The organism is Bacillus sp. EB106-04-04-XG123, assembly GCF_058791855.1.
In genome coordinates, this window is sequence record NZ_JBYTDZ010000003.1 from 229,032 (window position 1) to 341,839 (window position 112,808).

The 112,808-nt window shown below is 41.9% G+C and carries 129 protein-coding genes, 1 riboswitch and 1 other annotated feature (1 of these 131 only partly in view); of the genes, 20 read left to right on the top strand and 109 right to left on the bottom strand.

The genetic code is table 11. The features are described 5' to 3' along the window. The 9 genes from resB to AC3WTB_RS11655 form a co-directional block, all read right to left on the bottom strand. Nucleotides 1–1,580: the 5' portion of a cytochrome c biogenesis protein ResB gene (resB, locus tag AC3WTB_RS11615; protein WP_410558822.1), read on the bottom strand. The gene continues 100 nt to the left of window position 1, outside the view; 1,580 of the gene's 1,680 nt are visible here — the first part of the coding sequence; the start codon lies at nucleotides 1,578–1,580; the stop codon falls past the left edge of the window. Nucleotide 1,581: 1 nt separating this feature from the next. Continuing rightward, a complete protein-coding gene (resA, locus tag AC3WTB_RS11620) occupies nucleotides 1,582–2,112 on the bottom strand; it encodes a thiol-disulfide oxidoreductase ResA (RefSeq protein ID WP_041085967.1) in 531 nt (176 codons plus the stop codon). A gap of 90 nt (nucleotides 2,113–2,202) precedes the next feature. Further along, nucleotides 2,203–2,937 carry a 23S rRNA pseudouridine(2605) synthase RluB gene (gene rluB, locus AC3WTB_RS11625; RefSeq protein WP_024422842.1) on the bottom strand — a complete coding sequence of 245 codons (735 nt, stop codon included), beginning with the start codon at nucleotides 2,935–2,937 and terminating at the stop codon, nucleotides 2,203–2,205. 135 nt (nucleotides 2,938–3,072) lie between these two features. Further along, nucleotides 3,073–3,609, bottom strand: a complete 537-nt coding sequence (locus AC3WTB_RS11630; RefSeq protein ID WP_404461309.1) for a spore maturation protein — start codon at nucleotides 3,607–3,609, stop codon at nucleotides 3,073–3,075. A gap of 4 nt (nucleotides 3,610–3,613) precedes the next feature. Further along, nucleotides 3,614–4,201, bottom strand: a complete 588-nt coding sequence (locus AC3WTB_RS11635; protein WP_404461311.1) for a nucleoside recognition domain-containing protein — start codon at nucleotides 4,199–4,201, stop codon at nucleotides 3,614–3,616. Next, nucleotides 4,189–5,340: a D-alanyl-D-alanine carboxypeptidase family protein gene (locus AC3WTB_RS11640; RefSeq protein WP_073979659.1), complete on the bottom strand. Its 1,152-nt coding sequence runs from the start codon at nucleotides 5,338–5,340 to the stop codon at nucleotides 4,189–4,191. Before AC3WTB_RS11640 ends, AC3WTB_RS11635 begins: the two co-directional genes overlap by 13 nt. A gap of 112 nt (nucleotides 5,341–5,452) precedes the next feature. Then, nucleotides 5,453–5,932 (bottom strand): YpuI family protein, encoded by a 480-nt coding sequence (locus AC3WTB_RS11645; protein WP_039179631.1) that lies wholly within the window; start codon nucleotides 5,930–5,932, stop codon nucleotides 5,453–5,455. A 113-nt stretch (nucleotides 5,933–6,045) separates the two neighbouring features. Continuing rightward, nucleotides 6,046–6,639, bottom strand: a complete 594-nt coding sequence (scpB, locus tag AC3WTB_RS11650) for an SMC-Scp complex subunit ScpB (RefSeq protein ID WP_024422847.1) — start codon at nucleotides 6,637–6,639, stop codon at nucleotides 6,046–6,048. Beyond that, entirely contained in the window at nucleotides 6,629–7,387 is a 759-nt protein-coding gene (locus AC3WTB_RS11655) for a segregation/condensation protein A (RefSeq protein WP_024422848.1), read from the bottom strand. The genes scpB and AC3WTB_RS11655 overlap by 11 nt, the downstream gene beginning before the upstream one ends. Nucleotides 7,388–7,596: 209 nt before the next feature. On the opposite strand from AC3WTB_RS11655, the gene AC3WTB_RS11660 reads away from it, so the two are divergent. Together AC3WTB_RS11660 and AC3WTB_RS11665 are read left to right on the top strand one after the other, a co-directional pair. Then, nucleotides 7,597–7,689 carry a YjcZ family sporulation protein gene (locus tag AC3WTB_RS11660; RefSeq protein ID WP_012010430.1) on the top strand — a complete coding sequence of 31 codons (93 nt, stop codon included), beginning with the start codon at nucleotides 7,597–7,599 and terminating at the stop codon, nucleotides 7,687–7,689. 90 nt (nucleotides 7,690–7,779) lie between these two features. Beyond that, the gene (locus tag AC3WTB_RS11665; RefSeq protein WP_492333753.1) at nucleotides 7,780–8,304 is read left to right on the top strand and encodes a DUF309 domain-containing protein; all 525 of its coding nucleotides are present in this window, start codon (nucleotides 7,780–7,782) and stop codon (nucleotides 8,302–8,304) included. Between the two features lie 24 nt (nucleotides 8,305–8,328). Here the strand turns inward: AC3WTB_RS11665 and AC3WTB_RS11670 are convergent, their stop codons facing one another. From AC3WTB_RS11670 to AC3WTB_RS11700, 7 genes are all read right to left on the bottom strand, one after another. Next, entirely contained in the window at nucleotides 8,329–8,682 is a 354-nt protein-coding gene (locus tag AC3WTB_RS11670; protein WP_039179637.1) for a GNAT family N-acetyltransferase, read from the bottom strand. Nucleotides 8,683–8,795: 113 nt separating this feature from the next. Further along, nucleotides 8,796–9,260, bottom strand: coding sequence for a 6,7-dimethyl-8-ribityllumazine synthase (gene ribH, locus AC3WTB_RS11675; protein WP_029706184.1), 465 nt, complete (start codon nucleotides 9,258–9,260; stop codon nucleotides 8,796–8,798). A 26-nt stretch (nucleotides 9,261–9,286) separates the two neighbouring features. Next, on the bottom strand, nucleotides 9,287–9,913 hold the full coding sequence (gene ribB, locus AC3WTB_RS11680; RefSeq protein WP_492333754.1) for a 3,4-dihydroxy-2-butanone-4-phosphate synthase: 627 nt from the start codon (nucleotides 9,911–9,913) through the stop codon (nucleotides 9,287–9,289). A gap of 11 nt (nucleotides 9,914–9,924) precedes the next feature. Further along, complete coding sequence (ribE, locus tag AC3WTB_RS11685) at nucleotides 9,925–10,575, bottom strand: riboflavin synthase (RefSeq protein ID WP_492333755.1); 651 nt, start codon at nucleotides 10,573–10,575, stop codon at nucleotides 9,925–9,927. Between the two features lie 252 nt (nucleotides 10,576–10,827). Further along, nucleotides 10,828–10,969, bottom strand: a riboswitch (FMN riboswitch). 106 nt (nucleotides 10,970–11,075) lie between these two features. Then, the gene (locus AC3WTB_RS11690; RefSeq protein WP_034623431.1) at nucleotides 11,076–11,420 is read right to left on the bottom strand and encodes a hypothetical protein; all 345 of its coding nucleotides are present in this window, start codon (nucleotides 11,418–11,420) and stop codon (nucleotides 11,076–11,078) included. A 230-nt stretch (nucleotides 11,421–11,650) separates the two neighbouring features. Then, complete coding sequence (locus AC3WTB_RS11695; RefSeq protein WP_039179646.1) at nucleotides 11,651–11,887, bottom strand: DUF2164 domain-containing protein; 237 nt, start codon at nucleotides 11,885–11,887, stop codon at nucleotides 11,651–11,653. Nucleotides 11,888–12,096: 209 nt separating this feature from the next. Then, on the bottom strand, nucleotides 12,097–12,678 hold the full coding sequence (locus tag AC3WTB_RS11700; protein ID WP_106025038.1) for a TetR/AcrR family transcriptional regulator: 582 nt from the start codon (nucleotides 12,676–12,678) through the stop codon (nucleotides 12,097–12,099). Nucleotides 12,679–12,945: 267 nt separating this feature from the next. On the opposite strand from AC3WTB_RS11700, the gene AC3WTB_RS11705 reads away from it, so the two are divergent. After that, entirely contained in the window at nucleotides 12,946–14,145 is a 1,200-nt protein-coding gene (locus AC3WTB_RS11705; RefSeq protein ID WP_059377128.1) for an MFS transporter, read from the top strand. A 30-nt stretch (nucleotides 14,146–14,175) separates the two neighbouring features. On the opposite strand, the gene AC3WTB_RS11710 is transcribed toward AC3WTB_RS11705, so the two are convergent. Further along, nucleotides 14,176–14,613 carry a peptidylprolyl isomerase gene (locus tag AC3WTB_RS11710; protein WP_008359679.1) on the bottom strand — a complete coding sequence of 146 codons (438 nt, stop codon included), beginning with the start codon at nucleotides 14,611–14,613 and terminating at the stop codon, nucleotides 14,176–14,178. A 321-nt stretch (nucleotides 14,614–14,934) separates the two neighbouring features. On the opposite strand from AC3WTB_RS11710, the gene AC3WTB_RS11715 reads away from it, so the two are divergent. Then, entirely contained in the window at nucleotides 14,935–15,819 is an 885-nt protein-coding gene (locus AC3WTB_RS11715) for a DUF1002 domain-containing protein (protein WP_024422856.1), read from the top strand. A gap of 38 nt (nucleotides 15,820–15,857) precedes the next feature. Here the strand turns inward: AC3WTB_RS11715 and lysA are convergent, their stop codons facing one another. The 23 genes from lysA to AC3WTB_RS11830 all read right to left on the bottom strand — a co-directional run bounded on the left by lysA (nucleotide 15,858) and on the right by AC3WTB_RS11830 (nucleotide 33,813). Then, nucleotides 15,858–17,183, bottom strand: a complete 1,326-nt coding sequence (gene lysA, locus AC3WTB_RS11720) for a diaminopimelate decarboxylase (RefSeq protein ID WP_058837980.1) — start codon at nucleotides 17,181–17,183, stop codon at nucleotides 15,858–15,860. 115 nt (nucleotides 17,184–17,298) lie between these two features. Then, on the bottom strand, nucleotides 17,299–18,771 hold the full coding sequence (locus AC3WTB_RS11725; RefSeq protein ID WP_047204120.1) for a spore germination protein: 1,473 nt from the start codon (nucleotides 18,769–18,771) through the stop codon (nucleotides 17,299–17,301). Next, nucleotides 18,725–19,333: a stage V sporulation protein SpoVABEA gene (gene spoVAEA / locus AC3WTB_RS11730; RefSeq protein WP_047204121.1), complete on the bottom strand. Its 609-nt coding sequence runs from the start codon at nucleotides 19,331–19,333 to the stop codon at nucleotides 18,725–18,727. The genes AC3WTB_RS11725 and spoVAEA overlap by 47 nt, the downstream gene beginning before the upstream one ends. A 6-nt stretch (nucleotides 19,334–19,339) precedes the next feature. After that, nucleotides 19,340–19,690 carry a stage V sporulation protein AE gene (gene spoVAE, locus AC3WTB_RS11735; RefSeq protein WP_007501045.1) on the bottom strand — a complete coding sequence of 117 codons (351 nt, stop codon included), beginning with the start codon at nucleotides 19,688–19,690 and terminating at the stop codon, nucleotides 19,340–19,342. Next, nucleotides 19,690–20,706, bottom strand: coding sequence for a stage V sporulation protein AD (spoVAD, locus tag AC3WTB_RS11740; protein WP_039179664.1), 1,017 nt, complete (start codon nucleotides 20,704–20,706; stop codon nucleotides 19,690–19,692). The genes spoVAE and spoVAD overlap by 1 nt, the downstream gene beginning before the upstream one ends. 12 nt (nucleotides 20,707–20,718) lie before the next feature. Continuing rightward, on the bottom strand, nucleotides 20,719–21,171 hold the full coding sequence (gene spoVAC, locus AC3WTB_RS11745) for a stage V sporulation protein AC (protein WP_058837983.1): 453 nt from the start codon (nucleotides 21,169–21,171) through the stop codon (nucleotides 20,719–20,721). A gap of 20 nt (nucleotides 21,172–21,191) precedes the next feature. Then, nucleotides 21,192–21,608, bottom strand: a complete 417-nt coding sequence (locus tag AC3WTB_RS11750) for a stage V sporulation protein AB (RefSeq protein WP_039179670.1) — start codon at nucleotides 21,606–21,608, stop codon at nucleotides 21,192–21,194. Next, the gene (locus AC3WTB_RS11755) at nucleotides 21,598–22,218 is read right to left on the bottom strand and encodes a stage V sporulation protein AA (protein ID WP_059377134.1); all 621 of its coding nucleotides are present in this window, start codon (nucleotides 22,216–22,218) and stop codon (nucleotides 21,598–21,600) included. The genes AC3WTB_RS11750 and AC3WTB_RS11755 overlap by 11 nt, the downstream gene beginning before the upstream one ends. 114 nt (nucleotides 22,219–22,332) lie before the next feature. Then, a complete protein-coding gene (gene sigF / locus AC3WTB_RS11760; protein WP_024422864.1) occupies nucleotides 22,333–23,100 on the bottom strand; it encodes an RNA polymerase sporulation sigma factor SigF in 768 nt (255 codons plus the stop codon). Between the two features lie 13 nt (nucleotides 23,101–23,113). Further along, nucleotides 23,114–23,554: an anti-sigma F factor gene (gene spoIIAB / locus AC3WTB_RS11765; protein ID WP_024422865.1), complete on the bottom strand. Its 441-nt coding sequence runs from the start codon at nucleotides 23,552–23,554 to the stop codon at nucleotides 23,114–23,116. Continuing rightward, the gene (gene spoIIAA / locus AC3WTB_RS11770) at nucleotides 23,551–23,904 is read right to left on the bottom strand and encodes an anti-sigma F factor antagonist (protein ID WP_024422866.1); all 354 of its coding nucleotides are present in this window, start codon (nucleotides 23,902–23,904) and stop codon (nucleotides 23,551–23,553) included. Before spoIIAA ends, spoIIAB begins: the two co-directional genes overlap by 4 nt. 162 nt (nucleotides 23,905–24,066) lie before the next feature. After that, nucleotides 24,067–25,221, bottom strand: a complete 1,155-nt coding sequence (locus AC3WTB_RS11775) for a D-alanyl-D-alanine carboxypeptidase family protein (RefSeq protein WP_369880173.1) — start codon at nucleotides 25,219–25,221, stop codon at nucleotides 24,067–24,069. Between the two features lie 159 nt (nucleotides 25,222–25,380). Then, entirely contained in the window at nucleotides 25,381–26,193 is an 813-nt protein-coding gene (locus AC3WTB_RS11780; protein WP_047204125.1) for a purine-nucleoside phosphorylase, read from the bottom strand. An 11-nt stretch (nucleotides 26,194–26,204) separates the two neighbouring features. After that, the gene (deoB, locus tag AC3WTB_RS11785; protein ID WP_064497560.1) at nucleotides 26,205–27,389 is read right to left on the bottom strand and encodes a phosphopentomutase; all 1,185 of its coding nucleotides are present in this window, start codon (nucleotides 27,387–27,389) and stop codon (nucleotides 26,205–26,207) included. A 153-nt stretch (nucleotides 27,390–27,542) separates the two neighbouring features. Beyond that, nucleotides 27,543–28,433: a site-specific tyrosine recombinase XerD gene (xerD, locus tag AC3WTB_RS11790; RefSeq protein ID WP_039179686.1), complete on the bottom strand. Its 891-nt coding sequence runs from the start codon at nucleotides 28,431–28,433 to the stop codon at nucleotides 27,543–27,545. Nucleotides 28,434–28,439: 6 nt separating this feature from the next. After that, nucleotides 28,440–28,667 (bottom strand): YqzK family protein, encoded by a 228-nt coding sequence (locus AC3WTB_RS11795; RefSeq protein ID WP_024428058.1) that lies wholly within the window; start codon nucleotides 28,665–28,667, stop codon nucleotides 28,440–28,442. Nucleotides 28,668–28,784: 117 nt separating this feature from the next. Then, on the bottom strand, nucleotides 28,785–29,237 hold the full coding sequence (gene fur / locus AC3WTB_RS11800; RefSeq protein ID WP_003215577.1) for a ferric iron uptake transcriptional regulator: 453 nt from the start codon (nucleotides 29,235–29,237) through the stop codon (nucleotides 28,785–28,787). A 110-nt stretch (nucleotides 29,238–29,347) separates the two neighbouring features. Continuing rightward, nucleotides 29,348–29,992 carry a stage II sporulation protein M gene (spoIIM, locus tag AC3WTB_RS11805; protein WP_492333756.1) on the bottom strand — a complete coding sequence of 215 codons (645 nt, stop codon included), beginning with the start codon at nucleotides 29,990–29,992 and terminating at the stop codon, nucleotides 29,348–29,350. Between the two features lie 116 nt (nucleotides 29,993–30,108). Then, on the bottom strand, nucleotides 30,109–31,236 hold the full coding sequence (locus AC3WTB_RS11810) for a S8 family peptidase (protein WP_492333757.1): 1,128 nt from the start codon (nucleotides 31,234–31,236) through the stop codon (nucleotides 30,109–30,111). Nucleotides 31,237–31,347: 111 nt separating this feature from the next. After that, a complete protein-coding gene (gene brfA, locus AC3WTB_RS11815) occupies nucleotides 31,348–31,569 on the bottom strand; it encodes a ribosome rescue factor BrfA (RefSeq protein WP_039179694.1) in 222 nt (73 codons plus the stop codon). Nucleotides 31,570–31,638: 69 nt separating this feature from the next. Then, entirely contained in the window at nucleotides 31,639–32,091 is a 453-nt protein-coding gene (locus AC3WTB_RS11820; protein ID WP_492333758.1) for a GNAT family N-acetyltransferase, read from the bottom strand. Further along, nucleotides 32,078–33,259, bottom strand: coding sequence for a TIGR00375 family protein (locus AC3WTB_RS11825; protein ID WP_047202232.1), 1,182 nt, complete (start codon nucleotides 33,257–33,259; stop codon nucleotides 32,078–32,080). Before AC3WTB_RS11825 ends, AC3WTB_RS11820 begins: the two co-directional genes overlap by 14 nt. Further along, a complete protein-coding gene (locus AC3WTB_RS11830; protein WP_034622377.1) occupies nucleotides 33,256–33,813 on the bottom strand; it encodes an NUDIX hydrolase in 558 nt (185 codons plus the stop codon). Before AC3WTB_RS11830 ends, AC3WTB_RS11825 begins: the two co-directional genes overlap by 4 nt. A 168-nt stretch (nucleotides 33,814–33,981) precedes the next feature. Between AC3WTB_RS11830 and AC3WTB_RS11835 the strand changes: the two genes are divergently transcribed. Next, nucleotides 33,982–34,902, top strand: a complete 921-nt coding sequence (locus tag AC3WTB_RS11835; protein WP_041086021.1) for an aldo/keto reductase — start codon at nucleotides 33,982–33,984, stop codon at nucleotides 34,900–34,902. Between the two features lie 114 nt (nucleotides 34,903–35,016). Here AC3WTB_RS11835 and AC3WTB_RS11840 read toward each other — a convergent pair whose 3' ends face one another. After that, nucleotides 35,017–35,421 (bottom strand): antimicrobial peptide LCI, encoded by a 405-nt coding sequence (locus AC3WTB_RS11840; RefSeq protein WP_492333759.1) that lies wholly within the window; start codon nucleotides 35,419–35,421, stop codon nucleotides 35,017–35,019. A gap of 184 nt (nucleotides 35,422–35,605) precedes the next feature. Further along, entirely contained in the window at nucleotides 35,606–35,830 is a 225-nt protein-coding gene (locus AC3WTB_RS11845; protein ID WP_039179706.1) for a YqkE family protein, read from the bottom strand. 123 nt (nucleotides 35,831–35,953) lie between these two features. Here AC3WTB_RS11845 and AC3WTB_RS11850 point away from each other — a divergent pair, with 123 nt between their 5' ends. Beyond that, nucleotides 35,954–36,880 carry an alpha/beta hydrolase gene (locus tag AC3WTB_RS11850; RefSeq protein WP_492333760.1) on the top strand — a complete coding sequence of 309 codons (927 nt, stop codon included), beginning with the start codon at nucleotides 35,954–35,956 and terminating at the stop codon, nucleotides 36,878–36,880. 26 nt (nucleotides 36,881–36,906) lie between these two features. Here the strand turns inward: AC3WTB_RS11850 and AC3WTB_RS11855 are convergent, their stop codons facing one another. The 5 genes from AC3WTB_RS11855 to AC3WTB_RS11875 form a co-directional block, all read right to left on the bottom strand. After that, a complete protein-coding gene (locus AC3WTB_RS11855) occupies nucleotides 36,907–38,169 on the bottom strand; it encodes a response regulator aspartate phosphatase (protein ID WP_492333761.1) in 1,263 nt (420 codons plus the stop codon). 301 nt (nucleotides 38,170–38,470) lie between these two features. After that, nucleotides 38,471–38,710, bottom strand: a complete 240-nt coding sequence (locus tag AC3WTB_RS11860; RefSeq protein ID WP_024422884.1) for a YqkC family protein — start codon at nucleotides 38,708–38,710, stop codon at nucleotides 38,471–38,473. A 12-nt stretch (nucleotides 38,711–38,722) separates the two neighbouring features. Continuing rightward, on the bottom strand, nucleotides 38,723–39,049 hold the full coding sequence (locus tag AC3WTB_RS11865) for an iron-sulfur cluster biosynthesis family protein (RefSeq protein ID WP_251180446.1): 327 nt from the start codon (nucleotides 39,047–39,049) through the stop codon (nucleotides 38,723–38,725). Nucleotides 39,050–39,128: 79 nt separating this feature from the next. Beyond that, complete coding sequence (locus AC3WTB_RS11870) at nucleotides 39,129–40,103, bottom strand: GNAT family N-acetyltransferase (protein WP_492333762.1); 975 nt, start codon at nucleotides 40,101–40,103, stop codon at nucleotides 39,129–39,131. Further along, a complete protein-coding gene (locus tag AC3WTB_RS11875) occupies nucleotides 40,100–40,579 on the bottom strand; it encodes a GNAT family N-acetyltransferase (RefSeq protein WP_024428048.1) in 480 nt (159 codons plus the stop codon). Before AC3WTB_RS11875 ends, AC3WTB_RS11870 begins: the two co-directional genes overlap by 4 nt. 272 nt (nucleotides 40,580–40,851) lie before the next feature. On the opposite strand from AC3WTB_RS11875, the gene AC3WTB_RS11880 reads away from it, so the two are divergent. From AC3WTB_RS11880 to AC3WTB_RS11895, 4 genes are all read left to right on the top strand, one after another. After that, entirely contained in the window at nucleotides 40,852–41,301 is a 450-nt protein-coding gene (locus AC3WTB_RS11880; protein WP_024422888.1) for a YfmQ family protein, read from the top strand. A 152-nt stretch (nucleotides 41,302–41,453) separates the two neighbouring features. Continuing rightward, complete coding sequence (locus AC3WTB_RS11885) at nucleotides 41,454–42,686, top strand: DNA polymerase IV (RefSeq protein WP_492333763.1); 1,233 nt, start codon at nucleotides 41,454–41,456, stop codon at nucleotides 42,684–42,686. Nucleotides 42,687–42,701: 15 nt separating this feature from the next. Further along, the gene (locus tag AC3WTB_RS11890) at nucleotides 42,702–43,046 is read left to right on the top strand and encodes a YolD-like family protein (RefSeq protein WP_492333764.1); all 345 of its coding nucleotides are present in this window, start codon (nucleotides 42,702–42,704) and stop codon (nucleotides 43,044–43,046) included. 201 nt (nucleotides 43,047–43,247) lie between these two features. Further along, entirely contained in the window at nucleotides 43,248–44,483 is a 1,236-nt protein-coding gene (locus tag AC3WTB_RS11895) for an MDR family MFS transporter (protein WP_039179728.1), read from the top strand. A 34-nt stretch (nucleotides 44,484–44,517) separates the two neighbouring features. Here AC3WTB_RS11895 and coaA read toward each other — a convergent pair whose 3' ends face one another. Beyond that, nucleotides 44,518–45,477, bottom strand: a complete 960-nt coding sequence (gene coaA, locus AC3WTB_RS11900; protein WP_024428044.1) for a type I pantothenate kinase — start codon at nucleotides 45,475–45,477, stop codon at nucleotides 44,518–44,520. A gap of 188 nt (nucleotides 45,478–45,665) precedes the next feature. On the opposite strand from coaA, the gene AC3WTB_RS11905 reads away from it, so the two are divergent. Continuing rightward, nucleotides 45,666–46,994, top strand: coding sequence for a CoA-disulfide reductase (locus AC3WTB_RS11905; protein ID WP_492333765.1), 1,329 nt, complete (start codon nucleotides 45,666–45,668; stop codon nucleotides 46,992–46,994). 61 nt (nucleotides 46,995–47,055) lie between these two features. Here AC3WTB_RS11905 and AC3WTB_RS11910 read toward each other — a convergent pair whose 3' ends face one another. Both AC3WTB_RS11910 and AC3WTB_RS11915 read right to left on the bottom strand, forming a co-directional pair. Then, nucleotides 47,056–47,832 carry an SDR family NAD(P)-dependent oxidoreductase gene (locus AC3WTB_RS11910; protein WP_039179737.1) on the bottom strand — a complete coding sequence of 259 codons (777 nt, stop codon included), beginning with the start codon at nucleotides 47,830–47,832 and terminating at the stop codon, nucleotides 47,056–47,058. A gap of 12 nt (nucleotides 47,833–47,844) precedes the next feature. Continuing rightward, nucleotides 47,845–48,795, bottom strand: a complete 951-nt coding sequence (locus tag AC3WTB_RS11915) for an MBL fold metallo-hydrolase (RefSeq protein ID WP_268465749.1) — start codon at nucleotides 48,793–48,795, stop codon at nucleotides 47,845–47,847. A gap of 167 nt (nucleotides 48,796–48,962) precedes the next feature. Continuing rightward, nucleotides 48,963–49,174, top strand: a binding site (T-box leader). 41 nt (nucleotides 49,175–49,215) lie between these two features. On the opposite strand from AC3WTB_RS11915, the gene proC reads away from it, so the two are divergent. Then, nucleotides 49,216–50,043, top strand: coding sequence for a pyrroline-5-carboxylate reductase (gene proC, locus AC3WTB_RS11920; protein WP_410558836.1), 828 nt, complete (start codon nucleotides 49,216–49,218; stop codon nucleotides 50,041–50,043). A gap of 36 nt (nucleotides 50,044–50,079) precedes the next feature. Here the strand turns inward: proC and AC3WTB_RS11925 are convergent, their stop codons facing one another. Together AC3WTB_RS11925 and AC3WTB_RS11930 are read right to left on the bottom strand one after the other, a co-directional pair. Next, nucleotides 50,080–50,559, bottom strand: coding sequence for a DinB family protein (locus tag AC3WTB_RS11925; protein WP_492333766.1), 480 nt, complete (start codon nucleotides 50,557–50,559; stop codon nucleotides 50,080–50,082). Between the two features lie 129 nt (nucleotides 50,560–50,688). Beyond that, entirely contained in the window at nucleotides 50,689–52,302 is a 1,614-nt protein-coding gene (locus tag AC3WTB_RS11930; protein ID WP_126681622.1) for a M20/M25/M40 family metallo-hydrolase, read from the bottom strand. Between the two features lie 140 nt (nucleotides 52,303–52,442). On the opposite strand from AC3WTB_RS11930, the gene namA reads away from it, so the two are divergent. Together namA and AC3WTB_RS11940 are read left to right on the top strand one after the other, a co-directional pair. After that, complete coding sequence (gene namA, locus AC3WTB_RS11935; RefSeq protein WP_080708051.1) at nucleotides 52,443–53,459, top strand: NADPH dehydrogenase NamA; 1,017 nt, start codon at nucleotides 52,443–52,445, stop codon at nucleotides 53,457–53,459. Between the two features lie 120 nt (nucleotides 53,460–53,579). Beyond that, nucleotides 53,580–54,344, top strand: coding sequence for an alpha/beta fold hydrolase (locus tag AC3WTB_RS11940; protein WP_024422899.1), 765 nt, complete (start codon nucleotides 53,580–53,582; stop codon nucleotides 54,342–54,344). 46 nt (nucleotides 54,345–54,390) lie between these two features. Here AC3WTB_RS11940 and AC3WTB_RS11945 read toward each other — a convergent pair whose 3' ends face one another. Together AC3WTB_RS11945 and rnz are read right to left on the bottom strand one after the other, a co-directional pair. Continuing rightward, complete coding sequence (locus tag AC3WTB_RS11945; protein WP_099663348.1) at nucleotides 54,391–55,698, bottom strand: aspartate aminotransferase type Ic; 1,308 nt, start codon at nucleotides 55,696–55,698, stop codon at nucleotides 54,391–54,393. Between the two features lie 139 nt (nucleotides 55,699–55,837). Continuing rightward, a complete protein-coding gene (gene rnz, locus AC3WTB_RS11950) occupies nucleotides 55,838–56,767 on the bottom strand; it encodes a ribonuclease Z (protein ID WP_492030968.1) in 930 nt (309 codons plus the stop codon). Between the two features lie 221 nt (nucleotides 56,768–56,988). Here rnz and zwf point away from each other — a divergent pair, with 221 nt between their 5' ends. Further along, nucleotides 56,989–58,464, top strand: coding sequence for a glucose-6-phosphate dehydrogenase (gene zwf, locus AC3WTB_RS11955; protein WP_047202253.1), 1,476 nt, complete (start codon nucleotides 56,989–56,991; stop codon nucleotides 58,462–58,464). Between the two features lie 47 nt (nucleotides 58,465–58,511). Here the strand turns inward: zwf and AC3WTB_RS11960 are convergent, their stop codons facing one another. From AC3WTB_RS11960 to AC3WTB_RS12005, 10 genes are all read right to left on the bottom strand, one after another. Then, on the bottom strand, nucleotides 58,512–59,234 hold the full coding sequence (locus AC3WTB_RS11960) for a GntR family transcriptional regulator (RefSeq protein WP_024428032.1): 723 nt from the start codon (nucleotides 59,232–59,234) through the stop codon (nucleotides 58,512–58,514). Between the two features lie 189 nt (nucleotides 59,235–59,423). After that, the gene (locus AC3WTB_RS11965) at nucleotides 59,424–60,830 is read right to left on the bottom strand and encodes a glycoside hydrolase family 1 protein (protein WP_058838006.1); all 1,407 of its coding nucleotides are present in this window, start codon (nucleotides 60,828–60,830) and stop codon (nucleotides 59,424–59,426) included. Beyond that, nucleotides 60,814–62,160: a PTS cellobiose transporter subunit IIC gene (gene celB / locus AC3WTB_RS11970; RefSeq protein WP_039179764.1), complete on the bottom strand. Its 1,347-nt coding sequence runs from the start codon at nucleotides 62,158–62,160 to the stop codon at nucleotides 60,814–60,816. Before celB ends, AC3WTB_RS11965 begins: the two co-directional genes overlap by 17 nt. Nucleotides 62,161–62,185: 25 nt before the next feature. Further along, on the bottom strand, nucleotides 62,186–62,518 hold the full coding sequence (locus AC3WTB_RS11975) for a PTS sugar transporter subunit IIA (RefSeq protein WP_039179767.1): 333 nt from the start codon (nucleotides 62,516–62,518) through the stop codon (nucleotides 62,186–62,188). A 3-nt stretch (nucleotides 62,519–62,521) separates the two neighbouring features. Next, on the bottom strand, nucleotides 62,522–62,833 hold the full coding sequence (locus AC3WTB_RS11980) for a PTS sugar transporter subunit IIB (protein WP_041086064.1): 312 nt from the start codon (nucleotides 62,831–62,833) through the stop codon (nucleotides 62,522–62,524). A gap of 136 nt (nucleotides 62,834–62,969) precedes the next feature. Beyond that, a complete protein-coding gene (locus AC3WTB_RS11985) occupies nucleotides 62,970–63,755 on the bottom strand; it encodes a glucose 1-dehydrogenase (RefSeq protein WP_039179773.1) in 786 nt (261 codons plus the stop codon). Between the two features lie 12 nt (nucleotides 63,756–63,767). Further along, nucleotides 63,768–64,616: a GRP family sugar transporter gene (locus AC3WTB_RS11990; RefSeq protein WP_186319801.1), complete on the bottom strand. Its 849-nt coding sequence runs from the start codon at nucleotides 64,614–64,616 to the stop codon at nucleotides 63,768–63,770. Between the two features lie 114 nt (nucleotides 64,617–64,730). Further along, nucleotides 64,731–66,140 (bottom strand): NADP-dependent phosphogluconate dehydrogenase, encoded by a 1,410-nt coding sequence (gene gnd / locus AC3WTB_RS11995; protein WP_041086071.1) that lies wholly within the window; start codon nucleotides 66,138–66,140, stop codon nucleotides 64,731–64,733. Nucleotides 66,141–66,238: 98 nt separating this feature from the next. Continuing rightward, complete coding sequence (locus AC3WTB_RS12000) at nucleotides 66,239–67,483, bottom strand: DNA polymerase IV (protein WP_039179779.1); 1,245 nt, start codon at nucleotides 67,481–67,483, stop codon at nucleotides 66,239–66,241. Nucleotides 67,484–67,597: 114 nt separating this feature from the next. Further along, on the bottom strand, nucleotides 67,598–68,590 hold the full coding sequence (locus AC3WTB_RS12005; RefSeq protein ID WP_126681615.1) for a carbon-nitrogen hydrolase family protein: 993 nt from the start codon (nucleotides 68,588–68,590) through the stop codon (nucleotides 67,598–67,600). Nucleotides 68,591–68,770: 180 nt separating this feature from the next. Between AC3WTB_RS12005 and AC3WTB_RS12010 the strand changes: the two genes are divergently transcribed. Beyond that, on the top strand, nucleotides 68,771–69,052 hold the full coding sequence (locus AC3WTB_RS12010; protein ID WP_039179781.1) for a hypothetical protein: 282 nt from the start codon (nucleotides 68,771–68,773) through the stop codon (nucleotides 69,050–69,052). A gap of 28 nt (nucleotides 69,053–69,080) precedes the next feature. Next, a complete protein-coding gene (locus AC3WTB_RS12015; RefSeq protein WP_039179784.1) occupies nucleotides 69,081–69,899 on the top strand; it encodes a membrane protein insertase YidC in 819 nt (272 codons plus the stop codon). Between the two features lie 36 nt (nucleotides 69,900–69,935). Here AC3WTB_RS12015 and AC3WTB_RS12020 read toward each other — a convergent pair whose 3' ends face one another. Genes AC3WTB_RS12020 through mce form a run of 4 tightly spaced genes read right to left on the bottom strand, consistent with a single transcriptional unit; the run spans nucleotide 69,936 to nucleotide 73,431 of the window. Next, on the bottom strand, nucleotides 69,936–70,400 hold the full coding sequence (locus AC3WTB_RS12020; RefSeq protein WP_039179788.1) for a chemotaxis protein CheW: 465 nt from the start codon (nucleotides 70,398–70,400) through the stop codon (nucleotides 69,936–69,938). A 14-nt stretch (nucleotides 70,401–70,414) separates the two neighbouring features. Then, entirely contained in the window at nucleotides 70,415–71,536 is a 1,122-nt protein-coding gene (locus tag AC3WTB_RS12025; protein ID WP_058838011.1) for a M20/M25/M40 family metallo-hydrolase, read from the bottom strand. A 16-nt stretch (nucleotides 71,537–71,552) separates the two neighbouring features. Next, entirely contained in the window at nucleotides 71,553–73,016 is a 1,464-nt protein-coding gene (locus AC3WTB_RS12030) for an acyl-CoA carboxylase subunit beta (protein WP_372556057.1), read from the bottom strand. Continuing rightward, complete coding sequence (mce, locus tag AC3WTB_RS12035; RefSeq protein ID WP_107163385.1) at nucleotides 73,009–73,431, bottom strand: methylmalonyl-CoA epimerase; 423 nt, start codon at nucleotides 73,429–73,431, stop codon at nucleotides 73,009–73,011. The genes AC3WTB_RS12030 and mce overlap by 8 nt, the downstream gene beginning before the upstream one ends. 101 nt (nucleotides 73,432–73,532) lie before the next feature. Between mce and prli42 the strand changes: the two genes are divergently transcribed. Then, on the top strand, nucleotides 73,533–73,625 hold the full coding sequence (prli42, locus tag AC3WTB_RS12040; RefSeq protein ID WP_149126490.1) for a stressosome-associated protein Prli42: 93 nt from the start codon (nucleotides 73,533–73,535) through the stop codon (nucleotides 73,623–73,625). A 38-nt stretch (nucleotides 73,626–73,663) separates the two neighbouring features. Here prli42 and AC3WTB_RS12045 read toward each other — a convergent pair whose 3' ends face one another. The 6 genes from AC3WTB_RS12045 to AC3WTB_RS12070 form a co-directional block, all read right to left on the bottom strand. Then, complete coding sequence (locus AC3WTB_RS12045) at nucleotides 73,664–74,173, bottom strand: L,D-transpeptidase (protein WP_041106809.1); 510 nt, start codon at nucleotides 74,171–74,173, stop codon at nucleotides 73,664–73,666. Nucleotides 74,174–74,225: 52 nt separating this feature from the next. Continuing rightward, a complete protein-coding gene (locus tag AC3WTB_RS12050) occupies nucleotides 74,226–75,179 on the bottom strand; it encodes an aromatic acid exporter family protein (protein ID WP_024422917.1) in 954 nt (317 codons plus the stop codon). A 120-nt stretch (nucleotides 75,180–75,299) separates the two neighbouring features. Next, nucleotides 75,300–76,022 carry an arginine ABC transporter ATP-binding protein ArtM gene (artM, locus tag AC3WTB_RS12055; RefSeq protein WP_034280282.1) on the bottom strand — a complete coding sequence of 241 codons (723 nt, stop codon included), beginning with the start codon at nucleotides 76,020–76,022 and terminating at the stop codon, nucleotides 75,300–75,302. After that, entirely contained in the window at nucleotides 76,015–76,671 is a 657-nt protein-coding gene (gene artQ, locus AC3WTB_RS12060; RefSeq protein WP_041086093.1) for an arginine ABC transporter permease ArtQ, read from the bottom strand. The genes artM and artQ overlap by 8 nt, the downstream gene beginning before the upstream one ends. Before the next feature lie 114 nt (nucleotides 76,672–76,785). Beyond that, complete coding sequence (locus AC3WTB_RS12065) at nucleotides 76,786–77,550, bottom strand: transporter substrate-binding domain-containing protein (RefSeq protein WP_041086095.1); 765 nt, start codon at nucleotides 77,548–77,550, stop codon at nucleotides 76,786–76,788. A 195-nt stretch (nucleotides 77,551–77,745) separates the two neighbouring features. After that, the gene (locus AC3WTB_RS12070; RefSeq protein ID WP_492333767.1) at nucleotides 77,746–78,183 is read right to left on the bottom strand and encodes a BrxA/BrxB family bacilliredoxin; all 438 of its coding nucleotides are present in this window, start codon (nucleotides 78,181–78,183) and stop codon (nucleotides 77,746–77,748) included. Nucleotides 78,184–78,352: 169 nt separating this feature from the next. Here AC3WTB_RS12070 and AC3WTB_RS12075 point away from each other — a divergent pair, with 169 nt between their 5' ends. Then, nucleotides 78,353–79,246 carry a YegS/Rv2252/BmrU family lipid kinase gene (locus tag AC3WTB_RS12075; RefSeq protein WP_107163383.1) on the top strand — a complete coding sequence of 298 codons (894 nt, stop codon included), beginning with the start codon at nucleotides 78,353–78,355 and terminating at the stop codon, nucleotides 79,244–79,246. Nucleotides 79,247–79,260: 14 nt separating this feature from the next. On the opposite strand, the gene AC3WTB_RS12080 is transcribed toward AC3WTB_RS12075, so the two are convergent. The 9 genes from AC3WTB_RS12080 to AC3WTB_RS12120 form a co-directional block, all read right to left on the bottom strand. Further along, the gene (locus AC3WTB_RS12080; RefSeq protein WP_039179818.1) at nucleotides 79,261–79,554 is read right to left on the bottom strand and encodes a YesK family protein; all 294 of its coding nucleotides are present in this window, start codon (nucleotides 79,552–79,554) and stop codon (nucleotides 79,261–79,263) included. Between the two features lie 66 nt (nucleotides 79,555–79,620). Continuing rightward, nucleotides 79,621–80,877 carry a dihydrolipoamide acetyltransferase family protein gene (locus AC3WTB_RS12085; RefSeq protein ID WP_338591643.1) on the bottom strand — a complete coding sequence of 419 codons (1,257 nt, stop codon included), beginning with the start codon at nucleotides 80,875–80,877 and terminating at the stop codon, nucleotides 79,621–79,623. 19 nt (nucleotides 80,878–80,896) lie between these two features. Then, entirely contained in the window at nucleotides 80,897–81,880 is a 984-nt protein-coding gene (locus AC3WTB_RS12090; protein WP_024422925.1) for an alpha-ketoacid dehydrogenase subunit beta, read from the bottom strand. 12 nt (nucleotides 81,881–81,892) lie between these two features. After that, nucleotides 81,893–82,885, bottom strand: a complete 993-nt coding sequence (locus AC3WTB_RS12095; protein WP_039179824.1) for a thiamine pyrophosphate-dependent dehydrogenase E1 component subunit alpha — start codon at nucleotides 82,883–82,885, stop codon at nucleotides 81,893–81,895. Nucleotides 82,886–82,902: 17 nt separating this feature from the next. Beyond that, on the bottom strand, nucleotides 82,903–84,327 hold the full coding sequence (gene lpdA / locus AC3WTB_RS12100) for a dihydrolipoyl dehydrogenase (protein ID WP_492333768.1): 1,425 nt from the start codon (nucleotides 84,325–84,327) through the stop codon (nucleotides 82,903–82,905). Then, nucleotides 84,317–85,438 carry a butyrate kinase gene (buk, locus tag AC3WTB_RS12105; protein WP_039179830.1) on the bottom strand — a complete coding sequence of 374 codons (1,122 nt, stop codon included), beginning with the start codon at nucleotides 85,436–85,438 and terminating at the stop codon, nucleotides 84,317–84,319. Before buk ends, lpdA begins: the two co-directional genes overlap by 11 nt. Before the next feature lie 33 nt (nucleotides 85,439–85,471). Continuing rightward, nucleotides 85,472–86,566 carry a branched-chain amino acid dehydrogenase gene (gene bcd / locus AC3WTB_RS12110; protein ID WP_003215658.1) on the bottom strand — a complete coding sequence of 365 codons (1,095 nt, stop codon included), beginning with the start codon at nucleotides 86,564–86,566 and terminating at the stop codon, nucleotides 85,472–85,474. Nucleotides 86,567–86,592: 26 nt separating this feature from the next. Further along, nucleotides 86,593–87,486 carry a phosphate butyryltransferase gene (gene yqiS / locus AC3WTB_RS12115; RefSeq protein ID WP_047202267.1) on the bottom strand — a complete coding sequence of 298 codons (894 nt, stop codon included), beginning with the start codon at nucleotides 87,484–87,486 and terminating at the stop codon, nucleotides 86,593–86,595. 123 nt (nucleotides 87,487–87,609) lie between these two features. Further along, the gene (locus AC3WTB_RS12120; protein ID WP_047202268.1) at nucleotides 87,610–89,682 is read right to left on the bottom strand and encodes a sigma-54 interaction domain-containing protein; all 2,073 of its coding nucleotides are present in this window, start codon (nucleotides 89,680–89,682) and stop codon (nucleotides 87,610–87,612) included. A gap of 149 nt (nucleotides 89,683–89,831) precedes the next feature. On the opposite strand from AC3WTB_RS12120, the gene AC3WTB_RS12125 reads away from it, so the two are divergent. After that, entirely contained in the window at nucleotides 89,832–90,068 is a 237-nt protein-coding gene (locus tag AC3WTB_RS12125; RefSeq protein WP_039179838.1) for a DUF2627 domain-containing protein, read from the top strand. A 35-nt stretch (nucleotides 90,069–90,103) separates the two neighbouring features. Here the strand turns inward: AC3WTB_RS12125 and AC3WTB_RS12130 are convergent, their stop codons facing one another. From AC3WTB_RS12130 to AC3WTB_RS12255, 26 genes are all read right to left on the bottom strand, one after another. Then, complete coding sequence (locus AC3WTB_RS12130) at nucleotides 90,104–90,841, bottom strand: glycerophosphodiester phosphodiesterase (RefSeq protein WP_058838020.1); 738 nt, start codon at nucleotides 90,839–90,841, stop codon at nucleotides 90,104–90,106. 226 nt (nucleotides 90,842–91,067) lie between these two features. Further along, nucleotides 91,068–92,168, bottom strand: a complete 1,101-nt coding sequence (locus AC3WTB_RS12135; protein WP_047202270.1) for a response regulator aspartate phosphatase — start codon at nucleotides 92,166–92,168, stop codon at nucleotides 91,068–91,070. Next, nucleotides 92,156–92,353 (bottom strand): hypothetical protein, encoded by a 198-nt coding sequence (locus AC3WTB_RS12140; protein WP_039179847.1) that lies wholly within the window; start codon nucleotides 92,351–92,353, stop codon nucleotides 92,156–92,158. Before AC3WTB_RS12140 ends, AC3WTB_RS12135 begins: the two co-directional genes overlap by 13 nt. A 271-nt stretch (nucleotides 92,354–92,624) precedes the next feature. Next, entirely contained in the window at nucleotides 92,625–93,428 is an 804-nt protein-coding gene (spo0A, locus tag AC3WTB_RS12145; protein WP_024422935.1) for a sporulation transcription factor Spo0A, read from the bottom strand. Nucleotides 93,429–93,712: 284 nt separating this feature from the next. Further along, nucleotides 93,713–94,990, bottom strand: a complete 1,278-nt coding sequence (spoIVB, locus tag AC3WTB_RS12150) for a SpoIVB peptidase (protein ID WP_039179850.1) — start codon at nucleotides 94,988–94,990, stop codon at nucleotides 93,713–93,715. A gap of 198 nt (nucleotides 94,991–95,188) precedes the next feature. Then, nucleotides 95,189–96,922, bottom strand: a complete 1,734-nt coding sequence (gene recN / locus AC3WTB_RS12155; protein ID WP_058838022.1) for a DNA repair protein RecN — start codon at nucleotides 96,920–96,922, stop codon at nucleotides 95,189–95,191. 33 nt (nucleotides 96,923–96,955) lie between these two features. Next, on the bottom strand, nucleotides 96,956–97,405 hold the full coding sequence (gene ahrC / locus AC3WTB_RS12160) for a transcriptional regulator AhrC/ArgR (protein ID WP_024422938.1): 450 nt from the start codon (nucleotides 97,403–97,405) through the stop codon (nucleotides 96,956–96,958). Between the two features lie 148 nt (nucleotides 97,406–97,553). Next, entirely contained in the window at nucleotides 97,554–98,432 is an 879-nt protein-coding gene (locus AC3WTB_RS12165; RefSeq protein ID WP_492333769.1) for a TlyA family RNA methyltransferase, read from the bottom strand. Further along, complete coding sequence (gene dxs / locus AC3WTB_RS12170) at nucleotides 98,429–100,330, bottom strand: 1-deoxy-D-xylulose-5-phosphate synthase (RefSeq protein ID WP_247544531.1); 1,902 nt, start codon at nucleotides 100,328–100,330, stop codon at nucleotides 98,429–98,431. Before dxs ends, AC3WTB_RS12165 begins: the two co-directional genes overlap by 4 nt. Before the next feature lie 150 nt (nucleotides 100,331–100,480). After that, on the bottom strand, nucleotides 100,481–101,377 hold the full coding sequence (locus tag AC3WTB_RS12175; protein ID WP_492333770.1) for a polyprenyl synthetase family protein: 897 nt from the start codon (nucleotides 101,375–101,377) through the stop codon (nucleotides 100,481–100,483). After that, nucleotides 101,361–101,621: an exodeoxyribonuclease VII small subunit gene (locus AC3WTB_RS12180; protein ID WP_039179863.1), complete on the bottom strand. Its 261-nt coding sequence runs from the start codon at nucleotides 101,619–101,621 to the stop codon at nucleotides 101,361–101,363. Before AC3WTB_RS12180 ends, AC3WTB_RS12175 begins: the two co-directional genes overlap by 17 nt. Beyond that, nucleotides 101,618–102,964: an exodeoxyribonuclease VII large subunit gene (xseA, locus tag AC3WTB_RS12185; protein ID WP_041086139.1), complete on the bottom strand. Its 1,347-nt coding sequence runs from the start codon at nucleotides 102,962–102,964 to the stop codon at nucleotides 101,618–101,620. The genes AC3WTB_RS12180 and xseA overlap by 4 nt, the downstream gene beginning before the upstream one ends. Nucleotides 102,965–103,034: 70 nt before the next feature. After that, entirely contained in the window at nucleotides 103,035–103,886 is an 852-nt protein-coding gene (folD, locus tag AC3WTB_RS12190) for a bifunctional methylenetetrahydrofolate dehydrogenase/methenyltetrahydrofolate cyclohydrolase FolD (RefSeq protein ID WP_060697305.1), read from the bottom strand. 11 nt (nucleotides 103,887–103,897) lie between these two features. Continuing rightward, nucleotides 103,898–104,293 (bottom strand): transcription antitermination factor NusB, encoded by a 396-nt coding sequence (gene nusB / locus AC3WTB_RS12195; protein ID WP_012010530.1) that lies wholly within the window; start codon nucleotides 104,291–104,293, stop codon nucleotides 103,898–103,900. 210 nt (nucleotides 104,294–104,503) lie between these two features. Further along, a complete protein-coding gene (locus tag AC3WTB_RS12200; RefSeq protein WP_034280262.1) occupies nucleotides 104,504–104,911 on the bottom strand; it encodes an Asp23/Gls24 family envelope stress response protein in 408 nt (135 codons plus the stop codon). Nucleotides 104,912–104,936: 25 nt separating this feature from the next. Then, nucleotides 104,937–106,286, bottom strand: a complete 1,350-nt coding sequence (gene accC, locus AC3WTB_RS12205) for an acetyl-CoA carboxylase biotin carboxylase subunit (RefSeq protein ID WP_039179872.1) — start codon at nucleotides 106,284–106,286, stop codon at nucleotides 104,937–104,939. An 11-nt stretch (nucleotides 106,287–106,297) separates the two neighbouring features. Beyond that, nucleotides 106,298–106,780, bottom strand: a complete 483-nt coding sequence (gene accB / locus AC3WTB_RS12210; RefSeq protein ID WP_039179875.1) for an acetyl-CoA carboxylase biotin carboxyl carrier protein — start codon at nucleotides 106,778–106,780, stop codon at nucleotides 106,298–106,300. Between the two features lie 195 nt (nucleotides 106,781–106,975). After that, nucleotides 106,976–107,608, bottom strand: coding sequence for a SpoIIIAH-like family protein (locus AC3WTB_RS12215; RefSeq protein WP_185847121.1), 633 nt, complete (start codon nucleotides 107,606–107,608; stop codon nucleotides 106,976–106,978). Next, nucleotides 107,608–108,279, bottom strand: coding sequence for a stage III sporulation protein AG (gene spoIIIAG, locus AC3WTB_RS12220; protein ID WP_064497590.1), 672 nt, complete (start codon nucleotides 108,277–108,279; stop codon nucleotides 107,608–107,610). The genes AC3WTB_RS12215 and spoIIIAG overlap by 1 nt, the downstream gene beginning before the upstream one ends. Continuing rightward, the gene (gene spoIIIAF, locus AC3WTB_RS12225) at nucleotides 108,272–108,904 is read right to left on the bottom strand and encodes a stage III sporulation protein AF (protein WP_041086144.1); all 633 of its coding nucleotides are present in this window, start codon (nucleotides 108,902–108,904) and stop codon (nucleotides 108,272–108,274) included. The genes spoIIIAG and spoIIIAF overlap by 8 nt, the downstream gene beginning before the upstream one ends. A 14-nt stretch (nucleotides 108,905–108,918) precedes the next feature. After that, a complete protein-coding gene (gene spoIIIAE / locus AC3WTB_RS12230; protein WP_039179887.1) occupies nucleotides 108,919–110,112 on the bottom strand; it encodes a stage III sporulation protein AE in 1,194 nt (397 codons plus the stop codon). A 19-nt stretch (nucleotides 110,113–110,131) separates the two neighbouring features. After that, on the bottom strand, nucleotides 110,132–110,545 hold the full coding sequence (gene spoIIIAD / locus AC3WTB_RS12235; RefSeq protein ID WP_087978339.1) for a stage III sporulation protein AD: 414 nt from the start codon (nucleotides 110,543–110,545) through the stop codon (nucleotides 110,132–110,134). Beyond that, on the bottom strand, nucleotides 110,542–110,748 hold the full coding sequence (gene spoIIIAC / locus AC3WTB_RS12240; RefSeq protein WP_003153142.1) for a stage III sporulation protein AC: 207 nt from the start codon (nucleotides 110,746–110,748) through the stop codon (nucleotides 110,542–110,544). The genes spoIIIAD and spoIIIAC overlap by 4 nt, the downstream gene beginning before the upstream one ends. A gap of 19 nt (nucleotides 110,749–110,767) precedes the next feature. After that, nucleotides 110,768–111,283, bottom strand: a complete 516-nt coding sequence (spoIIIAB, locus tag AC3WTB_RS12245; RefSeq protein ID WP_064497591.1) for a stage III sporulation protein SpoIIIAB — start codon at nucleotides 111,281–111,283, stop codon at nucleotides 110,768–110,770. Beyond that, nucleotides 111,277–112,200 carry a stage III sporulation protein AA gene (gene spoIIIAA, locus AC3WTB_RS12250; RefSeq protein WP_024428002.1) on the bottom strand — a complete coding sequence of 308 codons (924 nt, stop codon included), beginning with the start codon at nucleotides 112,198–112,200 and terminating at the stop codon, nucleotides 111,277–111,279. Before spoIIIAA ends, spoIIIAB begins: the two co-directional genes overlap by 7 nt. A gap of 66 nt (nucleotides 112,201–112,266) precedes the next feature. After that, entirely contained in the window at nucleotides 112,267–112,548 is a 282-nt protein-coding gene (locus tag AC3WTB_RS12255; protein ID WP_039179893.1) for a YqhV family protein, read from the bottom strand. Nucleotides 112,549–112,808: the final 260 nt, after the last annotated feature.

The following is a 112,808-nucleotide window of genomic DNA, read 5'->3' on the forward strand; positions in this document are numbered from 1 at the left end:
CTCAGTAACACGTTAAGATCGGACTTTAAGCCGAACCAGTTTTTGTTTGTATGTCCTGCCACCAATACTTTTCCATCCTTTGCCGACAGCCAGATTCTTCTATGCTGCCAATACATCCCCTGCACGACACCAATCATGAAAATGATTCCGCCTACAATAAGCACCCCTAGTGTTAAATCTTTTCTAACAGTTAACCCTGTGACGTTTTTCGTTTCAACCCGATCAAACTTCATTTTATATAGATTGTTATCAGAGCCCTCTACTGTTTCTTGAATGGCGACAAAGCTTTTTTCACCTTTAGGTTTTTCAGGAGAAATCATTTCAAACACGAAAGCAGGATTATTTGGATTCCTTGTTTTCGTACTCGGCGTTCCATCATCATCAAAATAAAAATCAGGCAGATAGCTCATCACTTTGACTTTGTAACCGCTACCAAGATCATATTCCGACTTAGGCTCCAGCAGATTAATCTTCACTGTACCGAAAGATTTTTCTGTATCTTTACGAATCAGCTGAAAGACCATTTGATCGAGTTCATTTTGTTTAAAATCCACTTGATATAATGAGAAATTGTCAAACTTGAGCGGTTCATTCACTTTGATATCGTGTTCTGTGACCTGCTTCAGCTTGGGCTTTTCACCAAATACAACTTCTCCTTCACGTTTGTATAAGATGGCATCCGTTTTATAGCTTTTCACCACTTGACCGTCGCCAGCTTTTTCAATGGCATTCTCAAACACTTCTTTTTCATTTCCAGTTTCATAACGATCAATTGAAAACGCATTATTTTTCAAGAAATATTGACCATCCGTACCTGGAATCGGTGCAGTTTCACCTTCTCGGACCCACAGCGTTTCATCCACGTACATGCCCGGGACGAACCGGAGCATCGATCCAATGAGAAAGATGATTAATCCAATGTGATTGACATAAGGTCCCCAGCGTGAAAAACGTCCTTTTTCGGCTAAAATATGCCCATTTTCTTCTCGAACGCGGTAACGCTTTTGTTTCATTGCTCTGATGATGCCTTCATATGTATGCTGATCTAATGTTTTGTCTGTCTCGCTGAACAGACGCTGTCTTCTCATAAAGCCTTCTTTTTTGAGAACCCCTTGGTTTTTGAGTGCTCGATAAAGAGGAATAACGCGGTCGAGACTACAAATGACAAGAGAGATTCCGATTGATGCGACAAGAGCTAAAAACCACCAAGAATTATAAAGATCATGGAATCCAAGTGTATAATACAGCTTGCCAAACGATCCATATTGCTCTTCATAATACGTGGAAGCAGATGCACCTGGCGGAATAAATCGCTCCTGCGGAAAAATCGTTCCAAGCGAAGAAGCGAGCAGTGTAATGACAATCAGCCACACACCCACCTTAACGGAAGAAAAAAAGTTCCATACTTTATCAACAATCGTTTTGTTGTATGTTTGCGAGCGTCTTGCACTGCCGTCATATCTCATATCAAGCAGCTTTGAAGAGTTTTTCTCTTTAGCCGCAATGGGATTCCCGCATGATTCACATAGAACAGTACCGATTGGATTAATATGTCCACACTCGCACTTTACCTCTTTCATTCTATGACCCCTTTGGTTTAATCAAATTCATATATTCATAGACATTACGTTCTGTCATCGTTCCCTTTATGACTTTGATTACCTTGCCTTCAGGATTAATTAAAAATGTGGTTGGCAGCGGCGTAATATCATATGCCTCTGTCACTTGACGATCTTTGTCCATGGCAACAGGAAAATTCACGCCATAGGATTCCATAAAATTTTTCACGGCAATCTTGGATTCCGCAACATTGACTGCAACAATTTCCACACCGCGATCCTTGAACACTTCATATTGATTCGCCATATAAGGAAATTCTTGTTTACACGGACCGCACCATGTACCCCAAAAATTAAGAAAGACACCTTTGCCTTTTAAGTCCTTTAATTCAATCCGATCCCCATCCACAGATTGAAGGACAAAGTTTGGCGCAATAGATCCTTCTTTGACTCGATCCTGTTTGGCAAATACTGAGTTATACATTGTATAACAAAGTGCAGCAAGCATCACGAGGAGAATGCCCGTCCGTATGAAAAACCGTCTTTTTTTCATCTGAAGTACCCCTTCCCCATAGACATTCAGGTAAATTATAGCATTCTCCTTCTTTTGATGCTTCTTCATTTTTTGAAGTTTATGTGAAAATTAAAAAGCGCTTTTCCCATGATCGGCAATTGCTCTCAGGCGCTTTACTTCATGTGGAGACAATTCTCTGCGGTCTCCTGGTCTCATACCTTCAATATGAAGGAACGAATATTGCTCCCTTTTTAGCTTTAACACATCATGGCCGATCGCTTCAAACATGCGGCGTACTTGTCTGTTTCTGCCTTCATGAATGGTTAATTGGACAATACAAGTTTGCTTTCGTTTATCAATAGAAAGCATTTTCGCACGGGCAGGTGCTGTTTTTTTATGATCTAACATGATCCCTTTTTCTAGCTTTCTAAGCAGTTCCTTTGATGGTATGCCTTTTAGCTTCGCTGCATACGTTTTATCAATTTCGTATTTCGGGTGCATGAGCTTATGGGCAAATTCCCCATCATTTGTAATCAAAATCAAACCGCTCGTATCATAATCTAACCGGCCGATTGGATAAAGACGCTGCGGGACATCATCAAAAAAATCTGTGACGACCTTACGTCCTTTATCATCCTCGGCAGCAGAAATGACGCCGCGCGGTTTATAAAGCATAAAGTAAACCGGTTCTTCTCTTTCAAGCTTTAAGCCATTGACTTCAATTTTATCTGAAGAGCCCACCTTCACTCCGAGCTCTGTCACTGTTTGACCATTAACGGTAACTCGTCCTTCTTTAATTAATTCTTCAGCCTTTCGTCTTGAAGCGACGCCGGCATGTGCAATTACTTTCTGTAAACGTTCCATTTGTCTTTCACCTCATGTACTATCTTACTTGCTTGACCTAAAACAAACAAGCATTCGTGGAAAAATAAGCGTTTCGTCTGTCTAATTTCAGCTAAAAAGCGATTTTCCATCCATGAAATACAAAAAAGCGCCTGATTAGGCGCCGCTAAATAACAAACTGACGATAATCACAGATGCAATGACACCAATGAGATCTGCTAACAAACCTACTTTCAGCGCATCTCCCATTTTTTTAATACCGACTGCTCCAAAATAAACCGTCAAAATGTAAAGGGTGGTGTCTGTTGACCCTTGCATGACAGCTGCGAGCTGGCCAATAAAAGAATCTGGGCCATACGTCGCTATCAAGTCTGATGTCATTCCGAGTGCAGCCGTTCCTGATATCGGGCGAATAAACGCAAGCGGAACGACTTCTGGAGGGAAACCAATCGCTGTAAAGGCTGGTTTTAAAAGTCCCATAACAAAATCAAGCGCACCTGACGCACGGAATATCGTAATAGCTACAAGCATGCCGACTAAATAGGGAATGATGGAAAAGGCAATTTGAATGCCCTCTTTTCCCCCCTCCACAAATGTTTCATAGGTTGGTACCTTTTTAATGGTTCCAGCAATCAAAATCCCTGCGATGATCAGTGGAATCAAAGCAAGAGACAGCCAGTTAATAAATGCCACAAGATCACCCCCGCCTGCTTCTGCGATAGTGGAAATAACGATCGATGAGAATTGCTCCGATTCCTGAAATGAGTGTTGCTAAAATGGTTGGTCCTACAATGTCTGTTGGCTGATCTGCCCCATAGGTCATTCTTATAGCAATGACGGTTGTTGGCACAAGTGTGATAGAGGATGTGTTGACCGCTAGAAATGTAATCATAGAACGGCTTGCCTCATTTTTTCCGCCATTTAATGCTTTCATCTGCTCCATCGCCTTAATCCCAAGTGGTGTAGCGGCATTCCCAAGACCAAAGAAATTCGCCATGAGATTGGACAAAATATACCCCATTGCAGGATGATTAGGCGGAATATCCGGGAATAGCTTTGAAATAAAGGGCCGGCACATTTTACTAAAGAAATTTAACAGCCCTGCCTCTTCGGCAATCTTCATGAGCCCGAGCCAAAAAACGAGGACACTAATCAGACCAATTGAAATAGTAACCGCTTCTTTTGAGCCCTTAAATACAGCCTCATTCACTTCATGCATCGTTCCATTAAACATCGCATAGACAAGACCGATGACAGTGAGCAATACCCAAATTAGATTGACCATGAAGATCCGCCTATAGATGTCTGAAAGACAGACTTAAACATTTCTTGAAAGCTTTTCTGAGGCATGCGGTTTCGTTTATTTTCATAAAAAATCGGTAATTGCTCGATCACCTGTCCATCTAATAAAATGGTCATTTTCCCTACAACATCCGGGATGGCTTCGGCGTTTTTTTTCCATTTCTTTTTAGGGGTGAGCATTTCTGTTTCAATTTTGACAAGTTTTTTCTCATCTTCATTTAAAAAATAGTCCACATCACGCTTGATAAACGCTTTTTTTTCGTAAAAGCTCCCTTTTAACGAAGCAAGTCTTCCTTTTTCAGCAAGCACATACGTTTTGTAGTGATCAAATGCATATTCAAACATAGAGATATGATCCTTCCAGTCGTCCGGCGCATTAATGGTCACAGCGATCAGCTCAGCATCCCCTTTTGCAGCGGTGGAGACGAGTGTACGTTTTGCAAGTTTTGTATAGCCTGTTTTCCCTCCAGTTGAATATTCGTATAAACCGGTGAGCAGCTTGTTTTTATTTTTCCAATAGCCTTCCATTGTTTTTGCTTTATAGAAAGTCGTACCAGCAATTTTTTGATATTGTTTATGTTTCATCGCGTATTTTGTTAGGATCGCCATGTCATAGGCTGATGAATAATGATTTTTATGATCATCGAGTCCGTGCGGATTTTGAAAATTCGTATTCTCCATTCCTAGTTCAGCCGCCTTTTGATTCATCATAAAAATAAAGCCTTCTAAGCTGCCGCCAACATGCTCTGCAATGGCAACAGCTGCATCATTTCCAGAACGCAGCATGAGCCCGTATGTCAAATCTTCTAAGCTCACCTTCTGCCCTTCCTTTAAATAAATGGATGAGCCCTCCGCTTGAATCGCACGTTTTGATACTTTGACGGTATCTTTCATTTTTCCTGATTCAATGGCTAATACAGCCGTCATGATTTTTGTAATACTGGCGATTCTTCTTTTTTCGTGCTCGTCCTTTCCAAATAGGACTCTGCCTGACTGTCCATCTATTAAAATGGCACTTCTTGCACTCACTGATAACGAAATGTCTGCTTTGGCATGTGAGGAAAAAGGCAGTAAGAGTGTAAATAGAAGAAGGACTGCTGTTCCAATTTTTAAATAGGGCATGTTCATTCACGTCCTTGTCCGTTTTGTACAAGTGTATGCTCAGCTGAAAAAGTTATGATGCCTCGTCCATAAAAAAAGCGCCTCTACATGTAGAGGCGCTTCTTCGAATGACTTATACCATTTTCACTTGCTGATGAGAAGTCGTATATTCCAATTCTTCTCTCATCGCTAAAAAGTCTTTTTCTAATGAAGAAAATAATTGTTTCATATCAGCGGATACTTCATGGTGAAAAACAATGCTGCTTTTTCCTGTATAAGCCGAACGGCTGTCTTCATACCATGTATCCTTTTTCGGCGTGAAAAATTCTTCAATACATTGATGATAAATACGGTGAAGCATCTGCTGTGCGGCTTGCTGCGGAAATGTCTGCTGCTGCCCCATTTTCCTGCAAACTGCTGCTGCATCCTCGCTGTACACTGCAAGCTTCCGTAATGTACTCAATATGTCACAATAATAGGCTTCCGCTTCGGGGTTTAATTGTTTCAAGCTTGATAAGGTGGCTTCGTTCAGAAAACCATTCATTTCAATTGCAACCTTTGATAAAAAGACGCCTGCTTGATCAACTTGAGCCTTTACATTCATATGTGCCATTTGTTTCTTGTTTACCTTCCCCTCATGGCTTTGTCACCATTTTATCTGTCATCAAAAGATTTTAGACCTAAAATCTTTTTTATATTTTATCATACATTTTTCCTTCGTTTGAACTATTTTATATCTTCAAATGTTTGATTGAAGTTTTCAAAAAATAGATCAGCTTCTTCTTGCACACCATCTGCTTCCACATTCTCTGGAAGCGGTGGTAATTCATCTAACGCTTTTAAGCCAAATTGCTCTAAAAAGGTCGGGGTTGTCCCATAAAGAATTGCTCGTCCCGGGCCATCGGCACGTCCTACTTCACAGAGCAATGCTTTGGCTACTAAGCTATGAAGCACACGCTCTGATTTGACGCCTCTAATCTCCTCTACCTCACTGCGTGTAATCGGCTGTTTATAAGAAACAATGGCAAGCACCTCCAGCGCTGCCTGCGATAAACCTTTGGATGGTGTCTCAACTAATTTTTTTAAATACATGCTGTATTCTTTTTTCGTCAGCAGCATATATGAATCTGCATATTCAATGAGCTCAATCCCTCGTTCTTGTTTTTGATATTCTTCCTTTACGGAAGACATAATGTCGAGTAATACCGACTCATCTACTTCAAGAACAGACATGAGCTGTTTTCTTGTTAAGCCTTCGTCACCTGCTGCATACAGCAGCGCTTCTAAGATGGCTTTCCAATTCACGATATCAAGCGTCATGAATCGTTTCACTCCCTATGATATAAATGTCTTCAAAGTTCCCTTCCTGCTCTAACATGATTTGATGACTTTTCATCAATTCGAGAACAGCAAGAAACGTCACGACAAGGTGTTCCTTTTGATCATGTTGAAATAGAGTCATGAAATTGGTTCGCTTTTTTGTTTTTCTTAAATGGTTCATAATCTCATTCATTTTGTCTTCAATCGGGATTTCTTGTCTTGTAATCTTTGATGGTGCTGGTTTCGTTATTTTCTTTCGGTTTAATACCTTTTGGAACGCACCTAACATATCATACACCGTTACGTGTAAATTTGTGTCCTTCGCTTCTGATTCTTTTGCAAATTCGCTTAAATCACTCGGTGGTTTTGTAAAGGCATTTTGCCTTTCTTCTTCGCGTTCCTTTAGTTCTTGTGCTGCATTTTTATACTTGCGGTATTCAATCAATTTGCCAATCAGCTCTTCTCGAGGATCCTCTTCCTCTTCGAGCAGGTCTTCATCAAACAGCTCTTCCTCTTGTTTCGGAAGAAGCATTCTGCTTTTAATACTGAGGAGAGTTGCAGCCATGACCAAATATTCACTCGCAACATCGAGCTCAAGCTCCCTCATCGTGTGGACATATAATAAATACTGCTCCGTAATTTTAGCGACGGGAATATCATAAATATCAATTTCCAACCGGTTAATTAAATGTAAAAGCAAGTCCAAAGGACCCTCGAACGAATCTATTTTCACCTGATATTCCAGCATCTTTTTCTCACCATTTCTACTGTCTTCTAAGTACCGTTTCACCGGCTAACCTTTAGTATAAGACAGGATAAAGCTCTCGTCCAATATAATTTCGGCCATGATGCCTTGGGCAAATCAAGAAAAACAGTGGATTCGCCCATACCAATAAGGGCATTTATACATAGAATACCATTGTAATCAGAACTGATGAAAAAGGAGGCCGTATCATTATGGGAGATGGCTATAACTTTGGCGGAGGATTCGCGCTTATTGTCGTGCTTTTCATCTTGCTGATCATCGTTGGCGCGGCTTGGGTTTATTAAAGAAACAGAGCGTCCTTTTCACTAAAGGGACGCTCTTTCTTCTTTTCTTTTCAATATGTTAGACTGAAAGTGGAAAAGGAGATGACCGCTGTGTATCCTGAAGCGTACGTGGCTTTTTTACACGAATTTCATACAACAAGAGATTATTTTGAGTGTCATGAAATTCTAGAGGAATATTGGAAGGAAGATCCCCCTAAGCAGCGCAAAGAATATTGGGTCGGGCTCATTCAGCTCGCTGTTGCCTTGTATCATCAAAGACGGGGAAATGGAAAAGGAGCAAAAAGGCTCATTTCTAACAGTCTTCATTTGTTAGAAGCAAACCGTTCAGTATTATCGAATCTCGGTCTGGATGATGAGGCATTTCTGATGCTTCTGAGAACGCTGAAAAAGAAAATGGATGAAGATATGCCTTATGAAAGTGTGATGCTGCCGATCAAAGATGATGCACTTCTTTCTTTATGCCAAGAAATGGCCCAAAAAGAAGGACTGCTTTTTGGACAGGAAAGCAACTTATCCCATACATTTTTAATCGAAAAACATAGACTCCGTGACCGGACAGATGTATTGCTGGAGCGAAAAAAGCAGATTGAACGTAAAAAAAGCAGAGGACTGTAGCCTCTGCTTTTACATGTGTGATATTTAATTTGATTCGCTGTGACACTTATGAAAGAAGCCTTGCGTTAATTCATTTGGAATGAGTGTTTTGGTTTTAAATATGTCTTCCACGGCTAAAACCATTTCCTTGCCGATTCCTTGATCACGATGGGATGGATTCACACTAATATGTTCGATTTGTACTTGGTCGTCTGTTTTCAACACACCAATAGCACCTACAATATCCTCGCCATCTTTCCATAGGAACAGCTGCCGATCTTCATCCATTTCATATGACTTCATCGTCTGCTGAAGCTGTTTGACGTCTTTCTCACCCGGCATAAAGGACAGGAGTCCCATGGCAATTTTTTCAAAAGACCTCTTGTAACGAATTAACATATATACCCCTCAATATTCAAATTATCCTAATTTCCAGCAAATGTCTTATGATTCATTTGCTCATCACACATTATAAACATTTTTATACCGTTTTTAAACTCTTTTTCACTAAATTAAGAGAACGTTCGATTGAGATTCGCCATTTCAATAGCAGCTGCAGCCGATTCACTGCCTTTATTTCCAGCTTTTGTACCAGCTCTTTCAATGGCTTGTTCAATCGATTCTGTTGTCAGTACACCAAAGATAATCGGTACCCCTGTTGACATTGCACTTTGAGCAATTCCTTTAGCAGCTTCATTACAAACGTAATCATAGTGAGTCGTTGCGCCTCTGATCACGGTTCCAAGTGTGATGACTGCATCATATTTTTTGGTTTCAGCTAATTTTTTTGCCATGTACGGGATTTCAAAAGCGCCTGGTACCCACACAACATCGATATCATCACCATTTGCTCCGTGTCTGAGCAATGTGTCTTCTGCTCCATCTAACAGTTTACTTGTAATAAAATCATTGAATCTCGCTACAACGATTGCAAATTTTAGTCCTTCTGCTACTACATGACCTTGTATTGTATTCATATGTTAATCATCCTTTTTTGTGATTTTTATTTTGTTTTGATAGTCGCTGTTTGATTATTGTTTAAATATGTCTGTAATGCTTCTATTGTCAGCATCTTTAAGTCATGCTGTTTTTGAATTTCCTTTAGTTCAGGGACGCGAGCCATTGATCCATCTGCATTCATAATTTCACATATGACACCCGCTGGCTCTGAGCCTGCCAGTTTAGCAAGATCAACCGCTGCCTCTGTATGACCTGGTCTTTCTAGTACGCCGCCTTCTTTTGCAATAAGCGGAAAAACATGGCCTGGACGGGCAAATTCGTCTGGTTTTGCGTCTTTATTTAACATGGCCAGCATGGTCGTGGAGCGCTCAAAAGCACTGATACCAGTCGTTGTTGTCACATGGTCGATGCTTACTGTAAATGCTGTATGGTGTGCATCTGTATTATGTTCAACCATTGGATGCAGCTTCAGGTGTTTGGCGATCGACTCATCGACTGGCGTACAAATGAGGCCTCTTCCATGTAAAGCCATGAAGTTAATCACCTCAGGTGTGGCATGCTCAGCAAGTGCCACAAAGTCTCCTTCATTTTCTCTGTCTTCATCATCCACTACGATAATGATTTCTCCTTGTTTAAGGGCATTTACTGCCTCATCAACAGAATGATACATACAATCGCCTCCTAGAATCCGTGCTCTTTTAGAAATGATGGGGTCAATCGAGATGGCTGTTTATCGCCTTGCTCTTTTGTTAAAAAACGATAAATGTATTTACCGATCATGTCACACTCTATATTCACGATATCCCCCATAGATTTAGTCGGGAAAATAGTTCCTTCAAGCGTATGAGGAATAATAGAGACTGTGACTTGTGAATCTCGCAAATCGAAAATGGTCAAGCTGACACCATCTATTGCGATCGAACCCTTTTGGGTGAGCATATCTGTGAGGGTCTTGTCCATCTTTAAATCATAGTAAATGGCATTACTCTTCTTTTCTATTCGGGTAATGACCGCCGTTCCATCAACATGGCCTGAGACAAAATGGCCGCCAAATCGTCCATTTGAGGACATGGCTCGCTCTAAATTCACTGGACTGCCTTTTGTCAGCTGATCCAGTGATGTCGATTTGACCGTCTCTGGCATGACATCTGCCGCGAACTGTCCTTTTGTAAAGCTTGTGACTGTCAGACATACTCCATTAATGGCGATACTGTCTCCGAGGTGAACATCTTCCAGCACACGGCTGCATGTAATGACAATTTCCATGGCATCTACTGACTTTTTACTTAATGACTGAACGGTGCCAACTTCTTCAATAATCCCCGTAAACATGTGATCCTCCCTTTCTTTTCATTTGTATTTCTCACTTTTTAAAAAAGCGATGTTAGGGACATGTGATCGATTGAGCACCTTCGTCGCTTTTTATGGTCCATACAAGGTAGATGAGGGATCACCTAATAAACACTGCATGCATCTATTAACAACAAAAACATACAGAAAGCCCCGGAAAAAATTCCGGGGCTGTGGTTTTTTTGCATCAGAAATAAGACTATGATCAACAAATATTTTTCGTTCATAGCTTTCTTTATCCTTCTCCCATCCAGACTTTCACTGTCGGCTTCAGCTTTTCACTGAATCAACCGTTAATAAATTAACGGGTCACGGGCTGTAAAGCATTTGCTTTATTACCGTCGGTCGGGATTTTCACCCTGCCCCGAAGGATACAATCGATATTTAGCTGTCCTTAGGGGCTATTATAGCGATCCTTGTTGTCAAATGCAACAATCAAGATTTCTTCAAAAAAAAAGCCTCCTTATAGGAAAGGAGACATGTTAATTTACGACTTTTACTACTTTTATCAGTCCATCTATTCTTTTTTCATTACTAAAGTAGGCTTTAATACGATCGCCTTTTTTCAGATCGGCCACATCATCTTCAAATTTCTTACCATTAAAAATGATTTTGGTGCCATTCTTTGCTTGACCGTAATATTCATCTCCATCAATTTTCGTAATGGTATATTCATAGATAGTGTAATCTTTATCATTATTTGTTAAGCTCTCGCCAATGGCTGTTGGCACATCTTCAATTTTCATGCCATTCATGTATAAATAACCTGCGCCTAAACAAAGCAGTAAAACAAATAAGATTGCCATTTTTAATTTAATTTTCCCCATATTTAGAACCTCCATCATCTGCACTTCGCCTATTTGTATGTTTTATTCCTTCTTTTATTGAAATAAAACCAAAAAAGCTGATTTTCATTAATGGTTACTTATATAACGATTCAGATGGCCCTTTGGTTCCACCTCTTAATCATTACATATGATACGAATATGCGTTCTTTATTAAGGGGGTCTTTTTCCTATTTATCAGTTCGTCCCACACGATACTACAGGCTTTTCGATTATATTCTTTTTTCGAGTGCGAATAAGTCTTCCTCTAACAATTGTGACCGCTGAACAGCGATGCTGCGGCTGTCGCGAACCCCTTGATTATAATAGTAGCTTCCAAGGTTTTTTGTGATAAATTCTAGTATATTAATGGCTGCTAATTCACCAATCTCTTCTTCTCGTTCTTCGGCAAAGTAACGCTGAATGGCCATCATCATTTGATTTTTTTCTTCTTTAGTGAGTGGTTTCAAAGTCTCCCCTTCTTTCTATTTTCTTCATTTGCAGCTGGATGTGCTTGCATTTCACAAATACGAATGTTTGTTCTCTTATCATATCATAAAAAAAGATTTTGTGCATGACTGCCCTAAAAGAAAAAGCGTATTTTGATGTAATGGATCAAAATACGCTTCACTATTTTGTCTGATTTTTTCACAGAAGCTTTCATAGCGTGTTATCCATTTTATTTTAAAATGGATAGGATCGTCGCTACAGAATGATCTACAAATGAACGCTCTGGACGTGACTTCATGAGGACGGTAAGCCCGATGAAAGAAACGACCAGTGTCTGTGCTAAGGCTTTAGCATTCAAGCCGCTTTCGAGCTCACCTGAGCGAATACCTTGCACGATCTTTTCTTCAAAAATAACCGAAAGATACATCTGATGCTCTCTTGTCAGAATTTCAAATTTCTCTTCGTGTGGAGCAAGCTCCACTATTGTATTAATGCAAAAACAGCCTTTACTTGGGCCATCTCCATATTCCTCTTCCACTACATCTGTCAATAATAGATGAAATGCTTCCTTTACAGATCGATTGTTTTGAAGTTTTGTTCGAATACGGGCTGCATGCTGCTTTGTATATGTGCGTAATGCAGCCTCAAATAATTCCTCTTTATCTCCAAAGGCTGCGTATAAACTTGGCCGCTGTATTCCCATTTTTGCAGTCAAATCGCTTAACGTTGTAGCTCTATACCCCTTTTCCCAAAAAAGCATCATTGCATCATTCAACGCTTTTTCCTCATCAAACTCACGCTGTCGAACCATCATCAATTCCTCTTTTCAACAATAAAATCCTTTCACGATAACAACCATCTATTTCTTTGTTTGTAAGTTTTCATTACCAATCGGTATATAATGATTGTATTTTATTCATGTAACATTGTCAATTTGTCTTTCTGATCTCCAAATCAACATAGAATAACCAAAATAAAATCTTGACTTTAAAACGTTTTGTTGGTTATTCTTAATCATAATCATTTTGTACCGATCAGTATATTATATTAAAAAGCTCAAAAAGAGGGGATGCAATGAATGGTTAAAGATAAAATGACTCACTATATGGCACTACTTTTTGCAGCAGCCTGCGGGATGGCTGTTGCAAACATATACTTCGCACAACCGTTACTAGATTCACTGGCAGCCGAGTTCGATATCACGTATTCATCCATCGGTATTGTCATTACGATTACTCAGCTTTGTTATGCGGCGGGGCTGCTACTGATCGTACCACTTGGTGATCTGTTGAATCGACGCCGGCTCATCATTGGTCAGATGCTTTTATCTGTGCTTGCCCTCATTCTAGTCGGCATCGCTCCTATCGTCACCGTCCTATTTATAGGATTAGCATTGGTCGGACTGCTCGCTGTAGTCACTCAGGTACTCGTTGCGTTTGCAGCAAGTTGGGCTGCTCCAGAAGAGCGCGGCCGTATCGTCGGCTTGGTGCAAAGTGGAATCGTCATCGGTATTCTTCTCGCCCGAACCTTTGCTGGTGTATTAACCGATTTTGCTGGCTGGAGGTCTGTATATCTTGTTTCTGCCGTCATCATGCTGATCCTAACTGGCGTATTGTTCCGAGTGCTCCCGCGTGATGACAGCAAAAGAGAGTCATTATCTTATGCTCATCTGCTTCGTTCAATGTTTGTATTGTTCATACAAGAACGAATCCTGCGCATCCGCGGGATTCTAGCTCTTCTGATTTTTATCGTCTTTGGTACGTTATGGACTTCACTCGTGCTGCCTCTCAGTACTGCGCCACACTCTCTTTCACATACTGCTATTGGCGCATTTGGTCTTGCTGGAGCAGCCGGAGCATTAGGGGCTGCTCGGGCTGGCAGCCTTGCTGATCGAGGTTTTGGACAGTTCACAAGCGGTATAGCCCTTGTCCTATTATTCATTTCATGGTTTTTCATCAGTTTGACTGAACATTCACTTATTGCCTTAGTCATTGGCATTATCATTCTTGACCTATCTGTGCAGGCAGTACACGTAACGAATCAGACTATGATTTTCACAGTGCGGCCTGAGGCGAGAAGCCGGCTTACGGCTGCTTACATGATTTTTTACTCCATCGGCAGTGCGACCGGTTCAATTGTTTCAACCAGCATATACGCAGCCTATGGCTGGAGCGGAGTATGTCTTTTTGGTGCCTCTATCAGCGCTTTAGCCATTTTGTATTGGATCATCACCTATCGCCTAACGAAACAAATCACATTTGACTCAGAAACAAAATAAAAAAACACCGCGATTAAGCGGTGTTTTGGATTACGCATCCACAACTTCAACTTTTTCCATGCCTTGGCCTTGCTCCATATCAAGTACAGCCTCGATACCAGATGTTACCTTGCCAAAAACAGTGTGAACACCGTTTAAGTGCGGCTGCGGGTCATGTACGATAAAGAATTGGCTGCCGCCTGTGTCTTTACCAGCATGTGCCATTGATAATGAACCTCTTTCGTGCTGATGTGGATTTCCTTCTGTTTCACATTTAATTGTGTAACCAGGACCACCCGTTCCATTGCCGTTTGGGTCCCCGCCTTGGCTGACGAAACCTGGAATCACGCGGTGGAACTTCAATCCATCGTAGAAGCCTTCATTCGCTAATTTTTCAAAGTTTGCTACTGTACCTGGAGCAGCCTCTGGGTAAAGTTCAAACTCAATTTTCTTTCCATTCGTTAATTGTATGTATCCTTTTTTCGCCATTTTTCACATTCTCCTTTCAGGTTAAACAACGCTCATTATAGCACATTTTCGGTGATGTTAAACATCCCCTGCTCTTCGATTGTCATTTACCTCTTAACTGATGATTGATAAAATAGGATTGCTTGATTCTTTTTTCCTCATAAAATGATATGTGACGAAATGACATGTCTTCATTTATTGGAAAAGGAACACATCTTAAAAAGAAAATTGAAACGTCGAGTCAATTTGTTACGTCTATATGATGGAGTGCATTTCTGTACGTGTACTCAAAAGCTGAGTTTCTCTTGAAAGAGGAACGCTTTCGACTTGAAGGAGGTCAACATGTTTAAAAAAATGATGCTTGGTATGATGGCAGCGCTCCTTTTCCTAATTGGTGCGCCAAAAGTCAGCTTAGCGGATGCAGCTGTCGGCGATGTCATCGTCACACTCGGGCAAGACTTAACACCAGCTGATCGACAAAAGGTGCTTGACGAGTTGAATCCACCTGAAAATGCGACAAAAATTGAAGTAACCAATAAAGAAGAGCACGAATATTTAGGAAAGTATATCCCTCGTTCTTCTATCGGGACGAGAGCATTATCATCTTCATCTATCACCATTGAGAAATCAGGTACTGGTCTGACTGTGGATACACACAACATCAAGACCATTACAGATGAGATGTATTTAAATGCTTTAATGACAGCAGGTGTCAAGGATGCCAAGGTTGTCGTCACTGCTCCATTTGAAGTATCTGGTACAGCCGCACTGACGGGCTTACTTAAAGCGTATGAAGTGTCAAGCGACAAAGCCATTCCAGAAGATGTGAAGCAGGTGGCGAACGAAGAGCTTGTGACAACTTCTAAATTGGGTGACTCCATCGGGAAAGACAACGCTTCTGCCCTTATTGCAAAAATCAAAGATGACATTGCAAAAAACGGTGTCCCTAAAACCACAAAAGAAGTAGAAGAAAAAGTCGATCAGGCGGCTTCTGATTTGAACTTAAATCTGACGCAGGATCAAAAAGATCAGCTTGTCTCGTTATTTGATAAAATGAAAAACATCAATATTGATTGGAATCAAGTAGGGTCTCAAATTGATAAAGCAAAAGACAAGATTACAAAATTCATAGAATCAGATGAAGGGAAAAACCTTCTTCAAAAGATTTGGGATTTCTTTGTCTCCATCTGGAACGCGATCGTCTCTGTATTCACTGGAGGAAAATAATCCATGAAAAAAAGCTGCCTGTACCCCAGGCAGCTTTTTTAATTAGATGATTTCACTTTTGATTGATACGGTAAATCAAGTTTGACAATGTCCTCATAGGTTTCACGCTCAACCACAAGCTGCGCTTCCCCGTCCTCTACAAACACAACCGCTGGGCGCGGAATGCGGTTATAGTTGTTTGACATACTATAGCCGTAAGCTCCGGTACAAAAGACAGCCAATAAATCCCCTTGTGATAACTCTGGCAGATCGATATCCCAAATGAGCATATCTCCGCTTTCACAGCATTTACCGGCAATTGAAACGGTTTGATCATGCGTTTGACTCATTTTATTGGCACTTGCCGCTTCATATTTCGCTTGATATAAAGCCGGACGAATGTTGTCACTCATTCCGCCATCTACCGCAACATAATCGCGGATGCCAGGTACGTGTTTTGATGATCCGATCGTATAAAGAGTCGTCCCTGCATCTCCAACGAGAGAACGGCCTGGTTCTATCCAAATCTCCGGCATATCAAACTCATAGCGGGCCACGTTCTTTTTCACAGCTTGGATTATTTTCTCGACATATTCTGTCGCAGGAAGTGGTTCATCCTCTTCTGTATAACGAATCCCAAAGCCGCCGCCTAAGTTTAACACTGTAGAAATAAAACCAAATGATTCTCTCCATTCATCCAGCTTCAAAAAGATTTTATCTGCCGCAAGGACAAAACCAGCCGTATCAAAAATTTGTGAACCGATATGACAATGAACACCTAAAAGCTCGATCACTTCTGAACGAAGCACTTGTTTCACCGCTTCATCTGCTTGTCCATTGTGAAGATCAAAGCCAAATTTTGAATCCTCTTGACCTGTCGTAATGTAATCATGCGTATGCGCTTCGACACCAGGTGTGATGCGGAGCAATACTTTCACTTTTTTTGACAGCTCTTGACCAAGCTGTTCAATGAGCTTCATTTCATAGAAATTATCCACAACAATACAGCCGATCCCATGCTCTAAAGCCATTTTTAATTCTTCTCTGCTTTTATTATTGCCATGGAAATGAATTTTTTCTACTGGGAAGCCAGCGCAAATGGCTGTGTGAAGCTCACCGCCTGAGACAACATCAAGAGATAATCCTTCTTCTTTAGCAAGCTGAAACATGGCGATGGAAGAAAATGCTTTACTCGCGTATGCTACCTGTGCTGTTAATTCTTCTTCTATAAATGCTTTTTGAAAGCTTTTTGCGCGCTCCCGTATTAAAGCCACATCATATACATAAAGTGGTGTCCCATACGTTTCAGCTAAAGAAACGGCATCAACACCACCAATTTCTAAATGACCGAGTTCATTTTGTCTGCAAGTGCCGTGTAAATACAATGTCATTCCCTCTTTCTCCGCTTCGGCTGAAAAAAGGCAGCTGCGTGAGCTGCCTTTTGCCTTGTCTCAAAGTTAAAAATACAATATCACAATCTTCAGCCACTTTCAATGAGCCTTAAGAATTTGGCGGAATTTTTGATCTGTTTTGAGGGTGAACGATGCTCGGTCTTACTTTTGAGCCAGGAACAGACGTCCGAATCAGCACTTGCCACAGAGCCTTCCCATTAAAAGGGAGGAACGGCCACATATAAGGCGTCTGCAATGAACGAATGGAAGTTAAATAAATGAGTAACAACGTAAAACCAATGATGAGTCCATTCAGCTTGAAGATCGCCACTAGTGCTAGGATGATGAGCCTGACAATCTTATTGGCGACACTCAGCTCATAGCTTGGCGTTGTAAAGGTACCGATCGCCGCCAGTGAAACGTATAAGATGACCTCTGGTGTAAACAAACCGACATCAATAGCGATTTGTCCAATTAAAACAGCCGCGATCAGTCCCATGGCGGTCGACAATGCGGTTGGCGTATGAATTGCTGCCATCCTTAAAAATTCCACCCCGAAATCAGCAAGGAACACTTGGAGAATCACAGGGATATGAGAAGGTTTGTTAAACCCAATATAGCTTAAATTGTCAGGCAGAAGATTTGGTTCAAGGATAAAAAGAAACCAAATCGGCAAAAGAAAGGTAGAACATAAAATGCCTAAAAAGCGTACCCATCTTAGGAATGTACCAACGGCAGGAGCCTGGCGATATTCTTCTGCATGCTGAACGTGGTGAAAAATAGTGGTTGGTGTAATGATGACACTAGGGGATGTATCCGTAATGATGATGACATGCCCTTCTAATATGTGGTTAGCGGCGACATCTGGACGCTCGGTGTAACGCACTAGCGGAAAGGGATTATATCCTTGCTTAATAATAAATTCTTCAATCGTTTTATCAGACATCGTCAGCCCATCAACCTTAATTCCTGATACTTCTTTTTCTATAATATCTACAAGATCTGGGTCTGCAATATCTTCAATATAGCAAACACAAACATCGGCTTTGGAACGCTCGCCTACTTTGAGCATTTTGTATCGCAGCTTTTCATCCCGCACTCTTCTTCGAATAAGCGCTGTATTTACAATAATGTTTTCAACAAATCCGTCTCTTGCTCCCCTGACAACCTTTTCTGTATCCGGCTCCTCAGGCATTCTGCCAGGATAACTTCTAACATCAATGATAAAGGCGTAGTTTTCACCTTCTACAACAACTGCTACAAGCCCGGACAGCACTTGATCCACCGCTTCATCCAGCGTTTCTACCTTGGAGACCTGCTGATTGACAAGGCGGTTCTCGACTACATGTGCAAGATCATCTGATTCTGGTTCGTTGTCATTGATTTCGATTAGTTCTTTTAATAAGTAGATGACATACTGCGTATCACACAACCCGTTTACATAGTAAAGCTGGATTTCCTGATCGTGTATATAAATTTTCCGAACACCAAGGTCAAAGCTGAGACCCATTCCGACATTTTCTTTGAAGTAATCTTCATTTTTCTTCGGGTCTCGGTACACGTTTACCTTGTCTTTCTTCATGGAAGCCACTCCTTTCTAATATTAATTCCACTGCTTTCATCGTGATTGGAGATCCCTTGCTCAGATCATCTTTCCGTCCCATCTTGCCAATATCTCCAATCCCGACAACGAACGGGAGATTGAGGGAGTCAAGACAATACACTGTATCCCCGCTCATTTTATGGGGCTCCATTTCGGGAAGACCGTGTTTGTCGACACCGTATTCTGTCAGTTCACCTTCCCGGTCAATGGAGACATGGACCTTTGTCCATTCGGCTTGGTGCGTCTTGGATGCAACTGCAATCGCGCCAATAACTTCGATTTCAGGGTGGCGTGCCACATGTTTCATCGCCGTCTCGCCTGTTCCTTCTCCGGTCAGTCCAGAATCATCAAACATCACAAAGACTGGATCATACGGCGTTTTTAAAATCATCTGAACAAGTTCAGGTCCTGTCCGTTTGCTTGGATTTCCTTTTGAGCTGGAAATACATCGTCCGCCGACGTTTTTAGCGGCGAGCTCAATGGTTTTGGCAGCATATATATCTCCGTCTGTCACTAAAATGACTTTCCGTCTTTGCCCCATATTCGGTTATCCTTTCGGTTTAAAGATCAGTGCGATAATAAATGAGAATAAAATCGCAGCTGATATTCCAGCAGAGGTTAATTCAAAAATACCGATACCGATGCCGATGAATCCATGTACATCTGCCTGGTGCATTGCCCCATGAAGCAAGCTATGACCAAAGCTGACGATTGGTACGGTTGCGCCCGCACCTGCAAATTCAATAAATTTATCATAAATACCGAATCCGTCTAAAATGGTACCTGCCACAACAAAAGTAGTCATGACATGTGCCGGCGTGAGTTTGAGTACATCTAGCAAAAGCTGGCCAATGACACAAATAAGTCCGCCTGCCACAAAAGCGATAAGATAATCCATTAGCTCTCTCCTCCTGCACGCTCAAATACGACACCGTGCGCAATGGTTGGAATGGTCTCTTTTTGCTGAACCATCATTGGGCTGAGTAGCGCCCCGGTTGCGACAACGAGTACTCTTTGCAGATTCCCTGCTTTCATTTCTTGAAAAATATGACTAAATGTCACAACAGCTGAACAAGCACAGCCGCTGCCTCCAGCGAATACGTTTTGATCGGGTGTATAGATGATTAAACCGCAATCATCGTGTTTTCGCCCAAGCTGGATGCCTTCTTCTTTCAGGAGATCCTTTAAAATCGGTGAACCAATGCCTGATAAATCTCCAGTTAAAATCAAATCGTAATCATCTACTGTTCTTCCTAAGTCTTCTAAATGCTGCTTGATGGTGTCTGCCGCGGCCGGTGCCATGGCCGATCCCATATCAAATGGATCTGTAATGCCGAGATCCATGACCCTGCCTACCGTTGCACTTGTAATTTGAATTTGTGAGGGCTCTTGGCTGATAATAACGGCTCCGCTCCCTGTTACGGTACTTGTTGCTGTATCTGGCTTTTGTCCGCCGTATTCGGTCGGGTTTCGAAATTGGCGTTCTGCGGTCGCATTGTGACTGCTTGTTGCTGCGATGGCTCTATTTGCAAAGCCACCATCAATGAGTGCTGACGCAATGGCGACCGATTCCATTGAGGTCGAGCATGCTCCAAATAAGCAGAGAAACGGGATCTTCAGCTCTCTTGCCACATAGTTTGCTGTGACGTTCTGGTTGAGTAAATCTCCAGCTAGCAACAGATCAATATCGCTTTTTTGCAAATTTGCTTTCGATAAAGCGGTTGATATCGCATCATCCATGAGCTTCCTTTCAGCCATTTCCCAGTTCTTTTGATCACAGTGCATTTCATCGTATGTTTTATCAATTAAATGTCCAATTGGACCTTCTTTTTCCTTAGGTCCTGCAGCAGTTCCTTCTGCATTGACATAAAGCTTGTGCTCAAATACCCAAGATTGTTTACCTGTTAGTTTCACCTTTCATTCCTCCTACGAAAACATCTTTTCCAAGATGTATCGAATGATCCCTACGATATATGCCGAGACGACACCGAACACAATGACGTTCCCAGCGAGCTTAAACATATTTGTGGCAACACCTAAAACAAGCCCTTCACTTTTATGCTCAAGGGCAGCACTTGTCATACTGTTAGCAAAGCCTGTTACCGGTACGGCTGATCCCGCTCCAGCAAACTGGCCGATTCTATCGTAAATACCGATACCCGTTAATAGAGAAGAAATTAAAATGAGGGTTGCCACTGTCGGGTTCCCTGCTGTCTTTTCGTTAAAATCAAAAAAGTGGATATAGAAATTCTGCAGCCCCTCACCTATCAGACAGATCAAGCCACCAACTAAAAACGCCTTGATGCAGTTGAGGACATAAGGAGGTTTGGGCTGATACGTTTTCACCTTAGATGGATAGTTCTCTTTTAAACTCGACACGTGTTGTTCCCTCCAATTTCTTAAATATAAATAAGCCAATGAAATAGTGAACCAAATATCTTTCCTAAGACGATGGCCATGAGCAGCAAAACAATTTTCCCGTCCATTCCAATTCTTTTCGTTAATATAGGAAGTACATTTAATACTTCAGTAAGTGCAGCTGCAAGCATGCCGACAAAGATGCCTGATAAAAGACCGACCGGTAGCGCCAGCCATTTGGTTAAATGCAGATGTATTTGACTTAAGGTGGCCCAGCCGCCAACAACCGCCCCGCTAATGACTGCCGCCTCGTACCCTTGTATGAAGCGCTGCGTTTTGGTTAATTGCATTAAGCGGGGAATGATGCCAAGCACTGTAAGAAATGCCACAAATCCTGCTCCGACTGTTAAACCGCCGCCAAGTCCAACGAGTACGACAAAAAGCCATTTACCGATCATGGATATCCTTCAATGTTTCTTTATTTTCATTGAGTGCGACATAATGATCGAGATCGAGCTGATATTTAAACATTTCCACTTCGAGCGGACTTGGTTCTTCATTTAAACGCTTTTTAAATACATGATTGAAAAACAAAATCATCCCAAGGCCGAGTCCAAAGCTATATGGAATTTGTAATAAATACGGATGCTCAACCGTTTTCCCTGTGATCATTTCATATAGGCGGATATGAACGAGCCGCATACTGACATCCTCGTGGAAATTCATAATGGCAAGCGCCGCTCCGACAAATAATAGAAGCCATACAAACACAAATAAAACGGGAGAAAGCTGGCGTTTGCCTGTATCAATTTCAACAATGGCCTCAGAGCCGCCAACGGTTTGAATGTCGATATCCGGCCACGTTTTTTTGATCGTTTTGACGACATGCATGATATCAAGAACGGCGATGTGACGATCCTTTTTGCTGACATGATACACCGGCATTTTGCTAAGCTTTTGCACAGCAAACTCATCACCAGTGATTTGGGCGACATCCTCTAAATAAATGAGCTGATCTATTCCGGTCTTGATTCGATGGCGCAGCCGAATAAAGATTTGTCCGTCCATCCAAGTCACTTCCTATACGAGGGGTTAAAAATAGTATGTGGTGAAAAATGGTTCTCATACTGATAGAACTTGATTTACCGGTAATTACCACACAAAAAAAGCCAGCCGAATTGGCTAGCTGTCTTTTTGATCCATTTGCATTTGGATTTGTTTTAAAATTTTCTTTTCAAGCCTTGAGACTTGCACCTGTGAAATGCCAAGTCTTTCTGCAACCTCAGATTGTGTCTGGTCTTTATAATACCTTAAATACACAATGAGTTTTTCCCTTTCTTCTAATTCCTTGATCGCTTCTTTCAGAGCAATTTTGTCAAACCATCTTTCTTCAGAATGATCGGCAATTTGATCAAGCAATGTTATCGGATCCCCATCATTTTCATACACTGTTTCATGAATGGATGATGGTGAGCGGACCGCTTCTTGGGCGAGGACGACATCCTCTGGTGTGATATCAAGGTATTCGGCAATTTCTTGCACGGTCGGCATTCTTCCATGAGACTTAGACAATTCATCCCTTGCCCGCCGGATTTTATTTCCAAGTTCCTTTAATGACCGGCTCACTTTAACCGTCCCATCATCTCGAATGAATCGCTGAATTTCCCCGATGATCATTGGGACGGCGTACGTTGAAAACTTTACATCATATGACAAATCAAATTTATCCACAGATTTCAACAGTCCAATACAGCCAATCTGAAACAGATCATCTGGTTCATATCCCCTATTTAAAAAGCGCTGAACAACGGACCAAACAAGACGCATGTTTTTTTCTACGAGGAGGTCTCTTGCTTGCTGATCACCGTCTTGGCTTTTTTTGATGAGCTCTTTGACTTCATCATTTGACAGCTGGGCTTTTTTAGCTTGCTTTTTTACCTCCACATCCATATGAGCAGCTCCTTTAATTACAAAGCGCTTTGCTTTTTGATAGATGCTTTGTTAAACGGATGGTCGTGCCCATTTCTGGAGATGAGTCCACCATGACATCATCCATAAAATTCTCCATGATGGTAAAGCCCATTCCAGAGCGCTCTAAGTCTGGTTTTGTTGTAAAAAGCGGCTGTCTTGCTTCCTCAAGATCGGTAATACCCATGCCTTCGTCACGGATGGTGAGATAGACGACATGATCATCTAATGTGACATGGATATGCACCTTGCCATCTGGATTCCCATCATAGCCATGGATGATGGAGTTTGTCACTGCCTCGGATACGACGGTCTTGATTTCTGTTAATTCATCTAAAGTCGGATCAAGCTGAGCGATAAACGCCGCGACTGTCACCCTCGCAAACGATTCATTTTGGCTTAATGCCGAAAAAGTCAGATTCATTTCATTTCTCATGACGCCACCCCCAATGTTTGCAAAGCCGTTTGCTCTGAAGGCTCCATACGAATGATTTTAAACAAACCAGACATATCAAATAACCGATTCACTGCTGGCGAGATGGCACAGACGACCATTTCTCCGCCGAGCTGCTTAATTTCTTTATATCTTCCTAAAATCACTCCGAGTCCAGAGCTGTCCATAAACGATAAATCAGCCAGATTCAGCACAATGTGGCGAATGTCCTCTGTTTCCAAATAATTCGTCACCTTTTGTCTCAATGTTTCTGCGGAGTGATGATCGAGCTCTCCTGTTAACCGAATGCAAAGTACGCTCTCTTTTACTTGAAAATCAATACCAAGGCTCATCTTTTTATTCCTCCTTGCTCTAATTTCGGATAAAGAGTGTTTCTCTTTTATATGAAGTAAATCCTTCACCATGACAAAACTAGTGACCATTCGTCACATTTAGATGTTCTTTTCTTTTTCCTCATAGCAAAAAGACTGCCCATTTCAGCAGCCTTTCGCCTTTTATTTCCATTTCACAAAATCAGCCATTGCTCGTTTGAAGAAAGTCCAAATGCCTGCCTTTTCCATTCCTTCTTTTGCTTCTACAGGACTTTCATGCAGCACTTTTCCGTCTTTTTTCAAGACGATCGTACCAAGTTCCGTTCCTTTTGAAAATGGAGCCTTGACATCATGAGACAATTTGATTTCTTTTTTGATCTGATCCACATTTTCGCCTTTTTTCGTTAGAAGGGAGATCGGTTCAGAAGTAACGAGCTGAATATTTTTCTTTTTCCCTTTGCTCACTTTGACCTCCGCCACATCTTGCCCTCGTTTGTAAAGCGGATGAGTCGTATATTGACTAAATGCGTAGTCCAGCATTTTGACTACCTGAGCGTTTCTGTCTTTCGGAGTGCTTGCACCGAAGACAACCGCAATGACGCGCATGTTGCCTTTTTTAGCAGATGCAGTTAAACAGTATTTCGCTTCGCCTGTAAAACCGGTTTTCACCCCATCGACACCTGGATAAAATTTAATCAGACGGTTTGTGTTTACAAGCCAGAATTTTTTATCTGTGTTTTGCCGTAGATAGTCTTCGTAGACACCTGTGAATTTGGTGATTTGTTCATATTTCAACAGCTCTTTTGCCATTATTGCCATATCGTGAGCTGTGCTGTAGTGGTCTTTTTCAGGGAGCCCTGTTGGGTTTTGAAAGACTGTTGAGGTGAGGCCAAGCTCTTTCGCCCTTTTGTTCATCTGCTCTACGAACTGTTCTTCAGATCCTGCAATATGCTCTGCCATGGCAACTGAAGCATCATTTCCTGACGCAATCGCAATGCCTTTCAGCATTTCTTTCACGGTCATTTCTTCTCCTGGTTCAAGGAAGATTTGCGACCCTCCCATGGACGCTGCATAGTCGCTCGTTCTGACCTTGTCTGTCATTTTCAGTTTACCGTGATCTATAGCTTCCATGATGAGAAGCATCGTCATGATTTTGGTCATACTTGCGGGTGCAAGCTTTTCATCGCTGTTTTTGTTGTAAAGCACCTTTCCCGTGTCACGTTCTATTAAGATCGCTGATTTGGCTTCGTGTGCCAATTCTGATGTTTGTTTTTCTCCTGGTTTTTCAATCTTTTCTTTTGCTGTCGCAGATGGTGAAACCATTGAGATAAGGATCATTAAAATAAACAATGCACATATATGACGTTTCAAGTGGCAGACCTCCATTATCGTAATCCTTTCTATTTTTTCCTCATACAGGCTGTTTTATTCAGAGATCGTATGATTGCAAATAAAAAAAGCCTTCTGCTTGGGTAGCAGAAGGCTTCTGGACACATGCTATGAAAGTTGTTTGACAATGTCTTTTACTAAATCAAGAAAACTTGCTTTCACTTTTTCCGTTACTTCGATCACTTCATCATGTGACAGCGGCTGATCCAAAATACCAGATGCCGCATTGGAAATGCATGAAATGCCAAGTACTTTGATTCCTGCATGACGCGCAACAATGACTTCTGGAACAGTCGACATTCCTACCGCATCTGCTCCAAGCGTTCTAAGGAAACGAACTTCAGCAGGTGTTTCATATGAAGGGCCTGTCATCCCTGCATAAACCCCTTGCTGTACAGATATACCTAAACGCTGGGCTGTTTCTGCTGCAAGTGCCAGCAATTCTTTATCGTACGGTGCAGACATATCAGGGAAACGAACGCCTTGACTGTCATTTGGGCCAATTAATGGATTGGTTCCCATCATATTGATATGATCTGTGATCAGCATGAGGTCTCCTGGACGGAATGAAGTATTCACTCCGCCGGCTGCATTTGTGACAATGCATGTTTCAATACCAATTTCTTTCATCACACGGACAGGAAACGTCACTTGCTTCATATCATACCCTTCATAGAAATGAAAACGTCCTTGCATCGCGCAAACGACAGTGCCTTTCAGCGTTCCGATCACGAGCTGCCCTGCATGTCCCTCTACTGTTGAAACAGGGAATCCGGGAATATCTTCATATTTTATTTTGATTGGATTTTCAATCTCATCTGCTAAAATGCCAAGCCCTGATCCTAAAATCAATCCAACTGTTGGTACATATGTCGATGCTTGTTTAATATATGCCGCCGCTTCTGAAAACTGTGCTCCCACGAGATTTCCCCCTATTTGAGTTTAGATAAAAAGCTTGTTCCGTATTTTGGCATCGCTATCTTGAAATTATCGGCAACGGTTGCCCCAAGATCAGCAAATGTTTTTGCTGTTGGCAGTTCATTTGCTTCCTGATGCTTTTTGCTGTAAGCAATGAGCGGAACGTATTCTCTTGTATGATCTGTTCCGTGATGAACCGGGTCATTTCCATGATCTGCTGTGATCACAAGAAGATCATCCTCTTTCAACAGGTCAAACACTTCAGGAAGACGTGCGTCAAATTCCTCTAATGCTTTTCCATAACCCTCTGGATCTCTTCTATGTCCGTAAAGAGCGTCAAAATCAACAAGGTTCAAAAAGCTGAGTCCTGTAAAGTCTGTTTTAAGTGTATCGACCAGCTTGTCCATTCCATCCATGTTCGATTTTGTTCTAAGAGATGATGTGATTCCTTCGCCGTCATAAATATCAGAGATTTTTCCGATCGCAATGACATCGAGCCCATCATCTTTGAGTTCATTCATAACTGTACGGTCAAATGGTTTTAACGCATAATCATGACGGTTTGGTGTTCTAACAAAAGCATCAGGCTCTCCGACAAACGGACGAGCGATAATCCGTCCAACCATATATTTTTCATCTAATGTGAGTTCACGGGCAATTTCACAAATACGGTAAAGCTCATCTAATGGCACAACTTCTTCGTGCGCAGCAATTTGCAGCACAGAATCCGCAGATGTATAAACGATTAAATCGCCTGTTTTCATGTGCTCTTCGCCAAGCTCATCTAAAATTTCCGTACCAGACGCAGGTTTATTTCCAATAATACCTCGGCCAGTTTTTTCTTTTAATTCATTTAATAGTTCATCTGGGAATCCGTCTGGAAAGACTTTGAACGGTGTGTCTATGTAAAGACCCATGATTTCCCAATGCCCTGTCATTGTGTCTTTACCATTTGATGCTTCTTGCATTTTTCCATAATACGCAAGCGGTTTTTCATCCGCTGGAATTCCTTTGATTTCTTTAATATGACTCAGCCCAAGCTTCGCCATATTCGGCATATGAAGCCCGTTCATTTTTTCAGCAATATGTCCAAGTGTATCTGCACCTACATCATTAAAATCAGCAGCATCTGGTGCTTCCCCAATCCCTACTGAATCCATTACGACGAGGAAAATGCGTTTATACTGATAATCAGGCATTAAAAAGCGCCTCCTTCAATATTCTTGTCTTTTGACCTTACAAACAGTAAGAGGTCAGACATCTCAAGTATAAACCGTTTACAAGCCAGTTGACAACCATAAACGGTGTAAAGATGAAAAAGCATGACACCCGTTCATCGTGTCATGCTTTACTTATGCCCTTGGATGGAATTTGTGATACACATCTTTCAGTCTTGTTTTCGTCACATGTGTATAAATTTGTGTTGTTGAGATATCGGCATGTCCGAGCATCTCCTGTACAGCTCTTAAGTCCGCACCGTTTTCAAGCAGGTGTGTAGCAAATGAATGTCTGAGCGTATGAGGCGTCAGCTCCTTTTGAATCCCTGCTTCAATGGCTCGTTTCTTTAAGTTCTTCCAGAAGCCCTGGCGCGACATTTTTTTCCCGTGATGATTGAGAAACAGGGCATCGGACGGCTGTTTTTTTAACAGCTTGCTTCTTCCCTTTTCGATATATTCTTCAATTGCGCTTGCGGCAGCTTCACCGATTGGCACAATTCGCTCTTTTCTTCCTTTTCCAAAACAGCGGATAAAGCCCATTGTGAGGTGCACATCGGCAAGGGTCAGATCCAGCATTTCACTGACGCGAATGCCTGTTGCATATAAGAGCTCAAGCATTGCTTTGTCTCGGTAGTCAAAGGGAGTGTGCTGATTTGGTGTATCAAGCAGTTTTTCGACCTCCCCTAATGATAGAACTTTCGGTAATGTCCGCTCTGTTTTTTGCGTTTCAATGTTCCATGACGGGTCATCCGTTGTCACTTTTTCCCGAAGCAGAAATTGATGAAAGGAACGGATCGATGATAGATGCCGTACAGACGTTTTACTCGATTTCCCTTCCTCTTTTAACTGCTTTAAATAATGAATGATATGCAGGCGCGTGACATCGCTAATATCCGTCAGCTGTTCATGTGTCATTAAAAAAGACAAGTAGTTCTGCAAATCTCTTTTATAAGAAACAATGGTATTTTCAGAGAGTCCTCTCTCTACGGTCATAAAATGAATAAAGTCGGATAATTGATCGTTCAATGATTTCTACTCCCCGTTTTGATAAAAATAAATCAATCGGTCTTGCCAATTGTCTTGATTCGGCTGATCCATTTCCATCACTTTAATTGCTGCACCCTCTGGTTTATCATAACGATGGTAGCTTTCATATTCTGAATTTATCCATATCATAGCATAATAGAACAGGACGGTAAAACCTGTGAACAAGATAAATACTTTGATCACTTCACCTGTTGTTTTGAGCCATTTTCGCATGATCTTCAAGTCCTTTCTCACCTTCTCATTACTTCAGCATATGCCAGGTAGGACAAGGAATATACAGCGAAAATGCAAAAAACCTCTTCATCTTAAATGAAAAGGTTCCAATTCGGATTATTTGCCGGATTCATCATCATGACACCGGTGGCAAATACCATGGAATGTCAATCTATGATCCTTAATTTTAAATTTCCAGTCACGTTCAATAATCTCTTCGACATCTTCTAATAAATCATCTTCTATCTCATCGACTGTTCCGCATTCCATGCAGACAAGATGGTGATGGAAGTGAGCGGCTCCTTCTTTGCGAAGATCATATCGCGAAACGCCGTCTCCAAAGTTAATTTTATCAACAACTTTCAGTTCAGTGAGCAATTCTAACGTCCGATAAACAGTAGCAAGACCAATTTCAGGAGACTTCTCTTTTACGAGGAGGTATACATCTTCTGCACTTAAATGGTCTTCTTCATTCTCAAGCAGTACTCTTACTGTGGCTTCACGCTGTGGCGTGAGCTTGTAGCTGGAAGAATGAAGCTGTTTCTTAATTCGATCAATCCTATTTTCCATTGACTTTCCCTCCTACGCCACATTACTTGATCATTATATCAAATGATGTGCTGAGAGCCAACTATAATCATTTTAAATTGATAAATAAATTGATTATTAATTAATAACAATTATAAAATAATACCTGCCAGCTTTTTCATCAGCATGAATGATATGTACGATTCAAAAAAAGATGAAAGTGCAGCAAGCGCTAAAATCATCAGCAGAACCGATGCATACCGGCCAAACCACTGGACGGGTGCTTGACTGATGGTTTTTTTCATGAAGAGCTGTCCAATGAGACGGATGGAAAACGCAATCGCACAGGTGCCAATCACTAAATAGGCTGGAATAAGCAGAATGTTTTGCGGAAGCACCGATACAAACGAGAGAAAAAATCCACTCAGCCCCATTTGATTCACGAGAAAACCAACAGTAAATCCAACAACAATTCCTTTTAAAAAGATCATGAGAAAGATGAGCGGCAGACCAATGATGGATATTCCCAGTATCCACATAAGGCCTAAATATTTCATATGATGCAGGAAGCTTTGTAAAAACATTTCTTTTGATTCTGCTGCTTTCTCATTCGTCAGCTGACCAAAAAATTGATTTAAATAATAGAATAAATCCTCTTTCTGGCTGAATGTCATGCTATTGACAATGATGGCACCGAAGATCACACCCATTAAAAAGAGTACAGAGACAAATAAATAAATCGAGAGATGATCTTTTACGTGCTGAAGAAGATGCTCCTTCCAAGACTTTTTCCGCATGTGTCTTCCTCCCAAATCGTAAGGTTACTAGATTCTATGAGAGAGATTACGAAACATGACAGTTTTATTGAAAGAAAAAAGAGAAAGCAGCCTGCTCACTGCTTTCTCTTTTTCATTTATCGTGCGGCTTTTTGTACGTTCACAAGCCCGGCACCGTAATAAAAAGGTTCTCCAAGTTTTGACGCCGTTTTTGACAGTCTCTCACGCACTTCATCGTTAGTCAGATTCGGATGTTTTGATAGAATGACAGCCGCAGCGCCCGTTACATGCGGTGATGCCATTGACGTTCCACTCATGTAGCCATATTCGTTATGAGGAATGGTGCTCAGCGTTGAAACGCCTGGTGCTGAGACTTCCAGTTCTTCGCCAACAGATGAATCAAAAGCTCTTTGCTTTTTTTGGTCAACAGAGGCAACAGCCATCACGGAGCTGTATTTAGCCGGATAGTCAATCGTATTGAGAGAGCCATAACTTCCTTCATTCCCTGCAGAAGCCACAATGAGAATCCCTTTATCATACGCTCGATCTACCGCTTCTTTCAGCGCCTCAGATTCACTTGCTCCCCCCATACTAATATTGATGACATCCATGTCATTCTCAATGGCCCATTCAATCCCTTTTATGATCCAGCTATAGTAGCCGTCACCATTTTCATCTGCCACCTTGACAGCATAGATAGAGGCTTTTGGCGCAACACCAACGACACCTACCTTATTATCTAAAGCGGCAATTGTCCCTGCCACATGCGTCCCATGTTTATGCGGATCTACAAACGGATCAGACTCTGTCGGTACAAAGCTCACCCCGCCGGTGACATGTAAATCCTCATGTTTGCCGTCGATACCGCTGTCTAGAACTGCTACTTTGACATTCTGTCCAGCGTATCCTTGTTTATGTACCTTTTGTGCTTTGATGCTTTTGATGCCATATGGAACAGTTTGACTGCTTGTTTTTGCTTTTTGGTCTTCCTCAATGAAGGTCACTTCTTTTGCTTCATTCAGTTTCTTTTTCGATGTCTCATTCAACGACACTTTCATCATATCTATTTGCTCTATGGATTCTTTCACATGCCCGCCAGCTTCTTCTACAAGCTGTTTTTGTATTTTGTCTTGAACGGAAGAAGAAAAGCCGATCATGTACTCTTTTTTTGCTTGTTCCTTTGCAGAAATATCTGACGCGCCAAACATGACCGATGCCACAAGCACACTTGCCCAAAGCCCTGCTCCAAATGACTTGACGTTCACAATACTCACTCTCCCTTTCGTTTCTTTTTGTCATTTAACTACATTTTTAGACAAAAAGAAACGACCGTTTGTCCTATTTTTAAAAATTTTTCCATTTATTTGATCTAGTTGTCACAAAAAAGCAAAATAAAAATGCTTATGATCCTCTTGATAGTGATCATAAGCATTTCGTCCTTTATGTTTTTTCATCATGTGCTGCAAGACTTCTTGTTTTGTTTTTGTCTTCCTTTCGTGTGTGCTAAAATGCGGCATGTTTCCTCTCGACAGTTCTGGATTACGGCTGTGCTGTCTTTGGATATGCTCTCGTTTTTTCTTTGCTTTGCTTTTTCCCATTTGGCAAAACCCCTTTCGTTGACGTTATGATACACGATGTTACATAAAAAAAGATAGACGTAAATACGTCTATCTTTCTGTTTTTACCATATCAAGATGCGGAATCCCATCTTCATCATAAACATCTGAGACGGCCTTGAAACCAAATGATTCGTAAAATGACTTCAGGTAGGATTGCGCCTGTATTTTGACACTTGTTTCACCTAGTTCACTAAGCTTTTCCAAAGCCTTGATGAGCAGCATCTTTCCATACCCTTTTTTCCGGCCGGCCTGCGTCACAAGAACGCGGCCGATGGACGCCTCTTTGTACACGATCCCGTTTTGAAAAATTCGGCAATAAGCCACAATGGTGCCATTCTTTTTTGCGATGAGATGAATTGCTTCTTGGTCCCTGTGATCAATTTCAGGGTAAGGGCATGTTTGTTCTACAACAAACACGTTGACTCTTTCCATAAGAATCAAGTAAAGATCCTCTTTTGACAATTGTTCAAACGTTTGACATGTCCATTTAATGTGACTCATGATTGATATCCACCTTACCGTACACTCCGCCTCCACCAGCGATTAGTCCGACTTCGCCCTTTCTTGCTTTGATGATGTAGCCCGCTGTCTTTTCTGGCAAAACGGCTTTTAGTTCTTGTTCTGTTGCTTGATGCAGAATATTCATCTCTGTGTGAAACACGGCTTTTAGCTTCTCCAGCGTTTTAGGTCCAACACCCGGAATAAACTGGAGCGGGAGCTGATGAACATAAGGAGGTCTCATTCTTTTTTCACTTTCTTGGTCAGCAAGCTCTTTTAAACGCTCACTTACTCCTTTTGTCATCCGGGTATGTCCGCATTCGTGGCACTCTTCCTGATCTGATGCGTGAGGTCTTACCCCGCATTTCTCGCAGGTCGTATGATAATACTTCCCAAGCCGCGGAGCAAGTCCATAATTTCCTGTGACAGCTCTACCATCTTTTTCTTCAAGGGCTAGCTTGAATTCGGCAAAAGAGGCATGATCCATTTTGATTTTTGTATATTCTCGCGCGATTTTCCCTAAAGAATGAGCATCTGAATTCGTTAAAAAGGGATACCGGTTCAGCTCACTCAGCCGGGAAGCCATTGACGTATCACAGCTAAGACCAAGCTCAACAGCATCAATAAGATCAGGGTCAAATACTTCCGTTAAAGAAGTGTTCACCCCTTTGCCGTATAGACTTTTATGCGGCGTAAAAATATGAGCAGGAATAAACAATCCTCCTAGCTCCTTTACTTTGCGCTGAAGTGTTTTCCCATCAACATAGAGGCGCTGTGAACTCAAATGCACATTTTTCATATGAAGCGAAAGCCATGCGGAGAACTCAGACATTTTGTGTAGTGTGGGCATAAATGCCAGCACATGAATCGGACCTTTTGAATGGTCATCATTGATCTCTAATTCACTGCCTAAAAGCAGCACTGTCGGTCCAAATGATAGACCGCCGTCATTTAGTTCCGTGTACCGGCCTTCCTCTACACCCTCTATTAACTCTTCTAAGACTTCTGGAGATTGTGCATCTATCACACCAATCATCCCCATCCCTTTACTTTCTGCTGCTTCAATGAGAATTTGGTCAATTGTCAATGACCTTGCACCTGTAATTTTGACAGCTCTGCCTGTTCTTGTTCTGCCAATATGAATATGGATGTCTGCAAAAAATTCCTTCATTTTGTTGACTCAAGTACCTCTTGCAGTTGTAAGTATTGAATGGCATAGGCTGTTTTTGCATCGTAAATATGCTGCTGTTCAATGAGGTGCAAGGCTTCTTCTAATGAAACTTCCATTACTTCGACAAATTCATCTTCATCCAGCTCTCTTTTTTCTTCAAGCGGAACTAGCTGATCGGCTAGATAAATGTGAACAATTTCATCTGCAAAACCAGGTGATGTATAAAAGGCCGTCAGCTTTTGAAGCTGCTGAGTTGTATATCCTGTTTCTTCTTCTAATTCTCTTAATGCTGTATGTGCCGGCTCTTCCCCTTTTTCTAGTTTTCCAGCCGGAATTTCAACGATGGCTCTCTCTAGTGCTTTACGGTATTGTTTGACCAAGATGATTTTATTTTCGTCTGTACGTGCAATGACAGCTACTGCACCAGGATGTTTAATGATTTCGCGTTTGCCTTGTTTTCCGTTAGGCAATTCTACATCTTCAAGTACCAAATCAATGATTTTTCCGTTGTATAATTCTTTCGACGATAATGTTTTTTCTTCAAAGTCCTTCAATTTTGTCAGCTCCTCGTTCTACTTTCACTTTTTACTTCATTTATTTTAACATAGATGATTTAAGAGAAGCGAAAAGCGAAACGCTTGCTTCAATGCGCCATTTGAAATCACCTAGCTTGAATTCCTGATTTTTTTCACTTAATGTGAAAGGATAGGAGTGTGATGGAATTGAAAAAAAGACGAATTGGCACCTCAGATCTTTTAGTGAGCGAGGCGGCACTAGGATGCATGTCTCTTGGGACTGATAAAGAAAAAGCGCTCTCTTTATTAGATGAGGCCATTGATCTCGGAATTAACTATTTGGATACAGCCGATTTATATGATTTTGGGACAAATGAGGAAATTGTTGGGGAAGCCATCAAAAATAGACGGCAAGATTTGATTTTGGCGACAAAAGGCGGCAACCGCTTTGAAAAAGGCAAACCAGGCTGGGACTGGGACCCTTCAAAGGCGTACATAAAGGAAGCAGTAAAACAAAGCCTCAAGCGGCTTCAAACAGATTATATTGATTTATATCAATTGCATGGAGGCACGATTGATGACCCCATTGATGAAACGATTGAGGCTTTTGAAGAATTAGTAGAGGAAGGCGTTATTCGCTATTATGGCATTTCATCTATCCGCCCAAATGTCATTAAAGAATATGCCAAAAAGTCCAATATCGTAAGCGTGATGATGCAATATAGCTTACTCGACCGCCGCCCGGAAGAATGGTTCTCTCTTCTTGAAGAACAAAGCATTAGCGTCGTCGCAAGAGGCCCTTTAGCGAAAGGATTATTAACTGAAAAACCACTTTCTCAAGCAAGTGCAGCGATTCAAAAAAACGGCTATCTTCAATATTCATTTGAAGAGCTCCAGCAGATCATTCCTTCTTTAAAGAAAGTCGCTTATGACCTGTCCCTCACCGAACTGTCCATTCAATATGTACTGAAACATTCTGCGGTCAGTTCCGTTGTATTTGGCGCGAGCTCGGTGGATCAGTTAAAAGAAAACATAGCAGCAGCAAATGCACGTTCTTTAAGTGACCAAGAAGTCAAAGCAGTAACTTACTATACAAAACCGTTTGTGTATGAAGCGCACCGATCCTAATAAGAAAAAATCACATCATTTGATCTCGTCAGAATGTAGAAAAACTCATGTTTTTCTACATTTTTTTATGTTTTTCTCTATATAAAATAAGGAGGGGCTAAAAGCCCCGTTGTCTTATCTTGCACTTTCGTAATATGCATAATTTCCAGATTTGCCTTTAAGATAAAATGTGGTACCAAAACGACTGAAACTATTTGCAAAAGAACCATTATCTGAATGCATACATAATCGATTACTTGCACCTTTAAAAGGAGTTACAGAACAATCTACAATTGAAGTAGCCTTTGTACTCACATCTGCATTCGTTAACTCATTTGTTGCAAGAGCTTGTCCAGAAACAGGTAAAAGCAATCCTAAAGATAAAGCGACTCCAGCCATTGTTTTTCTCAATTTCATGTGAATCATCCCCATTCCCAAATTTTGTAACACATCTTCATTATAAGAAGAACGACCCTCTACCAAAAGGGTCTTAATAACCATATTTTCAATAAAAAGGAATTTAAATAAATCAATACTCACCTTTTTATTTCTGTTTCAAACATAAGTTATGGGATTTCGTTTAAAAAATCATACTGTCTCGATTCTGAAATGAAGTGATATGAAGGGGGCAGAAATGCTTTTCTCTTTATGGACCTATGTTTATTCTCTGTGGATCTATCTCAAGGATGATGACATAAAAAAAGGAAGCATCATTGCTCCCTTTTTAGCTTTTATACTTTCTCCAGTCTAAATGGCTTTCATCTAGCAGCTCTGAAAAGCTTTTGTTTTTTTCTTTTTCTTTCTGCTGCCGAAGGAGATCTTGTCGTTTTTGTTCTTCTCTTTTTTCTGTTTCAACGGCGAGGTTCTGTTTCATTTGAAGAAGCTGCTGTTTGACATCGTCCTTTATGCCGTCCTTTAATTTCGCTTGATCCTGCTTGGTCTTTTTCATTGTGCCTCTCTCCTTTTGACTTAGTGTATCATCCGTTTTATTTTCTGAGCAAGAGGCACGCCAATCTACCAAGATGTGGTATGATCGTCATAGAAAAAACTCCGGAAAGGAAGAATTGGCTAGATGAAGAAATGGATTGCTATATTTGCCTTCATATTATGTCCACTCGCTGTCATCAGCATTTTTTTCACCAATAAAATGATGTATATTCGAAAATTAACGGATGAAGAGCTCATCAAACGAGAATCAGATGGAGGCCATTATCATCACGAGGAATTTCAGGAGCTTAAGAAAGAGAAAGTGTGTATTCCTTCAGCATTTGGTTATAATCTACATGGCTATTTTGTGCCGCATCCTCATACAACACGCACAATCGTACTTTGCCACGGTGTGACAGTCAGTTTGATTAATTCCGTTAAGTATATGAAATTATTCCAAAAGCTCGGATGGAATGTGCTGCTTTATGATCATAGAAGACACGGAATGAGCGGCGGGAAAACCACGAGTTATGGATATTATGAAAAAGAAGATTTAGCAAAGATCGTAAAGTGGCTCAGACAAAGACTCGGAGAAAGTGCCATCATTGGGATACACGGAGAATCAATGGGTGCAGTCACGACCTTGTTATATGCTGCGAAGCCGGAAGCAACCGCCAATTTTTACATAGCAGACTGCCCTTTTGCTTCTTTTGAGGACCAGCTTCTGTATCGGTTAAAAACAGATTTTCGCCTTTCAGGGCAATGGATTCTTCCACTAAGTGATCAAGTGTTAAAATGGCGGGACGGATACCGCATCCGGCAAGTTTCCCCTCTTGATGTGATCGATCATGTGAAAGTACCTGTACTTTTTATTCATAGCCGCCATGACGACTATATCCCCTGTGAGCAAAGTCAGCAGTTATATGCACGTAAAAAGGGTGACAAACAGTTGTTTATTGCGCCACACGGTGCGCATGCAATGTCTTTTAGCGAAAATAAGGAAGCTTATGAGCAAGAAATTCAAGCATTTCTTCAAAGATTTGAATTGAATGAAAATAAAAGAGGAGAATGAACAGCAGTTCGTCCCCTCTTTTTGAGCTAACTTATGCGATAGTCACCACTGTTGTATGGTGTCTGCCCGCAAGCTCCATATGGCTCTCTTCCGATTGCTGCTGACTCATGACCGATAATCCTGCAGTTGCTGCCAATAAAAGAACTATCAAACTCGTTTTCATATAAATGACCCCCATTTTGAATTTTTGATATGGCTTGAATTTTCCTTTCGTAAAACCGGGTAGATACTTCAAACAGTCCAAGCTCATTGTAATAATGAGCCGCATCAAGTGCCAATTCCTCAATATCTGGGTATAAGCGCTTGTCCTCGAGCAGGTCTAATGTATCGTCTATGATTGTTATGTCTGCATCAACGTACAATGCTTTTAAGAACTGAAATTTGCAGATGTAAATTTCATCTTCTAATTCACAGGCCTTCATAATACCTTGTTGATAGAGGGTTAGCGACTCTTCTATTTGTTTTTGTTTAAACAGGATTTGTGTCAGCATAAATAGTGGGTCTAGAGAGCGATTAAGATGGGTTAAATTCTCCTTTTCAAACACTTCAATAGAGTCTTTCAGATAACGGCTTGCTTCCGCAAGATCGTTCATTTGATAATAACAGTTACCTAAGTTGAAAAGGGCCGAACCTATGACTCGAGGGTTTCCAATTGAGCGTGCTCGATTTAGAGCATTTTTAAAGTAGGGCAATGCATGTTCATAGCATTTCAAATCATCATAGTTTGCACCAATGACAAATTCACAGTGGATGATTCTCAGCGTGTACGTTCTGTAGGCAGAATACGTATCTAACGCTTGCAAGGCATAGTGCATCGAAAAGTGGGTTTGTTTCATGTGGTAGTAAATTTCTGCTAATTTAAAGTAAAATTCTGCTCTTTCTATATCATCTGATATGAGATTGAGCTTTTTTTCTGCTGAGCGGTAATAAGCAATGGCACTTAAGTAATTTCTCTGTTCAAATTCAAACATTCCTGTGAAAAAATGAACATAGTATTCAAGCATATCCGTTAATTTCGTTTGTGAATGTTCGATCGTTTCTAGCAAATTCTTAATCTCTTCATCATTCGAGGCTTTCTTTGCCGGTTCAAAATATTCAAGCATTACCTTGTGGCGAAAATCCATCAGCTGGTAAAACAATAACAAGTTTTGATCCTGCTCCATTTCGAGGATTTCCTGCTCGATCTCCGCCTTCAGCTTCTCTGCTTTCATCACATGAAATCCGCAAATCTGCCTATACCATTCGTTTATTTTGATTCCAACCTGAGGCGATGACAGCTTGAGCTTCAATTCACTTTAGCACCTCCCTTCTCATATACGATACATGTTGTATTCTATCACATTTCCTCGAATGGAAGAAATATGAAATGTCATTTTTCGCAAAGTTTTCGGTATCCCGCAATAAACACTGCGAATGCCTATTTTTCGGCATTTACAGCCATTATTTTTTTATTTCCAGCTTGCTCATTTTGTCGAATTGTTTGTTGAAAAACTGCTTTTTTCGCTTCAAAAGATCATTTTTCAGATTAGACAACCGTGCCGTTTGATGAGATGATGAACGCACGAAAAAAACCCTTTCGAAAAAGGGCTTTTATAATACATCTGTTACTTGGTCCATATTCTCTTTGATCCAATTGACAGCTAATTCGAGCGTTGGAAATTCTTCCGTTTCAAATGTGACTTCATCTTGAAGAAGCCAAACGTCCTTTTTCACCGAATCCATTCCACCTATTGACCAGTGCAAAAGGCTATAGGGATGATTGTTATTTAAAAACGACACCCATGTTTTATTTTGTGCCGTATTTTGTATCACTTTTAGCTTTTGATCCACTACATTTCCACCTTACTTTACAAGTATACCCATTCTCGGGCTGAGTATTTGTTGAGGACTTTTCAACATGAGTGTGTTGGCTTTTTCATTAAAATCAATCGTCATTTCCTCGTCAAAAAAGACCTTTTGTGCTGTGTGTATGTACAGCTTAAAGAGCTGATTATGCTTGAGCTCTTCCCATTCGCCTGTTCTTTCACCTGTGAGCCAAATCATTGGGACACCGCTTACCGCACAGCCGCACCCATCTGAATCATATCGAAGGAGCAGTTCTTTTGTTTCATGCGCTGCTTGTTGTTTTGTAAGGAACTCTGCTGCTGGTTCTGTTATATGAATATACATGCCGAACATCCTTTTTTCGTTGATTGTTACATTGTAACATATCAGTCATTAATTAAACATGTTCACGTCCTGCCAGCTCTTATGTCTGATCGTTTTTCTTTAACTGCTCTGACCAATTGTACGCTTCTTGTTCAATTTCTTTAATGAGCCCATCTTTTCCTTTCATATAACTTGCCATATCTTCAGGATATGTTTTTGCCAATTGACGCTTTTTATCGGCATAGGCTTTGGCACGATCAGGTGCAGCTTTTAAATAATCTCGGAACACCAAATGCCTTTTTACATCATCATGTCCAGCTTCATAGGCGTGAACGTGATGTGTTCGATTCAAGCCGCCTTTTCTAAAAAAACGTCTTCCCTTGAGTCCATTTTCTCCGAGAGGTTCATATCCAAGCTGACGAAACAGGTGGTTACATTCATCTAAGCGACTGATATGCTTCACCTCTAGCAAGATATCAATAATTGGCTTAGCAGCCATTCCTATGACTGACGTACTGCCAATATGGTGGCCATATACCCAGTTGTCGCCAACTATCTTTTTCAGCTTATCATGCTCATCTTGAAATTGTTTTGGCCAGCTCGGTTGGTATTCAATCACTTCCACTTTTCGAAGCATCAAACGTTCCATCTTTGTTAACATCAGATTGTTTTCCACCTGCAAACGATCCTTCTGTTTAAACCCTAGTTTTTCATAAAGCTTGATTGCTGGTATATTCGCTTCAGCTGTTGTGAGCTCAATTGTTTTTTGATGCTGGATGATGGATTGCAGGAGCGCTGTCCCGATTCCTTGATTGACATGATGTGGGTGCACAGCTAACCGGCTGAGGATGATCCGATCGTCATGCAGTTCATATGAAGCGATCCCTAACAAATGCCCCTCTTTTTCAAATCCTATGAAAATCTCATTTGTTTCTATTATGTCTTTAACCGTTTCTTTTAAGGGCGGTAAATCTTGATAGCCTATTTGTTCTGCCTCCCGCTGATATGCGGCCAATTGGATATGTAACAGCTCTTTTGCTTGTTCTTTATTTTTTTGATTCAGTCTAATGATCATGCTTTCGCCTCCAGCTTTTTCACAAATAGCACCCTGTCTTCATGAATGCCGTCGTAATCTGAAAAAACTGAAATGCCATCGACCGTTTTATCTCCCTTTTCTATCTGAAAACCGAGCTTTGTATGGTAAGCAATCGAGACTTTATTGACAGGAGCTGTGATGGCCTTAATCGTTGTTCTTCCTTCCTTTTCAGCCGCTTCATAAAACGCTTGATAGAGAATTTTGCCAATCTTCAATTTTCGGTGGTCTGGATGTACCCCCACAAAGTGAATATACGCTTCATCTGAATGCGATTGCGATAAAAAACCGACTAAAAAACCGATCAGTTCACCTTTTTCAACAACGACAAAACTTGTTTGCTGAAAATGTTCGAAAAATAGCTTTGGCAATTTTGCGCGCAAATCTCTGCCTCCCCACCAGCTTTGAATGACGGATGTGACCGCATAAAAATCTGACGGCTTCACTTGACGTATCATGATGGCCTCGCCCCTTTTCATTTTTAGCTGTACCGTTTCACAAAAAATCAACTGTTTCAATAGTCTACCTGTCTGATCAATTGTTTGTAAAGGTGATGTATCAGCCTTTTTTCCTTCAGCTTTGTTGGTTCTTCGTCTTTTCGCGGTCATCTCCTTTTAAATCTTCACACTTATTTCAAAAAGTTCACTTTTTATGCGAAAGATCCATTCTTTTGTTATGTTAAAATTGTTCATATAAGAAATGTAACAAAAGTTTATTGGAGATGATGATATTGGTTTGGATTGTTACTTCACTTGTTGTGTTTAGTCTTTTAAAGCTGCTTGTCACTTCGCTGCCTTCCGGTGTTGTTGAACGCCTTTTTAGTCGTTATGCAGTGCATGCAAAAGTAACAAGTGATCAAACAACGATGACGTTTCAAGGACGTCCACTCGATGATCAGCAAACATCTGAAATTATTCAACATTTTAATGATGCGATCTTTATTGAACGCTATTATATTTACCCTGGTGACGAAGAGCGTTTTCTTCACCCACAGGAAGGACCGGCGCCGCTTACCATGCAAACAAAGCTTGGCAAGCATGATGTGACCCTTTATCTGTATCATTACGATGACCACGTGGATGTGGTGCGGCAGTTTACTCATAAGCCTAAGAAAAAGCTAACGGCCTATCGTTTGCGTTCTGAGCCGCTCCAAACATCCAATAACTTGGCACATGCTTAAAATGGCTCATTTTACAAAGATGAGACGAAGTGGAGACACTTCGTCTTTTTTGTATGGATTTACACTCTTCTCTTTGAATGATTTACCAGTATCAATTTCACCTTCTGGCGGTTAAAATATATACAGAACATACGTTCTAAGAGGTGAAAGTGATGAATGAACGAGCCATTCTGCTTGTGGATATGCAGTCATTTTATGCGTCGGTCGAAAAAGTGGAGGCTCCCCATTTGAAGGATGTGCCGCTCATCGTCTCAGGAGATCCTGAGCGGCGGAGCGGAGTCGTACTTGCGGCCTGCCCGCTCGCTAAAAAACGGGGCGTACAAAATGCATCAAGATTATGGGAAGCACAGGAGAAATGCCCTGAAGCCGTCGTCGTACGTCCACGTATGCAGCGCTACCTTGATGTTTCTGTCATGATGACAGAACTGCTTGAACAATACACAGATCTTGTCGAACCCTATTCAATTGATGAACAGTTTCTCGATATTACGGGGAGTGTGACACTACTCGGTTCACCCCGCGAGATCGCCCAAAATATACAAACGACTATTATGAACCAGACGGGCATTTACGCACGTGTTGGCATTGGTCCTAATAAAGTGCTCGCTAAAATGGCCTGTGACCATTTTGCTAAAAAAAACACATCTGGTATCTATGAGCTTCGTGCAGACCAGGTGGCGGCAGATTTATGGCCGCTTCCGGTTGGAAAACTATTTGGCGTCGGCAAACGAATGGAGCACCATTTAAAACGAATGGGCATCAGTACCATTGGGACGCTTGCTACTTATCCGTTAGACCGGCTAAAAAAGCGCTGGGGAATCAACGGGGAGCTTCTTCAGCGAACTGCTTTAGGCCACGACCCTTCCCCGGTCACTCTTCACACACATGATCAGCAAAAAGCGGTTGGGCATCATATGACCCTTCCCCATGATTATGTGTCCTTTGAGGATATCAAAGTCGCCCTTCTTGAATTGAGTGAAGAAGTGGCAAGACGTGCGCGCTTTAAGCATTATGTTGGGCAAACGGTGTCTGTTGGCGTAAGAGGCGCTGATTTTTCTCATCCGACTGGATTTCATAGACAAATCAAGCTCCATTCACCCACACAGTACGGGACAGATATTGCAGACGCAGCCATTCAGCTATGTCAGCAGCACTGGGACGGCCAGCCCATTCGCAGTGTAGGCATTACTCTCTCACAGCTGCAGCCTGACAGCCAATATCAGCTGAGTTTATTTGATCACCATTTAAAAAAAGACAGACTCAGCAAAGTATTTGATGCCATCCATATGAAGTATGGACCTGCTGCGCTCTTGCACGCTTCGTCACTAACAAGCGCAGGGCAGGCGTATCACCGCGCCGAAAAAATTGGTGGACATTACAAATAACGGAGGCGAACAGCCATGAATCCCAATAAATTAACACCTGGATACAACATCATGTGGGAATCAAGCCGAATGATGCTCCCAGAGCACCGTGAACAGCTGCTTGCTCAAAAACGGAAGAAAAAAGAATACACGCCTCCTCCGCTGAGCACTGATCAGCTAGAGGAAATGAATTTTTTGATCACACAGTCGATTACAGAGGACCAAGCGATTTGCGTGACATATGCTGCAGCAGGTATGAAACAGCAGTTTTGGGGCTGGGTGAAAGCCATTCATTATGAAACGCAGCGCATCAAAATCGTCAATGATGAAGATGTTCTCCACCTGTCCTTGCAGCAAATTGCCGCGATTGATCTTAATTAAATGGTCTTTAAGTGATCGTACGAATCAGCAGATCTAAAAGACATAGAAGCATCGGCAGAAAAAACATGCTCTCCAAAAATTTGCGGGCTATTCGGAGCTCCTCTGTCATATGGCGGATGTCCCCTCCATCAAATTGTGTATTTAATTTGCACAATTTTTCATGTATGATTGGAACATCTTAACACTCAGGGGAGAAACAGCATGAAAAATAATTTACGTACTTTACATCCACTTAGTTGGACGATCATCATCGGCACCATATTCGGCCGAATGGCGACGTCCATGAGCATTCCTTTTTTGGCCGTTTATTTGACACAAGTCAAAGGGGCTTCAGCTTCTTCAGCTGGGTTAATCATTGCCGTCAGCTCCCTTATTGGGATCGTTGCGAGTTTTTACGGCGGCTATGTTTCTGACCGAATCGGCAGAAAAAAAGTCATGCTTCTATCCATCTTTGGCTGGTCATTTGTCTTTGTTGGCTTTGCGTTTGCAGATGCCATTTGGGTCTTCTTCCTCATGAACGCTTTAAATGGACTGTGCCGGGCACTGTTTGAACCGACGTCTAAGGCACTCTTATCTGATGTCACCCCATCAAGTATTCGGTTATTTGTTTTTAATTTACGGTATACGGCCATTAATATTGGTGTAATCTTCGGCCCGCTGCTTGGCTTATATCTCGGATCATCGAAAACAACGTTTCCATTTCTTGTCGCTGCCTTCATTTATTTGTTATACGGATTAACACTGGCCTGGCAATTTCAAAAACATCCAGTTGCTGCTCCAGAAAGCACGAAACAAATCAGCGTCAAAAAAGCCCTTTCCATTATTCAAAAAGATACGGTCTTCAGCATCATCCTCATCGGCGTTACCTTATGTTCGTTCGGGTATTCGCATTTAAGCTCAACACTGCCTCAATACTTATCAGCGTCACCTATGATTGAGGATGGTCCTAAACTGTTTGGATATCTTTTGTCTTTAAATGCAGTGGTTGTCATTGTCGTACAATACCCGCTCATCATGATTGCGAAGCGCTACTCCACCATTTTGTCGCTGACCACTGGGAATATTCTCCTTGCCGGCAGTTTGTTTGCCATTGCTTTTTCACAAAGTCTCGGCATGCTTGCTTTCATCATTGTCGTGTTTACGATTGGCGAGGTTCTGCTTTTTGCGATGATGGATCTTTTTGTAGACAATATTGCAAAGCCTGAAGTGAAGGGATCTTACTTTGGTGCGATGGGATTTTCTCAGCTCGGCAGCGTCATCGGACCATTTGTCGGCGGACTGTGCATTGACTATTTTGGCGCAGCCCATCCCCTCTCCATTTTTACGGTCTTGTCGATGATCACCATTGCAGGCGTTCCATTCTTACTCATAGGATATTACCGTTTAAAAAAGCGATCGGCGGCGGCCGTAGCTGTTAAAGTAAGTGGAGATCATTAAAAAAAACCGCTCTCTCGTTTGAGCGGTTTTTTCTTTATACCCGGCGGATGGCGATCTCTTCCACCTTGTGCTGATCACCTTTTTTCAAAATGAGATCAGCTCGATATTTTGTCGGCAAAATATTTTGATATAAATTAGGCCGATTCACGGTATTCCAAATCGTGCTTGCCATCTGATCTGCCTCTTCATCCGTCAAATCTTTATATTGATGAAAGAAGGATTCAGGGTCTTGGAAGGCTGTTTCCCTTAGCAAACGAAACCGTTCTTTATACCATGATTGAATTTGCGTTTCAGCGGCGTCTACATAAATCGAAAAATCAAAGAAATCTGATACAAACACACGCGGTTCATCCTTCAGATCATCCAGCGCTGGTGATTGGAGCACATTAATTCCTTCAATAATGACAATATCTGCATCCTCTACTGTTTCATACACTCCTTCTAGCCGATCATAGGTCAGATGCGAATATACCGGGGCATGCACAGTTTGTTTACCTGATTTTAATTCATTTAAAAAAGACAGCAGGGCTTTGACATCGTAGCTTTCTGGAAATCCCTTCTTTTCCATCAGCCCTCGATCCTTTAATTCTTTTTGAGGATATAAAAAGCCATCTGTTGTCACAAGACTTACCTTCAGCCCATCTCCAAGTCTCGATAAAAGCGTTTCAATGATACGAGCCGTTGTGCTTTTCCCGACAGCTACACTTCCAGCAATCCCAATTAAAAAGGGAATTTTGGCATGATGCGGGTAGTTTAAAAAGGCATTCACATGCTGGTTTTTTTGTTTTTCTGCAAAGACATGTAATGTCAGAAAACGAATAAGCGGTATGTAAATATCTCGAACTTCTTCGAGCGATAAATAGTCATTTAGCCCTTGCAGCGCTCTCGCTTCCTCTTCTGAAACAGATACCGGCATATATTCTCCAAGAGCGGCCCAGGCCTCTCTCGTATGGCGCGTGTATAACGTATTAAAATCTAGTCGCGTGTCACTCAAAGTCTTTCCCACCAATCTTCACTAAACTCGTAACCCAAAAAGACGATAATCCGATTGTAGCTTAAAATGAAGGCGCTGTCTTTATTTTTCAACTAAAGTTTGCTTCTTTTGCAAAAAAAAGCATTAAAAAAAGGGATATGAGGGTAAATAAGAGTATTCAGTACGATAGATAGAAGGGAGCACACCAAATGAAATATGTGATGATTGGCGGAGATGCAGCAGGAATGAGCTGCGCTATGCAAATATATAGAGAGGATCCAAATGCACACATTGTCGCTTTTGAGAAAGGAGAGATTTTCTCATATGGACAGTGTGGACTCCCCTACTTGATCGGCGGTCTCATTGATCATCACAGAAAGCTGATCGCACGCAGTGCTGAAACTTTTCGTGAGAAATATGGAATTGACGCCAGATGCTTACACGAAGTGACCTCCATTGACCCAGAGCAAAAAACAGTGTCGGGTCATCATACGAAAACAAAAGAACCCTTTACAGAAAGCTACGACCGCCTCTTAATTGCGACAGGAGCAAGCCCTGTCACACTGGATTTAGACACTCAGCCATTAGAAGGCGTACACGTATTAAAAACCATCCCGCATGCGCTGTCCATTTTGAACCATTTAAAAAAGGACATCACACATGTCACCATCATTGGCGGTGGATATATCGGCCTTGAAATGGCTGAAAATTTAAAAGCGCTCGGAAAAAACGTACATATCATTCAGCGGGGAGCAGCACTCGGCCCGGGCTTTGACTCCGATATGGCAAAATATCTTAAAGACGAGGCTGACGCCAAGGGTATTCACGTATCACTTGGAGAAACAGTGCAGCAATTAGAAGGCAAGTCACATGTCACAGCTGTTATCACAGACAAACAAACCATTCAAACAGATATGGTCATCACGGCCATCGGTGTCACTCCGCAAACCTCCTTTTTACATCATACCGGTATCAAGCGTCTTCAAAATGGCGCTATTGCAGTAAATCAATACATGCAAACCAATATAAAAGACATTTATGCTGCTGGTGATTGCGCGGCGACCTATCACCGCATCAAAAAATCACTGGATTATATTCCGCTTGGCACAACTGCGAATAAACAAGGGAGAATCGCAGGCTTTCATATGACAGGAACAAACCGGGCGTTTCAAGGCGTGACTGGAACAGCCATCATGAAATTTATGGACGTGACAGCGGGAAGAACAGGCTTATCAGAAAAAGAAGCAAAAGAAGCGGACATTCCTTTCTCCGTGATCACCATTGATAGTACGGATCACGCAGGGTATTACCCAGATACGCAGAAAATGAAAGTGAAACTAATCTACAGAAGCGATGACCATACCTTGCTTGGTGCCCAAATCATCGGCAGAAACGGTGTAGATAAACGGATAGATATCGTGGCGGCTGCCCTTTACCAAGAGCTGACTATAACAGATCTTGAAGATTTAGATATTAGCTATGCACCGCCCTTTAACAGTGTATGGGACCCGCTTCAGCAAGCGGCAAGACGGATATAGAAAGTGGCGCAATGAAGCCTTATCAAAAAAAGAAACCAGTTCAAAACCGGTTTCTTTTTTGTTACTTTTTCATCAACGCTTTGCGTGCTGCTTTTTCAAATAAAAATGGGAATAACTGATACAATTTGCTGCCAGCGTTCATCCACCCGGGTAGATTAATCTCTCTCTTTTTCGTCATCATGGCAGATACGACTTTACCTGCCACCTTGTCCGCACTCAGCATCATAAAATCAACGTTCTTCACATATTCACCGCTGCGGTCAGCGATGGTAAAGAAATCTGTTGCAATCGGTCCTGGATTGACTGTTGTCACGTGAATGCCTGAGTCTGCCAGTTCCATTCTGAGGCTGTTTGAAAATCCAAGAACGGCATGCTTTGATGCGGAATAAATGGCTGATTTTGGCGTCGCAACCTTTCCTGCCTGGGATGCAATATTGATAATATGTCCCTGCCCTCTTTGCTTCATCTCAGGGATGACCTTTTTCGTGCAGGCGATTAAACCAAACACATTCACCTCAAACATCGACACCATTTCTTCGATGGACGCATCTTCGACGAGATCGAATACACCAAAGCCGGCATTGTTGACCAAAATATCGACCGGCCCCACTTCTTCATACGCGCGATCAATGTCCTCAAGCTGACTGACATCAAGCTGAGCGATGTGACACACACCGCCAGCGCTCACAATTTTTTCTTTCACATCTGTAAGCTTTTCTGTTCGTCTTGCTGAAATTATGATTTCTGCGCCTTCTTCTGCTGCCAAGTACGCCATTTTTTCACCAATGCCCCCAGATGCGCCTGTAATCCAAATTCTTTTTCCTGTCAATCGCCCCATGCGTTTCACTCCTTAGTTTGCCCTGTAATAGACGATTCCGTCTTTTTCTAATTCTTCAATTTGACCAGCCGCTAAGAGCACATCAAGCTGACCGACTGTCTCTGACATCGTTAAAAATAAGGCCTCTTCATATAGCACTGGAAATAGCTTACGGCAAAGATGAAAGGCTGTCATTTCTTTTTGTTTGAGCAGCTGATACATTGTGTTTGCCCGTTTTTCTTGTTTCTTAAATCTTTCTTCGATCAATTCATGGTGAGCCGTGATGAGCTGACCGTGTCCCGGATAAATCGTCTTGATTGGCAGACGCAATAACCGATTAAGTGATGCTTTATATTGAAGCAGTGATTTTTGACGTTCCTCACCTTCATACGGTGCTTCCATTAACGGATTTGAGGAAATGGTCGTCAAAAGCAGGTCGCCGCCAATAAAATTCCCCGTTCTTTCGTCTAGAAAGGAAAGGTGAGACTGTGCGTGTCCGGGTGTTTCCATCACAAAGAAGTGTTCATGCCCGCTTAAACGATCACCTTCTTTTATGACCTCATCTACATGTGAAGTACAAGAATATGTATAAGATTGCTTCACCATTTTTTCACACTCATTTTGTCGAAGCGGCACACCTAACTGCTGAAAAAAAGGAACCATAAAGTCCACTTGGTGCTGCTTAAACACTGGATCCTGACTAATATACGGCTCATTTAGCTGGTGTCCGATCACACGGACATAAGGTTTCATCAAATTCAATAGACCGACATGATCTGCATGATGATGGGTCAGCACCACTTGATCAATATCGTCTATCGATAAACGATGTTCCTTTAGTTGCGTGACAAAGGCACGCTCTGCCTCTTCTGTCATCGGCCCGCAATCTACTAAGGTTACGGCCTCTCCTTTTAATACATATGCATGCACATCCCCAACGGCAAACGGCGTCGGGATGGATAATTGAATGATGTCTTCTTTCACTTTTATATGTCATCTCCTGCTTTTTGACTCATGATTGTGGGACTCAGTCTTCTTACTTCATTGTATCTTGCAAAAGGCAGACTGTCATGCGGTTTAGATGGGCAATTTTTTTAACTGCCCCTATTGACATAAACTTGTCCATCGTTGCATAATGAACAACAAATATATGATGCGCGATGACAAGGATTAGTAAGCAAAATAATGATGCAAGAGAGTGAGGTCCGCCGGCTGTAAGACTTCACCATCCTCTTATTTGCTGAACCTGCCCTTTGAGCTGTTAGGCAAACCTAAACGTTTCCCGCGTTAAGGGACTAGAGCTGAGTATGCATGTTTGCATGCTAATTGAGGGTGGTACCGCGAAAAACCTTTCGTCCTTTTCAGGCGAGAGGTTTTTTTATTTTCTACAAGGAGGCACAGCTTATGAGTAAAATTGGATTTATCGGTGCAGGCTCGATGGCAGAGTCTATGATCAAAGGTTTATTAAAAAGCGGCATGATGTCGAATGAAGATATCATTGTCACAAACAAAACGAATGAAAAACGATTAGAGGAATTACAGGCCCGATATGGGGTCAAAACGGATTTCGCTCGGTCCTTTATTTATAAAGAAGCAGATATTCTCGTATTTGCCTTAAAACCGAAGGATGCAGAAAGCGGAATTTCTGAAGTCCAGCCCCATTTACATGGACAGCTGATCATTTCTATTTTAGCGGGTATTTCCATTGAAACGATTCAACACTACGCTGGCGGAAAGAGTGCAGTCGTTCGTGCGATGCCAAATACATCAGCGGCAATTCAGCAGTCAGCAACAGGTATTGCCGTAAGTCAAGAAGTGACTGAGGAGCAAAAGAAAAAGGCTGTCGAGCTGTTTGAAACAATCGGGCATGTCACCGTATTAGATGAGTCGCAGCTAAATGCGGTGACAGCCATCGCAGGCAGCGGCCCTGCCTTCATTTATCATTTGATAGAAGGAATGGAGCGAGGTGCTTCGGAACTTGGAATGGACCAAGCAACTGCGAAATTACTCATTTGCCAAATGATTGCAGGCGCCGCCAATATGCTTCAAGACAGCGGAAAAGAACCTGCCGAACTGCGCAAAGAAATCACAAGTGAAGGCGGAACAACAGAAGCCGGTCTGAACACACTGGCTGCCTATCAATTTGAAGAAGCTGTTGTCGATTGTGTCAAAACAGCCACTAAACGCGCAGCAGAATTAAACGAAATGTTTTCAGCAAGCACGTATAAATGAATTTGAAAAGCACCTGTTTTGATGACAGGTGCTTTTTCACTGCCTCATTGACATGATGGCTTTGATTTGATCCAGATGATGTTGTTCATGTAAAGCGATGGTTTCAGCTAATATTTGAACGGTCATCAGTCCTTCTTCCGGATGCAGGCCTGATTGTTCCCATATATCTTTTTCTAATAGCCGAAGCGTGTTGTATCTTCTCTCTTTCATCCGTTTGATCAATGCTTTGATCTCCTCTGCGTTATACCATTCATACGCTCTATCTTTCACATACATTTCAGGATCATACGATTGAAAGGGCGTTTGATCATCTGATATCGCCTGCTCTATCCGCTCTGACCAGACTTCTTCTGTGTCATACAAATGCCCGGCGAGCTGCTTGATTGACCACTTCCCCTCCCCCAAAGATTGATCCAGTGTGTAATCATCACAAGCCTTCACTAGCTTCTCTAGTTCACTCATACTTTCCTGAAGCGATGTGATGATGTCTGTTTTTGTTAATTTCCCAGTTTCCATTTAATGTTCTTACCCCCTTCAAATAAATGTAAGTCTTCATCAATATCATACTCTATTTATCTAAGTGGAAAGATCGTTTATTTAAAAATAGAAGCCCTATCATCAAGATAGAGCTCTTCACACATCTACTTACTTTTTCTCTAATAAAGCATGAATCGTTGATTCTAGTAATTCTGGCAAAATGCCAAAAGAGAACGGGACGTGCAGCCGTTCTGTCCATTTGTGCGGGTCCTTTCCTAATGGACCCACGTTGATGACTGGAACGTAAAGGGCTTCCTTTTCTCCTTGCGGTAAAGAATAGCCCTTTTGGTAAAGCGGCATATTGGTCGTGTAATGACCTACCTCCTGCTTTTCGAGCTGTAAGTAACTTAAATCAGACAATCCCGGGAAATATTTCACTTCCTCTACTTCAAGTCCGTACACCTCTTTTGCCTCTTCTTGAATCTTCTTGAATGTCTTCTGAATATGCGGATCTTCTGTTGAGGACACAGAAGGGTAAAATGGCGGACTATAAAATAGAACAATCAGCGGTCCTTCTTCCTTACAAAGCGTCGTCAGCTCCGAGACAATTTTCGTTGAAAAATCACGATCTCCAAGCTCACCCCGGTTGGCAAAGGCATAGTTGACAATGCGCTCAACCTCCTGTTCACCAGAGCGTTCTGCGGCCTTTTGATACAGCTCGTGATACGTGAGTACCGTAACCCGGGTGTCAATTGGTGTAAAGTGTTTGAATCGCTGAAAGTCAGCTGTTTTTTGCTGAAGATTGGCCTCGATTTGGTCTGCTGCTTGCTTCGCAGTATCATAGAGAAGGCCGTGCAGTTCTTCACTTGAACGTTTCATCATGAGCACATTAAATAAAGATACGGCTGTGTGAGGTGTTTGAACGGAATAGGCTTCTTTCAAGTCCTTTTGCATTAAGTTCGTTGGGGGCGGAGTTACTTCACCATCTACTTCCTCACAATAATCACTATTGAGCTCTAACAGCCGGTTTAGTTCAGATACCATAAAATTCGCATTTAAACCTGAGAATGGCTCTCCTACATGCGTTTCAATCCCTTTACAGAAAAATCCGGCTAATACCTTTCCTATACTGCCTGTATACATATAATGATGTTCATCCCCTGGATACTTTTCAAACATGGGCTCACTGTTTAAACACGCGGTATAGTCAAGGTCATGCTTTTCTTTAAGCTCCTTTAGTTTCGGGACAGCCTCAAGCATTCCTTGTGAATTCACTTCTTCATCAGGAACTGTGACGAGCAGGACATTTCCATCAAATGTTTCTGTCATCGCTCTTTCCAGCATAGAAAGCTGTACGGTGAGACCTGCTTTCATATCCATGGCCCCTCTTCCAAACAGCCAGTCGCCTGAAGCAAGATCCTCTCTTACCCTCTTTGGAAGAAGCGCACTTTTTTGCGAAAAGGATGCCATTAACTCTTCAGGCTTGCATGCCATGTTTTGAAATTCGCCATAATCTTCTGTATCAACTACATCAAAGTGACTAAGAAGCAGCACGGTACGCCGCAGCGTACTGCGCTTCACAAGTGCCGTTAAATAATACCGGCCATCTTTCATCGGATGCAAAGCCAAATGATCAGGGTTCTGCTCAAAATAAGGCCGTTCCCTTAGCAAATAATATAAGTATTCCGCTAACGCGACTTCTCCTGTTGTACCTGATATGCTTTCATATTGCATAAGAGCTGTCAGGAGCTCCTTTAGTTCACTCTCTGTTTGCCATTTCATCCGTTCTCCCCCTTTGATGTCTCTATCTCTCCATTATACAAAAACGTGTATAAAAGCTATATTCTTTGAGCACCTTTTATGACGAAAGTTTGAATGGCTGTTATAATCGGCTATACAATTCCATGAGGAGGCGAAGATATTTGGAAACAAAACTCTTTTCACCTTGGACATTAAAAGGTGTTACACTGAAAAACCGCATCGTGATGTCCCCGATGTGTATGTATTCATCTTATGACCGTGATGGGAAATTACAGCCTTTCCACTTCACACATTATATTTCCCGTGCACAAGGTCAGGCTGGCCTCATCATGGTGGAAGCAAGTGCTGTATCTCCTGAGGGAAGAATTAGTGATCAAGACCTCGGTATTTGGAGCGATGAGCACATTGAAGGTTTCGCTTCATTAAACGAACAAATCAAAGCATACGGAACGAAGACAGCCATCCAGCTAGCCCATGCAGGACGTAAAGCTGAACTCGATGGGGACATCCTTGCACCATCAAGCATTCCATTTGATGAAACATCTAAAACCCCTGTCGAGATGTCTGTTGATCAAATCAAAGATACCGTTCAGGCGTTTCAGGATGCAGCTGTACGGGCAAAAAAAGCAGGATTTGACATCATTGAAATTCATGGTGCACATGGCTATTTGATTAATGAATTTCTTTCACCGCTGGCGAACCACCGAACAGACGACTATGGCGGTTCACCAGAAAACCGCTATCGTTTCTTAAGAGAAGTCGTAGACGCAGTCAACGCCGTATGGGACGGACCTTTATTTGTCCGTGTGTCGGCTTCTGATTACACAACAAAAGGACTTGATATTGCAGATTATATTGGGATTGCCACTTGGCTCAAAGAGCAAGGTGTCGACTTAATTGATGTCAGCTCAGGTGCTGTCGTACAGGCGAAAATCAACACATTCCCCGGCTACCAAGTAACATTCGCAGAGAAAATAAAAGAAGGGGCCGGCATTCAAACAGCTGCTGTCGGTCTGATCACATCTGGTGTACAGGCAGAGGAGATTTTACAAAATCAGCGTGCGGATTTGATCTTTATTGGCAGAGAATTTTTACGGGATCCATACTTCCCGAAAACAGCTGCTCAAGAGCTCCGTACATCCATCGAAAGCCCGCGTCAATATGATCGCGCTTGGTAAAAGCTCTTAGGAAAAAAGGTGTCTATTTTTCGAAATAGGCATCTTTTTTGTTTTTAAGAGAAACATATCTGCCTTTTGTGCCGTCTTTTAGCTAAAGAACCACTTAGAGGAGATGGAAGAATGAATTCGGCAATGATTGAAAAAATGTATCATATAGATGGACACCATTTTTATACAAAACATCGTCAAGGTAAAAGGCAAGCCACGATTATCTTTGAAGCTGGCTACGGCATTTCTAGTGATACGTGGTCGAATATGGCCCGTGATATTGACCCAGAGCTTGGGGTTTTCTTATACGACCGTTTAGGAAATGGAAAGAGCAGTGAGAGCGGTGAAGGAAGAACCTTGCATGACCTCGCTGATGATTTAGATGCGCTGCTGAAAGAAGCCAATATTCAGCCGCCATTTCTCATCGTCGCTCACTCATTCGGCTCTCTTGTCAGCCGGCTATGGGCAAGCCGAAGAGGAGATGATGTCATCGGCATGGTGCTGCTAGACCCAGCAAGTGAGGAACAAGAGCAGGTGATCCTGCCGCTTTTATCAAAGGAAGAACGCACTTCATATATGGCGCAATTTACAGCAGAATGTACGCATGAGGACTTTCAGCAAATGTTAAGCACAATCAAAGAGGAGCAAACCCATTATGGGATGATGCCGCTTCTTGTCATTTCATCAGGTAAGAGCCGATTGTTTCATCCAGCGCATGAAGCTTGGCTCAGACTTCATAAACGCATGCTGTCTTTGTCATCCCAAAGCGGATGGATTCAAGCGCAGAACAGCTCGCACTATATTCATCATGATGAACCGCATATTGTACAGCTTGCCATCTATGATGTATGGTGCGCAGCCAAACAACCTGTCTCCTATTATCAAACTGCTAATTAAAACGAAAAACTCCTTGACCCATTATGAGTCAAGGAGTTTCTTTTATTTATGCCGTTGGAGCAGATTGACTTTTTTCTGAAAGCAGCTTTTCAATGCTGACAAGCTGAACACATAATGTAAAGATGTCAATCGCTTGCTCTAGTTCTTCAAGAGCCGGGAATGTTGGTGCAATGCGAATGTTACGATCAAGCGGATCTTTTCCATATGGATATGTTGCACCTGCACCTGTCATTGTGACACCTGCTTCTTTAGCTTTTTGCACAACCGCTTTTGCACAATGATCAAGTGTATTTAAACTAATGAAATATCCGCCATTTGGCTTGTGCCATTCAGCGATATCTTTTCCGCCAAGTTTTTCGTCAAGAATGGAAAGAACGAGGTCAAATTTTGGCTTAATGATCGCTGCATGCTTTTTCATATGTTCCTTCAAACCTTCTGGATTCTGGAAGAAACGAAGATGTCTTAGTTGATTGATTTTGTCCGGTCCGATCGTTTGAATCGATAATTGCTTTTGAGTAAAGCTCACATTGTCCGGGCTAGATGCCATCAGTGCAACACCTGAGCCTGGGAATGTAATTTTAGACGTAGACGCAAACATAAACACACGGTTCGGGTATCCTGCCTCTTCAACTGCTTGAAAAATATCTTTTAACGTGTCAGGTGTATCCGTTAGATGGTGGACTGCATATGCATCATCCCAAAAAATGCGGAAGTCGTCTGCTTTTGTTTTCATTGAAGCTAAGCGGTCAACGACTTCATCTGAATACGTAATGCCGTCTGGATTGCTATATTTCGGTACACACCAAATGCCTTTAATCGCTTCATCTTCTGCGACCAATTTTTCTACCTGATCCATATCAGGTCCATCAGCCTTCATATCGATCGTGATCATCTCTATGTTAAATAGCTCACAAATGGCAAAATGACGGTCATACCCTGGGCTTGGTGCAAGGAATTTTACCTTTGGCAGCTCTCCCCAAGGTGTTTTGCTGTCACATACGCCGTGAGTCATCGCACGTGCAATGGTATCATGCATCATATTCAGGCTTGAGTTACCGCCGATGATGATTTGTTCTGGCTTTAAATTAAGAACATCTGCAAAAAATTTCTTCGTTTCAGGAAGGCCTGTCAAGCCGCCATAGTTTCGCACATCTGTGCCATCTTCAGCTGTCATTGCATCCTTTGATGTCACAACATCGAGCATGCCCATAGACAAATCGAGCTGTTTTGGTGAAGGCTTCCCTCTAGACATGTCTAAGTGCAAGTTTTTACTTTTGTAAGTTTCATACTCATTTTGTAGTGCCACATATAGGTCATTCAATTCTGCTTCACTTAATGCTGTAAAACCGCTCATCTTTGATTGTGCCTCCCGTATTCTTCATAGTTTGATTCGTCATTTGTTTTTTCTTCACCATTTTACCACTACCTGAAAAAGAGCGTCATCATAAATATCAAAAAAATCACACAACTTTTTTTGACGATTCATCCAATTTTTACAGGGTGCGTTCAATGGGGAAAGAAGAGAAATCATGTGCAGCTTCTGTCAGCGGGAATATATCGCGGGCTTCTTTCAACAGTTGTTTCAGTGCCTCTTCTCCTTGGTAACGTGCACTTATATGGGTCAAAATGAGCCTTTTTGCGCCTGCTTCCTCTGCTGTTTTCGCTGCTTGTTCTGTTGTGCTGTGATAATAATTGTAGGCTAAATCTGCATCTTCTTTACCGAATGTTGCTTCATGGACTAACACATCCGCATTTTTGGCAAGCCTTGTTATATTCTCGCACAAACGGGTATCTCCTGAAAATGCAACGATTCTCCCTTTTTTAGGGGGTTCTAAATAATCGGTTCCATCGATGGTTCTTCCATCTTCGAGTGTCACGGTTTCCCCATTTTTCAACTTCTGATACAAAGGTCCAGGTTTTACACCGATTTCTTTTAGGTCTTCGGCTTTTAATGAACCAGGCAGATCTTTTTCCACAACCCGATAGCCGAAAGCTGGAATCCCGTGAGAGACTCTTCTTGCTTCTACTTGAAAGGTATCATCTTCAAATACGATCCCTTCTTCTATTTCTATGATATGCAGCGGATATGTCAAATGCGTTTGCGAGGCTGAAAGTGATGCGTTTACAAAGGCCTTGATGCCCTTTGGTCCATAGATCGTCAATTCATCCTCCCCGCCTTGAAAGGATCTGCTGCCAAGGAGTCCCGGTAGACCATATACATGATCACCGTGCATATGAGTGATAAATATTTTCTCGATCTTTCTCGGTTTAATCGTTGTATGTAAGATTTGGTGCTGTGTTGCTTCTCCGCAATCAAAAAGCCACACTGCATTTCGTTCTTCTAAAAGCTTTAGCGCTGTGCAAGTGACGTTTCTTGTTTTTGCAGGAATGCCTGCACCTGTTCCTAAAAAGAGCAGTTCCATTACTTTTCCTCCTAAAGCCGGTATACAATATCTTCATTCATATAGAATACATGAAGACAAGGTAAATGTGAATTCAGCGGAATTTTTGAAAAAAGTGAAACGAGAGCAGAAAAAGTCGAATCAAATGTTTGCTTTACGAACAATGAACCTTTAAAATAAAGAAAATGTACATACATTCTCGGTTTTTACAACAATGCTACGAATAAAGTGAGGTACTTCTCGTGAATACAGAAACTAACAACCCTAAAGCAGTCATTGTCATTTTTGGCGCAACAGGAGACCTTGCCAAACGCAAGCTCTACCCTTCTATACATAGACTTTATCATAGCGGAAAGCTCGGTGATCAATTCGCTGTTGTTGGAGTTGGACGCCGTCCGTGGTCTCATGAGGACCTCAGATCTGTGGTAAAGGAATCTGTTTCTTCTGATGATGCAGAAGCGAAAACAGAAGAGTTCATTTCACATTTCTATTATCACGATTTTGACGTATCAAGCCCTGCTTCCTATCAATCACTTAACACGCTTCTAACAGGCCTTGAAGATACGTACAGTATTCCAAATAACCGCATGTTCTATTTAGCTATGGCACCGGAATTCTTCGGAACGATTGCGAAGTTCCTAAAGAGTGAGGGCGTATCAGAAACAACCGGCTGGTCACGACTTGTCATTGAAAAGCCATTTGGGCATGATCTGCCAAGTGCGAAAACATTAAATGAAGAAATTCGTGATGCATTCACAGAAGATCAAATTTATCGTATTGACCACTATCTTGGTAAACAAATGGTTCAAAACATTGAGGTTATCCGTTTTGCGAATGCCATCTTTGAACCGCTTTGGACAAACCGCTATATCTCAAACATTCAAATAACATCCAGTGAATCATTGGGGGTTGAAGACCGGGCTCGATATTACGAAAATTCTGGTGCACTAAGAGATATGGTCCAAAACCATATGCTTCAAATGGTTGCCCTTTTAGCAATGGAGCCGCCAATTAAACTGAATACAGAGGAAATCCGCAGCGAAAAACGGAAAGTATTGCGCGCTCTTCGTCCTTTCTCTAAAGATGAGGTCGATCAATTCTTTGTCCGCGGACAGTATGATACGGGTACGATTGATGGCAGCGAGGTTCCTTCTTATCTGAAAGAGCAAAATGTTGACCCGAACTCAAACACAGAAACATTTGTGGCTGGGAAATTGCTGATTGATAACTTTAGATGGGCCGGGGTGCCATTTTACATTCGGACAGGAAAACGGTTAGAAAAGAAATCTACTCAAATCGTGGTTCAATTTAAAGACATTCCAATGAACCTGTACTATGGTAACGGAAATGCCATGCATCCAAACCTACTTGTCATTCATATTCAGCCAGATGAAGGCATCACCCTTCACCTGAATGCTCGCAAGCTGGATGGCGGCACGTATGCGAAACCGATTAAACTCGACTACCAGACAAACTATAATGACATCATGAATACACCAGAAGCATATGAAAAACTGATTCATGACTGCTTACTAGGCGATGCAACAAACTTTGCTCACTGGGATGAAGTAGCACTTTCTTGGAACTTCGTTGATCCGATTTCTGAGAAATGGGCAGAAAACAAAACATTAAAACCAAACTATCCTGCTGGTTCTATGGGACCGAAAGAAGCTGATGAGCTTCTAGAAAAAGATGGATATCATTGGTGGAATATATAAAATCAAATAAAAAAAGAGCAGTCTCCCTCGGGGGTTCTGCTCTTTTTTTAACGTCCTGTTTTCGTGATTTCAACCGTTGAAAAGTCAAATTTATCATAGCGATGATGGCTAAACGAATATTCAAATGGCTGCCCTGCGTTTAAATAAGCAACCTGCTCGACTTCAAGCACAGGATCTGTTGGGTCACACCCTAAATACTGCTGATCCAGCTGATCTGATTTAGCCGCTCTAATTTTCTTGTGCGCTCCTGCTATTTTTAAATGAAGCTCATTTGAAATATAGCCATAGATAGAACCAAGTAGAACTTCTTCATCTATGCCCTTAATGAGATTGACAGGCATAAACGTTTTTTCTAATACATAAGGCTCTTCATCCACAAGACGGAGCCGGATGATATCATAAACAGGTGTGGTTGAGTCAATAGATAGATGGGCTGCCACCTCTTCGCTTGGAAAATGGACATCAAAGTGAATGATTTGAGTCGTGACGTTTTTATCCGCCATGACTTTTGTGAACCCTTTATTTTCATGGCCTGATACATTGATGGCCCCTTGATTGAGCGCTGCCTTCACAATAAATGTACCGTGGCCTCTTTTTCTAAAGAGCAGACCTTCTGCAACGAGAAGATCAAGCGCACGCTTCATCGTCATTCTGCTGCATTGAAATTCAGCGGCAAGCGAGTTTTCATCTGGAATGGGTTGATCTTCTGGATAATATGCTGTTCCTATTCGTTTTCTGATTTCTTCTGAAATGAGTTCGTACTTCTTCATCTCACACCACCAACTGACTTGTTTTTTCATAGCGCCTTATTTCAAGAAGGAATATGGCGTTTTTTAGCCTTCTTCTCATTCTACACTAAGGGATGTGAGCTTAAAAGATGCCAGCCATTTTTGTTTCATCCACTTACCGTCACATAAGAAAAATACTTGCCCTTTTCAAGGAAAGAGCAAGTATTTTGATTAAAAACCGTTATTCTTTGAAACTGATTGAAACCAGTATCCACTCTTCTTAATCGTTCGTTTCCCGTCTTTTTGAAGATCAACTGAGACAAATCCATAACGATTTTTATATGCATTCGACCAGGACCAGTTGTCCATAAATGTCCACAGATGATAACCTTTCACATTGCTTCCTTCTTGAATGGCTTGATGCACCCATTTGAGATGCTCAGATATAAAGTCAATACGGTAATCGTCATGAATCATTCCTTCTTCATCCTTAAACCGCTCTTCTCCTTCGACACCCATACCATTTTCAGAAATAAAGCATTCGATATTATCATAGTCTGTCTGCACTTTTTTCAATATATCGTAAATGCCCTTTTCATAGATTTCCCAGCCTCGATACACATTCATTTTTCTTCCCGGCATTTCAAAAGAATCAAAATAATGGTTCGGCATGAATGGTGCTTGAGGATGCGGCATATGCTCTTTCGCTTTCACTCTTCTTGGCTGATAATAGTTGATGCCTAGAAGATCAATCGTATTCTCTTGAATCAGCTCAAGGTCCCCTTCTTCCATACTTGGCATAAAGCCTTCTTTCTTTAAGACTTCTACTAGTTTTTCCGGGAAATGTCCTTTCACCGCAGGATCTAAGAAGGAGCGGTTAAAGAAAGCATCGGCCATCTCAGCTGCTTCTACATCGCGCGGATTCTGGCTTCGCGGATACGAAGGGGTCAGGTTTAAGATGATGCCAATCTTACCGTCTTGCTGCATCTCTTTATAAGCCGCAATCGCCTTCGCATTTGATAAAAGTTCATGAAAACCGACCTGCACAGCCTTTTGGAAATCGACTTCGTTTGGATAATGAAAGCTATACATATATCCGCCTTCTACAGGTACAATCGGTTCGTTATGGGTAAACCATTTTTTCACCCGGTCACCAAATAATTGGAAGCATAATGTCGCATAGCTGACATAATCGTCGACCACCTGTCTGTTCACCCAGCCGCCTTTCTCCTGCAGCGCCATTGGCATATCGAAATGGTATAGGTTCACAAATGGCTCGATATCATGTGCAATCAGTTCATTGATTACATCATTATAAAAGGACACCGCTTCTTCATTGACGGCACCTGTTCCTTCAGGTAAAAGGCGTGACCATGAAATCGACAGCCGAAATGAATTGTGGCCAATTTCTTTCATTAGACGGATATCTTCTTTATATTTTCGATAAAATTGAGATGTCACGTTCGGCCCTACGCCATCAAAAAAACGAGTCGGCTCTTGTTCAAACCAATGATCCCAAATGTTCGGTCCCTTTCCATCACCAGGGACGCTCCCTTCCGTTTGCGTCGCAGAAGCAGAAGATCCCCACCAGAAACCTTCTGGAAATGTATATGATTGCTTGTTAGTTTCCATCGACATGTATTGAGTCTCCTTCACCTTTGATGTTTGCTGCCTTCGTATTTTCTGTTGTCGTTATTTTTTCATTTTTCACATTCATCCGGTCTATAAATTTCAGGAACGGGAACCAAATGACAAACACAATCATCAGGTTAAACAACTGAAGCAGACCGCCAGCTAGTGAATTTGTCGCCATCATTCCGCTAATAAAGATCGGTACTGTCCACGGGATATTCACGCCTGTAGGCGGCGGTACAATGCCTGATGCCATCGCAAAATAAGTAATACATGTAATGACCATTGGCGCCAAAATCCACGGAATCAGAATAAGCGGATTCATGACAATTGGTAAACCGAAGATAATCGGTTCATTGACGTTAAATAAGCCTGGTCCTAAGCCTAGCTTGGCTACTTGTTTTAATTGCTTACTTTTCAGGAAAATTAAAATGGTAAACACAACAGCAAGCGTCATACCGGTTCCACCCATTCCAACCGTATAGATTTCAATAAACTGCTTGCTGATGATATTAGGAACCTCACCTGTTTTTGTATAGCTCTCTAGGTTTTGAATGGATAATGTATTCCAAATCGGATCCATGACAGAGTTGATAATAATTTGGCCGTGAAGCCCAAAGAACCAAAGAATTTGTATAAAGAAAACAGCGATTAACGTCGGAATGATACCGCTTCCAAGACCGACAAGTGGCGCCTGAATTGCATGATAAATCAGATCATGCATATTTGTTTTGAAGCCTTGTGTAATGATGATATTAATTAATAAAAAGGTTGTAAGTGTCAAAGTAGCCGGGATCAGTGCAGCAAAAGACTTGGAAACAGCTGGCGGAACCCCTTGCGGCATATTGATCACAAATTTCTTCTGGACAAAATAACGATAAATTTCAGCAGATAAAAAGCCTGTGATCATTCCTAAGAACATCCCCTTAGCACCTAAACGATCGACTGGGATGACGCCTGCAATCGTTGCACCGCCTTCTTGTTCTAGTAAAAACGGAGTTAGAAGCAAGAAAGAGGCTAAAGCAATCACGCCGCCAAAGACAGCTTCTACATCATAGCTTTTTGATAAATAGTAGCCAATCCCAAATACAACAAACACACTCATAATGCTGATGGTCGCACTCGGTGCGATATTCAGTGCAGACTGGACGCCTTCCAGTACGGTTTTACTCATGATTTTATCTAAAAATGGCAAATTCATCAGCACAACCATAATGGAACCAAAGATGGTGAGCGGGAACGCAAGCATAAAGGCATCCCTTAATACGCCTAAATAGCGGTTGTTGTTCAATCTCCCAGCAATCGGAACCAAAATGGCACTTATTTTATCAAACATTGGTTTCCCCCCTTGTTTACACCCTTTATTGTTTCAGCGATTGGAATATCGGCAGGAGCTCTCCCACAAGCTCCTTGATGGTAATGGTCGACATTAAGTGATCTTCGGCGTGCATGAGCAGTAAGGAAAAGGATGTTGTTTCTCCTCCTGCCTCCTTCTGCACGAGTTGAAAATGGATGTCATGTGCATGCCGTAAATCTTCTTCCGCTTCTTTCATGAGACCAAAAGCCTTTTCTTCTAGACCTTCTCGATATTGTTTAAGAGCCTCGAGCAATTTGCTGCGTGCATTCCCGCTGTGTAAGATCAATTGAAAGCTGACTTGTTCCTCCGTGAGCCCTTCGAGTGTTTTCTTTTCCATCCTTTAAGATTCCCCCATCAGTGTAAGTGCCTGTTCATACGCTTTTTGTCCATCGGCAAGCCCGTATGCCTGCATATCAATGACCTCTACCTCAATCCCGTATTTTTTTGCTTCTTTTTGAAGGTCTCCTTTTAAAAAGCTCATTTGCGGTCCGATTAACACAACATCCGCATTCGCCATTTCTTTTCTCGCTTGATCTTGCCCAACTGCCCAAATTTCTGCTTCGTCCCCAATTGAATCGGCATGTGCTTTCATCTTTGTCACTAGTAAACTCGTAGACATTCCTGAACTGCATGCTAATAAAATACGTTTCATTTCTCTCACCCCATCGTTGTAATAAAAGCGCTTCCAATTAATATTATATATTTTTATTTTTAAATGTCTAGACATTTAATTTTATTTGTCTGTATTTAATATAAAAAAAGAGCGTATTGTACGCTCTTTTTTTATATTATCCTTTTCCTGCCTGGAACCCAGGATACTTTGTCATGCCGCCGTCTACATATAACGTTAGGCCCGTAACATAGCTTGCTTCTTTTGATGCCAGCCAGACAGCGCATGCTGCCACTTCTTCCGGCTTTCCAATATAGCCAATTGGAATCAGCTCAATCACGCCTTTTTTCAAGGCTGGATCATCGAATTTCTCCGCATTAATCGGGGTATCAATGGCGCCTGGTGCAATACTGTTTACACGGATTTTTTTAGGGGCATATTCAAGCGCCAATGTTTCTGTCAAAAGCTTGGCGCCTCCTTTACTAGCTGCATAATGGACAAAATGAGGCCAAGGAATTTGCTGATGAACAGACGACATATTAATGATCGAGCCTTCTATCCCATGATCCGTCATATACTTTAGTGCATCACGGCATCCTAGAAACATACCTGTTAAATTGGTAGACATCACTTTGTTCCAATTATCCAGCGTCATTTCGGTGGAAGGCACTTCATTTTCAATGCCTGCGTTATTGATCATCACATCAAGGCTGCCGAATGTATCAACAGCTTTATTAATCATTGCTTGCATATCCTCTTCCTTTGATACATCTCCTTTGATTTTCACAGCCTGTCCGCCATGTTTTTGAATTTCTGCAATGGTGTCATCCGGATTTTCTTTATCAGAGAAGTAATTGATCACCACATTGGCTTTTTCTTGTCCAAATCGGCGTGCCATCGCTTGGCCAATTCCTGTACCTGCGCCTGTAATCAGAACTGTTTTTCCTTCTAAATCTGGATACATTCGTGTTACCTCCTATTTTGTAAAGCCTAGCAGCACACCGCCTGCAATAATCATCAAGCAGCCTGCAATGACAAAGCTTGTTCTAGACGCTTTCTCTTTTAATAAGTAAATGCCGCCTAGTGTTGAGATGACAATCCCTGTTTGTGACATTGAAAAGCTTACGGCTACGCCAATTAATGGAATGGCCAAAAGAAGCCCAAGATTTCCTGTTGACCAAACAAGACCGGAAATGATATTTCTAAACGTATATTTACTAAATGGATCCTGCTTTAAACTAATCGCTAAGGATGAAAGCAGCATGCCGACAGATTGCGGGACGAGTGCAGACCAGCCATCAATATCAAACCATCTTAAAATGACAACATATCCGACGTAGCCGACGGTGGATATGAGTAGAATAATGATCCCTTTTTTAAAATTGCCTCTGCCATTCTCGCCGCCATTCTTTTTTTGACCGAGCGATGTCATGACAACACCTGCAATGATCAGTAAAATGGCGCAGGAACCAATGAGTATGACCGTCATTGTCTGCCATTCTTTGAAGACCATGACGCCAAATAGGGTCGTGCTCACAAGCTGCATGCCCGTTGATAAAGGAACCGCTTTAGACACGCCAAGAAAAGCGACACTTGAAAGCTGATTCATTTGTCCAATACTCCAAAAGATGCCTGAAATGACGGAAACCGCAAATATAAGCGGTGTCAGCTCTGGCATTTTGATGAAAAAAGCTACAATCGAAAATAAAAACGCGCCGAGCGTAATGCCGAGAGTTTGCTGATACGCATTTCCGCCTAGTTTGACACTGATGAGAACAATACTTCCCCAAAATATCGCTGGGAGAAGTGCATATAAGATGCCCACTTCTATCCCTACTTTCTTGTCTTTTTTACATAGCATCCCTCTTTTTCTCATTTTTAGCCGAAAAGATGCAAACAAAAAAACCTTACCAAAGGTAAGGTTTTTCAGTCGTTCTGTTTATTTCATCCATTCAGTATGGAATACGCCTTCTTTATCTGTGCGCTCATACGTATGTGCACCGAAATAGTCACGCTGTGCTTGAATTAAATTCGCTGGAAGGACAGCTGTGCGATAGCTATCAAAGTAAGCAAGTGCACTTGAGAATGAAGGAACAGGAACTCCTTGTTCCACTGCAAGTGAAATGACTTTACGAAGTGATGATTGATAGTTTTGAGCAATATCCTTAAAGTATGGATCAAGCAATAAGTTTTTCAGTTCAGGATTACGGTCATATGCTTCTTTAATTTGTTGTAAGAAGGCTGCACGAATGATACATCCACCACGGAAGATCATCGCAATTTCACCGTATTTTAAATCCCAGTTATATTCATCAGACGCTGCTTTCATTTGCGCAAAGCCTTGTGCGTAAGAACAGATTTTACTCATGAATAGGGCTTTTCTAACCGCTTCGATCAGCTCTTGTTTATTCTCAGCTGATTGCGCAGGCTCAGGACCTTGGATCAATTGACTTGCTTCCACACGCTCATCTTTCATAGCTGAAATGTAGCGCGCAAAAACAGATTCAGTAATGATTGGAAGCGGGACACCTAGATCAAGTGAGCTTTTGCTTGTCCATTTTCCAGTTCCTTTTTGACCAGCTTTATCTAAGATCACATCCACAAGCGGCTGGTTTGTTTCTTCATCCACTTTTGTGAAAATGTCAGCTGTAATTTCGATTAAATAGCTGTCAAGCTCGCCTTTATTCCACTCTGAGAATACTTCATGAAGCTCCCCTGCTGACAATCCAGCAACATGCTTCAAGATAAAGTATGATTCAGAGATCAATTGCATATCTCCGTACTCGATACCGTTATGAACCATTTTGACATAATGTCCTGCTCCATCTGGGCCGATATACGTTGTACAAGGCTCGCCATCTACTTTCGCAGAGATCGCTTCTAAAATTGGTTTCACTAGCTCATGCGCTTCTTTTTGACCGCCTGGCATGATGGAAGGACCTTTTAGCGCGCCTTCTTCACCGCCGGAAACACCTGTACCAATAAAGTGAATGCCACTTTCTGCAAGCTCTTGATTACGTCTTTGTGTATCCTTGTAATATGTATTTCCACCATCAATTAAAATGTCACCTTTCTCTAGGTGAGGAAGTAATGATTGAATGGTTGCATCTGTTGCTGCACCAGCTTTTACCATTAAAAGAATTTTACGCGGTGTTTCAAGCGACTGAACAAATTCTTCGATGCTGTATGTGCCAACAACGTTTTTTCCTTCTGCTTCTTGAAGAAACTCTTCTGTTTTGCTGCTAGATCTGTTATAAACGGATACGGAGAAACCGCGGCTTTCAATATTGAGGGCAAGGTTTTTCCCCATAACGGCTAGTCCAACCACACCGATTTGTTGTTTTGACATAATTCTGACGTCCCTTCTAACACACTATATTGATTACTGCTGAAATGATGTACCCTTTGAAATTACCACAACATCACCTCTTTTATCAAGTTTTCAGGCTAGTCATTTCCTCTTTCGTCCTGAAAAAAATCTTTATTAAAACTTGTCCCGCTTGTTTTACTCTCTTTTTCCTTAATGGTGATCCCTCTTTGCACCAATGGTTTTCCATATTTTTCTTTCAGTCCATCTAAAATGGTTTGGAGGGGCTCTTCTTTTGCATCTTCTGTATATGAAAATAAATCAAGCTGTTTAACGGCTGCTTTTCGTTCGACTAGGTCTGTCCCCGTTACACCTAAGAGCCTCACTGGCTGATCATTCCAATGTTTCAGGAATAACTGTTTTGCCGCTTCAAATATGTCTTCCTTTCGATCCGTTGGATTTGTGAGCATGATACTTCGCGTGATATTTTTCCAGCTTGCATACCGAATCATGATGAGCAGCCGATTCGCCATCACTTCTTTTCTCTTTAACCTTGCACTCACAGATTGTGACAGCTTATCAATTAACGTGACAAGTTCATCTGAATCATCCGAATCATGAGGCAGAGTGGATGAATTGCCGACGGATTTAAATTCGTATATTCTTTCTGGGTCCACGATGCCGTCATGTTCACCATTCGCCTTTTGCTTTAATCTCGGTCCATTAATGCCAAGCAATTCTTTTAGCGTATACTCATTCGCTTTCGCTAAGTCTTCTATAGTATGAATTCCGATGGTTTTCAATTTATCTGCCGTTTTTTGTCCAACCCCGTGCATGTCACCAGCAGGTAGCGGCCAAAGCATGTTCGGAACATCTCGTTTACGCAATATGGTGATTCCCATTGGCTTTTTCCAATTAGACGCCATTTTCGCTAAAAATTTATTCGGTGCAATGCCGATACTTGAAGGAAGCATCAGCTCCTCTACTAGCCTTGTTTGAATATCATGAGCCGTTTTTACCGCATGTTCGGCATATGGCGTATGCGTTAAATCAATGTAGCCCTCATCAATCGATACAGGTTCGACTAAATCACTGTATTCTCTTAGTATTGTAAACATCTCTTGTGAGGAGCTGCGGTACCGGTCAAAGTTCGGTGTGCGGACAATGAGTCCCGGACATAGCCGCTTCGCCTCCCACAAGGGCATCGGGGGCTTCACACCTAATGCTCTCGCCTCGTAGCTGCACGTCACAACAATCCCTTTACGCTCTTTTGCATTTCCGCTGATGGCTAAAGGTTTCCCTCGCAAAGAAGGATCATACGCCATTTCTACATTGGCATAAAAAGCATTCATGTCTATATGAAAAATAATATTTGACATTGGCATAACCCCATTTTCTTGTCTACCTGAATTTTGATCAACTATTTTTGATTATACATTGATTTATTTCATCTTTCCTCAAAAAAACCTTCTCTAAAAAAGAGAAGGTTTCACGTTCATTTACACTTTTTCTTCAAGTATACCATGTTGATATTGAATGTCCTCATATGTGAATACTTCATTTTTTTGAGGATATAATTGTTTCACAACCGGAGTAGGCTGTTGATTAAAATTCATACTCAAACTTTGATTGGAGTAGTGTCCAGCCGGATCAATATAATACTTGTAATCAATGACTCTTTCTACATCAATGTCAGCGTAAGCAATTCCCTCTGTTTCAGCTGGAACCATATCACTGATCGGCTCCCCATCCGGCCCGTAAATGCACGTATGCCCGCTCTTAAATGTTTCAAAGTAATCTCTTTGCTCCTGCGTTAAACAAATCATCTCTTTCATTTCTTCCGTATATATAGATGATGTCATCAGCACAAATGTCTGTGTCGCGATGGCATAATATCTGCTTGATATTTCATCATCAAAATAACCTGGCCAAGAGGCTACATGTACCTGCTCATTTTGGGCATTCATCGCCATAAGATCTAGCGGGACTTGATGCTCCCAGCACATCAATCCGCCCAGGTTTCCAATTTCAGTTTGAAACACTGGCATCATACTGCCACTTCCATCCCCCCAAATGAGTCTTTCTGCTACAGAAGCTCTCATTTTCCGATGTTTTCCTATTAAATCCCCATTTGGATTAAACCAAAGCTGAGCTAAATAGAGAGAGCCGCCATCTTTTTCACTACATGATATACAAACGTACGTTTCATTTCTTTTTGCTGCTTCACTGAGTTTTTGAATGGCTAAGCTAGGGATTTCAACTGCATTTTTATATAATTCATGATAGAACTTTCTTGTATATTCTGGATGACCAATAAAAGCAAACCAAGGGTAACCAGGTAAAAATGCTTCTGGGAATGCCACAAGCTTTGCACCATTTGAAGCTGCCTCGTCAATCAGGTCGCATGATTTCTCAACGGTTGCTTCCAAATTTAAGTAGACCGGTGCTGCTTGTACCGCAGCTGCTCGAAACTTTGGGTAAATACTTGTCATATTCAAAACCTCCATTTCTTTTCATCCCCCTCATTATAGGATAGGAAATATGAAGTTTGGATGACATTTACTATTTTATACAGAATAAGGGATTTTATTTAATGGAGAAAACACGCGGTTCTGTTAGACATTTAACCATGTGTATAGTACACTGTGAGTAATGAAATGGATGTGATAATCATGATTATTGATACATTCAATGAAGTCTTTTTCCTTGTTGAATTCTTTACGATTATTCTTCCAGCGCTGACGGCCATCGGCATTGCTTTTTTACTAAAAGACTGCCGTATGAACGAACACCTTGGTGGGCATCGTTTGGAAGAGTTGGACGCATCTTGCTTGAATCGAACAGACTTTCTGTTTATCATATATGATCGCATTACAACTTGGATTAGTAAAGTCATTCGAATGAAAAGATCATCTAATGATGATGAAGACCATTCGCTTCCTCTCGCTAATTAAATTTTTTTAATCATGAGGAGGAAACGAATTGAAACGTTTATTGACTGTTTTTACGACTTTATGTTTGATGATGATTGCGTCACCTGCATTTGCAGCGAGTGCGCAAACGAATACGAGCTCTGATGGGTTTTTCCATCATTATTTTGTTCAGCCTTTTTCTGAGCTGATCATTTGGCTTGCGAACTTCTTTCATGATGATTATGGTTTATCGATTATGTTCGTCACCTTGATTGTCCGCCTGCTGATTTTCCCACTTTTTGCGAATCAATTTAAGAAGCAAAGAGTCATGCAGGAAAAAATGGCATTGGTGAAGCCTCAGATTGACCAAATACAAAACAAATTGAAGAAAACGAAAGAACCTGAAAAACAAAAAGAACTGCAAATGGAAATGATGAAAGTATATAAAGAGAACAATGTGAATCCGCTTGCCATGGGCTGTCTGCCGATGCTGATTCAAATTCCAATTGTTCTTGGCTTTTACTCAGCAATCCGCTCAACACCTGAGATCGCAACTCATACGTTCTTATGGTTTAACTTAGGACAAACCGATTTATTGGTGGCGATTTTTGCAGGGGCTATGTATTTCTTACAATTTTATGTCACGCAAAAATATGCGAAGCAATCAGGCACCCAGACAGAGGCTGCGCTGAAGCAGGCGAAAGTAATGGGCATGATTTTCCCAATCATGATGCTGTTTCTTTCAATTAATGCACCCGCTGCTCTTCCTTTATACTGGATGACAAGCGGACTACTACTCACGATTCAAACGATTATTTTAAATGTCATGTACCAAAAATCAAAAACGAAAGCTGCGGCTAACGAACAAGCCAAACCAGCTGCTGAATAAAAATAAACCCCTTATCTAAAGATAAGGGGCTTTTCATTATGCCAATTCTTCTTTCAACCGGTCTGGCAATTGATCGAGGTCCTCAATTTTCCCAAGGAACTTATTTGGGTCCACTTGTAAAATCATTTTGTTTTCTCTCTCAACAACGCCGAAGAAATATTCAGAGGCCTTCGTGTTCATATGAAATGGCTTGATCTCGCTTTGCTCGATATCGATAATATCTTTTGCATCTGAGACAAGACAGCCAATCATTTGATCGTTTACTTCAAATAGCAGTACCTTTGACTGCTCGTTTACATCAAGAGGCTTTCCGTGAAGCATCACACCTGTGTCACTGACAGGAATGACCTCTCCTCTTAATGACATCAGCCCTTTAATTTCTTTTGGAAGGTTCGATACTTCTTGTAAGTAAGGGACCTTTTCAATCGAACGAATATGCTCTACACTGATGCCAAACTCCTCTTGCCCCACCTGAAAAATAATAATCTTTTGCGCGCTCACAGAGTCTCCTGCCTTTACGATGGATTTGTCGTTTCTTCGATAATGGCGAGAACCATTTCAGCTGTTTTGACTAATTCTTCAATCGGCATTTTCTCATTTTTCGTATGAATATCTTCATATCCAACAGCTAGGTTGACAGTTGGGACGCCGTTGCCTGCAATGACGTTTGCATCACTGCCTCCGCCGCTCGTCTGCAGTTCTGAAGGACGGCCAATTTTTGCTGCCGCTTTTTTCGCCACTTCTACGACTTGATCGCCGTGTGAGAATTTGAAGCCTGGATACATGATGTCAATTTGTACATCGGCACTTCCGCCCATTTCTTTAGCGGTTTTTTCAAAGGCTTCTTTCATCTTCGCTACTTGAGCTTCCATTTTTGCTGGTTCTAAAGAGCGTGCTTCCGCCAAAATATCGACTTGATCGCACACAATATTCGTTTGTGTTCCGCCTTCAAAACGGCCGATATTCGCTGTTGTTTCTTCATCGATGCGGCCAAGTGGCATGCTGGCAATTGCTTTTGATGCAATGGTAATCGCAGACACACCTTTTTCAGGCGCGACACCTGCGTGAGCGGTTTTTCCGTAAATCGTTGCGCGTACTTTTGCCTGTGTTGGTGCAGCTACGATAATCGTACCAACCTTGCCATCTGAATCAAGGGCATAGCCGTATTTCGCTGTCATCAAATTTGGGTCTAACGCTTTTGCTCCAACAAGTCCTGATTCCTCGCCTGCTGTGATCACAAATTCAATCTTCCCGTGCTTTAAATTTTTCTCTTTCAGCACACGGATCGCTTCAAACATAGCAGCAAGTCCTGTTTTATCGTCAGCACCAAGAATGGTTGTTCCATCTGTTTTCACATAGCCGTCCTCAATGACTGGTTTTACGCCATTTCCCGGCACAACTGTATCCATATGAGAAGTGAAATAAATCGTATCTGCCTCTTGATTCCCTTCTAATGTGCAGACAAGGTTGCCTGCACCGTGGCCTGTTGCTGCTTTTGAATCGTCTTCAACCACTTTAAGACCAAGCTGCGAGAATTTTTCTTTTAATACTTCAACAATTTTCTCTTCGTGTTTTGTTTCTGAATCAACCTGAACTAATTCTAAAAATTCGTCTAGTAAGCGTTTTTCATTGATCATGATGATGCTCCTCCTCTTATAGCGGCATGTTGCCATGCTTTTTTAACGGTCTATCTTCTTCCTTACTGCGAAGCAAATCAAATGAGCGGATCAATCGCTCTCTCGTTTCAGCTGGCATAAAAATATCGTCTATCAGACCTGCCTGGGCCGCTTTCCATACACTTGGTTTGTTTTCAGACTCGCGCGAAGCAGGATGAACAATTTCGTCTGCGAACGTTTTCCCCATGACATCAATTTCGGCCTCTGGCCATGCATAAACAAAGTCAGCGCCTAAGCCCTTGCTATTCATCGCGACATAAGCACCGCCAAACGCCTTTCTTAAAATCACAGTGATTTTGGGAACGGTTGCTTCAGCATACGCATATAAAAGCTTTGCACCGTGGCGGATAATTCCTGCATGCTCAGCTTTCTCCCCTGGTAAAAAACCAGGAACGTCCACAAGGGTTAAGATCGGAATATGAAACGCATCACAAAATCGAATAAACCTGGCCGCTTTATCGGCAGCGTCAAGATCAAGGCTGCCTGCCAGCACCTTTGGCTGATTGGCAACAACACCAATGGAGGCTCCTTGTAATCTGGCAAAACCTGTGACAATATTTTTTGAGAAACAAGGCTGCGTTTCAAAGAATGAGTCTGGATCGGTTATCGCTGTCACCACTTGTTTGACATCATAGGTGCGTGATGGATTCTTTGGCAGAATTCTGCCTGGATCGGCGGAATCGTGCTTTCGTACCCCAGCGCGTGTGACAGCCTGTTGTTTCGTTTGTATGTACGTTAAAAGAGTTCGAACCGCTTTTAACACGTCTTTCTCATCTTTCCCAGTATAGTGCACATTCCCGCTTGTCTGATGCTGAACACTTGCACCGCCAAGACGGTCAGGACAGACCGTTTCTCCTGTTGCTTTTTCTATTACTTTCGGACCAGTTAAAAACATATGAGCTGTTTGCTCTGTCATGAAGACAAAATCAGTCAATGCAGGAGAATAGACTGCACCTCCAGCACATGAACCTAAAATAACAGATATTTGCGGGATTCGACCAGAGTACAGCACATTCCGTTTAAAAATCTGTCCGTATCCTTCTAATGATACCACACCCTCTTGAATTCTCGCACCACCTGAGTCTTTTAGACCGATGACCGGCATCTGATTTTTAGCGGCCAGATCCATTAAAGCGGCAATTTTCTTCGCATGCATTTCGCCTAATGAGCCCCCATATACTGTTGCATCTTGTGCATAAACACATACTGGTTTTCCATGAATGAGTCCCGTTCCAATGACGACACCGTCTCCAACATGCTCTGACAGATCGCCTGTTGCAAATGACTGAATTTCCATCAAGCTGCCCTCGTCAAGAAGTTCATGAAGCCGCTCTCGAGCCGTCAGCTTTCCTTTGTTCTTGTGAACCGCTGCTCGTTTTTCGCCGCCACCCATTAACGCTTTCTTCCGCCATTCAGACAAGTCATTGAACGATTCATTCATCACTATGTTTCTCTCCTTTCAAGGACTCGCACAATTCAAATAACACACCTGACGTTTCTTTAGGTGAAATAAATGCAATTTGCTTTCCGCTGGCGCCCATCTGTGCTGTTTTTTGGAGAAGCTGCACGCCAAGGTGATCGAGACGGCTAAGATCAGCCTGAATGTCACCCGACTTTAGCGCAATATGATGAAGCCCCTCTCCTCTTTTTGTTAAGAAATTATGTAGTTTACTGCGGGCTGAGATTGGCTCAATTAATTCAATGTGCAGATCATCAAGTGAAGTGAAGGACGCTTTAATCTCCTGCTCAGGAATCTCTTGTATGTCTGAAAAGTGCCAATTAAATAGCTGATGAAGCGTTTGAGATGTTTCTTTAATAGAAAAGACGGCAATGGCAATATGATCGATTTGTGTCATCCGTTCACTTCCTTTGCTGATCACTTGTCGCATATGAAAAAACCAGATAAAATAAAGACAACTGCGCTTGTCGCAAAAATCTTCGGTTATAGGGGTGCGATATGTCTCAAAAATTCATGAAATTTATGGTATTGCTTATGATTAGCCTGCTGTTAGTTTCTTCACTTTTAGCAGGAGCAGCAGCCTTTTTATAAGGATTGAATAAGAGCAGACAAGCAGGTGATTCGGGATATCAACGAATGGCCTGTTTGTCTTTGGCAAGCGTTTCAAAGGAAGCACTTGATTTTGTAATCCATACCTTTGTTCCAATTGGAAGCTGATCAAACAGTAGCTCTACATCTTGATTATGAAGTCTCACACAGCCTGCCGTGATAAATTTCCCAATCGAAGTTTCATCACTTGTTCCATGAATTCCATAGGTTCTGCCATCTGTTCCTCGTGCATCAAATCCAATCCATCTTCGTCCAAGAGGATTATTCTTCGCACCGCCTTCAATATTTTTTCTTCTGTAATAGGGATCTTTCGCTTTGATCATAATGGTAAATTCACCTTCTGGCGTCAAATCTGCTGTTTTTCCTGTAGAGGCAGGATATACTTTTTGAATTTTCCCTTGATCAATAAAGGCAAGTTCATTTGTTTGTTTATTAATAATGACAAATGGGTCACCTGGCAGCGGGTTTTGGCCAAGCGGCCAGATAGGTGAAAGGGACATGGTCAGTACGGTATAAAATAAAAGACGCATAGGCTCCTCCTTTTTCATTAGATTGACCAATGAAGGAGGAACTCATGCGTCTCTATTCTTTCATCCCTTTAAAATAGCTTTTCAGTACTAAATATTGTTCCATTTCACCGAGGAAATGAAAGAGTGCCGCTCTTGCCTCAAATTCTTCTCGTGTTTGCGGGAGCGGAAGTGCGTCGAATTCTTCTTTCATATCAATGAGACGTCTTAAAAACTTATGCGCTGTGTTCCCTGGGTGAATATGTTCGCGTAAGTCTCTAATGTATTCTGCAATGATTTGTCCATGCTCCGTTGTGACGGAAATCGACGTAATTTTGGGCAGCACACGCTCAATGATTTCAAATTGCTTTTGTCTCATGTTGAAATAATGATAGTACAGGTTTTCATGTCTTAATACATGGTTTTCAACATCACGATATGCGAGAGCTTTTGCTTCTTTAATCAATTGATGTGTCTCTGGTATTTCTTTTCCTGTCCAGTCTTGCTTCCCTGTCATTAAGTATTGCTCGATTTCCTCAAAAATTTTAGCAAAGTTGGCTTCAATCTGTTCGCTGTAGCGTTTGAGCTTTTTATCAACACTAGGCATATAGAGGTTCATAATCAGCGCTACCCCAACACCAATGGTAATCAGCAGCAGTTCATTCCAAATGAGATGCAGGGTAATCCCGCCAGACATGTATAAATGGAGAATGATGACTGAACTCGTGACAATCCCTTCTTTAATTCGAAGCAGAACCGTTGTTGGAATAAAGACAAGCAGCATCAAACCGATCACAAAAGGATGATACCCGATCAGATCGAAAAATAAATAAGAAAATAAAATAGCAAGACTGCATGCTGCAAAGCGGGCTCCCGATGCTAAGAGGGATCTTTTCTTTGTCACCTGAATACACAGGATCGTAATAATCCCGGCAGCTGAATAATTTTGCAAGCCAAGCAATTGTGCAATATAAATAGCGATCGCTGTTCCTAATGCTGTTTTCAGCGTTCGGTAGCCGATTTTAAACATGATGTGATTCACTCTTTTCTGTCTTGTTTCCATTCACTTTTGTGAAATGATGAACTTTTTTTACTTTCCCCATTATAATCAAAAAAAGAAGGAGATGTTAAGTCTCCTTCCCTTTTTTCTTTATAATATTTTTTGTAAGAAGTCTTGCGCACGCTGTGAAGATGGTGATTCAAAAAATTGTACAGGGTTTGCATCCTCTACAATTTTCCCGTCATCCATAAAGATCACACGGTCAGCCACTTCTTTTGCAAAGCCCATTTCATGTGTGACGATGACGAGTGTCATTCCAGATTGAGCCAGCTCTTTCATGACCTCTAATACTTCCTTGACCATTTCTGGATCTAGGGCAGACGTTGGTTCGTCAAACAGCATAATGTCTGGTGTCATTGCAAGCGCACGTGCAATCGCCACACGCTGCTTTTGACCGCCGGACAAACGGTTCGGGAAATCATCTTTTTTCTCTAAAAGCCCTACCTTTTTGAGCAGATCTTCAGCTTGCTTGATGCTGTCTTCCTTCGATTGATTCTTCACATTCATTGGCGCATACGTGATATTTTCCAGCACGGTTTTATGCGGGAACAGATGGAAATGCTGAAATACCATTCCGATGTTCTCACGCACTTTTAGTGCATTCGTTTTTGGATTGGTAATCTCGGTGTCCTTAATCGTAATGACACCAGAAGTCGGCTTTTCAAGTAAGTTGATGCAGCGGAGGAAGGTCGATTTTCCTGAACCAGATGGTCCAATAACGGCAACAACTTCCCCTTCTTTAATGGTCGTGTCGATCCCCTTTAAAACTTCGTTTTTACCAAAAGATTTTGTGAGTTTCTCTATTTTAATCATTTGATTTTAACTTCCTTTCCACCGATTTGCCGACAAAGGTGAGAACGAGCACGATGACATAATAGATAAGACCCGCAAAAATAAGCGGTTCAAGATAATTATACGTGACGGCCCCAGCTTGATAGGCTCGTCTCATGACATCACCCAGTCCGATGACTGTTACAATCGCTGATTCTTTTGTCAGTGTAATCGTTTCATTCACAAGTGCAGGTGAAATATTTTTAAACGCCTGCGGAAGCAATAAGTCCTTCATCATTTTAGCATAAGGGATGCCTAAAGCAACGGCTGCTTCTTTTTGACCTTTATCAATGGCATTAATACCCGCACGAATAATTTCAGATACGTAAGCCGCCGAGTTAAGTGAAAATGCCGCTACAGCAGCCCAGTATTGATCGATTTGGAACCCAAGAAGCTGAGGCAGACCAAAATAAATAATGAGTAATTGAAGCACAAGCGGTGTGCCTCGGAAAATTGACGTATAAAAGTCTGCAAGCCAAATGAGCGGTTTAAACACACTAATTTTACAAAGAGTTAATAAAATTCCTAAGATAAATCCAAGGAAAAGGGATACCACTACAATAGAAAGCGTGACCTTAAGCCCTTCTAGAATAAAGGGCATCTGAGGTATTACATCTTTAAAATCAAACATGACATTCTCCTTTTTTTTGCCTTCATACAAAACAGGAAAAAAGTTCAACACGAGTTGAACTTTTCAGCGCTTTTCTACTTGATTTTCTTGAATGACGCTGATCCTTTTCCTGACTTACTTTTCATCAGCAAACCATTTTTTAATTAATTTATCAAGTTCACCATTATCTTTCATTTCATTTAATGATTTATTAAACTTCGCTGTTAAGTCGCTATTTTTCTTGAATGCAATGGCTGAACCTTCGTTTGAGCTGTTCAATCCAAATGCTTGGAAGTCTTTTTCCTTTTTCAAGTAACCAGCAGCTACTTTATCTTCAATAATTGCTGCATCAAAACGGCCTGCTTTAATCTCTTGAATGATATCAGAAATTTTATTACGGTCTTCAACTGTAAGGTTATATTTCTTTTGCAATCCATTTGCTTCATCTTGTTGAATAGAACCTAATTGAACGCCGACTGTTTTGTCTTTTAAATCTTTCTCTGCTTTAATACCGCTAGATTTCTTTGATACAACCAAGTTTTTAGCATTGTAATAAACATCAGAGAAATCAACTTGCTTTTTACGTTTTTCTGTAGGTGTCATTCCTGCAAGGACAATATCAGCTTTGTTTGTTTTAAGGGCTGATACAAGGCTAGCAAAGTCCATATCTTGAATTTCTAGCTTGTAGCCGTTCTTTTTCGCTAGTGCTGTTGCAAGATCTACATCAAAACCGACAATTTTATCTCCGTCTTTTGATTCAAATGGCGGATAATCTGCTGATGTCGCCATCACGAGTGTCTTGTCATCTCCTGATGCGTTTGAATTATTAGAAGAAGTTCCGCATGCTGCGAGTGCAGCTGCAAGACCAGCTGTCATAAGTAATAATAACCACTTTTTCATATGATGATGCCTCCCAGTATTTAAAATCATGTATTGATTTGAATATTTATTCACTATAATGTATTTTAAACACTTTCTTTTTAAGATGCAATAGTATTTTGCTAAAATTATTTTGATTCTATTGTCTTATAAAACAAAAAGCAGACCGATCTAAAGACCGGACTGCTTTATATTTATTCATTCAAAAGTCATATGTTAGATTTCTTCGCAATGCTCATCAAAAGCAGCTTGTAGTTTTGACACGACTTCCATTGGCTCGTGCCCTTCAATTTCATGACGCTCGACCATTTTGATGATTTTTCCATCTTTTAATAAGGCAAAGGATGGTGAAGATGGCGGGAAGCCTTCAAAGTATTCACGAGCTCTTGCTGTTGCCTCTTTGTCCTGCCCAGCAAACACTGTCAGCAATTGATCTGGACGCTTATCGTAATGAACAGAATAGCCGGCAGCTGGTCTTGCAATACCGCCTGCACAGCCGCATACTGAATTCACCATGACAAGTGCCGTTCCTTTTTTAGTCAGTGCTTCGTCTACTTCTACAGCTGACGTGAGCTCAGTGTAGCCTGCCTGCTTAATTTCTTCTCTCGCTTGTTTTACAATATCATTCATAAATAAATTAAAATCAATATTCATGTCCGTCCACTCCTTTAGCGTACCATAACCATTTTAACTCCATCATAACAAGGAAAACGCCTGCGGGCAAATGTGTTGTCTTATCCATCGCCTCTTTTTCCGAACATCGTTTATGAGCTGTCAAATTGGGGAAAAGTGATGATAAAGAGATGAAAGGGAGAACTGCGTGATGGCACAATTCAAAAAAGCGATGCTCATTTATAATGGAAATGCTGGACAAAAAAACATGGAAAAAACACTCGGTCAAACAGTGCCTCTTCTTTCTCTACATATTGATGAACTCATTCTTAAACCAACAAAACAGCCAAATGATGCTTATGATTTCTGCCGTCATATTGATGAGACGGTGGAATTGCTCATCATATTAGGCGGAGATGGAACCGTGCATGAATGTATGAACGGTATTGGCGGCTTAGAAAAAAGGCCCGCTGTAGCGATATTACCAGGCGGGACATGCAATGATTTTTCTAGAACGCTTGGTATTCCTCAACAGATGCAAAAAGCCGCTCAAATGATTGTAGACGGCAAAGAGACAAAGGTCGACTTAATCAAAGCAGAGGATCGATACGTATTGAACTTTTGGGGAATTGGGCTGATCGCAGACACGTCCAACAACATTAACGACAAGGAAAAAGCCGTACTCGGTAAAATCAGCTACTTCACAAGTGCCCTGCGCACACTGCAGCAAACAGATCCTTTTCACGTAAGGATTGAGACCGAAGAGGAAAGCTGGGAAGAGGAAGCTGTCATCGTTCTTGTCATGAATGGACATTTTATCGGTACAAATAAAATTGATTTGCCTAATGCATCCATTGATGATGGAAAAGCTGAAATCTTAATTTGCAGAAATACAAGTTTCTCTGCTTTAAAAGAAATCTTCTCAATGAACCGGGAAGAGCTGGAGGATTTCACCGGCGATCTGTCTCTCATTCAAGCGTCCAGTATTCGTATCCACACAAAAGAGGAAATGGATGCTGATACGGATGGTGAGGTTTATATGAAGGCTCCCTCTTCTTTAGAAGTGTTAAAACAGCATTTGACCTTTATTGTTCCAGCAGAATAAAAAAATGCCCGACATCATTTTGATTCGGGCTTTTTTTTGATATAGCGTCTGTATAAATATTCAAGTGCATATCCGAGAAGTGTACCAGCGAGAAGTGATATTCCTAAAAAGCTATTGGCTGCTCCTTTAAACCCACCGACAATCAGCAGACAGTACACGATTTGAATGATTGAAACGATCGATATGATAAGCAGTAATCGTTCAGGATGATTGCGTGATTTAGAAATGTACCGCAGAAAAGCGAACGCAATCGCTGTGATAAACATGAGACCAATCGTTAGAAAAGCAAAAAAATCTAGTCCAGACATATCATCGCTCCTTTCTCCTAGATGTGGAAATCCCCCTCTCATGCCGGGAGGGGGAAAATGATTGTTTTAATAAACAGATGTCTGCTCGTCGATGCCTTCAAGGATTTGTTTAATTCGCTGAAGGAATCTGCCGCATACAAGACCGTCTAGTACTCTGTGATCTAATGAAAGACAAAGATTGACCATGTCTCTTGCCGCAATCATTCCGTTTACTATCATTGGACGCTTCACGATCGATTCTACTTGTAAAATCGCCGCTTGCGGATAATTAATGATTCCCATTGATTGTACTGAACCAAATGATCCCGTGTTGTTGACAGTGAATGTACCGCCTTCCATATCACTTTGCTTGAGCGTTCCTTGTCTCACCTTAGACGCCAGCTCATGAATTTCTTTGGCGATGCCCTTAATGGTCTTTTCATCCGCATCCTTAATGACTGGAACAAAAAGAGCGTCATCTGTAGCGACAGCAATCGAAACATTGATCGCTTTCTTCTGCACAATTTTATCTCCAGCCCACATGCTGTTCATTTCAGGGAATTCCTTTAAGGCCTGAGCCACTGCTTTGACAAAGAACGCAAAGAACGTCAAGTTAAAGCCTTCTTTTGCTTTAAACTGATCCTTCAGCTGATTTCTTCTTGTCACTAGATTTGTCACATCGACTTCCATCATCGTCCATGCATGCGGAATTTCATGTTTGCTTCTCAGCATATTGGCCGCAATTGCCTGCCGGATCGGCGTGACTGGCAGCTCAACATCACCAGGCATGGAAGGGATGGCAGGAGCCGCTTTTGCGTGAGATGGCTGCGCAGGCTCCGGTTGAACAGCACGTTCATTGACAGGTGCTGTCTTCTCTTTAACGCCGCCGTTTTCAATGAGCTGCAGCAAATCTTTTCTAGTAATTCGGCCGCCTGCTCCCGTACCTTGAACAGCTGTTAAATCAATGCCATGCTCATCTGCTAAACGAAGAACGGCTGGAGAGTAACGTTTCTTTTGACTTTGATTCTCATTTGTTTGATCTGCTTCAGGCGCTTTGCTTTGCTCAGGTGCTGCTTCTTTTTTCTCGCTCTGCTGCTCGCTTCCTTCAACTTCAATTTCACAGAACACTTCTCCTACTTGCAGCGTTTCGCCTTCCTCAGCCGATAGTTTTGTAATCGTTCCTGTAAAAGAAGACGGGACTTCTGCGTTCACTTTATCCGTCATGACTTCCGCAATCGGATCATATTTATTCACATGATCGCCAGGTGAAACGAGCCATTTGCTAATGGTTCCTTCTGTTACACTTTCACCTAGCTGAGGCATTTTCATTTGTTCAATTGCCACTTTGAAACCCTCCTCTTTCTTAAAACGCCGCTAGCTCTCTCATTTCAGCTTCTACCTTATCCGGGTTGACCATGAAGAATTTCTCCATTGTCGGCGCATAAGGCATTGCCGGAATATCTGGCCCTGCCAGGCGTTTGATTGGTGCGTCTAAATCAAATAAGCAATGCTCTGAAATGATTGCCGCAACCTCACTCATGATGCTGCCTTCTTTTGTATCTTCCGTTAACAGAAGCACTTTCCCTGTTTTAGAAGCCGCTTCTATAATCGCTTCCTGATCAAGCGGGTACACTGTTCTCAAATCGAGAATATGAGCGGAAATGCCGTCTTTTGCAAGGCGGTCTGCTGCTTGCAGCGCAAAATGCACACAAAGGCCATATGTAATGACCGTAATATCATCGCCTTCACGTTTCACATCTGCTTTTCCAATCGGAAGAGTGTAATCCTCTTCAGGCACTTCTCCCTTAATAAGGCGGTATGCACGTTTATGTTCAAAGAACAATACAGGATCTGGATCACGCACTGCAGCCTTTAAAAGACCTTTGACATCATAAGGTGTAGAAGGCATCACAATCTTCAAACCAGGCTGGTTAGCAAAAATCGCTTCGACCGATTGTGAATGATAAAGTGCCCCGTGCACTCCGCCTCCGTATGGTGCGCGGATGACCATTGGACAGCTCCAATCATTATTTGATCGGTATCTAATTTTTGCAGCCTCTGAAATGATTTGGTTGATTGCAGGCATAATGAAATCCGCAAATTGCATTTCTGCAATTGGGCGCATTCCATACATCGCTGCCCCAATACCTACACCAGCAATGGCTGATTCTGCAAGAGGTGTATCCATGACGCGCGCTTCTCCAAATTGCTCGTAAAGACCCGCTGTCGCTTTAAATACGCCGCCTTTTTTCCCGACATCCTCTCCGAGCACAAACACTTTCGGATCTCGTTCCATTTCTTCTTTCATCGCCAGTGTAATGGCGTCTATATATGACATAACAGGCATTTTTCTTCCCCCTTACTCCGCATACACGTAACGAAGTGCGCTTTCTGCCTCAGCATAAGCTGCGTTTTCCGCTTCATCAGTGGCTTCGTTTACGATTTGCATGATTTCTTTTGTCATCTCTTCTTTCATTTCAGAAGTCATGACGTTTCCTTCGATTAAATACGTTTCATATTGGATGAGCGGATCTTTCTTTCTTGCTTCGAGCACTTCTTCTTTTTCTCGATAGCTTGAGTCATCGTCATCACTTGAATGCGCAGTTAAACGGTAAGAGATTGTTTCAATCAATGTCGGGCCTTCGCCTCTAGCCGCACGGTCTCTCGCTTCTTTGACAGCGGCATATACTTCAAGCGGATCATTTCCATCTACAGTTACGCCAGGCATCCCATATCCAATCGCACGATCTGAAATGCGTTCACAGGCCACTTGTTTGTCATATGGCACGGAAATCGCGTACTTATTGTTTTCACACATGAAAATAACAGGCAGTTTATGCACAGCAGCGAAGTTAGCACCTTCGTGAAAATCTCCTTGGTTTGATGAGCCTTCACCGAACGTGACAAAACTGACAAAGTTTTTCTGCTCTAATCGTCCAGCAAGGGCAATTCCCACCGCGTGAGGAACCTGCGTTGTTACAGGTGAAGATCCGGTCACAATTCGATTTGCTTTTTGTCCAAAATGCCCCGGCATTTGTCTTCCGCCTGAGTTTGGATCGTCTTGTTTTGCGAAACCAGACATCATTAAATCTTTTGCTGTCATCCCAAAAGCAAGGACAACTCCCATATCACGGTAGTAAGGTAAGACGTAATCTTCTTCTCTATTAAGGGCAAATGCAGCACCGACTTGCTGCGCTTCCTGCCCTTGACAAGAAATGACGAATGGAATTTTCCCTGAACGGTTTAAAAGCCACATCCGTTCATCGATTTTTCTTGCTAGAAGCATTGTTCTATATATATCAATTGCTTGTTCATCTGATAATCCTAATTCCTGATGACGCATGTTACTCATCATGTTTCCCTCCTTGATTAAAAATGGATCGCCTTCCCGTCAACAGCAAGGGCTGCCTCGCCAATCGCCTCTGATAAGGTCGGATGCGGGTGTATCGTCTGTCCCACTTCCCATGGGGTTGCATCAAGTACTTTGGCTAATCCAGCTTCAGATATCATATCTGTTACATGAGGACCAATCATATGAATTCCTAAAATATCATCTGTCTTTTGATCGGCAATGATTTTGACGAATCCATCAGACTCCCCGTACACAAGCGCTTTTCCAATCGCCATAAATGGGAATTTCCCTATTTTGACTTCAAAGCCCTGCTCTTTTGCCGCCTGTTCAGTGAGTCCTACACTAGCAGTTTCTGGGTGAGAGTAAACACATTTAGATACGAGCGTTTCATCGAGCGGCTTTGGATCTTTCCCAGCCATATGTTCAACAGCAATCATACCTTCGTGAGAAGCGACATGTGCCAGCTGAAGCCCGCCGATGACATCTCCTATTGCGTAAATATGCGATTCTTTCGTTTGATAATGTTCATTCACGACAATGCCTTGTTTTTCGGTTTGGATGTCCGTGTTTTCAAGACCTATGCCTTCGATATTAGGTACTCTGCCGACTGAAAGAAGGAGTTTTTCCGCTTCGAACGTCTGAATGTCTAGATCCTTTTCCGCTTGAATTGTCACGAGATTTTCCTGCTTTTCTACGCTATCTGGCAGTACCTTCGCATTTGTCACAAAGGTGATGCCTTTTTTAGATAATAGCTTTTCCATTTCTTTAGAAATGTCATGATCCTCTGTTGGTAAAATGCGGTCTGCAAACTCAATCACAGTGACGTTCACACCAAAATCATTGAGCATAGACGCCCACTCGATTCCGATCACTCCGCCTCCGACAATGAGCATCGACTGCGGAAGCTCTGGCAATTCAAGTGCATCATCTGATGTGAGGATGTGTGTTCCATCTGCTTCAAGCCCTGGCAGCACCCGCGGTCTTGAGCCTGTTGCGATGATGACCTGCTTTGGAATAAGCATCTCATTTTCCTCTCCATTTGCCATTTCTACGGAGATCGTTCCTGGCATTGGCGAAAAGATAGATGGGCCAAGAATACGGCCAATTCCTTCATATACATCAATTTTCCCTTGTTTCATTAAGTGTTTGACGCCGCCTGCTAGCTTTTCGACAATCTCAGTTTTTCTTTTTTGCACACTCGCAAATTGCAAGGCAATGCCGCCTGCCTCAACACCAAAATCAGCTGCGCGTTTGACGGTTTGATATACTTCTGCACTTCTGAGCAGCGCTTTAGACGGAATGCAGCCTTTATGAAGACATGTTCCGCCGAGCTTTTCTTTTTCTACAACTGCTGTTTTCAATCCAAGCTGTGAGGCACGAATGGCTGCTACATAGCCGCCTGTGCCTCCACCAAGAATGACGAGGTCATATTCAGTTGCCATGACTTGTCACTCCTTTCTTTTCCTGTTGATCATTTGGGTATTCTTTCGGTGATTCTTCTTCTTTTAAAATACGAAGCGCACCTTCCGCTAACGATTGCAGCTCATTTTCACCTGGATACACGACAACATCTGAAATCCAGTCAATATAGCCGCGAATACTTGATGTAATTTGTTTGCTGTACGCAAGTCCGCCTGTTAATACAATGACGTCAACTGCTCCTTTTAAAACAGCGCTAGCCGCACCAATTTCCTTGGCAATTTGATAGCACATTGCTTCATAAATGAGCGCCGCACGCTCATCACCTGCTTCAATCATGCGTTCCACTTTTACAGCGTCTGTCGTGCCAAGATAGCCCGCTAGCCCGCCTTCACCAATAATGCGTTTGAGCATTTCCTCTTGGGTATACTCACCCGAAAAACAAAGATTTACAAGATCACCTGTCGGCAAGGTTCCCGCACGCTCAGGACTGAAAGGACCTTCGCCATGCAGACCATTATTCACATCGATGACTTTCCCTTTTTCATGAACACCAATGGTGATACCGCCGCCCATATGAGTAATAATCATGTTTAAATCTTCGTAACTTTTTCCAAAAGAAGCCGCTGTTTTTCTTGCGACCGCTTTTTGATTTAATGCATGAAAGATGCTTTTTCTTTCGATCGTTGGCAGCCCTGAAATACGAGCAATTGGCTTTAGTTCATCCACCACAACTGGATCGACAATAAAAGCTGGGATATTCAGGCCAAGTGCGATTTCTCTCGCGATGATTCCGCCGAGATTAGATGCATGCTGGCCGGCATATCCTTCTTTTAGATCTTTCACCATTTGCTCATTGACTTCATATGTGCCTCCTTCAATCGGACGAAGGAGACCGCCACGCGCGCACACTGCATCAAACTTTGAGATATTCATCCCCTGTTCATGCAGTGTTTTCAAAATAGTTTCTTTGCGGAAAGAAAATTGATCAATGATATGAGGAAACGACTTTAATTCCTCATCAGTATGTCTAAGTGTCGTTTCAAAAATAGAACGTTCATTATGAAACACACCAATTTTTGTTGAAGTAGAGCCAGGATTAATCGTGAGAATACGCCATTCTTTTGTCAGCAAAAACAAAACCTCCGTTTCAACTCATTCTTCCAATTAGCGACGACTTAAAATATGTTGACCATTTTGCAAGAATTGACTTCTTGATTTGCGCATTCTTTCAATTCGCTCTTCAGCCAATCGGTCTGCCGCTTTATAAGTTGGAATGGCATCACGGTTTGAAATTTCAATCACACGTTCAATATTTTGATAAATGCCTTCGACTTTTTTCATCGCACGATCTGCATTATAGCCATAAAGCTCATCAGCCACGTTAATCACACCGCCTGCATTGATCACATAGTCAGGAGCATATACAATCCCCATTTCATGGATAAGGTCTCCGTGATGCGTTTCTCTTAGCTGGTTATTTGCAGCACCTGCAATCACTTTTGCTTTTAACTTTGGAATGGTTACATCGTTAATGGTTGCACCAAGTGCGCACGGTGCATAAATATCACATGCTTGATCATAAATATCGTCAGGATCGACTGCTTTTGCGCCGAAGTCTTCAACAGCTCGCTTGACAGAGTCTTTGTTGATATCTGTGACAATAAGCTGTGCGCCTTCTTCGTGCAGATGTTTACACAGATTGTAGGCCACATTTCCAACACCTTGGACAGCAATTGTTTTTCCTTCTAATGAATCTGTACCGAAAGCAGCTTTGGCAGCGGCTTTCATCCCTTTATATACACCGTAAGCAGTGACTGGAGACGGATTTCCGGATGAACCAAATGCAGGAGAGATCCCTGTGACAAAATCGGTTTCTTCATGAATGAGATCCATATCTTCTACCGTTGTACCGACATCTTCCGCTGTAATATAGCGGCCATTCAGCCCTTGAATGTAACGACCAAAGGCACGGAACATTTCTTCGTTTTTGTCTTTTCTCGGGTCACCGATGATCACTGTTTTTCCGCCGCCAAGATTAAGTCCTGCTGCCGCGTTTTTATAAGTCATTCCTCTTGCTAGACGCAGTGCATCCTCAATAGCTGCTTCTTCGTTTTCATACGTCCACATTCTCGTTCCGCCTAGTGCAGGCCCAAGTGTTGTATCATGAATCGCAATAATCGCTTTTAAGCCAGACTGCTCATCCTGACAAAATACAAGCTGCTCATAATCGTATCGTTCCATATATTTAAAAAGTTCCATTGTGTTATTCCTCCTATTACTTCCGCTTAATTTGATGTACAGATGGCAAGCGCAATTGAATAAAGCTTACTTTCAGCTGAATCAGACCGGCTTGTTAAAGCAATCGGCGCCTTGGCTCCTGCCACCACAGCTCCCACCTTCGCATGTGCAAAGTAGATGAGAGATTTATAAAGAATGTTTCCTGCCTCAATTGTTGGCACAAGCAAAATATCTGCATGGCCGGCTACATCACTCGTAATATTTTTATGAGAAGCTGCCGTTTGAGAGATAGCATTATCTAAAGCAAGAGGCCCATCAATCAGGCATCCAGAAATTTGCCCCCGCCGATTCATTTGCGCAAGACTTGCCGCAGTTAAAGTTGAATCCATTGCCGGATTCACGACCTCGACCGCAGAGAGCACTGCAACCTTTGGCATGTCGTTTCCGACAGCTTGTGCTACTTGAACAGAATTGATCGTAATCTCTTTCAGCATATTTAAATCGGGCGCGATGTTCATCGCAGAATCTGTGACATAAATAAAGCGGTCAAAGCCCGGTACTTCGAATGCTGCGACATGTGATAAGACACTTGCTGTCCTGAGCCCATATTCTTTATTCAGTACCGCTTTTAAAAGAACGGCTGTCGGGACATGCCCCTTCATCAAAATATCTGCATGCTTCTCGCTCACTGCCTGCACGGCTATTTTGGCAGATTCTTCGGGAGAATCTGAATGAATAATATCTATCCAGTCCTCATCGATTTCATGCTGTTTCACTAGCTCCTTCAGGTTGCGTTTGTTCCCAACCAGGAGAAAGCGAGCGACCTTTCGCTTAATTGCCATCTTGATGGCATGAAGCACTTCTTCGTCTTCTGCATGAGCCACAGCCGCCGTTTTATTCTGCAGCTGGGCGGCTTTCATAATCAGATCGTCAAGCTTCATATATGCCCACCTTTCCTTGTGCTCGGTTCATGCTTTATATGCAAGTTCCGTGCCAGTTTGAAATGCAGTAAAATGAGGTAGTTTGCATGACATTCGTGCAATCTTTTGCAGATTACATGCATTTTATTGCATGCTATCTTTTGCAAGTTGATATTTATCCATTTTATAGTAAAGGTTCCGTATGCTGATCCCTAACGTTTTCGCTGTTTTCGTGCGATTGAATTGATGCTTTTCAAGGGTTTGTTTAATCAGCTGCGCTTCAAATGCCTCAACAGCATCTGAAAGCGTCTCTCCCTCAAATTGACTGACAGCCAGTTCCTGCTGCTCTTTTTCTTCCTGATCTTCAGACTCCATGAAAGAAATATGCCCCTCATCAATCCATTCTTCTTGCGGGTTTAAAAAGATCATGGCTCGTCCAAGTACATTTTCAAGCTCTCTTACGTTTCCAGGCCACTTATATGATCGCAGTCTATGAAGCGCCTGTTCTGTTAACCCGCGCACGTTCCGTCCATAGTCTAAATTGATCTTTTGGATGAGACGTTTGCTTAACGAATCAATATCCTCAAGGCGCTGCCTTAGCGGCGGGATAGAGATCGGGTATCTGTTCATGCGATAATATAAGTCCTCTCTGAACTTTCCTTCCGCCATCGCTTTTTCAATATTGACATTTGTCGCCGTGATCACACGAACATCGACTGGTATGGCCTTTGTTCCGCCTACTCTTACAATTTCTTTCTCCTGCATGACGCGCAGCAGCTTCGCCTGTGTACTTGGCGTCATCTCACCAATTTCATCTAAGAAAATGCTGCCTTGATTCGCCTCTTCAAACAGTCCTTTTTTCCCGCCGCGCCTTGCACCAGAAAACGCTCCTTCTTCATAGCCAAAAAGCTCTGACTCTAAAAGGGTCTCAGATAAGGCTGCACAGTTGACCCGTACAAAGCGATTATATTTCCGGTCACTTTCATTGTGAATGGCGTGCGCAAACAGCTCTTTTCCAGTACCTGATTCTCCCCGGAGTAAAATGGTGGCTGGCGTTTTTGCGCCTAGCTTTGCCTGCTCAAGTGCCACAAGCATTTGCTCACTTTCTCCAATGATGTCTTCAAATGTGTACTTTGCTTCAAGTGTCCGGATAAGCTGCCTTGCTTTATTTAGTTCATTCGTGAGTGATTGAATTTCTGATACGTCATGAATGACGCCGACACTGCCTTTTAAGATGCCATCAACGATGACTGGCGCTACGTTGACGATCACATCTTTTTTATTCGGCCCGACTTTCATTCTGACGCCTCGGACCGGTCTTCTTGTTTCAAGCACCTTCAAATGCATGCTTTCTCCTTCAGAAATATCTGCACCTGCAGGTTTCCCCACAACTTCTTTATCTGTTAATCCAGTCATTTTCGTATAAGCTCGGTTAATCAAAATCCCTTTTCCCTGCTCATCAACAACCGATATGGCTTCATCTGACGATTGAATGATCGCCTCCAGCATGGTTCGCACTTCTTTAAGGTTCGTTACTTCCTCCGCAAGCTCAACGGCATCTGTAATATCTTTAAAGATGGATAAAGCACCTAGCATTCTCCCCGCGTCATCAATAATTGGCAAACGCGTTGTGACAATTTGTATTTGCTGGTTCAGAAATTGTTTTTGATTAAATTCTGGCTCTCTCGATCTTAAAATGTCGGGAAGTTTTGTGTTTGGGATCACTTCTCGTATGTCGCGGCCAATCGCATCTTTTTGCGAACATCCAACCATTTTGGCCGCTGATCGATTAAACAGGACGACTTCTTCGTCCATGTTTATAAAAATCATCCCATCGTTCGTTGCATTAAAAATGCGGTCATGCTTATAGGTTTGTTCCTTTAATATTTGAATTAGCTGTTGTTTTTCTGACATTAATTCTGATATGACGTAAGCCATTGAACTTGGAACAATGACAGCATGCTCCGGCTTTTCTTCCATCAGCTCTTTCAGCACTGCTGAACTGCCCGTTGTTTCAATGATGATATCAATGTCATCTTTTATGTATTCTTTCCAATCCGTTGTCGTATCAATTCCATTCTTTTTCGCTTCTGCCATCCCCGGTGCCTCAAGATCAAGGTCGGCGATCGCAATGATTTGAATCATATTTGTTTTCAGCAATGTTTCTAGCAATGCTGATCCACCCTGTCCTGCACCGACAATCAAGACTCTCTGCATCCCGTTACCCCTTTATATGAAAAAATTTGCACACTATATTTTTCCGTTGCAAAAAATTGCACAACTCTTATATTACCACGTTTTCCTTTCTTGACAAAATATTTTTTGAATTAGACAATGGAAGTAAATGACGTTTAAGGGGACATTTGATGGGGAGAATACTTGCACTAGTGATTATTTTAATACCTGGCGCGCTTGCTGCACTTGGGATTAAGCTGCTGCGTGACACTGTTTTCGGCATCATCATTGCACCATTTCCATTTTTATGGCTGCAAGGAATTGCAGGGTTGTTATTTTTAGGGGGAGGGCTTTATGTAGTGGCTGGCTTTATTTTATATAGAGACCGTAAACGAAATAAAGTGACTGCTCGCTTTAAGCAGAGATAAAACGTGAAAAAAGACCCGCTGATGATAGCAGGTCTTTATTTCATTTCTTCTCTTATTTTCACGGCTCGGTCAGGAAAATCAGTGAAAATGCCATCGACACCTAAGGAAAACATGTTTTTCATTTGCTTTTCACTGTTTACTGTAAACGGCCTGATTACTTGCTGAGATGCATGGAGAGTTGACACAACCTCTTTGGTCACGCCTGCACCCTTAATATTTGGATGATAGCCTCTTGCTGGTACTGTTTTTATATACATCTCCGGCTGATGAATCACATCCATTGTGAGTACAGCAAGTTCAACATGCGGCATCAGTTTGTGAAAAAGAGCTAAACTGCCGTGATGAAACGATGAAACAAGTACACGATCTTCTATTTGAAAATGCTCGATTTGCTTTTTTACTTTCTCCTCGATACCTGGATATCGATAAATGGAGTTTTTCAGTTCAATATTAATGATCAATGATGATTGCTGCGTCACTAGCTCTAATACTTCCTCTAAAAGAGGAATGGATACAGCACCGGTTTCTTCATAAAAAGAATGACTCGCATCTCCCGCTTTTAATTCTTCATATGTATGGTCTTTCACTAAACCTTTCATATTCGTGGTTCTGTTCAGTTTCTCATCGTGAATGACAGCAAGTCTGCCGTCTTTCGTCAGCTGAACATCCAGCTCAATTCCGTCAGCTCCCGAATGGAGTGCATGCTCGAAGGCTATCATGGTGTTTTCAGGATAAATGCCTTTAAAGCCTCTGTGTGCAAAAATTTTCGTCATAGGTCACCTCTAATATGATGCTTCCTTTCATTATGACGTGTCTTTTTTCGTTTTTCCAGTTTTGAGCACATAAAAAAACCTCTTCTGATTCGCATGAAGAGGTTGACAGATAAATTCGATCACGTAATCGCTCTGATGGCTTGCTCTGTCGTCTCTGCGTCAAGAGCAAAAAGGGAAGAAACAACTGCGACTGCTGTAACAACGGTTACACCTAACAACAACTTTTTCATAAGATAACCTCCACTTTCTTTTGAAGTATTTGTGCATCGAATTTCTTTTCAAGAAAACGAATGGCATTTTGATAATCATTTCGTTCCTTGAAGTATTTCGATATTTGTTCAGACAAATCCTCAAGCTCCACATATAATCTATTTTTTTCTATGTAGTCTAATTTTTCAGAGAATACGTCTGCTGCCCCACTATTCTCGCACATCAAATCCAAAATTTCAAATTTTACTATATATTCATTATTTTGGATATCGCAGCTATACAGAATACCCTCTTTAATATATTCCCTCGCCTCTTGATCTCCTAGATGCACTAAAGCGTTTGCCAGAACATATAAAGACTGGATGTAATAATGACTATTGTCACGGTGAATTTGAATGCCCATTCCTTTTTTTGCATAAAGTGCGCTTTTTTCATAATCATGCTTTGCATAATAAAGAACAGCTAAATTGTGATAGCATTTCCCAATCAGCACTTCATTGTTAATGCGCTTACTTTTCTCAAGTGCTTCTTGATACTTTTCCTCTGCTTCACCGAATTGGAACAAATCAATACAATTACTTGCATGTAAAATCAAGCTGTCAATTGCCTGCGCTGTATACTCTTCATGCGCTTTAAATGTATCGATGGCTTTTTTAATATGATTAATGGATATGAAATTTTGTTTCAGTTCGTAATAAATTGAAGCAACCTTATGGTGAAAAGTTCCTACTTCAAGGTCTTCATTCACACGTTTTAGCCGCTGTTCTGCAATTTTGTAAAAACTAATAGCTTCATCATACTTTTTCACATATGCAGCATATTGGCCTTTGTAAAAGTAAAAATAAAAATTAATAATGTCATCTGCCTTCTCATCTAGCGTTCCGACACTTTTCATAATTTGATTGGCTTTTTCAATATTTCCAAGTAACATTTCATGTCTGCCGTCAACAAGCTGATAATAAAGGAGAACTTCACGGTCTTCATCTGTATTTTTTAGCAAATTCTGAATTTTCTCTTTATAGACAGCAGATTTTTCTAAGTCATTCTGAGAAATGACCCTCGTCCACTTGCTAATTTCGTTCGCTACCTCAGCAGAGTGGATTTTCAGCTTTCCCATAACCTCACCCTCTTCTTTTCATTATTATAGCATAGTAAAAGAATGTGAAAATTATTAAATTCGACAATGGGAATATTCAGTTCAAATGGCACAATCTCTAAGAAGCCAGTGACTTTAAAACGCCAATCAATCAGGTCAATAGAAATAGAACTTTCGATCTCGTTTGCTTTAATTACCATTTCCATAAGACCTTTTCCTCTCATCCTTTTTCTTACGAATGAGCGTTTTCTTCTTCTATTTTGAAGACTTCATGATCGATTGGCGCAGCTGATTACCATTATTTTATGTCTTTTTTATTTTTTTCATGCTTTATTTTTCATTTTATTCTGAAAATAAAGCAGCCCGTTTGTCCAATTTAAACATTAAGATGATTTTATCAACCTAACCAATTTTTGACAACATGTTTCAAAATAAAAAAACGTCTCAATGAAGAAACGTTTTTTCATGAAAAATAAACTAGCTAGCTCTATGCTCTAATCGCAAACGATCAGCTACCATGGCAATAAATTCTGAATTGGTTGGTTTCGCTTTTGACATGCTGACAGTATAACCAAAGAGTGAGGAAATGGAATCAATGTTCCCTCTGCTCCAAGCGACTTCAATGGCATGACGAATCGCCCGTTCCACCCTGCTGGCGGTCGTGTTAAATTTCTTTGCAATGTCTGGGTACAACACTTTAGTAATGCTTCCGAGAAGCTCAATGTCATTGTACACCATAGAAATCGCTTCTCTTAAGTATAAATACCCTTTAATATGAGCGGGCACGCCAATCTCATGAATAATGGTCGTAATGCTCGCATCTAAGTTTTTACGTTTCGGTTCAGGTTTGTTGCGAAGAACACTGTTTTGGATTGATGAAGAGCGATGGGTAACTTGTGTGCCGTTTCCACTGACTTGACGAATATGACCTACTAGGTTTTCCATATCAAATGGCTTTAAAATGAAATAAGATGCGCCCAAATCAACTGCTTTTTTCGTGACATCTTCTTGTCCAAAGGCCGTTAGCATAATCACACTTGGCTGTTTTGTCATTTCATTGTTTTCACGGAGGCGTTCTAGTACAGCAAGACCGTCTAAATGAGGCATAATAATATCTAAGAGGAGAACGTCGGGCTCTTTATCTTTAAATAATGTCAGGCATTCCTGACCATTATACGCCACGCCAAGTACTTCCATATCTTCCTGTCCCTCAATGTACTCTGTCAAAAGGCCAACAAGCTCTCGATTGTCATCAGCTACACACACTTTAATTTTCTCCACGTTCTTTCCTCCCCAATGTCGATTCCTTTAGTCTTTTGCATTTCTCTTCTGAGTGTTCAATTCGACAAAACCATGCTATCCCCTTTAAAAAACTTTAATTTTCCGAATAATAGAGCATTATCTAGCTTTTTCTATGTTTTTCTTAAAGAATCGACGATTATTGCAATTTGACAACATGCTTTTTTCTATTTTGTCGAAAAATCTCTTTTTCCTTATTTTATAACATGATGGAAGAGAAAGAAAGGGTAGAAAAAACTGCCGGAAGATTCGCGGCAGTTAAATGATCAACTTGCTTTTTTGTTTTTTTGATAAAGGTCGATTCCTGCTTCGGACAGCATCCATTCAATGTGTACGCCGTACCCGCTAGTCGGATCATTGACGAATACGTGTGTGACAGCTCCAATGACTTTGCCATTTTGAATGATGGGGCTTCCGCTCATTCCTTGGACGATTCCGCCCGTTTTGCTTAAGAGCCGCTCATCTGTTACCTTCAACACCATTCCTTTAGTTGCTGGGAATTTCTGCGGTGTTGTGCTGACGATTTTAATATCAAACTTCTCCACTTTATCATGATCCACAACGGTTAAAATTTCTGCTGGGCCTTCTTTTACTTCATTTGATAAAGCGACTGGAAGTGGTTTATCTGCTACATGATTTTCAAGCTTTTCGGTTAACGTACCAAAGATACCAAAAGGGCTGTTGCGGGAGATATCTCCTATTGTTTTTCTTTCGGAAGAAAATCTCGCCAATTTTTCTCCAGGATTGCCTCCTGTACCTTTTTCAATCGATGTCACGGTTGATCTGACAATTTCGCCATTATCGACAACAATTGGTTTTTTTGTATCCATGTCAGAAATCACATGCCCAAGGGCACCATATTTTTTAGATGAAGGTTCAAAAAAGGTCATCGTGCCGATTCCTGCTGCAGAATCACGAATGTAAAGACCAATTCGATAGATGCCTTCACTTGCATCTTTTGCGGGTGTTAATGTTGTTTGAAAGGTTTTATGATCTCTCTTTATGAGCAAACGAAGGGTTTCACCCGTTTTCCCTGCTTTCTGAATAAATGGGGTGAGGTCATTCATTTTCTCCATTTTTTGACCATTGATTTCAATGATCATATCCCCTGATTGAATGCCTGCGGCTTCACCTGGTGATTTTTTGCCGTCTGCTGTTGTGATTTGATGAAAACCTACAACGAGAACTCCTACAGAGTGGAGCTTGACGCCAATGGATTGTCCTCCAGGAACGACTTTTAATTCAGGGAGAACATCAACTTTTGTTTTCTTAATAGGAAATCCTTTAAAATCATAAACAATTTCGGCTTTTCCCGCCTTTTGTCCTGTAATATCCAGCTGATTCTCTTTCTCTGAAAGGCTAAAGGCTGGCGAAGAAGCATTGGCTGACGCTTCAATCGATGTGTCAATTGAGTGCTTCTGTTTTTCAAATACAGCAACATTTGTTGGAATGCTGATGTATTCCTTCACTATGCTCATAAACCCTGTACTTATTAAAGAAACAAGGAGAATCACACCAATGGCTTTTCTCATCTTTTCGGGCATTCATTTTTCACTCTCCTCGCTCCTTACCCACACCAGAACACTCATGTTTTGGCTACATCTTTACTTTTGCCTTCTTCGAGAGGATTTATAACCGGCAGCTTTAGAAAATGATTGGATAAATTGATAAAAGAAAAAGACGATTTTATGGGTATATACGCCGTCTTTTACACAACATAAAAAAGGCAGCTGATGATTCAGCTACCCTGTTGTTTTGACATCATTTGCTTGGTGCAATAGTTCTTTTGCGTGCTGTTTTGTCAGCTCTGTGACTTCCACACCGGCAATCATCCGGCCAATTTCACTCACTTTTTCTTCATGACTTAATGGTTTGACACTCGTCAGTGTTCTGCCCGCTTTTGAGCGTTTCGAAATGAAGAGATGTGTGTCAGCCATTGCGGCTACTTGAGGCAGATGTGTAATGCAGAGCACTTGTGATCCAGATGCTACTTTGTAAATTTTTTCAGCAATGGCTTGTGCGACTCTGCCGCTGACGCCTGTATCAACTTCATCGAAGATAATGGATGTGACGTCTTGTTTGGCTGAGAAAATACTCTTCACAGCGAGCATGACACGTGAAATTTCTCCACCTGAGGCTACTTTCGATAAAGATTTCATCGGTTCGCCTGTATTTGTAGAAATGACAAATTGTGCTTGGTCGATTCCATTTTTCCCGAGCTGGACAGGTTTTCCGTCTAATAGCGGACAATCGGTGCTTCCAAAAGGCGCATATCGAATAGAAAAAGCTGTGTCAAATGAAGACTTCTCCATATACAAATCCTTGAGCTCCGTTTGGATTTGCTTCGCTAGCTTTTTGGCCCATTTTTTACGCAGCTCCGAAACGTTAAGTGCTTCCAGCAGGGCATCACGGCTCATCGCATCCAGTTTATTCTTGAGCGTCTGCAGATGGCTGTCTCGATTTTGAATTTGATCTATTTCTTCTTCAATCTTCGCTGCATACTCCAAAATTTCCTCAACGGTTGAGCCGTATTTTCGTTTTAACTGCTTCATTTCATTCAGCCTGGATTCAATAAAATCAAGACGAGCCGGATCAAATTCTAATTGATCCAGCATGCTTCGCATTTGGAAAGTTGAATCCTCTAATAAGTAGTAGGAATTCGATACTTGTTCAGATAGCTTTTTCAAATCATCATTGATCTCAGACACTTGCTCAAGCTCGCTTGAGGACATGCCAACCCAATCTAGTCCTCCTTGCTCATTACGCAAAGCGTTATACGCGTTTTGGAGTGAGGAATAGATTTTCTCGTAGTTGCTGATTTGATGACGCTCTTCCTGAAGCCGCTCATCTTCTCCCGGCTCTAACTGCGCTGCCTCAATCTCCTCTAGCTGAAATTGCAGTAAATCTAAGCGGTGCACCATTTCCTGCTCATTCTCGGACAGCTGTCTTAGCTTTTGAGCCGTCTTCATATATTGATCATATGCTTCTTGATACTGCAAGAGAGCTGGTGCAATTTCTTCTGCTCCAAATTGATCGAGCAAATGCAGATGATTTTCATCTTCCATAAGCAGCTGGTTATCGTGCTGACCATGTATATCAAGCAAAAGCCGTCCTACTTCACGTAAAAGTGAGATGGTGACAAGCTTTCCATTAATCCGGCAAATGCTTTTCCCGCTGTTGTTAATATCACGGCGGAGGATCATCATTTCATCTGATGCGTCAATTCCCTGCTCTTCGCATAGAGCAAATACAGGATGATCGGCTGGTACAAGAAAAAGCCCTTCCAGCTCTGCTTTTTTTTCACCGTAGCGGACAAATTCAGAGGACCCTCTTCCTCCCACGAGAAGTGAGACAGCATCAATCATGATGGATTTTCCGGCACCTGTTTCCCCTGTTAGGACCGTGAGTCCTTTTTCAAATGAAACCGTTAACTCTTCAATGATTGCAAAGTTTTTAATGGTTAGTTCTGCTAACACTCATTTGACACCTCTTTTAGTAAACCTGATTCTTTATAGAAGCTCTAAAATTTTGCTCGAAACTGTCTCTGTATCATCTGGGGTGCGGCAAATGATTAAAATGGTATCATCTCCGCAAATCGTTCCCATAATTTCTTCCCAATCTAAATTATCCATTAAAGCACCAATCGCCTGAGCATTACCCGGCATTGTTTTCAGAACAATTAAATGACTGGCAGCATCCATTTTGATAAATGCATCCATTAGGGATCGCTTCAGCTTTGACAGCGGGTTAAACCGCTGATCCGCAGGAAGACTGTATTTATATGTTCCATTGTTCGTCGGAACTTTCACTAAATGTAATTCTTTAATATCTCTAGAAACGGTCGCTTGTGTGATGTTATATCCATCGGCTTTCAAAATATCGACCAATTCATCTTGTGTTTCGATCTCTTGGCTTGCAATGATTTCTCTAATTTTAATATGCCTTTGACCTTTATTCATATTTGACCCCCCTAGGCGTTTTATTCTCAGTTTGTCTTTACGTTCTATGTTATATGATGCACACTTCAAAAAACAAGCATTACGTGAGATCCAGCCGATTTCGTCTTTTGACCATGTAAAAAGGAATAATAGCGAGCTATTATTCCTTTCAGCGTGTAGACAAACCCTCGCATTCGGTGTCAGTCGGCTCAGGGCTGTTTTTCTTTTCTTTCAATACAGAATGGGCTTCCTTCACGACCTTCTCAAGTTCTGAAGCAGGAAGTGCCGCATTTTCTTCTTGATCAGGATGAAGCACTAAATGAAGCAGAAATTCAATATTTCCGTCTCCACCAGTGATAGGCGAAAATGAAACATCCTTTACATCATAGCCTTCTTTAGCAGCAAATTGATTCATCTCTTCTAGTACACCGAGGTGGACAGACGGCTCGCGCACGATGCCTTTTTTCCCAACAAGCTCTCTGCCCGCTTCAAATTGAGGCTTGACGAGTGCAATACAGTCACCACCCGGAACAAGAATATGCTTTAAAGCTGGCAGAATGAGTTTAAGTGAAATAAAAGATACATCAATTGAAGCCACTTCTGGCAATCCTTCAGTAAAATCAGCTGGGACGGAATGGCGGAAATTGGTGCGCTCCATGACGATCACCCTGTCATCCTGCCTTAATTTCCACGCAAGCTGATTGTAGCCAACGTCTACAGCATATGATTTGACCGCTCCATTTTGAAGAGCACAATCCGTAAATCCGCCTGTTGATGAGCCAATATCAATCAGCAATTTCCCTTCAACTGTCAGGTCAAATTCTTTGAGCGCTTTTTCGAGCTTTAACCCGCCGCGGCTTACGTATTTGAGAGGATTCCCCTTCACTGTGAGCGGCGTATCACGAGCAATTTTCTCTCCTGGTTTATCCAAACGGTTTTCATTTGAGTAAACGATTCCTGCCATGATGGCACGCTTTGCTTTCTCTCTTGTTTCCATTAGTCCTTGTTCGACTAATAAAACGTCAAGTCGTTCTTTCTTTGATGTCATGATCCAATTCCTTTTCTTGGTGCTGCGGGAAGCAGGCTACGTAAAGTCTCAGCAACCTGTGCTTTCGTCAGACCAATTTCTTCAAGCAGGGCATCAACACTTCCATGCTCAATAAATTGATCTGGGATACCCATCCGTTCTACTTTGATATGTGATGCTTTCTTGTCGTGTACATATTCTAATACACTGCTTCCAAATCCGCCTTGGAGCACAGCTTCTTCAATCGTTAAAATCGGAATCCCTTCAGAAAGAATGTCATTTAGCATTGCTTCATCAAGCGGCTTAATAAACCGAGCGTTGACGACACGAATTGATTTTCCTTCTTTTTGAAGTTCCTCAGCTGCTTGCAGTGCCATTTTAATCGTCGTACCGAATGTTAAGATGACGGCATCCTTCCCTGGACGAAGAACCTCCCAAGACCCAATCGGAATGGTTTTCAGCTGTTCATCCATTTTCACGCCAAGACCATTTCCACGCGGGAAACGCATGGCAATAGGACCGTCATCATACTGAATGGCTGTATTGACCATATGCTGACCTTCATTTTCATCCTTCGGCATCATGAGCACCATATTCGGCATATGACGCATGAAGGCAATATCAAACACACCTTGATGCGTTTCTCCATCTGCACCGACAAGACCCGCACGGTCAATCCCGATAAATACATTGAGGTTCTGGCGGCAAATATCATGCAGCACTTGATCATAGGCTCTTTGCAGGAACGTTGAATAAATCGCTAAAAATGGCTTCATATCCTGCGTCGCAAGCCCAGCTGCCATTGTGGCTGCATGCTGCTCAGCAATTCCTACATCAAACATTCGCTCTGGAAATTCCTTTGCAAAGCCTTCAAGTTTTGAGCCAACAGGCATCGCAGGCGTGATGGCCACAATTCGCTCATCTTTACGCGCAAGCTTTCTGACTGTTTCACTGACAAGACCACTCCATGACGGGGCAGCTGCTGCTGGTTTTACAAAGTCACCTGTATCAATTTTGTATGGACCTGTACCATGCCAAGTCCCAATTTTATCGGATTCTGCCGGCTGATAGCCTTTTCCTTTTTTCGTGATGACATGTAGCAAGACAGGACCTTTTGTTTTCTTTGCATATTCAAGGTTTTCAAAAAGATCTTCATAAGAATGTCCATCGACAGGACCTAAGTAAGTGAATCCCATTTCCTCAAAGAACATGCCAGACACAAGTAAATACTTGAGGCTGTCTTTAATACGCTCTGCTGTGGCAGCAAGCTTTCCGCCTACAGCTGGGATCCGCTTGAATAAATATTCGAGCTCGTCCTTTACCCATTGGTATTTGCCTGCTGTGCGCAGTCTGCCAAGCATTGTGTGAATCGCACCGACGTTTGGTGCAATACTCATTTCATTATCGTTTAAGATGACGATCATATCTTTCTTTTCATCACCGATATGATTCAGTGCTTCCAGCGCCATACCTCCGGTTAATGCACCATCTCCGATAATTGGCAGGATATATTCATCTGTTCCTTTAATATCACGCGCCGCCGCCATACCCATCGCGCCAGATAATGACGTTGAGCTGTGGCCTGTTTCCCAAACATCATGCTCGCTTTCGTTTCGTTTAGGAAATCCGCAAAGTCCTTTATATTGACGAAGTGTATCAAACTCCGCCCCTCTCCCAGTTAACAGCTTGTGAACATAAGACTGATGTCCAACATCCCAAAGGAATTTGTCTTTCGGGCTGTCAAATACTTTGTGAAGGGCAACCGTAAGTTCAACGACACCCAGATTTGGACCGATATGCCCGCCAGAGTTAGCCAAGGACTCAATTAAAAACATGCGAATGTCAGCACTAAGCTCCTCTAATTCTGCTATTGACATTCCTTTTAGAAACGTTGGATTTTTTATTGATAAAAGATCCAATCAGGATCAACTCGCTTTCAACAAAATTTCTATCTACATATATAATGCCTTATTCCTATGAAAACCAAGCGGGAATAAGAGTTGTCTCATCATGATAAACTGTTTACAGTTTACCACAATTGCTCGAAGACCCTCAAATCTAGGCTGTTTTTAATGATCTCTTGAGGCGATCAGATCACATAACTCATGCAGCAATTGCTGCTCTAATTCAAGATTTGAGACAATTTCTTTTGCACGTGTGATGTGCTCGTGCAGTTTTTCTTTTGCTCCTGAAAGCGTTAATAAAGAAGGATATGTCGACTTTTCATTCGCTGTATCAGAGCCGACCCGTTTTCCTATTTTTTCTTCGCTTCCTTCGAGATCTAAAATGTCATCACGGATTTGAAAAGCAATACCGATATGATAGCTGAATTCTCTTAGTTTTTCGATATCGTCATCTGATGCACCTGCCAGCATGGCACCTGCTGTGACGCTGAATGTGAGAAGCTTTCCTGTTTTCCGGGCGTGAATGGATTCTAGTTCTGCAAGCGGGACTTGTTTTTGCTCTGCTTCCATGTCATCAAATTGACCGCCAACCATTCCTAGCGCACCTGCTGACTTCACAAGTTCATCTACGATTTTGAGTTTTTGGTCAGGGGAGACACTGCTAGATAGCTGAGATGTAATCAGACGGAAGCTTTCTGTTAAAAGAGCATCGCCAGCGAGAACCGCTGTTGCTTCCCCGTATACTTTATGGTTGGTCGGCTTTCCTCTGCGAAGGTCATCATCGTCCATGCAAGGAAGGTCGTCGTGTATCAATGAATACGTATGAATCATCTCTACAGCACAGCCAACCGGTATGCCATCTTCTTCTTTTTTGCCGTAGGCATGTAATAAAGCAAGAACGAGAACAGGACGAAGTCTTTTCCCTCCAGCTTTAAGAGAGTAAAGCATCGAAGATTTTAGGTCTTCTGGAATCTTCAATTCCTGAACATATCTAAATAAATAATCTTCAATGGCCTGTTTTCGTGTTGTTAAAAAATCCTGCAAATTACTTTTCACCAGCATCCGCCTCCTTCACTGAGAAAGGAGCCAGCTCACCGTCCTCTTTTAAAATGAAATCCATCTGCTTTTCAACGTGCTGTAATTTTTCATGACAAAGCTTTGAAAGTGTCATGCCTTCTTGGAAATAATGAATGGCTTGCTCAAGTGGTACATCCCCTTCTTCGAGCTTCCCAACGATCTCCTCAAGACCTTTCATCGCTTCTTCAAATGTCATTTGTTCTTCTTTTTGTTTATTTGATTCTGTCATGATGATTGCCCCTCCTTCTCAATAACCTCACAAATCAGACGTCCATCCTTCATGGTGATAGCCAGCTGATCCTTCGTATCGACTTGGTTCACACTTTTAATCAGTTCATCGTCTTTATAGGCTAAACTGTAGCCTCTTTCCATCACTTGAAGTGGATTTAATGCATTTAGTTTACCAAGAACAGATTGGAACTGCGAATGAATTGTTTTCATTTGCACATTCATGCTTCGGATGAGCTGTTCTGTTTCATTGGCATGGCGTTTTTTCGCTTGAAGCAGCTGTTCTTTTGGATGAAGCGGCTTCAACCTGTATGTCTGGCGGTCTAGTTGACTGCGTTTTTGTTCAATTTGTCTCGTCAGCTGTTTTTGAAAACGGTCAAATACCAAATCGAATTGCTGCTCTTTTTGCTCCTGCAATCGTTTTGGAAAACGGAAAGCATAAGAGGATTGCAGCGCCACAAGACGGTCTTTCGCTTGTGATGTTCGATTCTTCACGGCCCTTGTCAGCCGAATGTCGATGGATTTGATTCGTTCTATTAAATCGGCTGTGCTTGGAACAGCGAGCTCGGCTGCTCCTGTTGGTGTGGGTGCTCTCATGTCTGCAGTAAAATCACTGATTGTAAAATCGGTTTCGTGCCCTACTGCAGAAATGATTGGAATGTCTGATGCGAAGATTGCTCTTGCGACAGCTTCTTCATTAAAGGCCCAAAGTTCTTCGATCGAACCGCCTCCTCTTCCGACAATCAAGACATCACAGAGCTGTTTTTCATTTGCTTCCTTGATCCTCTCTACGATTGAACGAGTGGCATTTTCACCTTGAACAAGCGCCGGAAGCACAATGATTTTCGCCTGCTGATAGCGCCGGTTAATCGTTGTAATGACATCCCGGACAGCCGCTCCTGTTGGGGATGTAATGACACCAACAACCTCTGGATATTCAGGAATTGGTTTTTTATAGCGCGCATCAAATAAGCCTTCACTTGCCAGCTTTTTCTTCAGCTCTTCATAAGCGAGATGAAGAGCACCAACACCATCAGGCTGCATTTCTTTTGCATATAATTGATAGTTGCCGCTTGGTTCATATACTTGAATCCCGCCGCGTACAAACACTTTCATTCCGCTTTTTGGTGAAAAAGGCAGCTTTGCTGCGGAACGCTGGAACATGACAGCTTGCATGCGTGCGTTTTCGTCTTTTAAGGTGAAGTACACATGACCTCTTGAATGAATCTTCACATTGGATAACTCACCTTTGATCCAAATATCTTCTAAATGCGGATCAACATCAAATTTTCTTTTTATGTATTTTGTAAGGGCTGTGACCGTCACAAAGGCTTTTTCACTCATGACGTATTCCTCCTCTTCAAAAACGCACATTCATCCACCGGCAGCATGCAGGTGGATGAATGGATAAAGCTTATGCTAATGTACGTTTTGCTGATTTAACCGTATTGTGTGCAAGCATCGTAATCGTCATTGGACCGACTCCGCCAGGGACTGGTGTGATGTAAGAAGCTTTTTCTTTCGCTTCTTCAAAATCAACATCCCCAACAAGCTTCCCAGTATCCAAACGATTGACTCCTACATCGATGACAATTGCGCCTTCTTTGATTTGGTCAGCTTTTATAAAGTTTGCTCGACCGACGGCAACAACTAAAATGTCCGCTTTTAACGTATGTTCTGAAATATTCGCCGTTCTTGAATGGCAGTAAGTAACCGTTGCGTTTTCATTTAACAGCAATTGTCCAACTGGTTTGCCGACAATATTGCTGCGCCCCACAACAACCACTTCTTTTCCAGAAAGATCGACACCCGTTTTGTTCAATAATTCAACAATACCTGCTGGTGTACAAGGAAGGAATGTATCTTCCCCAAGCAGCATTTTCCCGATATTTAATGGATGGAAACCATCTACATCTTTCTCAGGTGAAATACGTTCAATAACGGCTTTTTCAGAAATGTGTTTAGGCAGTGGAAGTTGAACAAGAATCCCGTGGAATTGATCGTTCGCATTGTACTGATCAATCAGCTGAAGCAATTCTTCTTCTGTTAAAGAAGCATCTAAATGATCAAGCTGGAAATGCATGCCCATTGCTTCTGCTGCTTTTTTCTTCCCGCGTACGTAAGAAAGTGAAGCCGGATCATCACCGATTAGAATAACGGCAAGACCAGGTGTGACTCCTTTTTGTTTTAGCTCTTCTACTTCTTTTGCTAATTGTTCACGCTTTTCTTTTGCTGTTTCTTTCCCATCGATGATTGTTGCTGTCATGTCGAATCCTCCTATTGCTGCTTTAGGTCGTTTTTAATGTTCGAAAGTACACCATTTACAAATTTCGGTGCTTTATCATCGCCGAATAATTTGGCAAGTTCAATCGCTTCATTCATTGAGACACTAACTGGGATGTCTTCTTGATACACCATCTCGTACACAGACAGCCTTAAAATGGCTCTGTCTACGTTTGCAATACGATCGAGTTTCCAATTCACTAGATGCTGTGAGATCATGTCATCAAGCTTGTCCTTTTGTTCAAGCACACCGAAAACCAGTTCCTCGAAAAAAGGATCTGATTCTTGTTCATCCAGCGCATGTGTAATGGCCTCTTTCGGATCAATATTGCTCACATCAATTTGAAATAATGTTTGTAACGCCTTTTCTCTTGCAGTTCTTCTTTTCATTATTTACTCCTTTAACCACTTTATCCGCTTGTCGTTAAGCCATACAGAGATCATAACATATTTTGACCGTGGTCGCACCAAGATCCATGCGAGCTTTGACGAAAAACGAATCAATCAACACGTGACGTTATCAATATTCGGAAATCACCCAAAAATGGGCTTTAAAAAACCAAAGAGGCAATGCCTCCTTGGTTTCACTTGAACCCTTCTTTACATTTCTTGATCTACTTCAGCCTCAGGTGCTTTTGTATCAAATTGAATGCCAACGACATGAATGTTAATTTCATTAATTGTTAAGGCAGTCATGTTTAAAAGGGTTTGACGGATATTTTCTTGTACAGCAGTGGATACCTTTGGAATGGATAGGCCAAATTCAACCACACAATACACATCGATTGTGATGCCTTCATCAGAGACATCTACTTTTACACCTTTACGGTGATTTTTTTTACCAAAGCGTTCTGCTACATCAGCAGCGAAATTGCCGCGCATTTCGGCAATGCCTTCGACTTCTGAAGCGGCGATCCCAGCAATGACTTCAATCACTTCTGGTGCAATTTGCACTTTTCCCAATTGATCTTCATCAAGGTTCATTTCAAGCAAATTGTTTTCTGACACGATCATTCACCTCCGAAAGCTGTGATTATTTCATGATTTGGTATGTTTCTAAAAACTTCGTATTAAAATTACCACTCACAAATGTTTCATGCTCGAGCAATCTAAGGTGGAATGGAATCGTTGTGTAGACTCCTTCAATGACGAATTCTTGAAGCGCACGTTTCATTTTCGCAATCGCTTCTTCTCTCGTCTTACCATATGTGATCACTTTTGCAATCATGCTGTCATAATATGGCGGAATCACATAGCCCGGATAAGCGGCAGAATCAACACGTACTCCTAAACCGCCTGGCGGAAGATACATTTTAATTTCACCAGCTGAAGGCATGAAGTTTTTCTCTGGGTTCTCTGCATTGATACGGCATTCGATCGCCCAGCCTTCATATACGACATCCTCTTGTGTAAGAGAAAGCTTCTCACCTGATGCAACCTTGATCTGTTCTTTGATCAAGTCTACACCTGTGACCATTTCTGTCACAGGATGCTCTACTTGAATACGAGTATTCATTTCCATGAAGTAGAACTTCTCTTCATTATAATCATAAATGAATTCGACTGTTCCAGCACCTGTATATTCAACAGCTTCTGCTGCTTTTACGGCTGCTTCACCCATTTGCTCACGGATGTCTGCATTCAGTGCTGGTGATGGCGTTTCTTCAAGAAGCTTTTGCATTCTTCTTTGGATCGAGCAGTCACGCTCTCCTAAATGAATCGTATTGCCATGCTGATCTGCAAGCACTTGGATTTCCACATGTCTAAAGTCTTCAATGAACTTTTCTAAATAGACACCAGGGTTCCCAAAGTTTTGCGCCGCTTCCTGCTGCGTGATGGTGACTCCGTTAATAAGCTCTTCTTCTGTACGAGCCACACGGATTCCTTTACCGCCTCCGCCTGCAGTTGCTTTAATAATGACAGGATACCCAATACTAGCTGCTGTTGAAACAGCATCATCAAGATCTTTTACAATTCCTTGAGAACCAGGAACGATCGGGACGCCTGCACTCTTCATTGTTTCTCGCGCGACATCTTTCGTTCCCATTTTGGAAATCGCTGACGCGGTTGGTCCAACAAAGATTACATTACATTCCTCGCAAAGCTCTGCAAAGTCTGCATTTTCTGCTAAAAAGCCGTATCCTGGATGGATGGCATCTGTTCCTGTTAATTTTGCTACGCTGACGATATTCGTGACATTTAAATAACTATCTTTAGAAGCAGTTGGTCCGATGCAATATGCTTCATCAGCCATTTGTACATGCAGCGCATCGCGATCCGCTTCAGAAAATACCGCAACAGTTTCAATTCCAAGCTCTTTACAAGCGCGGATAATTCTAACTGCGATTTCTCCTCTGTTTGCAATTAATAGCTTTTTAATCATGATCGTACTCCTTACTCTGCTTTCACTAGAAAGAGGGGTTGTCCGAATTCTACAAGCTGACCGTTTTCAGCTAATACTTCGACGATTTCACCTTTTACTTCTGCTTCGATTTCATTAAACAGTTTCATCGCTTCAACGATACATACAACTGAATTTTCCTTCACCTTAGAACCTGTTGTCACGTATGGATCTGCTTCTGGTGAAGAGGAAGCATAAAATGTGCCAACCATTGGGGATGTGATTTTATGCAGATTTTCAGACGCAGTTGCCTCTTGTGCAGGGGCTTCAGTCTGAGCTGGAGCTTGTGCTGTAGGAGCTTGTTGAGCTGGAGCTGCTTGGACAGGAGCCACTGGTGCTTGTGCCGCAACTTGCTGAACGACTTCTTTATTTTTCTTCAGTTTGATTTTCGCACCTTCGTTTTCGTACGTAAATTCGTCGATTGTAGAGTCGTCAATTAATTTAATCAGTTCATGAATTTCTTCAATTTTTAACATGGATTTGCACCCCTATGTATGGATTTATCTTTTAATTATAGGCTAGTACTAAAAGTACGTACTATACACATCTTACAGGAGGATTTCAATGAATTCAACTACTATTGTGGCGAAGCGTCTCGCGAAAGCACCTTGGAAGGGGCGTCAAGCCGCATCAAAAAACGCCCTTTTCGGCAAAGGGCGCCAGTTCATTTTTTATTGATTAGTGGGCTCAAAAGTGACAGCTACGTTATCAAGACCTCTCATTTCTTTTGTGACCATATCAATAATATCGGCCGCTTGAGACTTTGATTTTTTATCAGAACGAACCGTGATGCTCACTTTATCTCCTTCAGCACTTACGAGCGCATCTTTATAGCCTTTTGTTTTGATCAAGGTCTCGAGCTGACGCTCAGTTCCTTCTGCTTCACTAAGCGCTGTCATTTGATCATATGCTTCACTTTTTTCTTGTGCCGTTGCATCGTCACTGGAGACGATTTCGTTGTATTCTTCGCGCTGCTTGCTTCGTTTATCTTCAAGCTCTAGTCTGTATGTTGTAAAAAGCTCATCGTCTGTTTGCTCTGACACAGCCTTTCCTTCTTCACCGCTTGTTTCGATACCCTCTTGTTTGCCGTTTGTTTCTTTGTCAGTGGATTTCTTATCAGCGCCTTTTTCCATTCCTTTGTCCGTTCCTTTTTCTGTTTCAACCTTTTTCTCTTCAGTCCCTTTTGATTTCGTATCTTCTACTGTCACTGCATTTTCACCCTGTGGAGACATGATATAGTACACACTTAATACGACAACTAAACTTAGCATCGTTAATAGCCAAACCGTTTGTTTTTTTAACATCATTCCGAATCCTCCTTGATTTTTTTAGGGGCAACAGCCACTCTATGGCTCGGTACATCAAGCACTCGTGTAACCGCTTCAATGATGGTTTTCTTTATTTGAACGTTGTCTACTCCTTGAGCAACAACGAGGACACCTCGAATTTCTGGTTTTTTCGTTTGCACAACGACTGGTGTTTCTTCATTGCCATTTTTGATGATGACGACTTCTTCTTCTTTTGTTTGATCGGTGACACTTCGTACGCCGCCTTCTTTATCTGTTTCCTCGGTCGTTGTACTTTTATTAGATTTGTTTTTTTCAAACACTTTTAAAGACGTTGCATCTACATTGACCACGATGGATACATCCTCAACGCCGATGATGGTCTCTAAAATTTCTTTCAGCTGGTTTTCGTATTCTTGCTCCACGTCCTCAATTGAATTCTTTGGTTTACCTGAGGATGCCGGTTTGAATACTTCCTGCTCTTCTGAGGATGTTTTTTTAGCAGCAGGAACCGCAGCTTGTTGTTTGCTTGATGGCGGTGACAAGATCTGACTAACTAACATGAAAGATACGCCGATAATGAATACAAGCAGCAAGTAATGGTGCTTCGTTAATTTGGGTTTCCCTTCACCTTTTTCAGGCGGCTGTAAGAATGATTTCAGCTTTTGTTTCCAGTCCTTGTTATTCATGATCTGCTGCGTCACCTCCCTCAATGTTCAGCGCGATGTGCTCAGGACTCGTATTCCAAACATCAGCCAGCGTCTCTTTCACCCTCGTGATCTCTTTGCTAGAAGATTCAGCGCTTTCCTCCTTTTGCCTGGAGAGATCAATGTCCACCTTTGCCACCGTTTCTACAGCATCACCTGTGAGCGGGGAAAGAACTGCTTTGATGCGAAATTGATCCGCCTCCATATTCTGATCCAGATGCTCCTCATCAGCCAGCACTTCTACGTGTTTCATTTCATAGCTCTCCTTCTCCAGTGGCTCCTTTGCGCTTTTTTCTAGTTGGACAGCCATTTGCTTTAAAATATATGCACGCTGAGAGGCTTGTATTTCTTTTTTTTCTAAATTCATCTGATTTTTTATTTCTTCTGACTGCGCTTCTTCCTTCCCTTTCATCAATTCTGAAAAAATTTGGTCAGGATCTGCTCGAAATAAAGCAAAAATCGGATTGAGCATTACGACGATGAGCAACAGACTGACGACCATTTTTGCATACTTTTGCATGCTCGAATTGGGAAGCAGAAGATCAATGACAATCGCAAATAAGATAAAGAGAATAATACTTGTGATCCATTCCGTGAGAAAGCTCAAAAGGTGTCCCCTCCTTACTTCATCATCATGGTCAGGTTACCCGCAGTAATGATGACGGTAATGCTTAAAAAGAACATGAGCGACACAACTGCAAGTGCGGCAAATATATACAGCACACTTTTTGAAATGACATCAAGACAGCTGATGATGGGTCCGCCCCCTAACGGCTGAAGGATCGCTGCAGCAAGCTTATATATAAGGGCTAACGAAAGTACTTTAATCGCCGGGAAGGCGGCAATTGAAATCAAAATGGCGACCCCAACTAGTCCAACTGTATTTTTAAGTAAAACAGAGGCGCTGATCACGGTATCCGTCGCATCTGTAAACATTCTGCCTAGGACAGGGATGAAGTTTCCGGTAATGAATTTGGCTGTACGAAGAGCGATTCCATCAGTAACCGCCGCAGATGCCCCCTGAACGGAAATGACGCCGAGAAAAACGGTCAAAAAAACGGCAAGCCCGCCAATTGCCACATTTCTTAATAGCTGCGCAAGCTGGGTGACCTTGTATTGTTCGGTCAGCGTACTGACAATGCTCAATATCGCTGATAAAAAGATGAGCGGAAGAACGACATATTGAATGAAAACACCGCTCGTGTTCATTAAAAATAAAATAACAGGATGAAAGAATCCGGCTGAGACAAGCCCGCCTGATGAAGCAATAAGCGCTAGTAAAAGAGGAATAAGAGCAAGAATAAAACTGGTCATCGTTTGAATGGCTTCTGTGGCATAGGAAATCGCCACATGAAAGCTGTTGAGTGCAATAATAATCAGTACCATATAAACAAGAGCATATGCGACTTTGCTGACAGTGCTTTGTTCAAAAGCATTTTGCAAAAGCTGCAAAAGCGAACAAAAGATGGTGAGTAAAATGAGAGTACCTAGGAGCTTTCCGTTTGCAATGACCTCGTGAAATAGATAATGTACAAAGGCTTTCAGCCATGTTTGGGGAGACAGCTCTTTATCGCCGTCAATCATTTCCTTCACTGTGCCCTTTTGGCTTTCTGGCAAAAAGCCGCCATACTCGTCCAAAATGGTTTCCCAAAAGTCACTGATGGAATGAAGCTCAAGTGCATCAGCCTGTCCATTCGCCACTTCCTCTGCTGCTGGCTGTTCATTAGATAAAGGTTCTTTTTCTTCTGCCTCTGCATGCGGAGCAAACAGCCAAAAGAAAAGCATTAATCCCATTACAGCGGTCACCCGTTTCATTGTCGTCACCTCTTTTCATTTACGTCATGGACGGGATCATCCCTAAGATCGTCTCAATGATGACTGTTAAAATCGGGACTGCCATAACCAAGATGAGAATCTTACCGCCTAGCTCTATTTTTGATGCAATGGCGCCTTGCCCAGCATCCTTCGTCAGCTGAGCGCCAAATTCTGCAATATAGGCAATGCCAATGATCTTCAATATGGTTTCAACATACTTCATATTGACGCCGGCACTTGCTGCAATTTTTTCAATCATTGAGATAATGGCATAGATTTGATCAATTAAATAAAGGAAAATCACACATCCAGTAAAAACGACAAGCATAAAGGCGAAGGTTGGCTTTTGTTCTTTGACGATTAATGCTAAAAAAGTAGCGATTAAACCAAGTCCAACAATTTGTATGATTTCGATTTGTAAGCCCTCCCCTATCCTTGAAATAGAAATACGGCTTTAATCTTTTTAAACAAATCATCTACAATGGTTGCCACCATAAACAAAATGTAGATAAACCCAAGCAGCGTCACCCACTGAGCGTACTCTTTCTTCCCCATTTGGTCTAAAATCGTATGGAGAAAGGCCACGACGATGCCTACTCCGGCAATTTGAAAAATGACGTTTACATCAACGCCCATGCTCTCGACTCCCTTCCTCTCACATCAATAAAAGAATCAGTAACAATCCGCTTAAAAATCCAAGGCTTCTGACCATTTTTTCATTTTTCGCTTGGGCGATTTCTGCTTCTTTCTCCTCTGATTCCAAATGGCCTAAAGCAAGCTTGATGTACTTTTGCTGAGAAGTGACATCATGCTGGCCAAGAGTTTCCCCAAAGTGCTTCAGCGCCTCATATTCGCCTTTTTTCAAGACAGTCTTTTTCCAAACATCTTCAAGACTTTCGTTCCATGCATGACGTGCAGAAAAAGTCCCCACTTTCAGCTTTTCTGCAAATTGTTCAAACAGCTGACTCACAGGAGGACCTACCTGCGCTGCAATTTGCTCTGCCGCCCGCGCTAAAGGGGTTTGACCATACATAATTTCAGCTTCAAGAGACTGGAGAGCAAACCGCAGCTGCCGAATTTGTTTAGGTCTGTCGCTGTATCGTTTGGCAAACTCGAATCCTCCCCAAGTCGTGGCCGCGACAATGAAAATAGCGCCAATGAGCTTTAACATACGTCCACTCCCCGCCTCCATTTCATCTCTTGGCCGTCCCCGCCGTACATCCGCCCGATCGTACCTGGTCCATTGTTTCGATTTAATTCAACATATCGTTCAAACACACGAAGCTCCCATAACGGCTTAAATGAAGGACGTTTATATACATCTTCAAGTGAATAGCCATGAGCTGAGACGATGATGTTGACTCCGGCATGAATCGCTTCTAAAAGTGCCTCGACATCCTCGCTTTTTCCGATTTCATCGACAATCATGACCTCTGGGCTCATTGACCGAATCATCATCATCAACCCTTCAGCCTTTGGACACGCATCGAGTACATCAATCCGGTGGCCAAAATGGTGCTGCGGCACCCCTCTTATACAACCGGCGATTTCAGAACGCTCATCAATAATGCCTGTTTTTCTAGGAGGGATTGTCTTTGTGCCTGTACTAGCAAGACGTGCTATATCCCGGAGCAATGTGGTTTTCCCCGTTTGCGGGGGACCGATGATGAGTGTATTGTGCCAGTGTTCTTCATATAAATAAGGAAGAAAGGGAAGCGCAATCCCGATTTTTTCTTTTGCAATGCGGATATTAAATGAAGAGATATCTCTTAGCCCTTTGACAAATCCGTTTTCAACGATCACTTTTCCTGCAAGTCCTACCCGGTGTCCGCCAGATATGGTGATATAGCCCTGTTTTAGCTCTTCCTCAAGTGTGTACATGCTGTAATTGCTCAGCCTGCCTAATAGCTGAGACGCATCTTCCCAGGTGGTGTGATAAGAAAGGAAACGTGGTTTTCCTCCTTGCATCAGTTCAATAGGACGATCCGTGCGAATGCGGATTTCTTCTATTTGCGCCCATTCTGCCTCTTTCAGCAGTCTGAGTTCTTGTCCAATCGAGTGCGGGAGAATATCCAACAAACTCCGCAACGAATTCCCCTCCTTTTTTTCTTCTCTAAAATGTATGATGTGAGCCGTTAATTATGCCAAGCCGTTTCACTTATAGATCCCAACAAGAATAAACACGACACCAATGAAAATGAACACGAGCTTTGCATAGGATAGCTGCCCTGCAATTTGATAGATTCCAATCGTCATCGTGATAATAAAAATGAGCGGTCCGATGATCGCCAATATACTATTGATGACCACCGCTTTCCGTACATCATTTGTGATTAAAATGAGGATGGCTGCCGTCAGTTCAATGGCGGCGGATAAGAACCTCATGCCTGCCATTGCAGCGACCGACGGGTGTATGCCTGGGAGAAATTGTTTCATATAGAACCTCCAGCTTTTTTTACACTATATGCTTGACCAGCTGGAAGTAGTCTTGTTTTTCAGGAAGGAAGAGAGATGAATGAGAGAATTGAGAGAGGGCCAGTCTTGAGGAGTCATTTTTCAATAAAAAAAGACTGTAAACACGAGGTTTACAGTCTCAGCGTGTAGACAAACCCTCGCATTCGGTGTCAGGTCTGCGCGCTGGTGCTCACGAATAACAAATTCGCTCCGCGCCAGTGCTCACCCTTCCTAGACTGCAA

Excerpts from the sequence above, each read along its gene's own strand:
- AC3WTB_RS11825 (WP_047202232.1), bottom strand. The coding sequence starts at position 33,259 with ATGAAGGAATTTTTTGCAGACATCCATATTCATATTGGCAGAACAAGA.
- AC3WTB_RS12135 (WP_047202270.1), bottom strand. The coding sequence starts at position 92,168 with ATGGGAAAGCTGAAAATCCACTCTGCTGAGGTAGCGAACGAAATTAGC.
- spoVAE (WP_007501045.1), bottom strand. The coding sequence starts at position 19,690 with ATGGATTATCTTATCGCTTTTGTGGCAGGCGGACTTATTTGTGTCATT.
- AC3WTB_RS12140 (WP_039179847.1), bottom strand. The coding sequence starts at position 92,353 with ATGGAAATGGTAATTAAAGCAAACGAGATCGAAAGTTCTATTTCTATT.
- brfA (WP_039179694.1), bottom strand. The coding sequence starts at position 31,569 with ATGGGAAAAAGCAAAGCAAAGAAAAAACGAGAGCATATCCAAAGACAG.
- AC3WTB_RS11795 (WP_024428058.1), bottom strand. The coding sequence starts at position 28,667 with ATGCGAAAATGGCTCAAAACAACAGGTGAAGTGATCAAAGTATTTATC.
- AC3WTB_RS11775 (WP_369880173.1), bottom strand. The coding sequence starts at position 25,221 with ATGATCCTTATCTCAATGGTTTCACCATCTGCGACAGCAAAAGAAAAG.
- AC3WTB_RS11645 (WP_039179631.1), bottom strand. The coding sequence starts at position 5,932 with ATGGCACATATGAATGTAAAGGCTCAAGTTGATCAAGCAGGCGTCTTT.
- AC3WTB_RS12010 (WP_039179781.1), top strand. The coding sequence starts at position 68,771 with ATGATTATTGATACATTCAATGAAGTCTTTTTCCTTGTTGAATTCTTT.
- AC3WTB_RS11865 (WP_251180446.1), bottom strand. The coding sequence starts at position 39,049 with ATGTATATTCATATAACAGAACCAGCAGCAGAGTTCCTTACAAAACAA.
- AC3WTB_RS12215 (WP_185847121.1), bottom strand. The coding sequence starts at position 107,608 with ATGTTAAAAAAACAAACGGTTTGGCTATTAACGATGCTAAGTTTAGTT.
- AC3WTB_RS11965 (WP_058838006.1), bottom strand. The coding sequence starts at position 60,830 with ATGTCGATGGAAACTAACAAGCAATCATATACATTTCCAGAAGGTTTC.
- AC3WTB_RS12045 (WP_041106809.1), bottom strand. The coding sequence starts at position 74,173 with ATGCGTCTTTTATTTTATACCGTACTGACCATGTCCCTTTCACCTATC.
- AC3WTB_RS11845 (WP_039179706.1), bottom strand. The coding sequence starts at position 35,830 with ATGAAAAAGACCAAGCAGGATCAAGCGAAATTAAAGGACGGCATAAAG.
- nusB (WP_012010530.1), bottom strand. The coding sequence starts at position 104,293 with ATGAAAAGAAGAACTGCAAGAGAAAAGGCGTTACAAACATTATTTCAA.
- AC3WTB_RS11655 (WP_024422848.1), bottom strand. The coding sequence starts at position 7,387 with ATGCTGGAATATCAGGTGAAAATAGATTCGTTCGAGGGTCCTTTGGAC.
- AC3WTB_RS11885 (WP_492333763.1), top strand. The coding sequence starts at position 41,454 with ATGAATGAACGAGCCATTCTGCTTGTGGATATGCAGTCATTTTATGCG.
- AC3WTB_RS11875 (WP_024428048.1), bottom strand. The coding sequence starts at position 40,579 with ATGATACGTCAAGTGAAGCCGTCAGATTTTTATGCGGTCACATCCGTC.
- AC3WTB_RS11705 (WP_059377128.1), top strand. The coding sequence starts at position 12,946 with ATGGTTAAAGATAAAATGACTCACTATATGGCACTACTTTTTGCAGCA.
- spoIIIAB (WP_064497591.1), bottom strand. The coding sequence starts at position 111,283 with ATGTTAAAGCTCATTGGCGCTATTTTCATTGTCGCGGCCACGACTTGG.
- spoIIIAC (WP_003153142.1), bottom strand. The coding sequence starts at position 110,748 with ATGGGCGTTGATGTAAACGTCATTTTTCAAATTGCCGGAGTAGGCATC.
- spoIIAA (WP_024422866.1), bottom strand. The coding sequence starts at position 23,904 with ATGAGCCTTGGTATTGATTTTCAAGTAAAAGAGAGCGTACTTTGCATT.
- AC3WTB_RS12080 (WP_039179818.1), bottom strand. The coding sequence starts at position 79,554 with ATGTCTGGACTAGATTTTTTTGCTTTTCTAACGATTGGTCTCATGTTT.
- AC3WTB_RS11870 (WP_492333762.1), bottom strand. The coding sequence starts at position 40,103 with ATGATCATTAGACTGAATCAAAAAAATAAAGAACAAGCAAAAGAGCTG.
- spoIIAB (WP_024422865.1), bottom strand. The coding sequence starts at position 23,554 with ATGAGAAATGAAATGAATCTGACTTTTTCGGCATTAAGCCAAAATGAA.
- AC3WTB_RS11660 (WP_012010430.1), top strand. The coding sequence starts at position 7,597 with ATGGGAGATGGCTATAACTTTGGCGGAGGATTCGCGCTTATTGTCGTG.
- AC3WTB_RS11635 (WP_404461311.1), bottom strand. The coding sequence starts at position 4,201 with ATGGTCAATCTAATTTGGGTATTGCTCACTGTCATCGGTCTTGTCTAT.
- AC3WTB_RS11755 (WP_059377134.1), bottom strand. The coding sequence starts at position 22,218 with ATGGACGGACAAATCTTTATTCGGCTGCGCCATCGAATCAAGACCGGA.
- AC3WTB_RS11960 (WP_024428032.1), bottom strand. The coding sequence starts at position 59,234 with ATGAAGAAGTACGAACTCATTTCAGAAGAAATCAGAAAACGAATAGGA.
- AC3WTB_RS12180 (WP_039179863.1), bottom strand. The coding sequence starts at position 101,621 with ATGACAGAATCAAATAAACAAAAAGAAGAACAAATGACATTTGAAGAA.
- AC3WTB_RS11940 (WP_024422899.1), top strand. The coding sequence starts at position 53,580 with ATGAATTCGGCAATGATTGAAAAAATGTATCATATAGATGGACACCAT.
- deoB (WP_064497560.1), bottom strand. The coding sequence starts at position 27,389 with ATGCCTGATTATCAGTATAAACGCATTTTCCTCGTCGTAATGGATTCA.
- spoIVB (WP_039179850.1), bottom strand. The coding sequence starts at position 94,990 with ATGCCCGAAAAGATGAGAAAAGCCATTGGTGTGATTCTCCTTGTTTCT.
- AC3WTB_RS12065 (WP_041086095.1), bottom strand. The coding sequence starts at position 77,550 with ATGAAAAAGTGGTTATTATTACTTATGACAGCTGGTCTTGCAGCTGCA.
- AC3WTB_RS11700 (WP_106025038.1), bottom strand. The coding sequence starts at position 12,678 with ATGGTTCGACAGCGTGAGTTTGATGAGGAAAAAGCGTTGAATGATGCA.
- fur (WP_003215577.1), bottom strand. The coding sequence starts at position 29,237 with ATGGAAAATAGGATTGATCGAATTAAGAAACAGCTTCATTCTTCCAGC.
- AC3WTB_RS12165 (WP_492333769.1), bottom strand. The coding sequence starts at position 98,432 with ATGACATCAAAGAAAGAACGACTTGACGTTTTATTAGTCGAACAAGGA.
- AC3WTB_RS11725 (WP_047204120.1), bottom strand. The coding sequence starts at position 18,771 with ATGAAGAAAGACAAGGTAAACGTGTACCGAGACCCGAAGAAAAATGAA.
- spoIIM (WP_492333756.1), bottom strand. The coding sequence starts at position 29,992 with ATGCGGAAAAAGTCTTGGAAGGAGCATCTTCTTCAGCACGTAAAAGAT.
- accB (WP_039179875.1), bottom strand. The coding sequence starts at position 106,780 with ATGTTAAAAATTGAAGAAATTCATGAACTGATTAAATTAATTGACGAC.
- AC3WTB_RS11930 (WP_126681622.1), bottom strand. The coding sequence starts at position 52,302 with ATGAAATGGCAAACAGAGAGTGAACTAAAGGAGCTCCTGACAGCTCTT.
- AC3WTB_RS11640 (WP_073979659.1), bottom strand. The coding sequence starts at position 5,340 with ATGCCCTATTTAAAAATTGGAACAGCAGTCCTTCTTCTATTTACACTC.
- AC3WTB_RS12120 (WP_047202268.1), bottom strand. The coding sequence starts at position 89,682 with ATGCAGAGAGTCTTGATTGTCGGTGCAGGACAGGGTGGATCAGCATTG.
- ribE (WP_492333755.1), bottom strand. The coding sequence starts at position 10,575 with ATGTTTACGGGGATTATTGAAGAAGTTGGCACCGTTCAGTCATTAAGT.
- artM (WP_034280282.1), bottom strand. The coding sequence starts at position 76,022 with ATGATTAAAATAGAGAAACTCACAAAATCTTTTGGTAAAAACGAAGTT.
- sigF (WP_024422864.1), bottom strand. The coding sequence starts at position 23,100 with ATGGATGTGGAGGTAAAAAAGCAAGCTAAAAAAGCCCAGCTGTCAAAT.
- lpdA (WP_492333768.1), bottom strand. The coding sequence starts at position 84,327 with ATGGCAACTGAATATGACCTCGTCATTCTTGGTGGAGGCACAGGCGGC.
- AC3WTB_RS11890 (WP_492333764.1), top strand. The coding sequence starts at position 42,702 with ATGAATCCCAATAAATTAACACCTGGATACAACATCATGTGGGAATCA.
- rnz (WP_492030968.1), bottom strand. The coding sequence starts at position 56,767 with ATGGAACTGCTCTTTTTAGGAACAGGTGCAGGCATTCCTGCAAAAACA.
- gnd (WP_041086071.1), bottom strand. The coding sequence starts at position 66,140 with ATGTCAAAACAACAAATCGGTGTGGTTGGACTAGCCGTTATGGGGAAA.
- AC3WTB_RS11975 (WP_039179767.1), bottom strand. The coding sequence starts at position 62,518 with ATGGAAAAGAAAACACTCGAAGGGCTCACGGAGGAACAAGTCAGCTTT.
- rluB (WP_024422842.1), bottom strand. The coding sequence starts at position 2,937 with ATGGAACGTTTACAGAAAGTAATTGCACATGCCGGCGTCGCTTCAAGA.
- artQ (WP_041086093.1), bottom strand. The coding sequence starts at position 76,671 with ATGTTTGATTTTAAAGATGTAATACCTCAGATGCCCTTTATTCTAGAA.
- AC3WTB_RS12130 (WP_058838020.1), bottom strand. The coding sequence starts at position 90,841 with ATGACGAAAATTTTTGCACACAGAGGCTTTAAAGGCATTTATCCTGAA.
- scpB (WP_024422847.1), bottom strand. The coding sequence starts at position 6,639 with ATGACGCTTGATATCGTGAATTGGAAAGCCATCTTAGAAGCGCTGCTG.
- AC3WTB_RS11710 (WP_008359679.1), bottom strand. The coding sequence starts at position 14,613 with ATGGCGAAAAAAGGATACATACAATTAACGAATGGAAAGAAAATTGAG.
- AC3WTB_RS11850 (WP_492333760.1), top strand. The coding sequence starts at position 35,954 with ATGAAGAAATGGATTGCTATATTTGCCTTCATATTATGTCCACTCGCT.
- AC3WTB_RS12255 (WP_039179893.1), bottom strand. The coding sequence starts at position 112,548 with ATGAAACAATTTCTCCCAGGCATACACCCGTCGGTCGCTGCAATGGCA.
- AC3WTB_RS11690 (WP_034623431.1), bottom strand. The coding sequence starts at position 11,420 with ATGGGGAAAATTAAATTAAAAATGGCAATCTTATTTGTTTTACTGCTT.
- folD (WP_060697305.1), bottom strand. The coding sequence starts at position 103,886 with ATGACAGCAACAATCATCGATGGGAAAGAAACAGCAAAAGAAAAGCGT.
- spoIIIAG (WP_064497590.1), bottom strand. The coding sequence starts at position 108,279 with ATGAATAACAAGGACTGGAAACAAAAGCTGAAATCATTCTTACAGCCG.
- ribH (WP_029706184.1), bottom strand. The coding sequence starts at position 9,260 with ATGAATACAATACAAGGTCATGTAGTAGCAGAAGGACTAAAATTTGCA.
- AC3WTB_RS11750 (WP_039179670.1), bottom strand. The coding sequence starts at position 21,608 with ATGATCGGTAAATGGCTTTTTGTCGTACTCGTTGGACTTGGCGGCGGT.
- AC3WTB_RS11715 (WP_024422856.1), top strand. The coding sequence starts at position 14,935 with ATGTTTAAAAAAATGATGCTTGGTATGATGGCAGCGCTCCTTTTCCTA.
- AC3WTB_RS11945 (WP_099663348.1), bottom strand. The coding sequence starts at position 55,698 with ATGAGCGGTTTTACAGCATTAAGTGAAGCAGAATTGAATGACCTATAT.
- bcd (WP_003215658.1), bottom strand. The coding sequence starts at position 86,566 with ATGGAACTTTTTAAATATATGGAACGATACGATTATGAGCAGCTTGTA.
- AC3WTB_RS12000 (WP_039179779.1), bottom strand. The coding sequence starts at position 67,483 with ATGCCAATGTCAAATATTATTTTTCATATAGACATGAATGCTTTTTAT.
- AC3WTB_RS11905 (WP_492333765.1), top strand. The coding sequence starts at position 45,666 with ATGAAATATGTGATGATTGGCGGAGATGCAGCAGGAATGAGCTGCGCT.
- resA (WP_041085967.1), bottom strand. The coding sequence starts at position 2,112 with ATGAAAAAAAGACGGTTTTTCATACGGACGGGCATTCTCCTCGTGATG.
- AC3WTB_RS12050 (WP_024422917.1), bottom strand. The coding sequence starts at position 75,179 with ATGTTTAAAATCGGCTACCGAACGCTGAAAACAGCATTAGGAACAGCG.
- prli42 (WP_149126490.1), top strand. The coding sequence starts at position 73,533 with ATGTCTCAAAAATTCATGAAATTTATGGTATTGCTTATGATTAGCCTG.
- AC3WTB_RS12075 (WP_107163383.1), top strand. The coding sequence starts at position 78,353 with ATGGCACAATTCAAAAAAGCGATGCTCATTTATAATGGAAATGCTGGA.
- AC3WTB_RS11980 (WP_041086064.1), bottom strand. The coding sequence starts at position 62,833 with ATGAAACGTATTTTATTAGCATGCAGTTCAGGAATGTCTACGAGTTTA.
- AC3WTB_RS11895 (WP_039179728.1), top strand. The coding sequence starts at position 43,248 with ATGAAAAATAATTTACGTACTTTACATCCACTTAGTTGGACGATCATC.
- AC3WTB_RS11820 (WP_492333758.1), bottom strand. The coding sequence starts at position 32,091 with ATGAGTCACATTAAATGGACATGTCAAACGTTTGAACAATTGTCAAAA.
- AC3WTB_RS12125 (WP_039179838.1), top strand. The coding sequence starts at position 89,832 with ATGGGGAGAATACTTGCACTAGTGATTATTTTAATACCTGGCGCGCTT.
- accC (WP_039179872.1), bottom strand. The coding sequence starts at position 106,286 with ATGATTAAAAAGCTATTAATTGCAAACAGAGGAGAAATCGCAGTTAGA.
- AC3WTB_RS11910 (WP_039179737.1), bottom strand. The coding sequence starts at position 47,832 with ATGGGGCGATTGACAGGAAAAAGAATTTGGATTACAGGCGCATCTGGG.
- xseA (WP_041086139.1), bottom strand. The coding sequence starts at position 102,964 with ATGAGTGAAAAAGCCTTTGTGACGGTCACAGCCCTTACAAAATACATA.
- AC3WTB_RS12095 (WP_039179824.1), bottom strand. The coding sequence starts at position 82,885 with ATGAGTAACATGCGTCATCAGGAATTAGGATTATCAGATGAACAAGCA.
- celB (WP_039179764.1), bottom strand. The coding sequence starts at position 62,160 with ATGTTTGATAAAATAAGTGCCATTTTGGTTCCGATTGCTGGGAGATTG.
- AC3WTB_RS12025 (WP_058838011.1), bottom strand. The coding sequence starts at position 71,536 with ATGATCAATGAAAAACGCTTACTAGACGAATTTTTAGAATTAGTTCAG.
- ribB (WP_492333754.1), bottom strand. The coding sequence starts at position 9,913 with ATGTATCATTCTGTTGATGAGGCAGTAAATGCCCTTAAACAAGGAGAA.
- ahrC (WP_024422938.1), bottom strand. The coding sequence starts at position 97,405 with ATGAATAAAGGTCAAAGGCATATTAAAATTAGAGAAATCATTGCAAGC.
- spoVAEA (WP_047204121.1), bottom strand. The coding sequence starts at position 19,333 with ATGGGGCAAAGACGGAAAGTCATTTTAGTGACAGACGGAGATATATAT.
- AC3WTB_RS11925 (WP_492333766.1), bottom strand. The coding sequence starts at position 50,559 with ATGGAAACTGGGAAATTAACAAAAACAGACATCATCACATCGCTTCAG.
- spoIIIAE (WP_039179887.1), bottom strand. The coding sequence starts at position 110,112 with ATGAAACGGGTGACCGCTGTAATGGGATTAATGCTTTTCTTTTGGCTG.
- AC3WTB_RS11985 (WP_039179773.1), bottom strand. The coding sequence starts at position 63,755 with ATGTATCCAGATTTAGAAGGAAAAACAGTTCTGATTACAGGCGCAGGT.
- proC (WP_410558836.1), top strand. The coding sequence starts at position 49,216 with ATGAGTAAAATTGGATTTATCGGTGCAGGCTCGATGGCAGAGTCTATG.
- AC3WTB_RS12070 (WP_492333767.1), bottom strand. The coding sequence starts at position 78,183 with ATGAATATTGATTTTAATTTATTTATGAATGATATTGTAAAACAAGCG.
- AC3WTB_RS12090 (WP_024422925.1), bottom strand. The coding sequence starts at position 81,880 with ATGCCTGTTATGTCATATATAGACGCCATTACACTGGCGATGAAAGAA.
- AC3WTB_RS12005 (WP_126681615.1), bottom strand. The coding sequence starts at position 68,590 with ATGACAAGTATTTACCCAAAGTTTCGAGCAGCTGCGGTACAAGCAGCA.
- AC3WTB_RS11670 (WP_039179637.1), bottom strand. The coding sequence starts at position 8,682 with ATGTTAATTCGTTACAAGAGGTCTTTTGAAAAAATTGCCATGGGACTC.
- AC3WTB_RS12030 (WP_372556057.1), bottom strand. The coding sequence starts at position 73,016 with ATGAATGAATCGTTCAATGACTTGTCTGAATGGCGGAAGAAAGCGTTA.
- mce (WP_107163385.1), bottom strand. The coding sequence starts at position 73,431 with ATGACACAAATCGATCATATTGCCATTGCCGTCTTTTCTATTAAAGAA.
- yqiS (WP_047202267.1), bottom strand. The coding sequence starts at position 87,486 with ATGAAGCTTGACGATCTGATTATGAAAGCCGCCCAGCTGCAGAATAAA.
- AC3WTB_RS12175 (WP_492333770.1), bottom strand. The coding sequence starts at position 101,377 with ATGCTGGTGAAAAGTAATTTGCAGGATTTTTTAACAACACGAAAACAG.